The organism is Lapidilactobacillus wuchangensis (assembly GCF_003946645.1).
Classification (GTDB): Bacteria; Bacillota; Bacilli; order Lactobacillales; family Lactobacillaceae; genus Lapidilactobacillus; species Lapidilactobacillus wuchangensis.
In genome coordinates this window covers 1-108,364 of sequence record NZ_RHOU01000009.1, presented here as the reverse complement: position 1 = coordinate 108,364, position 108,364 = coordinate 1, and the positions used below count along the sequence as shown (strand labels likewise).

General features: G+C 42.0%; 115 protein-coding genes and 2 tRNA genes. 102 read left to right on the top strand and 15 right to left on the bottom strand.

Translation table 11 applies throughout. The features are described 5' to 3' along the window. Positions 1-3 precede the first annotated feature (3 nt). The 9 genes from EKM82_RS08475 to EKM82_RS08435 all read left to right on the top strand — a co-directional run bounded on the left by EKM82_RS08475 (position 4) and on the right by EKM82_RS08435 (position 17,590). A tRNA-Gly gene (locus EKM82_RS08475) sits at positions 4-75 on the top strand. A gap of 98 nt (positions 76-173) precedes the next feature. Continuing rightward, a tRNA-Pro gene (locus EKM82_RS08470) sits at positions 174-247 on the top strand. 517 nt (positions 248-764) lie between these two features. Then, positions 765-1,235, top strand: coding sequence for a CtsR family transcriptional regulator (locus tag EKM82_RS08465; protein ID WP_125767996.1), 471 nt, complete (start codon positions 765-767; stop codon positions 1,233-1,235). 18 nt (positions 1,236-1,253) lie between these two features. Further along, positions 1,254-3,761 (top strand): ATP-dependent Clp protease ATP-binding subunit, encoded by a 2,508-nt coding sequence (locus tag EKM82_RS08460; RefSeq protein WP_125767994.1) that lies wholly within the window; start codon positions 1,254-1,256, stop codon positions 3,759-3,761. A gap of 701 nt (positions 3,762-4,462) precedes the next feature. Next, positions 4,463-5,386 carry a peptidase U32 family protein gene (locus tag EKM82_RS08455; RefSeq protein ID WP_125767992.1) on the top strand — a complete coding sequence of 308 codons (924 nt, stop codon included), beginning with the start codon at positions 4,463-4,465 and terminating at the stop codon, positions 5,384-5,386. Further along, positions 5,386-6,636, top strand: a complete 1,251-nt coding sequence (locus EKM82_RS08450; protein ID WP_125767990.1) for a peptidase U32 family protein — start codon at positions 5,386-5,388, stop codon at positions 6,634-6,636. Before EKM82_RS08455 ends, EKM82_RS08450 begins: the two co-directional genes overlap by 1 nt. A gap of 1,032 nt (positions 6,637-7,668) precedes the next feature. Further along, on the top strand, positions 7,669-11,265 hold the full coding sequence (gene rpoB / locus EKM82_RS08445) for a DNA-directed RNA polymerase subunit beta (protein ID WP_125767988.1): 3,597 nt from the start codon (positions 7,669-7,671) through the stop codon (positions 11,263-11,265). Positions 11,266-11,303: 38 nt separating this feature from the next. After that, complete coding sequence (rpoC, locus tag EKM82_RS08440; protein ID WP_125767986.1) at positions 11,304-14,963, top strand: DNA-directed RNA polymerase subunit beta'; 3,660 nt, start codon at positions 11,304-11,306, stop codon at positions 14,961-14,963. Positions 14,964-15,295: 332 nt separating this feature from the next. After that, positions 15,296-17,590, top strand: coding sequence for a bacterial Ig-like domain-containing protein (locus tag EKM82_RS08435; protein ID WP_164508185.1), 2,295 nt, complete (start codon positions 15,296-15,298; stop codon positions 17,588-17,590). Positions 17,591-17,671: 81 nt separating this feature from the next. Here EKM82_RS08435 and EKM82_RS08430 read toward each other — a convergent pair whose 3' ends face one another. Next, the gene (locus EKM82_RS08430; protein WP_125767982.1) at positions 17,672-18,373 is read right to left on the bottom strand and encodes a prepilin peptidase; all 702 of its coding nucleotides are present in this window, start codon (positions 18,371-18,373) and stop codon (positions 17,672-17,674) included. 273 nt (positions 18,374-18,646) lie between these two features. On the opposite strand from EKM82_RS08430, the gene rpsL reads away from it, so the two are divergent. The 46 genes from rpsL to EKM82_RS08205 all read left to right on the top strand — a co-directional run bounded on the left by rpsL (position 18,647) and on the right by EKM82_RS08205 (position 47,617). Next, positions 18,647-19,060 carry a 30S ribosomal protein S12 gene (gene rpsL, locus EKM82_RS08425; RefSeq protein WP_125650989.1) on the top strand — a complete coding sequence of 138 codons (414 nt, stop codon included), beginning with the start codon at positions 18,647-18,649 and terminating at the stop codon, positions 19,058-19,060. A 36-nt stretch (positions 19,061-19,096) separates the two neighbouring features. After that, positions 19,097-19,567: a 30S ribosomal protein S7 gene (gene rpsG / locus EKM82_RS08420; protein WP_125767980.1), complete on the top strand. Its 471-nt coding sequence runs from the start codon at positions 19,097-19,099 to the stop codon at positions 19,565-19,567. 102 nt (positions 19,568-19,669) lie between these two features. Continuing rightward, entirely contained in the window at positions 19,670-21,757 is a 2,088-nt protein-coding gene (gene fusA, locus EKM82_RS08415; protein WP_125767978.1) for an elongation factor G, read from the top strand. A 561-nt stretch (positions 21,758-22,318) separates the two neighbouring features. Then, complete coding sequence (rpsJ, locus tag EKM82_RS08410) at positions 22,319-22,627, top strand: 30S ribosomal protein S10 (RefSeq protein WP_125650475.1); 309 nt, start codon at positions 22,319-22,321, stop codon at positions 22,625-22,627. A gap of 26 nt (positions 22,628-22,653) precedes the next feature. After that, on the top strand, positions 22,654-23,286 hold the full coding sequence (gene rplC / locus EKM82_RS08405) for a 50S ribosomal protein L3 (protein WP_125767976.1): 633 nt from the start codon (positions 22,654-22,656) through the stop codon (positions 23,284-23,286). Between the two features lie 24 nt (positions 23,287-23,310). Next, on the top strand, positions 23,311-23,934 hold the full coding sequence (gene rplD / locus EKM82_RS08400; protein ID WP_125767974.1) for a 50S ribosomal protein L4: 624 nt from the start codon (positions 23,311-23,313) through the stop codon (positions 23,932-23,934). Next, entirely contained in the window at positions 23,934-24,218 is a 285-nt protein-coding gene (gene rplW, locus EKM82_RS08395; protein WP_125650480.1) for a 50S ribosomal protein L23, read from the top strand. The genes rplD and rplW overlap by 1 nt, the downstream gene beginning before the upstream one ends. A 35-nt stretch (positions 24,219-24,253) precedes the next feature. Next, positions 24,254-25,087: a 50S ribosomal protein L2 gene (gene rplB / locus EKM82_RS08390; protein WP_125767972.1), complete on the top strand. Its 834-nt coding sequence runs from the start codon at positions 24,254-24,256 to the stop codon at positions 25,085-25,087. A 37-nt stretch (positions 25,088-25,124) separates the two neighbouring features. Beyond that, entirely contained in the window at positions 25,125-25,406 is a 282-nt protein-coding gene (gene rpsS, locus EKM82_RS08385; RefSeq protein ID WP_125650484.1) for a 30S ribosomal protein S19, read from the top strand. A 20-nt stretch (positions 25,407-25,426) separates the two neighbouring features. Then, positions 25,427-25,780, top strand: coding sequence for a 50S ribosomal protein L22 (rplV, locus tag EKM82_RS08380; RefSeq protein ID WP_125650486.1), 354 nt, complete (start codon positions 25,427-25,429; stop codon positions 25,778-25,780). Positions 25,781-25,791: 11 nt separating this feature from the next. After that, complete coding sequence (gene rpsC / locus EKM82_RS08375; RefSeq protein ID WP_125767970.1) at positions 25,792-26,538, top strand: 30S ribosomal protein S3; 747 nt, start codon at positions 25,792-25,794, stop codon at positions 26,536-26,538. Between the two features lie 3 nt (positions 26,539-26,541). Next, positions 26,542-26,976, top strand: a complete 435-nt coding sequence (gene rplP, locus EKM82_RS08370; protein WP_125650490.1) for a 50S ribosomal protein L16 — start codon at positions 26,542-26,544, stop codon at positions 26,974-26,976. Next, positions 26,966-27,160, top strand: a complete 195-nt coding sequence (gene rpmC / locus EKM82_RS08365; protein ID WP_125650492.1) for a 50S ribosomal protein L29 — start codon at positions 26,966-26,968, stop codon at positions 27,158-27,160. The genes rplP and rpmC overlap by 11 nt, the downstream gene beginning before the upstream one ends. Before the next feature lie 20 nt (positions 27,161-27,180). Beyond that, positions 27,181-27,450 carry a 30S ribosomal protein S17 gene (rpsQ, locus tag EKM82_RS08360; protein ID WP_125767968.1) on the top strand — a complete coding sequence of 90 codons (270 nt, stop codon included), beginning with the start codon at positions 27,181-27,183 and terminating at the stop codon, positions 27,448-27,450. A gap of 34 nt (positions 27,451-27,484) precedes the next feature. Then, entirely contained in the window at positions 27,485-27,853 is a 369-nt protein-coding gene (rplN, locus tag EKM82_RS08355; protein WP_125767966.1) for a 50S ribosomal protein L14, read from the top strand. A gap of 45 nt (positions 27,854-27,898) precedes the next feature. Then, positions 27,899-28,210, top strand: a complete 312-nt coding sequence (rplX, locus tag EKM82_RS08350) for a 50S ribosomal protein L24 (RefSeq protein WP_125767964.1) — start codon at positions 27,899-27,901, stop codon at positions 28,208-28,210. A 24-nt stretch (positions 28,211-28,234) separates the two neighbouring features. Continuing rightward, positions 28,235-28,777 (top strand): 50S ribosomal protein L5, encoded by a 543-nt coding sequence (gene rplE / locus EKM82_RS08345; RefSeq protein WP_125650500.1) that lies wholly within the window; start codon positions 28,235-28,237, stop codon positions 28,775-28,777. 13 nt (positions 28,778-28,790) lie between these two features. Continuing rightward, entirely contained in the window at positions 28,791-28,976 is a 186-nt protein-coding gene (locus EKM82_RS08340) for a type Z 30S ribosomal protein S14 (RefSeq protein ID WP_125767962.1), read from the top strand. A 34-nt stretch (positions 28,977-29,010) separates the two neighbouring features. Continuing rightward, on the top strand, positions 29,011-29,409 hold the full coding sequence (gene rpsH / locus EKM82_RS08335) for a 30S ribosomal protein S8 (protein ID WP_125767960.1): 399 nt from the start codon (positions 29,011-29,013) through the stop codon (positions 29,407-29,409). A gap of 31 nt (positions 29,410-29,440) precedes the next feature. Continuing rightward, a complete protein-coding gene (gene rplF / locus EKM82_RS08330) occupies positions 29,441-29,971 on the top strand; it encodes a 50S ribosomal protein L6 (RefSeq protein ID WP_125767958.1) in 531 nt (176 codons plus the stop codon). 19 nt (positions 29,972-29,990) lie between these two features. After that, complete coding sequence (rplR, locus tag EKM82_RS08325; RefSeq protein WP_318531088.1) at positions 29,991-30,359, top strand: 50S ribosomal protein L18; 369 nt, start codon at positions 29,991-29,993, stop codon at positions 30,357-30,359. 21 nt (positions 30,360-30,380) lie between these two features. Then, positions 30,381-30,881, top strand: coding sequence for a 30S ribosomal protein S5 (gene rpsE / locus EKM82_RS08320; RefSeq protein ID WP_125650507.1), 501 nt, complete (start codon positions 30,381-30,383; stop codon positions 30,879-30,881). Positions 30,882-30,893: 12 nt separating this feature from the next. Beyond that, positions 30,894-31,079: a 50S ribosomal protein L30 gene (gene rpmD, locus EKM82_RS08315; RefSeq protein ID WP_125650509.1), complete on the top strand. Its 186-nt coding sequence runs from the start codon at positions 30,894-30,896 to the stop codon at positions 31,077-31,079. 26 nt (positions 31,080-31,105) lie between these two features. Next, on the top strand, positions 31,106-31,546 hold the full coding sequence (gene rplO / locus EKM82_RS08310) for a 50S ribosomal protein L15 (RefSeq protein WP_125767956.1): 441 nt from the start codon (positions 31,106-31,108) through the stop codon (positions 31,544-31,546). Further along, entirely contained in the window at positions 31,546-32,841 is a 1,296-nt protein-coding gene (secY, locus tag EKM82_RS08305) for a preprotein translocase subunit SecY (protein ID WP_125767954.1), read from the top strand. Before rplO ends, secY begins: the two co-directional genes overlap by 1 nt. A 17-nt stretch (positions 32,842-32,858) precedes the next feature. Continuing rightward, entirely contained in the window at positions 32,859-33,512 is a 654-nt protein-coding gene (locus EKM82_RS08300) for an adenylate kinase (protein ID WP_125767952.1), read from the top strand. A 149-nt stretch (positions 33,513-33,661) separates the two neighbouring features. Beyond that, a complete protein-coding gene (gene infA, locus EKM82_RS08295) occupies positions 33,662-33,880 on the top strand; it encodes a translation initiation factor IF-1 (protein ID WP_057823558.1) in 219 nt (72 codons plus the stop codon). Positions 33,881-33,907: 27 nt separating this feature from the next. Beyond that, complete coding sequence (rpmJ, locus tag EKM82_RS08290) at positions 33,908-34,024, top strand: 50S ribosomal protein L36 (protein WP_125650517.1); 117 nt, start codon at positions 33,908-33,910, stop codon at positions 34,022-34,024. Between the two features lie 15 nt (positions 34,025-34,039). Continuing rightward, on the top strand, positions 34,040-34,405 hold the full coding sequence (gene rpsM / locus EKM82_RS08285; RefSeq protein ID WP_125767950.1) for a 30S ribosomal protein S13: 366 nt from the start codon (positions 34,040-34,042) through the stop codon (positions 34,403-34,405). 24 nt (positions 34,406-34,429) lie between these two features. Then, positions 34,430-34,819, top strand: a complete 390-nt coding sequence (gene rpsK, locus EKM82_RS08280; RefSeq protein ID WP_125767948.1) for a 30S ribosomal protein S11 — start codon at positions 34,430-34,432, stop codon at positions 34,817-34,819. A gap of 70 nt (positions 34,820-34,889) precedes the next feature. After that, positions 34,890-35,828, top strand: coding sequence for a DNA-directed RNA polymerase subunit alpha (locus tag EKM82_RS08275; protein ID WP_125650522.1), 939 nt, complete (start codon positions 34,890-34,892; stop codon positions 35,826-35,828). A 24-nt stretch (positions 35,829-35,852) separates the two neighbouring features. After that, positions 35,853-36,233: a 50S ribosomal protein L17 gene (gene rplQ / locus EKM82_RS08270; protein ID WP_125767946.1), complete on the top strand. Its 381-nt coding sequence runs from the start codon at positions 35,853-35,855 to the stop codon at positions 36,231-36,233. A 980-nt stretch (positions 36,234-37,213) separates the two neighbouring features. Beyond that, on the top strand, positions 37,214-37,957 hold the full coding sequence (locus EKM82_RS08265) for a helix-turn-helix domain-containing protein (protein WP_164508184.1): 744 nt from the start codon (positions 37,214-37,216) through the stop codon (positions 37,955-37,957). Positions 37,958-38,433: 476 nt separating this feature from the next. After that, entirely contained in the window at positions 38,434-38,943 is a 510-nt protein-coding gene (locus EKM82_RS08260) for a hypothetical protein (protein ID WP_125767942.1), read from the top strand. A 61-nt stretch (positions 38,944-39,004) separates the two neighbouring features. Continuing rightward, positions 39,005-39,280 (top strand): hypothetical protein, encoded by a 276-nt coding sequence (locus tag EKM82_RS08255; RefSeq protein WP_125767940.1) that lies wholly within the window; start codon positions 39,005-39,007, stop codon positions 39,278-39,280. Between the two features lie 27 nt (positions 39,281-39,307). Further along, the gene (locus EKM82_RS08250) at positions 39,308-39,940 is read left to right on the top strand and encodes a hypothetical protein (protein WP_125767938.1); all 633 of its coding nucleotides are present in this window, start codon (positions 39,308-39,310) and stop codon (positions 39,938-39,940) included. A gap of 18 nt (positions 39,941-39,958) precedes the next feature. Then, positions 39,959-40,135 carry a hypothetical protein gene (locus EKM82_RS11505; RefSeq protein WP_164508183.1) on the top strand — a complete coding sequence of 59 codons (177 nt, stop codon included), beginning with the start codon at positions 39,959-39,961 and terminating at the stop codon, positions 40,133-40,135. Between the two features lie 683 nt (positions 40,136-40,818). Beyond that, positions 40,819-41,655: an energy-coupling factor ABC transporter ATP-binding protein gene (locus EKM82_RS08245; RefSeq protein ID WP_125767936.1), complete on the top strand. Its 837-nt coding sequence runs from the start codon at positions 40,819-40,821 to the stop codon at positions 41,653-41,655. Continuing rightward, positions 41,631-42,500 (top strand): energy-coupling factor ABC transporter ATP-binding protein, encoded by an 870-nt coding sequence (locus tag EKM82_RS08240; protein WP_125767934.1) that lies wholly within the window; start codon positions 41,631-41,633, stop codon positions 42,498-42,500. Before EKM82_RS08245 ends, EKM82_RS08240 begins: the two co-directional genes overlap by 25 nt. Then, a complete protein-coding gene (locus tag EKM82_RS08235; RefSeq protein ID WP_125767932.1) occupies positions 42,493-43,293 on the top strand; it encodes an energy-coupling factor transporter transmembrane component T family protein in 801 nt (266 codons plus the stop codon). The genes EKM82_RS08240 and EKM82_RS08235 overlap by 8 nt, the downstream gene beginning before the upstream one ends. Positions 43,294-43,304: 11 nt before the next feature. Then, complete coding sequence (gene truA / locus EKM82_RS08230) at positions 43,305-44,141, top strand: tRNA pseudouridine(38-40) synthase TruA (protein ID WP_125767930.1); 837 nt, start codon at positions 43,305-43,307, stop codon at positions 44,139-44,141. Positions 44,142-44,313: 172 nt separating this feature from the next. After that, complete coding sequence (rplM, locus tag EKM82_RS08225) at positions 44,314-44,757, top strand: 50S ribosomal protein L13 (protein WP_125767928.1); 444 nt, start codon at positions 44,314-44,316, stop codon at positions 44,755-44,757. A gap of 14 nt (positions 44,758-44,771) precedes the next feature. Beyond that, positions 44,772-45,167, top strand: coding sequence for a 30S ribosomal protein S9 (gene rpsI / locus EKM82_RS08220; RefSeq protein ID WP_125767926.1), 396 nt, complete (start codon positions 44,772-44,774; stop codon positions 45,165-45,167). 223 nt (positions 45,168-45,390) lie between these two features. Continuing rightward, entirely contained in the window at positions 45,391-45,645 is a 255-nt protein-coding gene (locus EKM82_RS08215) for a hypothetical protein (protein WP_125767924.1), read from the top strand. A gap of 231 nt (positions 45,646-45,876) precedes the next feature. Further along, a complete protein-coding gene (locus tag EKM82_RS08210) occupies positions 45,877-46,875 on the top strand; it encodes a tRNA dihydrouridine synthase (RefSeq protein WP_125767922.1) in 999 nt (332 codons plus the stop codon). 166 nt (positions 46,876-47,041) lie between these two features. Beyond that, on the top strand, positions 47,042-47,617 hold the full coding sequence (locus EKM82_RS08205) for a VanZ family protein (protein ID WP_125767920.1): 576 nt from the start codon (positions 47,042-47,044) through the stop codon (positions 47,615-47,617). 64 nt (positions 47,618-47,681) lie between these two features. Here the strand turns inward: EKM82_RS08205 and EKM82_RS08200 are convergent, their stop codons facing one another. Next, on the bottom strand, positions 47,682-48,320 hold the full coding sequence (locus EKM82_RS08200; RefSeq protein WP_125767918.1) for an NAD(P)-dependent oxidoreductase: 639 nt from the start codon (positions 48,318-48,320) through the stop codon (positions 47,682-47,684). 373 nt (positions 48,321-48,693) lie between these two features. Next, positions 48,694-49,737, bottom strand: a complete 1,044-nt coding sequence (locus EKM82_RS08195; protein ID WP_125767916.1) for an SDR family oxidoreductase — start codon at positions 49,735-49,737, stop codon at positions 48,694-48,696. A gap of 115 nt (positions 49,738-49,852) precedes the next feature. Between EKM82_RS08195 and EKM82_RS08190 the strand changes: the two genes are divergently transcribed. From EKM82_RS08190 to EKM82_RS08125, 14 genes are all read left to right on the top strand, one after another. Beyond that, on the top strand, positions 49,853-50,410 hold the full coding sequence (locus EKM82_RS08190; protein ID WP_125767914.1) for a TetR/AcrR family transcriptional regulator: 558 nt from the start codon (positions 49,853-49,855) through the stop codon (positions 50,408-50,410). Between the two features lie 204 nt (positions 50,411-50,614). Further along, complete coding sequence (locus EKM82_RS08185) at positions 50,615-50,908, top strand: hypothetical protein (RefSeq protein WP_125767912.1); 294 nt, start codon at positions 50,615-50,617, stop codon at positions 50,906-50,908. 134 nt (positions 50,909-51,042) lie between these two features. Next, entirely contained in the window at positions 51,043-51,648 is a 606-nt protein-coding gene (locus tag EKM82_RS08180) for an NUDIX hydrolase N-terminal domain-containing protein (RefSeq protein ID WP_125767910.1), read from the top strand. A gap of 5 nt (positions 51,649-51,653) precedes the next feature. Continuing rightward, positions 51,654-52,430, top strand: a complete 777-nt coding sequence (locus tag EKM82_RS08175) for a hypothetical protein (protein WP_125767908.1) — start codon at positions 51,654-51,656, stop codon at positions 52,428-52,430. Positions 52,431-52,627: 197 nt separating this feature from the next. Then, complete coding sequence (gene wecB / locus EKM82_RS08170; protein ID WP_125767906.1) at positions 52,628-53,749, top strand: non-hydrolyzing UDP-N-acetylglucosamine 2-epimerase; 1,122 nt, start codon at positions 52,628-52,630, stop codon at positions 53,747-53,749. A 202-nt stretch (positions 53,750-53,951) separates the two neighbouring features. After that, entirely contained in the window at positions 53,952-55,079 is a 1,128-nt protein-coding gene (locus tag EKM82_RS08165; protein WP_125767904.1) for a hypothetical protein, read from the top strand. A gap of 19 nt (positions 55,080-55,098) precedes the next feature. After that, positions 55,099-56,904, top strand: coding sequence for a glycan biosynthesis hexose transferase WsfD (gene wsfD / locus EKM82_RS08160; RefSeq protein ID WP_191988113.1), 1,806 nt, complete (start codon positions 55,099-55,101; stop codon positions 56,902-56,904). Next, complete coding sequence (locus EKM82_RS08155; RefSeq protein WP_125767902.1) at positions 56,897-58,489, top strand: hypothetical protein; 1,593 nt, start codon at positions 56,897-56,899, stop codon at positions 58,487-58,489. Before wsfD ends, EKM82_RS08155 begins: the two co-directional genes overlap by 8 nt. A 67-nt stretch (positions 58,490-58,556) precedes the next feature. Next, on the top strand, positions 58,557-59,789 hold the full coding sequence (locus EKM82_RS08150) for a glycosyltransferase family 2 protein (RefSeq protein ID WP_404802897.1): 1,233 nt from the start codon (positions 58,557-58,559) through the stop codon (positions 59,787-59,789). A gap of 18 nt (positions 59,790-59,807) precedes the next feature. Continuing rightward, a complete protein-coding gene (locus EKM82_RS08145) occupies positions 59,808-61,898 on the top strand; it encodes a cellulose biosynthesis cyclic di-GMP-binding regulatory protein BcsB (protein WP_125767898.1) in 2,091 nt (696 codons plus the stop codon). Next, the gene (locus EKM82_RS08140; protein ID WP_164508182.1) at positions 61,888-62,742 is read left to right on the top strand and encodes a diguanylate cyclase domain-containing protein; all 855 of its coding nucleotides are present in this window, start codon (positions 61,888-61,890) and stop codon (positions 62,740-62,742) included. The genes EKM82_RS08145 and EKM82_RS08140 overlap by 11 nt, the downstream gene beginning before the upstream one ends. A 336-nt stretch (positions 62,743-63,078) precedes the next feature. Continuing rightward, positions 63,079-64,362, top strand: a complete 1,284-nt coding sequence (locus EKM82_RS08135; RefSeq protein ID WP_125767894.1) for a Firmicu-CTERM sorting domain-containing protein — start codon at positions 63,079-63,081, stop codon at positions 64,360-64,362. After that, a complete protein-coding gene (gene xrtG / locus EKM82_RS08130) occupies positions 64,359-64,961 on the top strand; it encodes an exosortase family protein XrtG (protein ID WP_125767892.1) in 603 nt (200 codons plus the stop codon). Before EKM82_RS08135 ends, xrtG begins: the two co-directional genes overlap by 4 nt. Then, on the top strand, positions 64,961-66,310 hold the full coding sequence (locus EKM82_RS08125; RefSeq protein ID WP_164508187.1) for a TIGR03111 family XrtG-associated glycosyltransferase: 1,350 nt from the start codon (positions 64,961-64,963) through the stop codon (positions 66,308-66,310). The genes xrtG and EKM82_RS08125 overlap by 1 nt, the downstream gene beginning before the upstream one ends. Positions 66,311-66,353: 43 nt before the next feature. Here EKM82_RS08125 and EKM82_RS08120 read toward each other — a convergent pair whose 3' ends face one another. After that, entirely contained in the window at positions 66,354-66,722 is a 369-nt protein-coding gene (locus tag EKM82_RS08120; protein WP_125767890.1) for a 6-carboxytetrahydropterin synthase, read from the bottom strand. A gap of 141 nt (positions 66,723-66,863) precedes the next feature. Here EKM82_RS08120 and EKM82_RS08115 point away from each other — a divergent pair, with 141 nt between their 5' ends. The 8 genes from EKM82_RS08115 to EKM82_RS08080 all read left to right on the top strand — a co-directional run bounded on the left by EKM82_RS08115 (position 66,864) and on the right by EKM82_RS08080 (position 72,380). Beyond that, complete coding sequence (locus EKM82_RS08115) at positions 66,864-68,435, top strand: TIGR03766 family XrtG-associated glycosyltransferase (RefSeq protein ID WP_225419695.1); 1,572 nt, start codon at positions 66,864-66,866, stop codon at positions 68,433-68,435. A gap of 33 nt (positions 68,436-68,468) precedes the next feature. After that, a complete protein-coding gene (locus EKM82_RS08110) occupies positions 68,469-68,933 on the top strand; it encodes a GNAT family N-acetyltransferase (RefSeq protein ID WP_125767888.1) in 465 nt (154 codons plus the stop codon). A 447-nt stretch (positions 68,934-69,380) separates the two neighbouring features. Next, the gene (locus tag EKM82_RS08105; protein WP_125767886.1) at positions 69,381-69,602 is read left to right on the top strand and encodes a hypothetical protein; all 222 of its coding nucleotides are present in this window, start codon (positions 69,381-69,383) and stop codon (positions 69,600-69,602) included. Between the two features lie 20 nt (positions 69,603-69,622). After that, the gene (locus EKM82_RS08100) at positions 69,623-69,835 is read left to right on the top strand and encodes a hypothetical protein (protein WP_125767884.1); all 213 of its coding nucleotides are present in this window, start codon (positions 69,623-69,625) and stop codon (positions 69,833-69,835) included. Beyond that, positions 69,828-70,514 (top strand): hypothetical protein, encoded by a 687-nt coding sequence (locus EKM82_RS08095; protein ID WP_125767882.1) that lies wholly within the window; start codon positions 69,828-69,830, stop codon positions 70,512-70,514. Before EKM82_RS08100 ends, EKM82_RS08095 begins: the two co-directional genes overlap by 8 nt. A 255-nt stretch (positions 70,515-70,769) precedes the next feature. After that, the gene (locus tag EKM82_RS08090) at positions 70,770-71,336 is read left to right on the top strand and encodes a cadmium resistance transporter (RefSeq protein ID WP_125767880.1); all 567 of its coding nucleotides are present in this window, start codon (positions 70,770-70,772) and stop codon (positions 71,334-71,336) included. 12 nt (positions 71,337-71,348) lie between these two features. Next, positions 71,349-71,675, top strand: coding sequence for an ArsR/SmtB family transcription factor (locus EKM82_RS08085; RefSeq protein WP_125767878.1), 327 nt, complete (start codon positions 71,349-71,351; stop codon positions 71,673-71,675). A gap of 342 nt (positions 71,676-72,017) precedes the next feature. Next, positions 72,018-72,380: a BlaI/MecI/CopY family transcriptional regulator gene (locus EKM82_RS08080; protein WP_125767876.1), complete on the top strand. Its 363-nt coding sequence runs from the start codon at positions 72,018-72,020 to the stop codon at positions 72,378-72,380. 94 nt (positions 72,381-72,474) lie between these two features. On the opposite strand, the gene EKM82_RS08075 is transcribed toward EKM82_RS08080, so the two are convergent. Next, positions 72,475-73,008, bottom strand: coding sequence for a GtrA family protein (locus tag EKM82_RS08075; RefSeq protein ID WP_225419694.1), 534 nt, complete (start codon positions 73,006-73,008; stop codon positions 72,475-72,477). Between the two features lie 5 nt (positions 73,009-73,013). Then, positions 73,014-73,466 (bottom strand): flavodoxin, encoded by a 453-nt coding sequence (locus EKM82_RS08070; RefSeq protein WP_125767874.1) that lies wholly within the window; start codon positions 73,464-73,466, stop codon positions 73,014-73,016. Between the two features lie 300 nt (positions 73,467-73,766). Here EKM82_RS08070 and EKM82_RS08065 point away from each other — a divergent pair, with 300 nt between their 5' ends. The 9 genes from EKM82_RS08065 to EKM82_RS08030 all read left to right on the top strand — a co-directional run bounded on the left by EKM82_RS08065 (position 73,767) and on the right by EKM82_RS08030 (position 81,429). Continuing rightward, the gene (locus EKM82_RS08065; RefSeq protein ID WP_164508181.1) at positions 73,767-74,396 is read left to right on the top strand and encodes an AAA family ATPase; all 630 of its coding nucleotides are present in this window, start codon (positions 73,767-73,769) and stop codon (positions 74,394-74,396) included. Positions 74,397-74,407: 11 nt separating this feature from the next. After that, the gene (locus tag EKM82_RS08060) at positions 74,408-74,674 is read left to right on the top strand and encodes a YdeI/OmpD-associated family protein (protein ID WP_125767870.1); all 267 of its coding nucleotides are present in this window, start codon (positions 74,408-74,410) and stop codon (positions 74,672-74,674) included. Between the two features lie 114 nt (positions 74,675-74,788). Next, positions 74,789-75,274: a DUF3955 domain-containing protein gene (locus EKM82_RS08055; protein WP_318531087.1), complete on the top strand. Its 486-nt coding sequence runs from the start codon at positions 74,789-74,791 to the stop codon at positions 75,272-75,274. A 431-nt stretch (positions 75,275-75,705) separates the two neighbouring features. After that, positions 75,706-75,867 carry a hypothetical protein gene (locus EKM82_RS11500; protein ID WP_164508180.1) on the top strand — a complete coding sequence of 54 codons (162 nt, stop codon included), beginning with the start codon at positions 75,706-75,708 and terminating at the stop codon, positions 75,865-75,867. 187 nt (positions 75,868-76,054) lie between these two features. After that, positions 76,055-76,987 (top strand): 2-dehydropantoate 2-reductase, encoded by a 933-nt coding sequence (locus EKM82_RS08050; RefSeq protein WP_125767868.1) that lies wholly within the window; start codon positions 76,055-76,057, stop codon positions 76,985-76,987. Between the two features lie 893 nt (positions 76,988-77,880). Next, positions 77,881-78,861 (top strand): GMP reductase, encoded by a 981-nt coding sequence (locus tag EKM82_RS08045; RefSeq protein ID WP_125767866.1) that lies wholly within the window; start codon positions 77,881-77,883, stop codon positions 78,859-78,861. A 344-nt stretch (positions 78,862-79,205) separates the two neighbouring features. Next, on the top strand, positions 79,206-79,367 hold the full coding sequence (locus EKM82_RS08040) for a DUF1858 domain-containing protein (RefSeq protein WP_225419693.1): 162 nt from the start codon (positions 79,206-79,208) through the stop codon (positions 79,365-79,367). Positions 79,368-79,430: 63 nt separating this feature from the next. After that, positions 79,431-80,861, top strand: a complete 1,431-nt coding sequence (locus tag EKM82_RS08035) for a DUF438 domain-containing protein (RefSeq protein ID WP_125767864.1) — start codon at positions 79,431-79,433, stop codon at positions 80,859-80,861. A gap of 1 nt (position 80,862) precedes the next feature. Further along, positions 80,863-81,429, top strand: coding sequence for a macro domain-containing protein (locus tag EKM82_RS08030; RefSeq protein WP_125767862.1), 567 nt, complete (start codon positions 80,863-80,865; stop codon positions 81,427-81,429). A 122-nt stretch (positions 81,430-81,551) separates the two neighbouring features. Here the strand turns inward: EKM82_RS08030 and EKM82_RS11495 are convergent, their stop codons facing one another. Then, positions 81,552-81,734 (bottom strand): hypothetical protein, encoded by a 183-nt coding sequence (locus EKM82_RS11495; protein WP_164508179.1) that lies wholly within the window; start codon positions 81,732-81,734, stop codon positions 81,552-81,554. Between the two features lie 529 nt (positions 81,735-82,263). Next, positions 82,264-83,112, bottom strand: coding sequence for a methyltransferase domain-containing protein (locus tag EKM82_RS08025; RefSeq protein ID WP_125767860.1), 849 nt, complete (start codon positions 83,110-83,112; stop codon positions 82,264-82,266). Between the two features lie 153 nt (positions 83,113-83,265). Between EKM82_RS08025 and EKM82_RS08020 the strand changes: the two genes are divergently transcribed. Both EKM82_RS08020 and EKM82_RS08015 read left to right on the top strand, forming a co-directional pair. Continuing rightward, positions 83,266-83,928 (top strand): HD domain-containing protein, encoded by a 663-nt coding sequence (locus EKM82_RS08020; protein WP_125767858.1) that lies wholly within the window; start codon positions 83,266-83,268, stop codon positions 83,926-83,928. Between the two features lie 199 nt (positions 83,929-84,127). Beyond that, positions 84,128-84,772, top strand: coding sequence for a deoxynucleoside kinase (locus tag EKM82_RS08015; protein WP_125649496.1), 645 nt, complete (start codon positions 84,128-84,130; stop codon positions 84,770-84,772). A gap of 107 nt (positions 84,773-84,879) precedes the next feature. Here the strand turns inward: EKM82_RS08015 and EKM82_RS08010 are convergent, their stop codons facing one another. Beyond that, positions 84,880-86,073 carry an Mbeg1-like protein gene (locus EKM82_RS08010; RefSeq protein ID WP_164508178.1) on the bottom strand — a complete coding sequence of 398 codons (1,194 nt, stop codon included), beginning with the start codon at positions 86,071-86,073 and terminating at the stop codon, positions 84,880-84,882. A 184-nt stretch (positions 86,074-86,257) separates the two neighbouring features. Here EKM82_RS08010 and EKM82_RS08005 point away from each other — a divergent pair, with 184 nt between their 5' ends. Next, complete coding sequence (locus EKM82_RS08005) at positions 86,258-86,611, top strand: DUF2200 family protein (protein ID WP_125767854.1); 354 nt, start codon at positions 86,258-86,260, stop codon at positions 86,609-86,611. Between the two features lie 151 nt (positions 86,612-86,762). Here EKM82_RS08005 and EKM82_RS08000 read toward each other — a convergent pair whose 3' ends face one another. Next, positions 86,763-88,169 carry a DHA2 family efflux MFS transporter permease subunit gene (locus tag EKM82_RS08000; protein WP_125767852.1) on the bottom strand — a complete coding sequence of 469 codons (1,407 nt, stop codon included), beginning with the start codon at positions 88,167-88,169 and terminating at the stop codon, positions 86,763-86,765. Then, positions 88,162-88,593, bottom strand: a complete 432-nt coding sequence (locus EKM82_RS07995; RefSeq protein ID WP_125767850.1) for a MarR family winged helix-turn-helix transcriptional regulator — start codon at positions 88,591-88,593, stop codon at positions 88,162-88,164. Before EKM82_RS07995 ends, EKM82_RS08000 begins: the two co-directional genes overlap by 8 nt. A 423-nt stretch (positions 88,594-89,016) precedes the next feature. On the opposite strand from EKM82_RS07995, the gene EKM82_RS07990 reads away from it, so the two are divergent. From EKM82_RS07990 to EKM82_RS07945, 10 genes are all read left to right on the top strand, one after another. Beyond that, complete coding sequence (locus tag EKM82_RS07990) at positions 89,017-90,021, top strand: LacI family DNA-binding transcriptional regulator (protein ID WP_125767848.1); 1,005 nt, start codon at positions 89,017-89,019, stop codon at positions 90,019-90,021. Positions 90,022-90,083: 62 nt separating this feature from the next. Beyond that, a complete protein-coding gene (locus EKM82_RS07985) occupies positions 90,084-91,034 on the top strand; it encodes an ABC transporter permease (RefSeq protein WP_125767846.1) in 951 nt (316 codons plus the stop codon). 15 nt (positions 91,035-91,049) lie between these two features. Beyond that, the gene (locus EKM82_RS07980; RefSeq protein WP_125767844.1) at positions 91,050-91,955 is read left to right on the top strand and encodes a carbohydrate ABC transporter permease; all 906 of its coding nucleotides are present in this window, start codon (positions 91,050-91,052) and stop codon (positions 91,953-91,955) included. Between the two features lie 23 nt (positions 91,956-91,978). After that, positions 91,979-93,595, top strand: coding sequence for a type 2 periplasmic-binding domain-containing protein (locus tag EKM82_RS07975; protein WP_125767842.1), 1,617 nt, complete (start codon positions 91,979-91,981; stop codon positions 93,593-93,595). A 103-nt stretch (positions 93,596-93,698) separates the two neighbouring features. Then, positions 93,699-94,319, top strand: coding sequence for a YesL family protein (locus tag EKM82_RS07970; RefSeq protein ID WP_125767840.1), 621 nt, complete (start codon positions 93,699-93,701; stop codon positions 94,317-94,319). A gap of 2 nt (positions 94,320-94,321) precedes the next feature. Beyond that, positions 94,322-95,260, top strand: coding sequence for an ROK family protein (locus EKM82_RS07965; RefSeq protein WP_125767838.1), 939 nt, complete (start codon positions 94,322-94,324; stop codon positions 95,258-95,260). Positions 95,261-95,278: 18 nt separating this feature from the next. Beyond that, entirely contained in the window at positions 95,279-96,850 is a 1,572-nt protein-coding gene (locus tag EKM82_RS07960) for a glycoside hydrolase family 5 protein (RefSeq protein ID WP_125767836.1), read from the top strand. Between the two features lie 1,002 nt (positions 96,851-97,852). After that, the gene (locus tag EKM82_RS07955) at positions 97,853-98,233 is read left to right on the top strand and encodes a YxeA family protein (protein WP_125767834.1); all 381 of its coding nucleotides are present in this window, start codon (positions 97,853-97,855) and stop codon (positions 98,231-98,233) included. An 88-nt stretch (positions 98,234-98,321) separates the two neighbouring features. Continuing rightward, the gene (locus tag EKM82_RS07950) at positions 98,322-99,155 is read left to right on the top strand and encodes a Cof-type HAD-IIB family hydrolase (protein WP_125767832.1); all 834 of its coding nucleotides are present in this window, start codon (positions 98,322-98,324) and stop codon (positions 99,153-99,155) included. 33 nt (positions 99,156-99,188) lie between these two features. After that, positions 99,189-99,746 carry a histidine phosphatase family protein gene (locus EKM82_RS07945; protein ID WP_164508186.1) on the top strand — a complete coding sequence of 186 codons (558 nt, stop codon included), beginning with the start codon at positions 99,189-99,191 and terminating at the stop codon, positions 99,744-99,746. Positions 99,747-99,970: 224 nt separating this feature from the next. On the opposite strand, the gene EKM82_RS07940 is transcribed toward EKM82_RS07945, so the two are convergent. The 3 genes from EKM82_RS07940 to EKM82_RS07930 are packed head-to-tail and all read right to left on the bottom strand — an operon-like array spanning position 99,971 to position 101,739. Then, positions 99,971-100,687, bottom strand: coding sequence for an AzlC family ABC transporter permease (locus EKM82_RS07940; RefSeq protein WP_125767827.1), 717 nt, complete (start codon positions 100,685-100,687; stop codon positions 99,971-99,973). A 25-nt stretch (positions 100,688-100,712) separates the two neighbouring features. Beyond that, positions 100,713-101,045: an AzlD domain-containing protein gene (locus EKM82_RS07935; RefSeq protein WP_125767825.1), complete on the bottom strand. Its 333-nt coding sequence runs from the start codon at positions 101,043-101,045 to the stop codon at positions 100,713-100,715. After that, on the bottom strand, positions 101,032-101,739 hold the full coding sequence (locus EKM82_RS07930; protein ID WP_125767823.1) for an AzlC family ABC transporter permease: 708 nt from the start codon (positions 101,737-101,739) through the stop codon (positions 101,032-101,034). Before EKM82_RS07930 ends, EKM82_RS07935 begins: the two co-directional genes overlap by 14 nt. Before the next feature lie 203 nt (positions 101,740-101,942). Between EKM82_RS07930 and EKM82_RS07925 the strand changes: the two genes are divergently transcribed. Then, positions 101,943-103,232, top strand: coding sequence for a PTS transporter subunit EIIC (locus EKM82_RS07925; RefSeq protein ID WP_125767821.1), 1,290 nt, complete (start codon positions 101,943-101,945; stop codon positions 103,230-103,232). Further along, complete coding sequence (locus tag EKM82_RS07920; protein WP_125767819.1) at positions 103,219-104,136, top strand: alpha/beta hydrolase; 918 nt, start codon at positions 103,219-103,221, stop codon at positions 104,134-104,136. The genes EKM82_RS07925 and EKM82_RS07920 overlap by 14 nt, the downstream gene beginning before the upstream one ends. 796 nt (positions 104,137-104,932) lie before the next feature. Here EKM82_RS07920 and EKM82_RS07915 read toward each other — a convergent pair. Next, the gene (locus tag EKM82_RS07915; protein WP_164508177.1) at positions 104,933-106,204 is read right to left on the bottom strand and encodes an MBL fold metallo-hydrolase; all 1,272 of its coding nucleotides are present in this window, start codon (positions 106,202-106,204) and stop codon (positions 104,933-104,935) included. Between the two features lie 274 nt (positions 106,205-106,478). On the opposite strand from EKM82_RS07915, the gene EKM82_RS07910 reads away from it, so the two are divergent. Beyond that, the gene (locus EKM82_RS07910) at positions 106,479-107,735 is read left to right on the top strand and encodes a methionine gamma-lyase family protein (protein ID WP_125767815.1); all 1,257 of its coding nucleotides are present in this window, start codon (positions 106,479-106,481) and stop codon (positions 107,733-107,735) included. Positions 107,736-108,364: the final 629 nt, after the last annotated feature.

The following is a 108,364-nucleotide window of genomic DNA, read 5'->3' as shown; positions in this document are numbered from 1 at the left end:
TTTGCGGAAGTAGTTCAGTGGTAGAACATCACCTTGCCATGGTGGGGGTCGCGAGTTCGAATCTCGTCTTCCGCTTTTTATTTGCCTAAAAATCAGTTTAGGCATTTTTTTATTTAAATTGGATAATCACTTCCTAAGTTCTATGCTATACTTAGGAAGTTGATCGATTTCTTCGGGAAATAGCTCAGCTTGGTAGAGCGCTGCGTTCGGGACGCAGAGGTCGTGGGTTCGAATCCCGTTTTCCCGATAAACTAAATAATGCAAACAGTACCGATCTCGGTCTGTAGTTGATGAACTTGACATTATCAATTGATGTTAAGTTTTTTTGTTTAGTTTTGTATTTGATTCGTGGTGTTTTAGGGACAATTAATTGTTGGCAGTGTTTGTTTTCAGCAAGATAAGTCAGAAGAGAAAATAAATGAATAAACAACAGCAATCCCGGTTGCTCTGGTTAACCGTTATTCTGAACTTCATCACCTTATTACTTAATATTGGCCGCTTAGTCCGCCACAATAAGGATGAACAAAAGTAGCGACATTCTGAATTTAGGCGCGCTGATTTTGCCCCAGATTTGATCTTGTCCTGGCTTAATTAGCTAAGTAATTCTTGCCATCTCCTCGTTGAAAATCAATGATTATCGTCAATTAGTTAACTTTGCAAACTTGATAGTTGGCAGATGTCATGATTTCTTTTATAATAAAGGTCAATGAAGGTCAAATCGGATCTTCGCTGGCACCTCAAATAATTCAGAGAGGAATGGTGAGATGGCCGGACAAAATATTTCTGATATTATTGAGGCGTATCTAAAGGAAATTCTGGCGGCGGATCGCCAGATTGAAATCAATCGGGCCTCGATTGCCGCCCAGTTTAACTGTGTGCCCTCACAAATCAATTATGTGATCAAAACCCGTTTTTCTAGTCAACAAGGTTATTTAGTTGAAAGTAAACGTGGTGGCGGCGGCTATATTCGCATCGAGAAGTTGCGTTATCGTGATCAGGACCATTATTTGAATCAATTGTTAGCTTTAGTAACACCACAAATTTCTTTTGAAAAAGCTGTTTCTATTTTGCAACAATTGGTAGATAATGAAGTCCTAAGTACGCATGAAGCCCAGCTACTCGCAACGATGTTAACGGATGATGCTTTTGCCGTAACTGATCAAGTGGCCACAGATACGCTCCGCGCGAATTTACTGAGTGCGCTACTGAATGGTTTAAGATATCAGCGTTTTTAAAGAAAGGTAGGCGGTATCTTGGATAACTTATTTACTGAAAGTGCTAGTAATGTCCTCGTGATTGCCCAAGAGCAAGCACGTTATTTCCACCATCATGCAATCGGCACTGAACATTTGCTGTTGGCATTAACGATGGAAAAAAATGGCATTGCCGGCAAAACTTTACGACAACTTACCATTACACCTGACTATGTGAAGGAAGAAATTGAACGTTTCACGGGCTATGGTGCAGTTGATAGTACCCCCGCGAAAGACAATGATGAAGGTTACTTACCTTATTCACCTAAGGCCAAACAGATTTTGGCCTACGCTGGGGACGAGGCTAAACGTCTCGGCGCCATTAAAATTGGCACGGAACATATTCTCTTAGGTTTGCTGCGAGAAGACGATATTTTAGCCGCGCGAATCCTAACGAATTTAGGCTTAAGCCTGTCAAAAACAAAGCAAATTCTTTTGAAAAAAATGGGCCTGTCCGAAGCTAACTTGAAGAAGGCAGCTAACAATCGGACTAATCGCAATGCCCAACCTAAAACACAATCCGCCACACCAACCCTTAATTCATTAGCTCGTGATTTGACCCAAGCTGCTCGCGAGCAAAAGATGGATCCAGTAGTTGGTCGTGACCGTGAAGTGAAACGGGTCATTCAAATTTTAAGTCGGCGGACTAAGAACAATCCAGTTTTAGTTGGCGAACCTGGTGTTGGTAAAACAGCCATTGCTGAAGGTTTAGCCCAACGGATCGTGGCTGGCAACGTGCCTGGTGATATGCGGCAAAAACGCCTGATGATGCTCGACATGGGGTCATTAGTTGCCGGCACGAAATATCGTGGTGAATTCGAAGATCGGCTGAAGAAAGTCATCGATGAAATTTATCAAGATGGTCAAGTGATCCTCTTTATTGATGAATTGCATACCTTAGTTGGTGCTGGTGGCGCTGAAGGGGCAATTGATGCTTCGAATATTTTGAAACCAGCTTTGGCTCGTGGGGAACTGCAGTTAATCGGGGCCACAACTTTAGATGAATATCAGAAGTATATTGAAAAGGATTCGGCTTTGGAACGTCGTTTTGCCACCGTGCAAATTGACGAACCAACGCCAGCTGAGACTGAGCAAATTTTGAAAGGTTTGCGGCCGAAATATGAAGCCCATCATGGGGTGACTATTACTGATAGTGCTTTACACGAAGCAGTTGTTTTAGCTGATCGCTATATTGTCGGGCGGTTTATGCCTGATAAGGCGATTGATTTGATTGATGAATCGGCGGCCAAAGTTCGTTTGGATGAAGCCAGCGATTTAAGCCCTGTTGACCAGTTACAACAACAAGTCAACCAAGCCATTAATCAGAAGGAACAAGCGATTGAGCAACAAGATTTTGAGAAAGCAGCTGATATTCGTCAAAAGGAAATGTCACTTCGTAAGAAGTTAGACGAGTTGATTGCTGCCGATCCTGATGCTAGTCGCCGTGATGTAAAGGTCGAAGCTGAAGACGTCGCTGAAGTTGTTTCTGAATGGACCGGCGTACCACTGACTCAGTTGCAGAAAAAAGAAAGCGAACGGCTAATTAACTTGGAACAAATTCTTCACGAACGGGTTGTTGGTCAAGATGCTGCCGTTACTTCGGTTGCTCGAGCGATTCGGCGGGCGCGTAGTGGTTTGAAAGATCCGCAACGGCCAATCGGTTCTTTCTTATTCTTAGGGCCAACTGGTGTCGGCAAAACGGAATTGGCCAAAGCTTTAGCTGAAGCAATGTTTGGTTCTGAGGATAATTTAATTCGGATCGATATGTCTGAGTTCATGGATCAATACACCACTTCTCGTTTGATCGGGTCACCTCCTGGCTATGTTGGTTATGATGAAGGCGGTCAGTTAACAGAAAAGGTTCGTAACAAACCTTATTCCGTCGTCCTGTTCGATGAAGTCGAAAAGGCGCATCCTGATGTCTTTAACTTGTTACTTCAGGTTTTGGATGATGGCTATTTAACTGATGCCAAAGGTCGGCGTGTTGATTTCCGCAATACGATTTTGATTTTGACGTCGAACTTAGGCGCTACTGCCATGCGTGACGATAAGTCAGTCGGCTTTGGTAGTTACAATCCGGTTGATCAGCAAAAGGAAATGCAGGCTAAAATCATGGAAGCAACGAAACAATTCTTCCGGCCAGAATTCCTTAACCGAATTGATGAGACCGTTGTTTTCCATAGCTTGACTAAAGAACAATTACGGACAATCGTTAGAATCTTATCTAAACGCTTGCGGACTCGCTTAGCTGATCAGGGTATTACCATGAAATTGACCCCAGCAGCGATGGATGTGATTGCCGCCGATGGTTTCGATCCTGAATATGGTGCGCGGCCATTGCGCCGTGCCATCCAACGGGATATTGAAGACCAAGTCAGTGAGTTGTTACTAGCTAAGACTGTTCACGAAGGCTCATTGATCACAATCGGTGCCAGCAAAGGCAAAATCACTGTTAATGTGCAGGATGCCAAACCAAGCGCTAAACCTAAAAAGACGGTTAAATCTTAACGCCAAGACTGCCCTAGTTTTGGTGGTGGTCGCTGGGCGATTTTGTGGGCGTGGAAAACGCTGTGGCCATCGATTTGAGCTTATTGCTAACGCAACAATCTCAAATACGAGGCTTTGACTAGCTGCTAAAGCAGCAAGACAAATTTCACAGCTGACGCCAATCGCCCAGCAACCACCAGATGAAACTAACAGAATTCAGCACCACTATTTAGAAAAGCAGATTGAAGTAAACTAATAGGCCTGTTTGACAAGATTTCTGGATAAAAATCAGAAACTGTCAGACAGGCTTTTTTGGTACTTTTATTTAGTTGTGATAACAATTTGAATGTAGTTGATTAGTTTTACTAGAATTGGCTCAAGCTCTAACCAAGCTGAAGTGCACTACCTCAACTCCAGACGGAATGGAGGGCGTGGTTGTCAGCCGCCAAATTTGTCTTACCGCTTCAGCGGTTAGATAAAGGCTCGTATTGATGACAATTTGAAAAATTGGCATCAATCGACGCCGGCCGCGTTCCACAACCAGCAAGCCCGGAATGCAGTCAGAACTAATTCCGTTTCAACGTCATCACCAGTTTTAACGGTTTTGATTTTTACTACATTTCTTAAATAACCGCCTACGTTCGCACTGGTAGAGTTCACAACACGGTGAATTCGTGCTATGATTTTTACTGTTAAACTTCCGAAAAGAAAGAGGCTTCTTAATGACAGAGTTAGTGGCAACAGTTGCCAGTTATGATCAGGCAGCAGCTTTAATTGCAGCTGGTGTTGATCGTTTATATTTAGGTGAGGATTATTTTGGGTTACGGTTACCACATAGTTTTAAACCAGCAGAAATTGCTGAGATTGTTGAATTAGCCCACAAAAATGGTCGCAAAGTAACAGTGGCCGTTAATGGTATTTTCCATAATGATCGCATCAAGAAAGTCGCGGCTTATTTGGAAAAGATGGCGACAATCGGGGTTGATGAAGTGTCAATTGGTGATCCTGGCGCGATTTATTTATTACAACAAGCGCAATTGAACTTACCTTATATTTATGATGCCGCCGACCTCGTGACTAGTTCCCGGCAAATTAATTTCTGGGGCAAACATCAGGCTAGTGGTGCCGTTTTGGCTCATGAAGTGCCTTATCAAGAAATGGTGCCTTTGTCCAAGCAAATTGAGATTCCCGTTGAAGTTACCGTTTATGGTGCCATTGCCATTCACCAATCAGGGCGGCCATTGCTACAGAATTATTCTAACTTTGTCCAAGAACATTTAAATAAAACTGATCGTGAGCGTGGCTTGTTTATTTCAGCGCCACATAAAGAGGAAACCCATTACTCAATTTATGAAGATTTAAATGGGACTCATATTTTTGCTAACAATGATTTAGACTTGATGTTGGACTTACCAAAATTGTGGGATTTAGGCTTACGTCGCTGGAAGCTGGACGGCTTATATGCAGACGCCGGGAATTTTGTGAAGCAAGTGGCGACTTTTGCCCAGGCTCGCGATTTGCTGGACCAAGGCCAAGCGACAACTGATGCCTTACAGGCCCTTGATCAGACGGTTCATGAATTACAGCCGGCAGAACGTGGTTTGGATAATGGCTTCTTTGATTTAGATCCTAATGAGGTGAAATAATGTTAAAAACAGCAGTAAAACATCCAGAAGTTTTGGCACCAGCCGGCACACCGGAAAAATTGCGGATTGCCATTGATTACGGAGCTGACGCGGTTTATATCGGTGGCGACGCTTATGGTTTACGGTCACGCGCGGGCAATTTTTCTTTCGAGGAAATGGCTGCGGGTGCTAAATATGCCCATGAGCGGGGTGCCAAAGTTTATGTAGCTGCCAATATCGTCGCTCATGAGCAGAATTTAGCTGGCGCCGGCGAATTTTATCGCCACGTCCGCGATGCTGGGATTGATGCAGTGATTGTGTCTGACCCATCGTTGATTGAAACGGCCATTACTGAGGCTCCAGGATTGAAAGTGCACTTGTCGACGCAAGCTTCAGCAACCAACTATGAAACGCTGAATTTCTGGCAACGCGAAGGCTTGGAACGAGTTGTTTTGGCCCGTGAAGTTGGTATTGAAGAAATTAAAGAAATGCGGCAACATACTGATGTTCAAATTGAAGCTTTCGTTCACGGCGCAATGTGTATCGGCTATTCAGGTCGCTGTGTACTTTCAAATCATTTGAGCTTGCGCGATGCTAACCGTGGCGGTTGTGCGCAAAATTGTCGTTGGAAATACGATTTATTCGATATTCCTGAATTAGGTCAAAAGCGTGAATTGTTAGGTCATGGCACTGACGGCAAATTGGAGAAGTTCTCCATGAGTGCGGTTGATATGTCGATGATCGAACATATTCCCGATTTAGTTGACGCCGGGGTTGATTCATTAAAGATTGAAGGCCGAATGAAGACCGTTCATTATGTCTCGACCGTGGCCAATGTTTATTCAACAGCGGTTCGTTCTTACTGTGAAGATCCCGAACATTATCAGTTAAAGCAAGAATGGGTCGATGAATTGTGGAAGGTCGCTCAGCGTGAGCTTTCAACTGGTTTCTATTACGGTACACCGAATGAGGACTTTCAACTGTTCGGCAAGCGTCGGCGGCTGCCGCACTATGCTTTTGTGGGTGAGGTTCTGGCTTACGATGATGACACCAAGCAAGTGACCGTTCAACAGCGGAATAATTTCGGTGTTGGTGATCAAATCGAATTCTACGGTCCTCATTTCGCTCATCATACCCAAGTAGTCAGCGACTTGTTTGATGATAAAAATGAAGCAATTGAACGGGCACCACATGCCATGGAAATTGTTCACTTTACCTGCGAACAACCAGTTAAACCAGGCGACTTCCTGCGCGCTCAATCAAAACTTTAATTTTTTAGTGTTTTGAAATTTATGTTGGACCAAGACTTTCCCAATTGAGGAAGGTAGTTGCTGGGCAATTTTGGTGGCGTGGGACGCTGTGGCTATCGATTTGAATCTAAACTGGTTTTGAGCAGAATGGCGGACAACTCCGTTGCGGCCGGCGGGTTGTGGAACGCTGCCGACGTCGATTTGAACTTATTGCTATGCAACAAGTTCAAATACGAGTCTTATTCTAAGCGATAAATCGCTAAGAATAATTTGGCGGCTGACAACCCGGCGGGCCTCCACTGCGTTTTGAGCCAAGCTGGTCCACGTTAGCTTTAAATAGATATCAAGGCGTCATTAGCAAAGTTAGCTGCCAATCGCCCAGCAAACACCTGATGAAATTAACAGAACTGAGTACCAATATTTAGAAAAACAGATTTAAGTGTACTAATAGGCCTGTTTGACAATTTTTCTGGATAAAACCAGAAACTGCCAATAGGCTTTTTGGGTGCTACTGTTCAGTTGTGACAACAATTTGAATCGAGTTGCTCTATCCCACTACAATTGACTTAAGCACTAACGAAGTTAAAGCGCACTAATTCAACTCCAGACGAAATGGAGGGATCTTGGCGTCAGCCGCCAAATTGTTCTTAGTGGCTGGGCCACTTAGAACAAGGCTTGTATTTGAGATTGTTGCGGAGCAATAAGCTCAAATCAACGCCGGCCGCGTTCCACGCCAAGCAGCCCGCAATGCAGTCAGAATCAATTCTGTTTGCACAGCGCCATCGGTTTTTGACCTGCAACTTGTCTTGACAGGTCCACCTAAAAAAAGTACAATGTAGTTTGTCTGACAAGAACTGTAGCAAAATATGCAGTATCACGCCGATCTTTTGTCCGGTTAGTGATTATATAAGTACAAAAGCAAATCGTTTAATCCGAGTTGTTTTTGTCTTTTTTTTACTCAAAAACCGGTAAAATCATCGATTTAATCTAATTGTAATATTTGTAATGATACTGTAAATCTTAGCTGCTGAATTTTTTGAAGGGGTGAACGGTTTGGTAGGACATATCGTGAAATATGGTAAGCACCGGACACGGCGTTCTTACGCTCGTATCAAAGAAGTGCTGGATTTACCTAATTTGATCGAAATCCAAACAAATTCTTATCAATGGTTTTTAGATGAAGGCTTGAAGAGCATGTTCCAAGATATCATGCCCATTGATGACTTCGCAGGAAACTTATCATTAGAATTTGTAGGATACAAGCTTTTAGAACCAAAATACACGGTTGAAGAAGCACGGCAACATGATGCTAACTATTCAGCACCATTGCACGTCACTTTGAAATTAACCAACCACGAAACAAACGAAATTAAGACGCAAGACGTTTTCTTCGGTGACTTCCCATTAATGACCGACCAAGGTACGTTCATTATTAATGGTGCCGAACGTGTTATCGTTTCTCAATTAGTTCGTTCACCTGGGGTTTACTTTAATTCTTCAGTTGATAAAAACAGCCGTACTCTTTATGGGACCACGGCAATTCCTAACCGAGGCGCTTGGTTGGAATATGAATCTGATGCCAAGGATATTGCTTATGTCCGGATCGATCGGACTCGTAAATTACCATTGTCTGTTTTGATTCGTGCTTTGGGCTTCGGCTCTGATTCAGAAATCATCGACATCTTAGGCGAAAGTGATAGCTTAATGCTCACTTTGGAAAAAGATGTTCATAAAGATACTTCTGACTCACGAGTTATTGAAGGCTTGAAGGATATCTACGAACGGTTACGTCCTGGCGAACCTAAGACTGCTGACAGTTCTCGTTCATTACTTTATGCGCGTTTCTTTGATCCAAAGCGTTATGACTTAGCACCAGTTGGTCGTTATAAGATCAACAAGAAGTTAGGTATGAAACATCGTTTGATCAACCAAACGTTAGCTGAAACATTAGCTGATCCAGATACTGGTGAAATTTTAGCGGCTAAAGGGACTTTAGTTGATCGTTCCGTTATGGAAACATTGTTGCCATACTTGGAACGTAACGACTTTAAGACGGTGACTTTCCAACCTTCTGATGAAGGTGTGGTTAAGGATCCAATGACTGTTCAAGTCATTAAAGTTGTTTCACCTAACGATCCTGAAAAAGAAGTTAGCTTGATTGGTAATGCCAACGTTCCTGAAGAGGTTAAGCACATTACCCCAGCTGACATTATTGCTTCAATCAATTACTTCTTAAACTTACGTGAAGGTTTAGGCGTGACTGATGATATCGACCATTTGGGTAACCGGCGGATTCGTTCAGTTGGTGAATTATTGCAGAACCAATTCCGCATTGGTTTAGCACGGATGGAACGGGTTGTTCGGGAACGGATGTCCATTCAAGATATTGCCACAGTTACACCACAACAATTAATTAATATTCGGCCAGTTGTTGCCGCTATTAAGGAATTCTTCGGTTCTTCACAATTGTCACAGTTCATGGATCAAACCAACCCCTTGGGCGAATTAACTCATAAGCGGCGTTTATCAGCCTTAGGGCCTGGTGGTTTGACGCGTGATCGAGCCGGATATGAAGTTCGAGACGTTCACTATACCCATTATGGCCGGATGTGCCCAATTGAAACTCCTGAAGGTCCTAACATTGGTTTGATTAACAGCTTGGCTTCTTATGCCGTTGTTAACAAATATGGTTTCATCGAAACACCATATCGGCGGGTTGCTTGGACTGACCATAAAGTTACTGACAAAATCGACTATTTAACAGCCGACGAAGAAGATAACTATATTGTTGCTCAGGCCAACTCACCATTAAATGAAGATGGTAGTTTCCAAGATAAGGTTGTTTTGGCGCGTCATAAAGATGATAACATCGAAATCAGCCCAGAAAAGGTTGACTACATGGACGTTTCACCTAAACAAGTAGTTGCCGTAGCGACTGCCTGCATTCCTTTCTTGGAAAACGATGACTCAAACCGGGCCTTAATGGGTGCCAACATGCAACGTCAGGCCGTGCCATTGATCAATCCTCATGCCCCATTAATTGGGACCGGGATGGAATATGTAGCGGCTCATGACTCAGGAATTGCTGTTTTGGCTAAACATCCTGGTGTCGTTGAATTTGTTGATGCTAAGGAAATCCGGATTCGTCGTGAAGATGGTACTTTAGATAAATATTCATTAATGAAATTCCGTCGTTCTAACGCTGGTAAGAGTTACAACCAACGGCCAATTGTTCACAAGGGTGATCAAATTAAAGCCAGTGAAATTATTGCCGATGGTCCCGCAATGGAAAATGGTGAATTGGCTTTAGGTCAAAACCCATTGATTGCCTTCATGACTTGGAATATGTACAACTATGAAGATGCCATTGTTTTATCAGAACGCTTAGTTAAAGACGATGTTTACACGTCGATCCATATTGAAGAATATGAGTCAGAAGCACGTGATACTAAATTAGGACCTGAAGAAATGACTCGGGAAATTCCTAACGTTGGTGAAGATTCCTTGAAGGATCTTGACGAATTTGGGATTGTCCGCATCGGTGCTGAAGTGCGTGATGGCGACATCTTAGTTGGTAAAGTAACGCCTAAGGGTGTCACTGAATTATCTGCTGAGGAACGTTTGTTACACGCTATCTTCGGTGAAAAAGCTCGTGAAGTACGTGATACTTCATTGCGGGTTCCTCATGGTGGTGGCGGTATTATCCAAGACGTCAAAATCTTCACTCGTGAAGCTGGCGACGAATTGGCTCCTGGCGTCAACATGATGGTTCGGGTTTATATCGCTCAGAAACGTAAGATCCAAGTCGGTGATAAGATGGCCGGCCGTCATGGTAATAAAGGTACTGTTTCCATCGTTGTTCCTGAAGAAGATATGCCATACATGCCAGATGGTACCCCAGTTGATATTCTTTTGAATCCAATGGGTGTGCCTTCACGGATGAACATTGGTCAGGTCTTGGAATTACACTTAGGGATGGCTGCTCGTAACTTAGGCATTCATATCGCCACACCTGTTTTCGATGGTGCTAACGAGAAGGATCTCTGGGATACAGTTAAAGAAGCCAATATGGCTCATGATGGTAAGTCAGTTCTTTATGATGGCCGGACTGGTGAAGCCTTCGATAAACGAGTTTCCGTTGGGGTGATGTACTACATGAAATTAGCCCACATGGTTGATGATAAGATTCATGCTCGTTCAATCGGACCTTACTCCTTAGTTACGCAACAGCCACTGGGTGGTAAAGCTCAGTTTGGTGGCCAGCGTTTCGGGGAAATGGAAGTTTGGGCTTTGGAAGCTTATGGTGCTGCTTATACCTTGCAAGAAATCTTAACTTACAAGTCTGACGATGTTGTTGGTCGGGTTAAGACTTACGAAGCAATCGTTAAGGGCGAACCAATTCCTAAGCCAGGTGTTCCTGAATCATTCCGAGTTCTGGTTAAAGAATTACAAGCACTTGGTTTGGACATGAAGGTCTTAGATGCCGATCATCAAGAAATCGAATTGCGTGACATGGATGACGATGAAGATGATGTCGCCAACAATGATGCCCTGCAGAAATATTCTGATGACCAAGAAAAGAAACGGCAAGAGCAAGAAGCTAAAAAAGCGATGGCCGAAATGAATGGCTCCGACAATACTGATAAGTAAGTCGCGCCACTTGACAATAGACAGGGAGGTCTAAATCTTTGATCGATGTAAACAAGTTTGAAAGCATGCAGATCGGACTCGCATCGCCTGATAAGATTCGGAGTTGGTCCTATGGTGAAGTTAAAAAGCCAGAAACAATCAACTACCGGACTTTGAAACCTGAACGTGATGGGTTATTCGATGAACGCATTTTCGGACCAACTAAAGATTGGGAATGTGCTTGTGGTAAATACAAGCGTGTCCGCTATAAGGGCATTGTCTGTGATCGTTGTGGCGTTGAAGTTACTCGTTCGAAAGTTCGGCGGGAACGGATGGGCCATATCGAATTAGCAGCACCAGTTTCACATATTTGGTATTTCAAAGGTATTCCAAGTCGGATGGGTTTGATTTTGGACATGAGCCCTCGGGCACTTGAAGAAATCATTTACTTTGCATCATATGTTGTCATTGATCCTGGCGACACAACTTTGGAATACAAGCAGCTTTTAACTGAGCAAGAATATCGGGAACGTCTCGATGAGTTCGGCGATCGTTTCGACGCTAAAATGGGTGCCGAAGCCATCAAGGAATTGTTGCAAAAAGTTGAGCTTGGCAAAGAAATCAAAGAATTAAAAGAAGATTTATTAACGGCTCAAGGTCAAAAACGGACCCGCGCTATTCGTCGTTTGGATATTCTCGACGCATTCCACCAATCTGGTAATCGTCCAGAATGGATGATCATGGAAGCAATTCCGGTCATTCCACCAGATCTACGACCAATGGTTCAATTGGAAGGTGGCCGTTTTGCCACTTCTGATTTAAACGATTTGTATCGTCGGGTTATTAACCGTAACAATCGTTTGAAACGCTTGTTGGACTTAAACGCACCAAACATTATTGTGCAAAACGAAAAACGGATGCTCCAAGAAGCCGTTGATGCTTTGATCGATAATGGTCGTCGTGGCCGTCCAGTAGCTGGTCCTGGTAACCGTCCTTTGAAGTCCCTGTCACATATGCTGAAAGGGAAGCAAGGTCGGTTCCGTCAGAACTTACTTGGTAAGCGTGTCGATTACTCTGGCCGTTCGGTTATTGATGTTGGCCCTACTTTGAAGTTCTATCAATGTGGTGTGCCACGGCAAATGGCTTTGGAATTATTCAAGCCATTCGTGATGCATGAATTGGTTAAGCGCGATATCGCGTCAAACATCAAGAATGCGAAACGGAAGATCGAACGTCAAGATGATGATGTTTGGGATGTTTTGGAAGATGTAATTAAGGAACGCCCAGTATTACTTAACCGGGCCCCTACATTGCACCGTTTAGGTATCCAAGCTTTCGAACCAGTCTTAGTTGATGGTAAGTCAATTCGTTTGCATCCTCTTGCTTGTGAAGCTTACAATGCCGACTTTGATGGTGACCAGATGGCCATCCATGTACCTTTATCAGACGAAGCGCAAGCTGAAGCACGGATGTTAATGTTAGCAGCTCATCATATCTTGGCTCCTAAAGATGGTAAGCCAATCGTTACCCCTTCTCAGGACGTTGTTTTAGGTAACTATTACTTGACGCTTGAAGAACGTGGTCGTGAAGGCGAAGGCATGATCTTCAAAGATATGGGTGAAGTTTTAACAGCCATGCAAAATGGCGATGTTCATTATCATAGCCGAATTGGTTTGGCGATTTCGTCAATGCCAAAGAAGCCATTTGCTGATGAAGATCGTAATAAAGTCTTGATTACTTCAGTTGGTAAGGCAATCTTTAACCAAGTATTGCCTGAAGACTTCCCATACTTGAATGAACCAACGAATGATAATTTAATTGATGGCAAACTTGATCAGTATATCTTAGCTTCTGGCGAAGACATTAATGATAAGTTAGCTGAAGATGATTTAATTACGCCATTCAAGAAGGGCTTCTTGTCTGATATCATCGCCCAAGTCTTTAAGATCTATAAGGTACAACGGACTTCTGAGTTGTTGGATGACATGAAGGAATTAGGTTACACCGTATGTACACTTTCTGGTTTAACCGTTGGTGTTGCCGATGTGCCAGTTATGCCTAACAAGGATAAAATCGTTGACGATGCTCATAACAAGGTTGCCAATGTTTCTAAACAATTCCGTCGTGGTTTAATTACTGACCAAGAACGTCATGATCGGGTCATTACAATTTGGAATGATGCTAAAGATGATATTCAACAAGAATTGGTTGATTCATTTGACCCTTCAAATCCAATCTCAATGATGAGTGATTCCGGTGCCCGTGGTTCTATTTCTAACTTTACTCAGCTTGCTGGTATGCGTGGTTTGATGGCTGCGCCTAACGGTGGGATGATGGAAGTCCCTGTTACATCTAACTTCCGTGAAGGCTTATCCGTCATGGAAATGTTCATGTCAACCCATGGTGCCCGTAAAGGGATGACCGATACTGCCTTGAAGACAGCCGATTCTGGTTACTTAACGCGGCGGTTGGTTGATGTGGCTCAAGATGTCATTGTTCGTGAAGAAGACTGTGGCACTGATCGTGGGATCGTTGTTCGGGCAATTCGCGAAGGTAACGAATTGATTGAAAACTTGTTTGACCGTTTAGTTGGTCGTTACTTGCAAAAATCAGTGATCAATCCTGAAACTGGTGAGATCATTGCACCACGGGGCATGTTAGTTGATGAAGATACTGCGCATAAGATCGTTGATGCTGGTGTTGAAGAAGCAACCATTCGTTCCGTCTTTACATGTAACACCAAACATGGTGTCTGCAAGAAGTGTTATGGTTATAACTTGGCTACTGGTGGCGAAGTTGAAGTCGGCGAAGCAGTTGGTACTGTTGCGGCCCAATCAATTGGCGAACCTGGTACTCAGTTAACCATGCGGAACTTCCATTCCGGCGGTGTTGCCGGTGGCGAAGATATTACTCAAGGTTTACCTCGAGTTCAAGAAATCTTCGAAGCCCGTAATCCTAAAGGTTTGGCCGTTATCACTGAAGTTACTGGTGAAGTGACTGCCATTGATGAGAACCCAGCTGAACATACTCGTGAGATCACCGTTGAAGGTAAAACTGATACGCGGACTTACAGTGTGCCTTATGCATCAAGTGTTGCGGTTGCCGAAGGCGATCACATCGAACGTGGCGCTAAGTTAACTGGTGGTTCAATTGATCCTAAGGAATTGATTCGCGTTCGTGATGTCTTATCTACTGAAAACTACCTGTTATCCGAAGTTCAAAAGACTTACCGGATGCAAGGTGTTGAAATCAGTGATAAGCACGTGGAAGTTATGGTTCGGCAGATGTTACGGAAGATCCGGGTACTTGATCCTGGTGACACTGAAATCTTGCCTGGTACTTTAATGGACATTGCTGACTTTACTGAACAGAACCAAGCAACCTTGATCAAAGGTGGTATCCCAGCTACTGGTCGTCCAGTCTTACTTGGTATTACTAAGGCATCTCTTGAAACAAACAGCTTCTTATCAGCTGCTTCCTTCCAGGAAACAACTCGGGTCTTAACAGATGCTTCGATCCGTGGTAAGAATGATCCATTGATTGGTTTGAAAGAGAACGTCATTATCGGTAAGATTGTGCCTGCTGGTACTGGTATGGCGAAGTATCGTCATATGGAACCAAAGACGGTTGGTGCATCTTCACAGAGCATCTACTCAATCTCTGATATTGAAAAGAAATTAAAGGCTGACCAACCAGCTGATGCACCTACTGAGAAGTAGTCACTGCTAAGGCTGATCTAGCGTCAGTTTAAACATTAAAAAGCGATTCGCGACCAATTTGGCCGCGGGTCGCTTTTTTTGTATAGAAAAGTTATTATGGTGAAAAATTAGTGATAACAAGAAAATAATTTATTTAATCAATTTATACGTGACCTTTTGCAGAAAGCATGGTATATTTTAATAATCGAAAAGACAAATATTATTGGGGAATAATTATTTGATTTCAAAAGCGGCATTACTGAACATACTTGGGGAATTCTGGCCAAATGAATTTCTGAAGTGACAGTGATGGCTGCTTTTTGATGATTAACGTGATTCAGGGGGAAGTAGTTATGACAATTAAACACATGGCAACACACACGCTCAATTTGGGGAAAAAGAGCCGTCTTTGGTTATCAGTTGGTTTGGCAGCAGTCACATTACAAGCACAGGCAACTGCCGGTGTGCAAGCAGCAACGCTTAATCAAGCCGCGGCTGACACAACTCAGTTAGCCAGCGCGACACCAACAAAAGAATATGAAGCCGCTAATGCAACAACCAACATCGCTAGTGGCGTATACGGTACCAGTCAATGGTGGCTTGATGCGAATCAAGTCTTACACATTGGCGCTGGTCAGTTAGGGGCACCGGTGCCGTTGCCAATCAACGGTGGCTCAAATATTATTTCTTATTGGACACCTTACAAGGCTCAAATTACTAAGATTGTCTTCGAAGATGCGGTTGTGGCTAATCCAGATTCGACACGGTTATTTATGGGCTTGGATCAGGTCGTGACCATCGATAATCTAACCAATTTGGATACTAGCCAAGTGACTAATGCCAATCTCATGTTCTCACAGTGCAAATCTTTGATCAGTTTGGATTTAAGTCACTTTGATACGGCGAATATGACCAATATGTCGGCCATGTTTTCGGCAGATCCTAAGCTACAATCTTTGGATTTGTCTAGTTTCAACACTAGTCAGGTCACGAATATGGCCTATATGTTTACGAGTGATGCCGCTTTAACGTCGATCAATGTGTCCAGCTTTGATACGTCAAAAGTTACGACCACGATGAATATGTTTATGATGTGCAACGCCCTAACGACGCTTGATCTAGCTAATTTTGATTTACGGAATGATACTGAAACCAATAATATGATCAGCCGGGTGCCAAAGCTGCGCAAACTAACGCTAGGTGCTAATTTCCGTAATGGCTGGTCATATCTGCGTGGTGATTTTGGCCCTGATTACAGCAGCCATCAATGGGTGAGTCTGAATACGGGCAAAACCTATACCGTTGAAGATCCTGATAGTGAAACCGACTTGTTCAATAGTAATTATCTTTCTGCTGAAACGGCCACAGCTGATACTTATGTTTGGTATTATGAGCCATTTACACTTAAGAATGTTACCATCACTGCAGGTACCGCCACAACTTGGTCCGCGGCTGACAATTTCGTGGCCCAGACTGATAGTGCGGTTACCGTTGCTGACACTAAGGTAGTGGTGACTGATCCAACCACTGGCGCAGTTTTGCCAACAGTCCCAACCAATAAGCCGGGCACTTATCAAGTTACTTATCAGGCAACTGATCCGATTTCTGGTTATGTATACCAGCCTAAAGCAACGGTGACGGTCTTGCCAAGTAAAACTAAAATTGACGTCACGAATACGACGTTAATTTCTGGACCAACAACGAGTTGGCAACCAGCCGATAGCTTCGTGACGGCAACTGATGCCAATGGTCAGCTAATTGGCTTGGAAAAAGTAGCAGTTACTGGTGCCCAACAAGTAGATCCGTCTAAGCCCGGCGAATACCCAGTGACTTACACTTACACGGACGCTTTGAACAATGTGGTGACACAAGTTGCAGTTGTGCAAGTTATTGCTTCAAAGGCTGCCATTACGACTAATGAATCAACGATTATTGCTGGACCAAATGCCACCTGGCAGGCTAGTGACGGTTTGCTAAGTGCTACTGATGCCAACGGTCAGCCGTTAACGATTAACGATCTGACAGTGACTGGTGCTGATCAGATTGACCCAGAAGTACCTGGCACTTACTTGGTTGGCTATCATTATACTGACCAGGCCGGCAATGAGCTTACGCAAACAGCGAGTGTTAAGGTGGTGGCTTCAGCGGCTAGTTTAACGGTTAAAGATAGTCAGATTCAGGCTGGGCAAACTTGGCAGCCGGCTGATAACTTCGTCCAAGGAACAACTGCAGCTGGTCAACCACTGGACTTTGGTCGGGACGTTACCGTTACTGGTCAAGTTGACGCTGATCAAGCCGGGACTTACCCAATCACTTATCATTATGTTGATGCCAGTGGTAATGAACTCACGAAAACAATCGTGGTGACGGTGCTTGCTAAAGATGTCGTGGCCAAAACACCTGATACACCAACAATTATTTTGCCAAAAACTGGGCAACCAGTGGCAAACAAAGTGACTCGCGCTACAGTAAAAGTCAACGTACCCAATAATCAAGTCAATCAAATTAGCCAAGCTGCTGCGCAGTCAGCAATCGTCTTGCCTAAGACAGGTGAGCGTTCATCGAAAGCGCTAGTGCTTGCTGGTTTAACTTTGCTAGGCCTTGGTGGTTTGTTAGCACTGGGTTTGAATAAGAAACGTCAAAATTAATTTAAAAAATAGCAAAATGGCGAAATAGCATCTAAATTTCGCGAATGAGTTCGGCTTAAAAAGGCCGGACTTTTTTTGTGTTTAAAAAAGTTGACCGAGTGGTAGCAGTAAGTAACTAACGAATAAATATGGTAAATAGGGAATTGGACCGTGGGCTTTCCGAAGCAGTTGCTGATGAATCACGACTAGCAGGTTACTGATCAAGATGATTTCCAGCAGCCAGGTGAAGTTGTGGGAAAATAATAATACTAGTAGCCAAACTAAATCTGCTTCACCAAGACCGTGATGCCAATGCTGGAGGACAAATAAAAGTAATCCAAAAATCAAGCCGGTGATTAGTTGAATCTTGCTATAGGGCAAGGTGAGCACCATGCTGCCAACAACCATGGTGGTCAGAATACCTTGATAAACAAATTGGGTGCGATAGTCGAGCAGCGCCGCTAAATAGAGCCAGAATAATAACCAAATGTCGACTGGTTGCAGCCAAAAGTGAACCTGCCATAACCAACAACAGCTTAGGCCGCCTAGCAGTTCGGCTGTCAGTGAATGGCTGGGGATGTCGTTGTCACAGTAGCGACAGTGACCGTGTTGTTGGAGATAGCCAACCACGGGACAAAGATCATAATAAGCTAATGGTGTCTGACAAAACTCGCAAGCTGATCGGGTATAAACAACCTCACGTTGGGTTAGCCAACGATCGATTAATAGCGTGAAGAAGGAACCTAAACAACTACCGAAAATAAAGAGCCAACAATTAATGAATAAGTTTTGACTGAATCGCAACTAAATCACCTCTCACATTAAATACGCAGATATTTCTTTTTTTACTGAAAAAGCGACCATGAAACCGCTATTAATGTTGAGAAAGGTTTGACATGTTTTGCCCAGCGTGCTAATCTATTTAAGGTGCTTTCTGGATATTGTTCGATACCTCGGTATCCGTGCTGCAATATCTTTGGGGGCAATCTTAAAGTTCGGGCTCGTTATTTTTTACATAAAAATGAACCGCCTGGATGTGTGTACTTAAACTTGAAATGAAATTGAGGAGGATCCTTAATGCCAACTATTAACCAATTGGTACGTAAAGGCCGTAAATCAAAAATTTCAATGTCTGATTCACCAGCATTGAATTTTGGCTATAACAGTAAGAAAAAGTCATTAACTGACAATCCAGCACCTCAAAAACGTGGTGTTGCTACTCGTGTCGGCACAATGACACCTAAGAAACCTAACTCTGCTTTGCGGAAGTATGCCCGTGTTCGTCTTTCAAACTTGATTGAAGTAACTGCCTATATCCCTGGTATTGGCCATAACTTACAAGAGCATAGTGTTGTTTTGATCCGTGGCGGTCGTGTAAAAGACCTTCCTGGTGTTCGTTACCACATTATCCGTGGTGCCCTTGATACAGCAGGTGTTACTGATCGTAAACAAAGCCGTTCTAAATACGGTGCAAAACGCCCTAAGAAGTAAACTAATTTAATTGACCATTACTAGGAGGTTTATTCAATGCCAAGAAAAGGTAATGTGGCAAAACGCGACGTCTTGCCAGATCCCGTGTATAATTCAAAATTAGTTTCTCGTTTAATCAATCGTTTAATGATCGATGGTAAACGCGGAACTGCATCAACAATTTTGTATGATGCTTTTGATATTGTAAAAGAAAAGACTAACAAAGAACCACTTGAAGTATTTGAAGAAGCAATGAAGAACGTTATGCCAGTTCTTGAAGTTAAGGCTCGCCGTATCGGTGGTTCTAACTATCAAGTTCCTATCGAAGTTCGCCCAGAACGTCGGACAACTTTAGGTTTACGTTGGCTCGTTAGCTACGCTCGTTTACGTAATGAACATACAATGGACGAACGTTTGGCTAATGAAATCATGGATGCTGCTAATAATACTGGTGCTTCCGTTAAAAAACGTGAAGACACACATAAAATGGCAGATGCCAACCGTGCATTCGCACATTATCGTTGGTAAAAATCTGGTTATTTTGAGCAGCTACTTACGTTTTTTGCGGGGCAGCCGCTCATTTTTACTTAAAACACTAATTAATCAACTTTGAGAGGAGACAAATTTTCCATGGCTAACAAACGTGAATTCCCTCTGGAAAAAACACGTAATATCGGGATCATGGCTCATATCGATGCTGGTAAAACAACAACGACTGAACGGATTCTTTACTATACCGGTAAAATTCATAAAATTGGTGAAACCCATGAAGGTGCTTCCCAAATGGACTGGATGGAAGAAGAAAAAGAACGTGGGATCACGATCACTTCTGCCGCCACTACCGCTGAATGGAAAGACCACCGAATTAACATTATTGATACCCCAGGACACGTTGACTTCACAATTGAAGTTGAACGTTCACTTCGGGTTTTAGACGGTGCTATTACTGTCTTAGATGCTCAATCAGGTGTTGAACCTCAGACTGAAAATGTTTGGCGTCAAGCAACAACTTACGGCGTTCCTCGTTTAGTTTTCGTTAACAAAATGGACAAAATCGGTGCCGACTTTGACTATTCTGTTTCAACTTTACATGATCGTTTACAAGCTAATGCTCATGCCGTTCAAATGCCAATTGGTGCTGAAGATCAATTCGAAGGTGTCATTGACTTAATCCACATGGTTGCCGATCTTTATGATGAAGATGAATTAGGTAGCAAGTGGGATACAGTGCCAGTTCCTGACGAATACAAGGAACAAGCTGAGAAGCGTCGGACTGAATTAGTTGAAGCCGTTGCTGATGTTGACGATGGTATTATGGAGAAATATTTGGATGGCGAAGAAATTTCACCAGAAGAATTGATCGCTGCTATTCGTAAAGCAACAATTGCTTTGAAATTCTACCCTGTTTTGGCTGGTTCAGCATTTAAGAACAAGGGTGTTCAAATGTTGATGGATGCTGTTATCGACTACTTACCATCACCATTAGACGTTCGTCCTTACAATGCCACTGATCCTGAATCAGGTGACGAAGTTGAACTTAAGGCTGATGACAGCAAGCCATTTGCTGGTTTAGCATTCAAGATTGCTACTGACCCATTCGTTGGTCGTTTAACATTCTTCCGTGTTTATACTGGTACTTTGCAAGCCGGTTCTTATGTCTTAAATGCAACTAAAGACAAACGTGAACGTGTTGGTCGTTTGCTACAAATGCATTCTAACCACCGTACTGAAATTCCTGAAGTATTCTCTGGTGATATCGCTGCTGCGATCGGCTTGAAGAATACCACAACTGGGGACTCATTAACTGACGTTGATCATCCATTAATTTTGGAATCAATGAACTTCCCAGATCCCGTTATCCAAGTTTCAATTGAGCCTAACTCAAAAGAAGACCGGGATAAGATGGATATCGCTTTACAAAAGCTTGCTGAAGAAGATCCTACTTTCAAGGCTGAAACTAACCCTGAAACTGGTGAAACTTTAATCTCTGGGATGGGCGAACTGCATTTGGACATCATTGTTGACCGGATGCGTCGTGAATTCAAGGTTGAAGCTAAAGTCGGCGAACCTCAAGTTGCTTATCGTGAAACCTTTACAAAACAAGCTTCCGCACAAGGTAAGTTTGTTCGCCAGTCTGGTGGTAAAGGTCAATACGGTGATGTTTGGATCGAATTTACGCCAAACGAAGAAGGTAAAGGCTTTGAATTCGAGAATGCCATTGTTGGTGGTGTTGTTCCTCGTGAATACATCCCATCAGTTGAACAAGGTTTGAAAGAATCTATGGAAAATGGTGTTCTTGCTGGTTACCCATTAATCGACGTTAAAGCTAAACTTTATGATGGTTCATATCATGAAGTCGATTCTTCTGAAGCAGCCTTCAAAGTTGCCGCTTCAATGGCTTTACGTAATGCTTCTAAAGCGGCTGGCGCCGTTATCCTTGAACCAATCATGAAGGTCGAAGTTGTTGCCCCTGAAGATTACTTAGGTGATGTTATGGGTCAAATTACTGCTCGTCGTGGTCGTGTTGATGGTATGGAAGCACGTGGTAACGCTCAGGTTGTTAATGCCTTCGTACCACTTTCTGAAATGTTCGGCTATGCAACGACATTGCGTTCTGCAACGCAAGGCCGTGGTACTTTCACAATGGTCTTTGACCACTACGAAGCTGTACCTAAGAGCATCCAAGAAGAAATCATCAAGAAAAATGGTGGCAACTAAAGATTAGTTGTGCAGGTCGGCGTACTTTTGGCGTAGCGTAACTTCAATTATTTGCTTGAGCGGTGTGAACCGATTGAGCAATTAATCAAGCTAGCCATAGCCATTGTCAGCCGGAACATGATTAAAATTAGTTTCCATTATAAAAATGATTAAAGCAGTCGCTGAAAGGCGACTGCTTTTTTGTGTTATGAATGCTGATGATCAAATTTACGGATAGTTTTACAGTTGAAAGAGTTAAAAATTAAAATAAAAGTGGCACTGCAGAAAATTTTGAGAATTAAATTTTTTCTACTAGAAATAATTATTTTCATAAATTCGCTTACAAAAAAACTTGAGAATATTTTACAATTTATTTCAGAAAAACCTTGATTTATCAAGCCTTTTCCTTTAATATAGATAAAGTGCTTGTCGAGAAGAGGGCGTAGTACGCCTCAGACCTTGATGAGACAACAAGGGCGTTGATATGAGAGGTTGCGACACACCCGGCCGCATTGCCACGACGGTTATGTTGGTAATTCTCATTGAGCTTGTCCATTAATGTGACGAAAAGGAGGTATATCCATGGCAAAGCAAAAAATTCGGATCCGTTTAAAGGCTTATGAACATCGTATCTTAGACCAATCAGCGGAAAAGATCGTTGAAACAGCTAAACGTACTGGTGCTTCAATTAGTGGTCCAATTCCACTACCTACTGAACGTAACCTTTACACTGTTTTACGTTCACCACATAAGTACAAGGATTCTCGTGAACAATTCGAAATCCGTACGCACAAGCGGTTAATTGATATTGTTAACCCTTCTGCAAAAACTGTCGATGCTTTGATGAAGCTTGATTTACCAAGCGGCGTTGACATCGAAATCAAATTATAATTTATAGAGAAAATGGAGGTGTAGTCATGGCTAGAAAAGGAATCTTAGGGAAAAAGGTTGGAATGACCCAAATCTTCACTGAAAATGGCGAATTGATTCCAGTTACAGTTATCGAAGCTAGCGCAAACGTTGTTTTACAAGTTAAGACAATGGATACCGATGGTTATGAAGCTGTTCAACTTGGTTATCAAGATGTCCGTGAAGTTTTGACGAACAAACCAGCTAAAGGTCATGCTGCTAAAGCAAATACGACTCCTAAGCGCTTCGTTCGCGAAATTCGTGATGTTGAGCTTGGAGATTATGAGCTAGGCTCAGAAGTTAAAGTTGATACGTTTAAAGATGGTGACATCGTCGACGTAACTGGTATCACGAAGGGTCATGGTTACCAAGGTAACATCAAACGCTTCGGTCAATCACGTGGTCCTGAGACCCACGGTTCTCGTTACCATCGTATTCCTGGTTCAATGGGTGCTATCATTAACCGGGTATTCAAGGGTAAGATGCTTCCAGGTCGCATGGGTAACGATAAAGTAACAATCCAAAACTTACAAATCGTTCGTGTTGATACTGATCGTAATGTTCTTTTGATCAAGGGGAATGTCCCTGGTGCTAAGAACTCATTTGTTACTGTTAAATCAGCAATCAAATTGACTAAATAAATTTTGAGAAAGGAGGATTTTTAAATGGCAAATGTCACACTTTATAAACAAGATGGAACTGAAAACGGCACTGTTGCGTTAAACGATGCAATTTTTGGAATCGAACCTAACGATAACGTCGTCTTTGATGCGGTTATCATGCAACGTGCTTCTTTACGTCAAGGTACACATGCTGTCAAGAACCGCTCTGCAGTTCGTGGTGGTGGTCGTAAACCATGGCGTCAAAAGGGTACTGGTCGTGCTCGTCAAGGTTCAATTCGTTCACCACAATGGCGTGGCGGTGGTATTGTCTTCGGACCTACTCCACGTTCATATGCTTATAAACTACCAAGAAAAGTACGGCGTTTAGCAATCAAATCAGTTCTTTCCCAAAAGGTTATTGATGGTGATTTGATTGTTGTTGATGGATTGAATTTCGACCAACCTAAAACACAAGAATTCGCAAAGGTTTTGGCTGGCTTGAATGTTGCAACTAAGGCTTTAGTTGTCTTAGAAGCAGACAATGATATGGCTGCTTTATCAGCTCGCAACTTAGCTAACGTTACAGTTGTTGAAGCAAATGGCATTAACGTTTTAGACATCGTTAACAACCAGAAATTGATCCTAACCCAAGCCGCTCTTGCAAAAATCGAGGAGGTACTTGGTTAATGGCAGCACATGATATTATTATTCGCCCAATCGTGACTGAACAATCAATGAACATTATGGAAGACAAGAAATATACGTTTGAAGTAGCTGTTCATGCTAACAAGGTTGCCGTTCGTCACGCAATTGAAGAAATCTTTGGCGTTTCAGTCAAAGAAGTGAACATCATGAATGTTCGCGGTAAAAAGAAACGTTATGGCCGTTACGAAGGTTATACAAAGAAACGTCGCAAAGCAATCGTTACTTTGACACCTGATTCTGACAAAATTAAGATTTTTGAAGATTAGTCATAACTTAATAAAATAAAACAGGAGGAAAACTAATGGCGATTGTTAAATACAAACCAACCACCAACGGCCGTCGTAATATGAGCGGATCTGATTTCGCTGAAATTACTAAGACAAAGCCTGAAAAGACTTTGCTTGAATCACAAAGCCGCATTGCTGGTCGTAACGCTCATGGACATATTACTGTTCGTCATCGTGGCGGCGGTCATAAGCAACAATACCGTATCATCGATTTCAAGCGTACCAAAGATAACGTTAAAGCTATTGTTAAAGCAATTGAATACGATCCTAACCGGACTGCAAATATTGCTTTATTACACTACGAAGATGGGGTTAAATCTTACATCTTAGCACCTAAAGGCTTACAAGTGGGCCAAGTAATTGAATCAGGCGAAAGCGTTGATATCAAAGTTGGTAACGCACTTGTGCTTAAGAATATTCCTGCTGGTACTTTAGTTCATAATATTGAATTAAAACCTGGTAAGGGTGGCCAATTGGCTCGTTCTGCTGGTACTTCAGCTCAGATCTTAGGCCATGAAGGCAAGTATACTTTAGTTCGTTTATCTTCTGGCGAAGTTCGTCGAGTTTTGACTACTGGCCGTGCTACTATCGGTGAAGTCGGTAATGAACAACATGAATTGATTAGTATTGGTAAAGCTGGTCGTAAACGCTGGATGGGCTTCCGTCCTACCGTTCGTGGATCAGTTATGAACCCTAACGATCACCCTCATGGTGGTGGTGAAGGTAAAGCACCAATCGGTCGTCCATCACCTATGTCACCATGGGGTAAGAAGACCATGGGTAATAAGACTCGTAGTTCTAAAGCACGTTCTGAGAAACTTATTATTCGTCACCGTAAAGGTAAATAAATAGTCATTTCTCATCACGCTCGAAGGAGGTAACATAATGGGTCGTAGCTTGAAAAAAGGACCTTTTGCTGACGAGCATCTTTTGAAGAAGATCGCCGCTCAAGCAGATAGTGAAAAGAAAACAGTCATTAAGACTTGGTCACGTCGTTCAACGATTTTCCCAAGTTTCATTGGTTACACAATTGCCGTATATGATGGTCGGAAACATGTCCCAGTCTTCATCCAAGAAGATATGGTTGGCCATAAGTTAGGCGAATTCGTACCAACAAGAACATTCCGCGGTCATGGCACCGACGATAAGAAGACGGCTGCACGTTAAGGAAAGGAGCGATTTAGCAGATGGCAGATCAAATTACAACAGCTAAAGCAGAAGCTAGAACTGTTCGTATTGCGCCTCGCAAAGCTCGCCTTGTAGTCGATTTAATTCGTGGCAAGAGTGCTGCCGAGGCTTTAGCGATTTTACAATTCACACAACGTGGTGCTTCACCAATCGTTGCTAAGGTTTTGAAATCAGCTATTGCAAATGCTGAACATAACTATGATTTAGATGCACAAAACTTATTTGTTAGTGAAGCTTACGTTAACGAAGGACCTACTTTGAAACGTTTCCGCCCACGTGCAAAGGGTTCAGCATCACCAATTAACAAACGGACAAGCCACATTACAGTGGTTGTCAAAGAAAACGAAGAGTAGGAGGGAAAAACGTGGGTCAAAAAGTAAATCCAATTGGATTCCGTGTTGGCGTCATCCGCGATTGGGATGCTAAATGGTATGCTGATAAAGAATACGCTGATTACTTACATGAAGATTTAAGAATCCGGAAATACATTGCAAAGAATCTTGCTGATGCCTCGGTTTCCCAAGTGGAGATTGAACGTTCAGCTAAACGTGTCAACGTTTCAATTCACACTGCTAAGCCTGGTATGGTTATTGGTAAGGGTGGCGTTGAAGTTGAAAACTTACGCAAAGCCTTAAACAAATTAACCGGCAAACAAGTTCATATCAACATTGTTGAAATCAAACAACCAGATTTGGATGCTAAGTTAGTCGGCGAATCAATTGCTAGTCAGTTGGAAGCTCGTGTAGCTTTCCGTCGTGCTCAACGTCAAGCAACACAACGGACAATGCGTGCCGGTGCTAAAGGTATCAAGACACAAATCTCTGGTCGTTTAAACGGTGCAGATATGTCCCGTCGTGAATGGCATACAGAAGGTACAGTGCCATTGCATACTTTACGTGCTGATATCGACTATGCTTGGGAAGAAGCAACAACTACTTACGGTCAATTAGGTGTTAAAACTTGGATCTACCGTGGTGAAATCTTACCAGGTCAAAAAGTCGTTCGTGATGCTGAAACAGCAAACGACAAGAACCGTCGTAACAATAACAGAAGAAACAATAATCGTCGCGATCAACGTGGTGATAAGAGAGCTGCGAAAGGAGGAAAATAATCAATGTTAGTACCTAAGCGTGTTAAGCATCGCCGTGAGTTCCGTGGTAAGATGCGCGGTGCTGCTAAAGGCGGTAAAGAAATCAGCTTCGGCGATTACGGTTTACGTGCCTTAGAATCACATTGGATTAGCAACCGTCAGATCGAAGCTGCTCGTATTGCCATGACTCGTTACATGAAACGTGGCGGTAAAGTTTGGATCCGGATCTTCCCTCATAAATCATACACTGCTAAAGGTGTAGGTGTCCGGATGGGTTCCGGGAAAGGTGCTCCAGCAGGTTGGGTTGCACCAGTTAAACGCGAGAAGATTTTATTTGAAATCGGTGGCGTTCCTGAAGAAGTTGCGCGTGAAGCACTTCGTTTGGCATCAAATAAATTGCCAATCAAAACTAAGTTTGTTAAGCGCGAGGAAGTAGGTGGCGAAGCTAATGAAGGCTAATGATATTAAAGAGTTAACCACTGCTGAGATGCTTGATAAAGAAAAGCAATATAAAGAAGAATTGTTCAATTTACGTTTCCAACAAGCGACTGGTCAACTAGAAAATACTGCTCGTTTGAAGCAAGTTCGTCAGAACATTGCACGGATCAAAACTGTTCTTCGTCAGCAAGAACTTGAAAAATAATCGGAAGGGAGATATCAAACTTGAGCGAAGAAACTCGTAATCATCGTAAAGTTTACCAGGGACGTGTTGTATCCGACAAAATGGATAAAACCATCACTGTCGTTGTTGAAACTTATCATACAGACCCTACTTATGGTAAACGTGTTAAGTATTCAAAGAAGTTTTATGTACATGATGAAAACAACGAAGCTAAAGTCGGCGATATTGTTCGGATCATGGAAACTCGTCCGTTATCCCGTTCAAAACGCTTCCGTTTATTAGAAGTTGTTGAAAAGGCTGTTATTATTTAAAGTACGTCAAGAATGACGAGAGGAGGACATTAAAGTGATTCAACAAGAAAGTCGACTTAAAGTTGCTGATAATTCAGGCGCTCGTGAAATCTTGACGATCAAAGTACTTGGTGGTTCTAACCGCAAAACGGCTAACATCGGTGATACAATCGTTGCAACTGTCAAACAAGCAACACCAGGTGGCGTTGTCAAAAAAGGTGACGTTGTTAAGGCTGTAATCGTACGGACTCGTTCAGGCGCTCGTCGTGCTGATGGTTCATACATCCGTTTTGACGAAAATGCTGCTGTTATTATTAACGCAGATAAGAGCCCACGCGGTACTCGTATTTTTGGGCCGGTTGCACGTGAACTTCGTGATAATGACTTTATGAAGATCATCTCATTGGCACCGGAAGTATTGTAATCTTCACCATACTGAGAATTTTCATGAGGAGGTGCACATCTAACGATGCACGTAAAAACTGGTGATAAAGTTAAAGTGATTAGCGGCAAGGATAAAGGCAAAGAAGGTTCTATTATCAAGATCCTCTCTAAGCAAAATCGCGTTGTCGTTGAAGGCGTAAACATGGTCAAGAAGCATAACAAGCCAAGTAATACTGACCCTCAAGGCGGTATTAAAGACCAAGAAGCGCCAATTGATGTTTCTAACGTTATGTTAATCGATCCATCAACTAACGAACCAACTCGGGTTGGTCATAAGGTTGTTGATGGTAAAAAGGTTCGGATCGCCAAGAAGTCTGGCGCCCAAATCGACAAGTAAACACGAAGGGAGGAAAACTTTTAAATGACTAGTCGCTTAAAAGAACGCTACGTTAAAGAAATCACACCTGCATTGGTTGAGAAGTTCAATTACTCATCAGTTATGCAAGTGCCAAAGATTGAAAAAATCGTTTTAAACATGGGTGTTGGTGACGCTGTTTCCAACTCTAAAAACCTAGATAACGCCGTTGAAGAATTGACACTTATCTCAGGCCAAAAGCCTTTGATCACAAAAGCTAAGAAATCTATTGCCGGTTTCCGTTTGCGTGAAGGTATGTCAATCGGTGCTAAAGTTACTTTACGTGGAGAACGGATGTATGACTTCTTAGATAAGTTAATCAACGTTTCCTTACCACGTGTTCGTGACTTCCATGGTGTTAGCACTCGTTCATTTGATGGACGTGGTAACTACACACTTGGTATCAAAGAACAATTAATTTTCCCTGAAATCGAATTCGATAAGGTTGCCCGTGTTCGTGGTTTGGATATCGTGATCGTCACAACTGCAAATACTGACGAAGAATCACGTGAACTCTTAACCCAAGTCGGCATGCCTTTCGCTAAATAGGAGGTAACACAATTTGGCTAAAAAGTCATTAGTTGTCAAGAATCATCGTCCAGCTAAGTTCTCAACTCAGGAATATACTCGTTGCGAACGTTGTGGACGTCCACATTCAGTTTACCGTAAATTCAAGCTTTGCCGTCTTTGCCTTCGTCAATTAGCTCATGAAGGTCAAATTCCTGGCATGAAAAAAGCAAGCTGGTAAAACCAAAAGACAGGAAAAGGAGGTAAATTAATCAATGGTCATGACTGATCCAATTGCAGACTATCTAACTCGTATTCGTAACGCCAACATGGTACGTCACGAATCTTTAGAAGTTCCTGCCTCAAAGATTAAGAAAGACATCTCTGAGATTTTGAAGCGTGAAGGTTTTATTCGCGACTTTGAAGTTATCGAAGATGGCAAACAAGGAATCATCCGTATTTCATTGAAATATGGCCAAAATCGTCAACGTGTCATTTCTGGTTTGAAACGTATTTCAAAGCCAGGTTTGCGTAGTTACGTTAAAGCTGATGATGTACCTAAGGTCTTAAATGGTTTAGGTATTGCAATCATTTCTACATCCGAAGGTGTTATTACTGATAAAGAAGCCCGGGCAAAAAATGTCGGTGGCGAAGTTCTAGCATACGTTTGGTAATCTTTTATAAAGTTAGGAGGTGTTTCATTAAATGAGTCGTATTGGCTATAAAGTAATTGAACTTCCTAAGGACGTTACAGTTACTAAAGATGGCGATCAAGTCACAGTTAAGGGACCTAAGGGTGAATTAACTCGGACTTTCGATCCAGCAATTACATTAAAAGAAGAAAATGGTGTCATTTCTTTTGATCGTCCTAATGACAACTACAAAGCTTTACACGGAACAATGCGTGCTAACTTAAACAACATGGTCGTTGGTGTTACCGAAGGCTACAAGAAACAACTTCAATTAGTTGGTGTTGGTTATCGTACACAATTGCAAGGTAAGAAGCTTGTCTTGAACGTTGGACTTTCACACACTGTTGAATTTGAAGCACCAAAAGGCATTAGCATTGAGGTTCCTTCAAATACTGAAATCACAATTAGTGGTATCAGCAAACAAAAAGTTGGTCAGTTCGCAGCTGAAATTCGCGCGATCCGTCCTCCAGAACCTTACAAGGGCAAAGGTATTCGTTATGTTGACGAAGTTGTCCGTCGTAAGGAAGGTAAGACAGGTAAGTAGTTTCTAGAAAATTTATGAGGTGAACATTGTGATTACAAAACCAGACAAGAATAAGACACGGCAAAAACGCCATACGCGTGTCCGTGGCAAAATCTCTGGTACTGCAGAGCGCCCACGCTTGAACGTTTTTCGTTCTAACAAAAACATCTACGCGCAATTAATTGATGACGTAGCGGGTGTAACGCTTGCAAGTGCCTCAACTCTTGACAAAGAGTTAACTGCAGCAGATACAAAAGTTGAACAAGCACAACAAGTTGGCGAATTAGTCGCAAAACGTGCAAAAGACAAAGGCATCGAAGATGTTGTCTTTGATCGTGGTGGTTATCTCTATCACGGCCGTGTTCAAGCTTTAGCTGAAGCAGCTCGTGAAAATGGGCTTAAATTCTAACGAAAGGAGAAAACCACACATATGACTTTTATCGATCCATCTCACTTAGATTTAGAAGACCGCGTTGTTACAATCAACCGAGTTACTAAAGTAGTTAAAGGTGGCCGTCGCTTACGTTTCGCAGCAATTGTTATTGTTGGCGATAAAGCTGGTCACGTTGGCTTTGGTACTGGTAAAGCTCAAGAAGTTCCTGAAGCAATTCGGAAAGCTTCTGAGAATGCCAAGAAAGCTTTGATTGAAGTACCAATCGTTGGCACAACAATTCCTCATGAAATTATTGGCCATTTTGGTTCAGGTAGCGTTCTTTTGAAGCCAGCCGTTGAAGGTTCTGGAGTTAGTGCCGGCGGTGCCGTTCGTGCATTAATGGAACTTGGCGGTGTTAACGATGTTACATCGAAGTCTTTAGGCAGCAACACACCAATCAACGTAATTCGGGCAACTATGGATGGCTTATCACGTCTCCAAACTGCTGAGCAAATTGCTAGTCTTCGTGGTGTTTCTGTTCAAGACTTACAAAATTAGGAGGCCTTGTTGATGGCAAAGATTAAAATTACTCTTACACATAGTGCCGCACATCGCTTACCTGCTCAACGTAAAATCGTTAAAGAGTTAGGCTTAGGCCGTGTTAACAGTAGTGTTGTTAAACCAGATAACGCTGCTACACGCGGAGCTATTTTTAAGATCTCACATTTAGTTGAAATTGAAGAAGTAAACGACTAGAAATATACAAGGAGGTGCTAGACTTCATGAACTTGCATGAATTAAAAGCTAGTGAAGGTTCACGCCGCAACCGTAAACGTGTCGGCCGGGGAACTTCATCAGGTCAAGGTAAGACTGCAGGCCGTGGCCAAAAAGGCCAATTGGCTCGTTCAGGCGGTAAGACTCGTTTAGGTTTCGAAGGTGGCCAAATGCCATTATTCCGTAGAATGCCAAAACGTGGCTTCAAAAACATTAACCGTAAAGAATATGCCGTTATCAATCTTAGCGATTTAGATCGTTTTGACGAAGGCACAGAAGTAACGCCAGAATTGTTAATTGAATCTGGTATCATTAAAAAACAACTTGCTGGTGTTAAATTACTAGCAAATGGTGAAGTAACCAAAAAACTTTCAGTTAAGGTTGCTAAATATTCAGCGGCTGCAAAAGAAGCTGTTGAAGCTGCTGGTGGTTCCATCGAGGTGATCTAATGCTGACAACATTGCGGAACGCATTCAAAGTCAAAGAAATCCGTAAAAAGATCTTCTTTACTTTATTCATCTTATTGATTTATCGATTAGGTACTCAGATTACCATGCCCGGTGTGGATGCGAATTCGCTATCTAAGATCAGTGCTAGTGGTTTGATTCCTTTACTTGATACGGTTAGTGGTGGTGGCTTGACCAATTACTCATTGTTCTCAATGGGTGTGTCGCCATTTATCACTGCGCAAATTGTGATTCAATTATTGCAAATGGATATCGTACCTAAGTTTGTCGAGTGGAGTAAACAAGGTGAAGTTGGCCGGCGGAAACTTAACCAAGCAACTCGTTATCTAACCATCGTTCTCGCTTTTGTACAGTCAATTGGGATCACAGCCGGCTTTAACTACTTAAGTGGTTATGGCTTGGTTAAAAATCCAAGTGTTCAAACTTTTATCCTGTTGGGGATCATCTTAACAGGTGGAACGATGTTATTAACTTGGTTAGGTGAACAAATCACTGATAAGGGTATCGGTAATGGTGTCTCGATGATTATCTTCGCCGGGATCATTGCTCGCTTACCTAATGGTATTTACCAGTTAGTCAGAGATAACATTATTAATGCATCAGCTAGTGAGCGTCCGCTTAATATCTTGTGGTTAGTATTGTTACTCGTTGTTATTCTGTTTATCGTTTATTGGGTAACTTATGTGCAACAAGCAAATCGTAAAGTGCCGATTCAATATACTCGGCGTGCGACAAGCGGTGGCAACGAAAGTTATCTACCATTAAAAGTTAACGTGTCTGGTGTTATCCCAGTTATCTTTGCCAGTTCGTTTATTATCACCCCTTCAACTATTCTGATGATTTTCCAAGCAAATCATGGTGATGAAGGTTGGTACCAAGTACTGTCGAATATCTTCAGTATGCAGACCACAGTTGGGGCAATTATTTATACCTTATTGATTGTCCTCTTCACTTTCTTCTATGCCTTCGTTCAGGTCAATCCTGAGAAGTTGGCAGAGAACTTGCAAAAGCAAGGTGCCTACATTCCTAGTGTTTGGCCAGGTAAAGAAACTGAGAAGTATTTCTCCGGCTTGTTGATGCGTTTATCAACTGTTGGTTCGATCTTCTTAGGTTTAATTGCCTTGTTACCTCAGTTAGCAACGAACATCTTCGGCTTACCTCAATCAATTGGTTTAGGTGGGACAAGTTTATTAATCGTTGTTGGGGTTGCACTAGAAACTTCACGGCAATTGGAAGGTTTGATGATGAAGCGGCGTTATATCGGATTTATTCGTTAACTGGAGGCTAGATTAAGTTGAATTTGATTTTAATGGGACTACCTGGTGCCGGTAAAGGTACTCAGGCTGAAAAAATTGTTGACCAATATCATTTGGCCCACATTTCTACAGGCGATATGTTTCGTGAGGCCATGGCTGCTAAAACAGCTATTGGTCTTGAAGCTAAAAAATATATTGATAACGGTAATTTAGTTCCTGACGATGTTACAAATGCCATCGTCAAAGAACGGTTGCAGAAACCAGATACCAATGTTGGTTATATGTTGGATGGTTTCCCACGGACGATTGAACAAGCAGCAGCACTTGAAAAAATTGCTGCTGAATTGGACAAACCGGTCGATGCCGTGATCAATATTGAGGTCGATCCTAAAGTCTTAGTTGATCGTTTATCTGGGCGCTTCATTTGCCGGACTTGTGGCGCAACTTATCATAAGTTGTATAATCCGCCAAAGGTTGCTGGAACTTGTGATCGCTGTGGTGGACATGATTTTTATCAACGTGAAGACGATAAGCCAGAAACGGTTAAAAACCGTTTAGCCGTTAATATCAAAATGAATACACCGTTACTTGATTTTTATCGCGGTAAAGGTTTGCTTTATACCGTCAATGGTGAACAAGATATCGATCGGGTTTTTGATGAAATTAAAGTAATTTTGTCAAAATTAAATTAACTCTTGGTTCAGTGGTATAAAGCAAAATGTCAGCTTGGCAATAGTAACCGTTTGTGTTATACTCAAACGTTGTTACTGTCAAGTGAGTACCTTTAGGGCTCGCTATTTTTCTGTATCCACTTGTTTAACCAATTAGGAGGAATTTTTGTTTGGCAAAAGATGACGTCATTGAAATCGAAGGAACAGTGACTGATACCCTTCCTAACGCAATGTTTAAAGTTGAGTTAGAGAACGGTCACTCAGTGCTTGCACATGTTTCTGGTAAGATCAGAATGCATTACATTCGGATTCTTCCTGGAGATAAGGTTACTGTCGAATTATCACCATACGATCTCACCAAAGGCCGTATTACTTATCGTTATCGTTAAGATATCGTATTTTCGGGAGGCTTAGAAATGAAAGTAAGACCATCAGTTAAAAAAATGTGCGAACATTGTAAAATTATCAAGCGCAAGGGCCGTGTCATGGTCATTTGCTCTGCAAATCCAAAACATAAGCAACGTCAAGGCTAATAGGAGGTGTAAATAATGGCTCGTATCGCAGGTGTTGATTTACCTCGTGAGAAGCGGATCGTCATTGCTTTAACCTATATTTATGGGATTGGCAATACGACTGCACAAAAAGTTTTAAAAGAAGCCGGTGTATCTGAAGACATTCGTTCTAAAGATTTAACACCAGACCAAGAAGACAAAATCCGTGCTGCTGTTGATAATATTCGAGTAGAAGGCGATTTACGTCGTGAAGTTACTCGTGATATCAAACGTTTGCAAGATATTGGCTCATATCGTGGTATCCGTCATCGTCGTGGTTTGCCAGTTCGTGGTCAAAACACAAAGAACAATGCACGGACTCGTAAAGGTCCTAAAGTTTCCATCGCCGGTAAGAAGAAATAATCTAATTAAGAAGGAGGTAAGTTCATGGCAGTTCGTAAAGGAACACGTAAGCGTCGTGTTAGAAAGAATATTGAATCCGGTGTTGCTCACATCCATTCAACATTCAATAATACTTTAGTAATGATTACAGACCCTCAAGGCAATGCTATTGCTTGGTCATCTGCTGGTGCTTTGGGCTTCAAAGGTAGCCGTAAATCGACACCGTTTGCTGCTCAAATGGCTGCAGAATCTGCTGCTAAAGAATCCATGGAACATGGTATGAAGTCGGTCGAAGTTGCTGTTAAAGGACCTGGTTCAGGTCGTGAAGCTGCAATTCGTGCGTTACAAGCAACTGGTCTTGAAATCAGTGCAATTCGTGATGTGACTCCAGTGCCACATAACGGTTCTCGTCCTCCAAAGCGTCGTCGTGTTTAGTGTCGTTGATTGGTATTAATGTCGACGAGTTTACATTGAACACACACGTTTCGAAAGGGGTAAAGATTGAATGATCGAATTTGAAAAGCCAAACATTACAAAAGTTGATGAGAGTACCAACTATGGTAAGTTTGTAATTGAACCGCTAGAACGTGGTTACGGTACCACGCTTGGCAACTCATTGAGACGGATTTTATTATCGTCTTTACCTGGCTCTGCTGTCTCAAGCATTCAAATTGATGGTGTGTTGCATGAATTTTCAACCATCGATGGGGTCATGGAAGATGTCACCCAGATTATTCTTAATATTAAAAAATTGGCGTTAAAAAATCACTCCGAAGATGCAAAAGTGATTGAAATCGAAGTAGATGGCCCAGCAACTGTCACTGCTGCTGATATTAAAGCTGACGATGATATCGAAGTTTTAAATCCAGAACAGTATATTTGTTCGATTGCTGAGGGTGGTCATTTACACATGCAAATGACTGTTAGCAATGGGCGTGGTTATATCCCAGCTGATCAAAACAAGTCTGGTGACATGCCAATTGGCGTCATTGCTGTTGATTCGATTTTCACACCAATTGAACGCGTGAACTATCAGGTCGAAAGTACCCGTGTTGGTAAGCGTAATGACTTTGATAAATTAACCTTGGATGTTTGGACTAATGGTTCGGTCTCACCGCGAGAAGCAATTAGTCTAGCTGCGAAAATTCTTTCTGATCATTTAAATATCTTTATTGACCTCTCCGACGAGGCAAAGAATACTGATGTCATGGTCGAAAAAGAAGAAACGCAAAAAGAAAAGAAACTTGAAATGACAATCGAAGAACTCGACTTGTCAGTTCGTTCTTATAATTGTTTGAAACGGGCCGGGATCAACACGGTTCAAGAATTAACCAATAAAACTGAAGCAGATATGATGAAGGTTCGTAACCTTGGCCGCAAGTCTCTTGAAGAGGTTAAAGCTAAGTTGATCGATCTTGGTCTATCATTACGCTCAGATGATTAATCTAAACTAAAGGGAGGTAAAACTATGAGTTACCGCAAGTTAGGTCGTGCATCTGCACCACGTAAGGCAATGTTACGTTCATTGACAACTGATTTATTAGTTCATGAACATATCGAAACCACTGAAACTCGTGCGAAGGAAATTCGCCGTTCTGCAGAAAAAATGATTACTTTAGGCAAACGTGGTGATTTACACGCACGCCGTCAAGCTGCTGCATATTTACGTAACGAAGTCGCTGATATCCATGAAGAAGGCGAAGACGTTGTTGTTCAATCAGCTCTTCAAAAAGTATTTAGTGATCTCGCACCTCGGTATAAAGACCGTAATGGTGGTTATACACGAATTTTAAAGACTACTCAACGTCGTGGCGATGGTGCACCAATGGTTATCATCGAATTAGTTTAATTCCGGATTAAACCAAAAAACACGAAAGTTTCGACCAATTTTCATTTCATAAGTGTGAGCGCAAGCGTTACGATGATGGGAACCCACCAAGTCTAGCTTAGGAGATTGTCTAACAGTTTCCCCATTTATGAATGATTATTGTACATATCTTTTGTTGAGCTCATGAGTGTCAACTGTGCTGAGTGATCAGCACGCATTAATGCAAAAAGCATTTGGTATTCTGATTGAATATCGAATGCTTTTTTGATTGGCAAAATATGGCTTGCAATGGAATTGTCGGGGATTTTAGCAAACCATTAATCCTTGAGGGTAGTGGTGAAACAGATCTGGTTCTGACTGCATTCCGGGCTGCTTGGCGTGGAACGCGGCCGGCATTGATTTGAGCTTATTGCTAGCGCAACAATCTCAAATACAAGCCTTATCGTAAGTGCTAAAGCACCAACGATAATTTGGCGGCTGACGCCAAGATCCCTCCATTCCGTCCGGAGTTGAGTTGGTGCACTTTATCTTTGTTAATATTTCAAGGCAGTGTTTGTAAGAGTATGATGATCACACGACTTATGTCACAGCTAATTTGGCGAATGATAACCCAGTACTCTTCATCACCTTTAGAGTTTGTTGAGTCAAATTTAAAGATCAAATTGTCTCCACCGCGAGCCTTTGTCTAACCGCTAAAGCGGCAAGACAAATTTGGCGGCTGACAACCACGCCCTCCATTCTGTCTGGAGTTGATGTGGTTTATTTTATCGTGGGTACCATTTAAAACCGCTCTTGTAAGATGGCTAAGCTTAGTTCAAATTGCAGTTACAATTGAACAGCAAAACGATTTAGCTGATAATGGAGTCAAATGAATAGTAGTTATTTGTACCGTTATAACGTCGTTGTGATAAACTAATGGGTTCAATTTCAGTAGACAACCATGAGTTGTTAGGCAATGTGGGCAATTCTTGCTATGGTCGGAGTGAAAAGAGGTTATGATTATGCAAGCACCAGAAATTTTTCAGATTTATCGGCAACGTTTTGGCTATACGCAGAACCAATTGGCCGAGCAACTTCATATTTCTCCTCAGGCGATTTCACGTTGGGAGACTGGTGAAACTTTACCGAGTATTGATAATTTAGTTGCGCTTAGTGATTTGTACGACTTATCTTTAGACCAATTGATTTTGGCAGGGCCATATTTTAAACGGCCGCTGATTATCGATCGACCATTTGCGTGGCCTAAATTTATCGGTTTCGCAATTATTTGGACGCTGATTAGTTTGTTTTTGACTGGCTTTGGTTATCAACCATGGTGGCTATTTGCGCTTGTGCTGATTGTCGGGCTAATCTTCGTTTTACCGGTGGTTTTTCAAGATTACTGGCAAATTGATCGCACTGGTCTACGGGTCACTCATTATCAAGGCGGTAGTTGGCAGCGAATAGCAGCGTTATGGCGGCGAACGCCCCAGCAATTATTGAGTTATGCTGAGATGACGCAGGTAAAATTGAGCTATCAACTACGCCAGCAACAATCGCCTTGGGACTTCTGGCCAGATCCAGTTATCATGCAAGTGACTTTAGAAGACGGCCAACAAGTTTCGCTTAATTTATCAGGCTCACTCCAGGACTATTTGCCACGCTTGGTCATGTTCTTATCACGACAGCATATTCAAGTGATTGATGAACAGCATTTGGTTGATAAATTGCTTATGGGTCAGGACTTGTATCAATCATTTCACTGAACAATAAAGTTAAAAGGCGGCCTTAGTCAAGGCCGCTTTTTTTGGTTGGTTTGATGTTAATTCTAAAATTGAAATGTTTTTCTTTGAGCATATTAATACGCTATATGTTAGAATTATAGAATAGATAGATTACAAAAAAATAAAAGTTAATTTGGACGACAGAAAAAATTTCTAAAAAAGGGGTTGATTTTCGTGCGTCATTTGACGGCAGCGCAAAAGTTACGGCGATTTAAAGTAATTAGTTCTTTGGTAGTTGTTTTGATTGTCAGTGCTTTTATGAAATTATCACCATTGATTGCAATAATAATCACGATTTTAACGATTTCCGATTGGTGCTCCACGTATCAGTTGTTGCAATTACGCGTGAGGTGTCAGCAAGAAGTGTCAATAATGAGTTTCACGATTAACTGAAAACAGTGGCGGCGTTGTGGGTATAGAAGTACGGGTTAATATTTTTAAAAGGGGGAGTGACAGTTATGGGCAATGAACGGTCAGTCAAACTTGAGCGGTTGATCAGGTTTTTGCTGAATCTATGTATTGTGGCACTTATTTTGATGCTAGTGGCGATGCTGGGCTTTTTTATTTATGCCCAATATTTGTATTTTGGAAAAGGTAGCTGGCAACTGCTTAGCGAAGCAATTAAAAAACTCAACATTCCCTTGGCTAATCCAGATATTTTCTTTCGTCGCAGTGTGACACAATTCTTATTTTCATTGACAATTTTATTAGCGACGGTTGACTGTGCGATTAGTTTGCGGATTGTGCTGGTGTTAAAAGATATTTTTAAACGTTTTTGCCAGAACCTGCTGATTTCCAAGGCCAGTTTGATGACGATTTGGCGGCCTCAAATCTGGTTGTTAGTGGTGTCATTGTTGATGTTGCTCGTCGGACTGCTAACTGGCAATTTAGAATTTCGGATTGATGCTTTGTTTGCTCAGGTAGCGTTACTAACGCTCACTTATGTGGTTGTTCATCGACAAGATTGAGATTCAAATAACGCCGTCATAACGCAATGATGTTTAAAAATCTGTGCGGGGAGTGATAGCAATGAAAAAGTTATGGTCGTGTATTCTAGTAGGATTGATTGCTTTAGTGTTAGGCATCAAAGGGACGATTTTGACGACTCAGAAAATTGCTGAGCACAATCGACCTAATATTGAAATTGTGGTACCGCCAACTAGGAAAGCGAAAATTACCTATCAGACGAAGAACGTGATCAGCAGTTTCGAGAATCCTCAGCATAAGCTTTGTGTGGTCGTGATTGATCATCAGAAGCGGGAAGTTAGTTTACAGGAATTAGTTGATACTAATTTGGAGAAGTAAATCAAACTGGATAAGGAGATAGGCTTGATGACACGTTTAAAAAATCCCATGATAGGTGTGGCTAGTTTTTTAATTTTCTATTTAGTGGCAACAATTACGGCTCATCAGCAATGGCCACTAGCATTTCCTCAGAACTTTGGGCTGTCGTTTGCATTATTAGTGGTGTCAGTCGTGCTTCTTTTCATTGAATCACGGCAATTAATTAGGAGCCAACTGCAACAATTGTCGTGTCGTTCAGTGGCCGGCTTTTTATTTGCGGCGCTGTTAGTGGCGCTCTTAATTTATGTACTGCCGAGGATCATTGGTGAAACGAACGATTTGACCAATCCTAATAGTTTTCAATTACCAGGTACAACTGGTGGCGTAATTGCTGGGTTAAGTTATAACTTGATTTATATTTTTGCTTCGGTAATTGCGGTGCTGGTGGTACCGGCAAGCTTTGCGGAATCGGCACCAGATTGGCAGTATCTCATGCCAATTTTGATTTGGATCATTAGTGTGCCCTTAGATAATTTTTGGTGGCAACTGTTGATTATTGGTACGTTATGGCTAGCACTATTTCTGGCCTATCGCCTTAGCCATAATTTCATCTTTCCCTTAGCAATTTGGCTAATTTTTGAATTGCTGTGCGATTTGTTTCCAATTACCAATATTCTCTAATTGATTGGGGTGCTATTCATGAAACAACGGTGGCGGCGCAGGTTAGTGGATTTACTATGGATCGTTGCAATTATTATTTGGTTAAATACGCTGAATCAACATCCCCCAGTAGCAACGATGACCGAGAATCAACGACTGTTGTTTGCTGTAGTCACGTGGATTGGCCTGTTAGTCTTGGCCAAATTCCTAGGCTGATTAATCAAGAAAATTCGTCAGCACTGATAAATTTCTCATCAAAAAAGCTTCATTTCATTAGCTTGTTTGCCTGTCTCTGGTTAAAATATTGAGACTGCGAAGAAGCTTTTTTGATGCTTGAAATATGCCAGCATTAATGAGATGTCTTGTGTCATTCCAATGGTATGAAAGCTGAGTGCCACTTTTTATCATGATCTGTTCAAACATCTAAAAATAAAACCGTCTATTTCACAGTAAACCATTGTCGACACACGACAAATTTTCAAATTTGTCCTGTAGCTACAGCTTATATTTGAAAATTTACTAGTTTTAACTATCGCCTATGTTCAATTGATAGTCCAATCTAACCGATTCATATTTGAAACAAGCAATTGTAAAGTACACAACATCAGCTCCAGACGGCGTGGAGGGATCTTGGCGTCAGCCGCCAAATTATTCTTGCCGCTTTACCGGTTAGAATAAGGCTTGTAATTGAGATTGTTGCGTAGCAATAAGCTCAAATCAATGCCGGCAGCGTTCCACGACAAGCAGCCCGGAACAGAGTCAGACACTATGCTGTTTTAAAAACTATTTGTATTTGATCATAAAATCCAGTCGTCATTTTTAACAGCTTGGTTACTTAAAGTAAAGCCGAAATATGGTAAAATGTGACTATTGAATAAAAATTAGGGGCGGGTTGGCTGATGGTACCAATTATTCAGGTGAAGGATCTGACTTACACTTATCAGAATAGCAAAGTACCAGCTTTGCAGAATATTTCCTTGACGATTGAGCCTGGGCAATGGGTGGCAATTGTCGGCCATAATGGCAGTGGCAAGAGTACCTTGGCCCAAATGTTGAATGGCTTAATTGCGCCACAATCTGGTGAGGTTTATATTGACGGTGAACTGCTGACTGAGGAATCAGTTTGGGCTATCCGCCGTAAAATCGGAATTGTTTTCCAGAGTCCTGATAATCAATTCGTTGGTGCGACCGTGGCTGATGATGTGGCTTTTGGCATGGAAAATAACGGTGTGCCCCGGGCAGAAATGATTCCCCGGGTGCAGGCGGCGTTAGAGCAAGTGGGGATGACTGCTTATGCGACTCATGAACCGGCTCGTTTATCTGGTGGTCAGAAACAACGAGTAGCCTTAGCTGGGGTGCTGGCACAGCGGCCGCAAGTGATCATTCTTGATGAGGCCACCAGTATGCTCGATCCCCAAGGTCGCCATGACGTTGTTAGTTTAATGACTGATTTGCGGAAAACTGGGCAGTTTACGATTATTTCGATTACCCATGACATTGACGAAGCGGCTTTGGCTGATCAGGTGATTTTAATGGACAATGGCCAGTTAGTCACTGCAGGCACCCCGGCGGAGATTTTCGTCCAAGGTGACATGTTGCAACAACACGGCTTGACCGTGCCCTTAAGCGAGAAAGTTCGCCAAGGTTTGTTGCAAGCCGATGTGAACGTGGCTGATCATTATTTAGATGAGGAACAGTTGGTGAAGAATTTATGGACATTACATTCAAACAAGTAGATTACACTTATCAAGCCGATTCACCAATGGCCACGCCAGGTTTACGTGATGTGAATTTGCACTTTCAGAGTGGTACTTATAATGCCATCATTGGTCAAACCGGCAGTGGCAAAAGCACGTTGTTGCAGCATTTAAATGCCTTACTGATTCCCACTAAAGGTGAAGTTGTGGTTGGCGATCAAGTGGTCACGCCCCAAACTAAAAATAAAGAACTTTATGACTTGCGCCGGAAAGTTGGCTTAGTTTTTCAATTTCCTGAAAGTCAGTTATTTGAAGAAACAGTCTTAAAAGATGTGGCTTTTGCACCCAAGAATTTCGGTAAAACCGCGGCGGAAGCTGACGAGATTGCGCGGCGGGCCTTGCGGTTAGTTGGCATTGCCCCAGAATTAGAAGATAAAATGCCTTTTGATTTATCCGGTGGTCAAATGCGCCGAGTGGCAATCGCTGGTGTTTTGGCCATGGAACCAGAAGTCTTGGTCTTAGATGAACCTACTGCTGGCTTGGATCCCGTTGGTCGCGAAGAAATGATGACCTTATTTGTGAAAATTCAACAGGAACGCGATTTGACGGTGATTTTGGTCACTCACCAAATGGATGATGTGGTCCGTTATGCGCAACAAGTGGTGGTTATGGAACAGGGGCGGGTGTTAAAGACAGGGCAGCCCCAGGAAATATTTGCTGATATTCCGTGGCTACATCAGCACAACCTCGAACTACCAAGTACTGGCCGCTTAGTCCAACAGTTGCAACAACAAGGCTTCCAGTTTGACCAGGTGCCGTTGACGGTGCCTGACTTGCTGGCTCAACTAGCGCCGCAGTTAAAGCAGGTGGCGACTCATGAATAAATTGATTTTTGGCCGCTATTATCCTGGTGATTCCTTTGTACATCGTTTAGATCCACGTTTAAAATTAATTTTAAATATTCTATTTATTGTCTTGATTTTCTTCGCCCAACATTGGCCTAGTTACGTGATTCTCGGTGCTGTGGTCGTGGTCAGCGTTTGGGCATCAGGTATTTCGTTAGGCTTCTTTCTTCGTGGATTGCGGCCGATGCTGTGGCTGATTCTGTTTACAGTTGGTTTACAGCTGTTCTTCACTAGTGGCCAGCATGTTTATTGGCAGTGGGGCTGGCTCAGTATTAGCCGCGAAGGGTTGATCAATGCCGGTTATATTGCCGCCCGTTTCCTATTGATTATTTTCATGTCGACGCTGTTGACCTTGACCACCCAGCCTTTGGAAATTGCTGATGGCTTGGAGTATTTGATCAGTCCCTTGCGCGTGATTAAGTTTCCTGTTAATGAAGTGGCCTTGATGTTATCAATTGCTTTGCGCTTTGTGCCGAAATTAATGGACGAAACCACTAAAATTATGAACGCCCAGCGTGCACGTGGGGTGGATTTCAATAATGGTAGTTTGTTGAAGCGGGCCAAGGCCTTGTTGCCATTATTGATTCCTTTAATGATGAGCAGCATTGACATTGCTTCGGATTTAACCACGGCGATGATTTCTCGTGGTTATCGCGATGGTGAAGGGCGGACCCGTTATCGGATTTTGAAATGGCAGTCCCGAGATAGTTGGGTGCTGGCTGCTTTCGCGGTGATCAGCACGGGGATGTTAGTCTTAGAAAGAATGATGTAGGAGGTGGCTGTGTGCCACGTTATCGAATTACCGTTGCATATGATGGCACTAACTTTGCCGGCTTCCAGGTGCAGACCAAGCAGCGCACCGTTCAAGGAACATTAGAACAAGCGTTAACGAAAATGACAAAAGGCGAGCCGATTCGCGTTCATGGTTCTGGCCGCACTGACGCTGGCGTGCATGCTTATGGTCAGGTGATTCATTTCGACTATCCTAAGGAAATGCCAGCACGAAACATGTTACTAGCTTTGAACAGTTTATTGCCTTTGGATATGGAAGTCACTGATAGTCAGCTAGCTGATCCGGATTTTCATGCCCAGTTTGATACGATCGGTAAATGTTACCAATATCGAGTCAGTCAGGGACGTTTCACTGATCCCTTCAAGCGTTTGTACACTGGTCATTATCCGTATTCGTTGGAAATTGGCCGCATCGAAACCGCCTTGCAAGATTTGTTAGGTGAACATGACTTTACTAGTTTTGCGGCTAGTGGTGGTGTGATTAAAAATAAAGTGCGGACGATTTATCGGGCTACAGTTAGCGAAGACCCAGTCCAGCACGAATTAGTTTTCACTTTCATTGGCAATGGTTTCCTCTATAATATGGTGCGCATCTTAGTCGCCACTTTATTGGAGATTGGCAATGGCCGCCGTGACGAACATGACTTGCTGCGTTTGTTTACAGTGAAGGATCGCCAACAAGCGCGAGGAACGGCGCCAGCTAGTGGTTTATATTTACAAAAAGTTTATTATCCTGGGGATGAGGCCGAGTTGACCGCACTAAGCCAGATTCCGATTACGAAACCGTTGCAACCGAAGCATCCCCACGGTTTACGGCGTCAATCATAAAGCTTAACTGAATTAAAGCCTTTTCTTGTTAAAAAAATCCCAGTAAGCTCAAATTTTCATTGACTTCAAGGCCTATTTTCGGTAAACTAGTTGTTGGTATTTGTTTGCCCCACGATAGGCCCCGGAAACTTATTGAGTGTCAGACAAAACATTATGTATGGAGGAATTTATCGTGCGTACAACACCTTTGGCAAAACCAAGCGAAATTGAACGTAAATGGTATCTCATTGATGCCACAGATATTTCATTAGGTCGGGTTTCAACAGTCGTTGCATCAATCTTGCGCGGCAAGAACAAACCAACATTTACACCTAACGTTGATACTGGCGATAACGTAATCGTTATCAATGCATCAAAACTTAAATTAACTGGTAAGAAAGCAACTGATAAATTATATCAGCACCACAGTGATCATCCCGGTGGTTTGAAGACACGGACAGCTGGCGACTTGTTAGCTAACAATCCTACTCGACTTGTGGAATTGTCAGTTAAAGGCATGTTACCTAAGAATACGTTGGGTCACCAACAATTCATGAAGTTACATGTTTACGCTGGTGCAGAGCATGCTAACCAAGCTCAAAAACCAGAAGTCTTAGATCTTACAAACTTGAAGTAGGGAGGAAATTATAAATGGCACAACAAGCTATGTATAACGGCACTGGCCGTCGTAAAGATTCAGTTGCGCGTGTTTTCCTCGTTCCTGGAACAGGTAAAATCACGATCAACAAAAAGTCAGCAGAAGATTATCTTCCATTTGCTAACCTTATCAAAGATTTGAAACAACCCCTAGTTTTGACTGAAACAGAAGGCTCATATGACATTAATGTTAATGTTCATGGTGGTGGCTTCTCAGGTCAAACAGGTGCTGTTCGTCACGGTATCGCTCGTGCTTTATTACAAGTCGATCCTGATTTCCGTGGTGTTCTTAAAGCCGCTGGCATGTTAACTCGTGACCCTCGTATGAAGGAACGTAAGAAGCCAGGTCTTAAGAAAGCTCGTAAAGCTTCACAATTCTCAAAACGTTAATATATCCAGCATATCAATGTTTAAGACACTTACTAGAATTTCTAGTGAGTGTTTTTTTATGAAAAAATAAAGTTGCTAAATAGGAACATTGCTTATTGCTATATCAGTGAACCGAGATTATAATTCAAGCGAGTTTACCTTAAATATTTTTATGACGAAGTAAACTAGTTTTTAATGGCATTGCGTTTTGTCAGATCCGTTGATCAGACAAGGGGGAGCTAAAATGAGTGGTACTAGTTTTTTGGCACTTGCACTTTTGGCGATTGCGATAATGCAAATCTTAAATGTACCAAGCCTGGTCAAAGAAAGATTAGGCGAAAACTATAAATATTTGGTTGGTGCTTATTTTGGATTCATTATTTTTATTCTTTACTGGGGTATACGGGGTGACAAAACGCTATTAATAATAGTGACAGTAATTTTAGTTATCATTGCGATTATGTTACTAGTTAAAATTCGACGGTCATTCAAGAAATAAGTAAACGAGTTATTTTAAGTCAGCAATTTTTATGTGAGGTAGTTTGCATTACTGTGCTCAGTGATTGTGTCTGTTTAGAGACTGAGCGGTATTATTTATTGTCGGACTATTTTTTATGAAAATTTGTAGTTTTTTTGAGTTGACTTAATTTTCTGGCCTTTTCAATTTGCCAATCTGGTTCGATAATCGGTACAATAGTAAGTAACGTTAATTTTAATTGGAAGTGGAAAGATGACTGAATCAAGTTATTGGCAGCAGATTGCTGATCAGGCTAAGCGAGAGCAGCGGCCGTTTTTTAGTTTGGCGCCAATGGAGGCCGTGACTGGTTCCGTTTTTAGACGGGTCGTGATGCGAGCCGCAGCGCCAGATAATTTTTATACAGAATTCACTAATGCGTTGAGTATGACTCATCCGTTGGCCAAAGAAACTACTAAAGGTCGACTTTATATTGATCCTGCTGAGTCACCGAAGCCGATTGTCCAATTATGGGGCAATGATGAGACAGACTTTGCCAAGGCGGCGGTTGAGGTGGCGCGGCAAGGTTATCAAGCCATTGATCTTAATATGGGCTGTCCTGATCCGGCGGTGCTGAAAAATCATAGTGGTAGTGATTTGATTCGTCATTTTGACACTGCCAAAGCAGTGATTGCTGGCGCGCGCCAAGGCGGTTTGCCCGTTAGTGTCAAGACGCGCTTAGGTTTTAGCGACATCAATGAAATGGACAATTGGATCCCGTTTCTGTTGCAGCAACAGGTGCCTGTCTTGACAGTTCATTTGCGCACCACCGCAGAAATGAGTAAAGTGCCAGCGCACTATGAGTTGATCGATCAGTTGGTGCAAATGCGCGATGCTTATGCGCCAGCCACATTGCTACAAATTAATGGTGATATTGCTGATTATCAAGCCGGCATGAAATTGGCTCAGGAACATCCTGGTGTTGATGGCATCATGATTGGCCGAGGAATTTTCATGAATCCGTATGCTTTTGAAAAAGTACCGCGCGAACATTCTGCCCATGAATTGCTCAATCTATTGCGGTATCAATTAGATTTGTACGATGAATTTGTGGCTAAGGGCTTTTCAGGCCACTTTGCACCGTTACAACGCTTTTTCAAGATTTACGTGCGGGGGATGAAAGGTGCCGCCGCAATCAGAAATGATCTGATGCAAACCAAGACCACTGATGAAGCTCGTAAGATTGTTGATGAAATCGATCCTGGTGAGGCATAGAAGCTTGAAACAATCACTAATAATGGTGATTGTTTTTTTGTAGGCGGAATTTCAAGGGCTATTTTAAAAATTAATTGTGGATTTAAAATCATGATTTGATAATTGCTTCCAATAGTGTACTATTGAACTATGCGGCTTGATAAGTCTTAATTAATGAGGATTAAAATTGGGTGTAATAATTGATGGACAAAGGCTTTCGGCAACATTATTGATGAATGCGACTGTTTTATTACCGATATTTCTGATTTTTTTGATTATTCAAACAATCAAGCAAATCAAAGCAAGACATATTTTCAAATTGATATTGCTGATCTTATTGAGCGTTTATTTATATTTATTGATTAGCGTGACGCTTTTTCCGGTGCATATTTTTCCTCGCGGCGACGCGGTTTATCAGAATGGCTTTGGTCAGCAAGCCTGGGTGACTAATTTTGACGTTACGCAGCTTTTGACCTATTTGCCAAAACAAATCCTTGGTAATCTGATCATGTTAGCGCCGTTAACTTTTCTCAGTGCGGCTATAAATCCAAAATTTGCCAACTTGCTGCGGAGTCTGGGGCTGGGTTTTGCCGTTAGCCTGACAATTGAGTTGTTGCAACTGGTCATGAGTTATTTCTATTTAGGTAACCGCATTTGCGATATTAATGATTTGCTGTTAAATACTTTGGGCGCAATGCTAGGCTATTGCGCTTTTGCGGTTTGTCAAAAAATTTTGATTAAAGCAAAGGTGATTGAACAGTAATGGTCGATTAAATAAGCCACTAAAACCAAGTTGGAGATTGGCTTTAGTGACTTATTTTTCTATATTAATCTTCGGAAACACTCATTAATTGATTGAGATATTGTGGTGCTTGTACCTCGTCAAGCAGCGCTGCGGCAAAGTCGGCATAGGAGACGATTGATTTGCCAGCGGCGTTTTTTTGTATGACTTCGGCGCCGGTATGGTAGTGGCCAGTTGCTGGCCGGTCGAAACTGTAAGTCACTGCGGGTGCCACGACAGTCCAGTTAAAGCCAATTGCCTGATCACGTAAGGTGGTGTAGGCCGTTTCCAAAACTAAGGAACCCGCCCGTAATCCTGACAATCGCATCATCGGCGTGTCGTAAAACTTCTTTGTTTTTTGGTCATTAGTAAATAAATAACTAGCCGCACCAACAGTCAGTAAGCGTTTATGCATGTTTTTCAGAATCTCGACATAATGCTGCATGACTTGGACGTGCTCTTGCCGATTATGACCATCAGAATTGCCAAAAGCACTGATAATCACGGCAAAAGGGGCCAAATCAGTCGCAGTAATTTGTAGCACTTCCCGCTGAATAACCGGTACCTTAGCCGTTAACTTGGCAGGACTACGGACAATGGCCGTGACATCCAAGCCGCGAGCGATTGCTTCCGCGAGAATTTTCTGACCAGATTTCCCGGTAGCACCAATAATTGCAATTTTCATGATTAAAGACTTCCTTATTTGAATAGATTTTTAACTTCTCAAATATGCAGTGTACAAAGATATTTAAAACGTATTGTTTGTTCTTGTTGACAATAGACTCAATTTGACTAATCCCGCCGTCATTGCCTTAACTGCGAACTAATATGAAATGCACCAAGTCAACTCCAGACGGAATGGAGGGATCTTGTCGTCAGCCGCCAAATTATTCTTAGCGATTTATCGCTTAGAATAAGGCTTGTATTTGAGCTTATTGCTAACGCAATAAGCTCAAATCAATGCCGGCCGCGTTCCACAACCAGCAAGCCCGCAATGGAGTCAGGCGCTATTCTGTTTATTCGGCGGATCAGGTTGTACGGTATTAGAAATGGGTGCCTTATTTAGTGACAATCCCTAAATCAATCATTGATTGGGCAGTAGCAATAATGGCCGTTTTAGCTGAGCGCGGTTGCCAACCTAGCATTTTAACGGCCTGCTTATTGCTGGTATCCGCGAAATTACCAGTCAATGTGGCTAACATCTTTAATGAGGGATTGAATTTAGCGGCAATCTTTAAGACAAAGTTGGGAATGGTTTTACGCGGTAAATTCTTCGCATAGTTGGGAAAGGCGGTCCGTAAAATATTAGCGACGTCTAGCATCGACAAAGTTTCACCAGTGGTGGCCAAGAAACGTTCACCAGCAGCTTGCGGTGTGGTCATGGCGAGTAGGTGGAGGCTGGCCACATCGCGAACATCAATATAACCTGACTTGATTTTAGGGACAGCCGGCACTTTGCCACTTAATAATTCTTGAATTTGGCGGTTAGAGTGAGAATAGTCGCTGGCTAGAACTGGGCCCATTACGCCAACCGGATTGATGGCAGCCATTTCCATGCCTTGACCTTCAGTTTCGATAAAGTGCCAAGCCGCCTGTTCAGCCATGGTTTTTGATCGTTGGTAGGGATCCAAATTAGCGGCGTCCAAATTGGTCCAATCTTTTTCGGTGAAGGGTGCTGTTCGAGAATTGTCGTGGCCCATACCGACAGCACCATAGGCTGAAGTTAAGACCACGCGTTTCACTTGAGCATCTCGAGCAAATTTTAACACACGGAGGACGCCATTAACAGCCGTGGCAGTCATTGCGTCGGCATCGGCAAATTCGCCAGTGGGGGTTGATGAAGCCACACTCATGACATAAGTCGCGCCGTTCATGACCTGATCCCAGTGCGCATCAGCGTTGAGATCGGCTGGTACGAATTCTAAGTTGGTAAAGTCGGTAATGCCGCTGTTAGTCAGCATGGTTTTGACCAGGTCAGTTTTCGCAAGGGAGCGAACCGTGGTGCGGACCCGATAATTTTGTTGTAAAAGTTGGCTAATAATATGGCTGGCGATAAAACCTGTGCCACCAGTAACGACGACTAATTTTTGATTGTTATTCATAATTTTATTCTCCTGACAGATGTTATACTTGTAACGCAAGTGAGAATATCGTACAATGCTGGAACAAGGGATGCAAGCGAAAACAGCGCATCTGTGACAGAATGGAGAAATTGTTATGGCAGCAACCAAACACGCGCAACAAATTAAGCAGGATTCTCAGGAGTATTTGACCACCGCCTTATTGCAGTTATTACAAACAACTGATTTGCCTGATATTAAAATCTCCCAGTTAGTGAGCCGAGCTGGGGTGAGTCGGATGGCCTTTTATCGGAACTTTGAAACCCTGAACGATGTGTTAGTGGCTTATTTTGAGCCGGAGATTCGTCAGATTTTCGATGAGGTATTGAATCATGTTGCCCCAGTGGAGAAGTTGCAGCGTTTAAGCGAATATCTCGAAGAATTTGGCCCGGCGTTGAAATTGTCGATTCAACGGCATTACGAACCAATTATTCGGCAAATTTTCTTCGCTAACATGCAGCGTTTCTATGAAAGCGATTCGTCATTGCAACAGGTGCCAGCGGCCAAACGGGGTTATTGGATCGGCTTCATGAGCGCCGGAATTTATGAAATCTGGCGGGAATGGCTGCTTGATGACCAGCAAGACACGTTGCATGATTTGCATGAATTAATTGCGGCGTTACAAACGGCAACTTTTAAGGCAGTAATCATTTAGGCAATCACTATAAAAAAACGGATTGAATTACCGCTCACAAGGCACTATACTGATTGTGAACTGCTGAATTATTTCGCGAAATAAATTTCGGTCAACAGCATTATTTTCAGAAAAATTTGCGGCATTGGCTTTAGATAATGATTAGTGATCACCTCGAGATAATTCGCAGAATGTCAGAAAAATGATCAAGGGAGTGTCTGGTTTATGAAGAAGATTGCTTTTGTGCTCTACAATAGTCAGGCGGCCAGTTATACGTATTTTAACGGGGTCATGTCTTCTAAAAAATTGGAACAACGATTACACGAAGTTTTCGACAGTGACTATCAGATTTATTTCAAGTGGGATGTGGCCCAGGATTTGGACGCTTTAGTGGTTCCTGATCCTAGCACACCGTTTGTCGATCAGCGCCAACTACCGCAAATTAAGGTGCCAGCCAAATTATTTTATGAAGACGGCGTGGTGGCGATTAAGAAAGTCGTAGACGATTATTTCAAGTGATGACAATTTGATAATTTTTAAAATTTTTAGAGTTCAACAATAATTTGAACTAAGTACCGATTATGGTCGTATTGAAGGTATGATTAGCGCTAGTAGTCCGTTCATAATACGGCTTTAACAGTGGAGGTTAGGCAATGACAGCAGATTTATTAAACAGTCAGCGACAAATGCTGGCCCTGATTCAAAGTGGCCTGCACTATACTAAGGAGCCCTTTGAATTGGACCGTTATCAGAAACTGGAGAAAATTTTACTGGCACAAATGGCTGCGTCGACAAATACCCAGGTCGCCGATTTAACCGCTGCTTTAACCCAGGATCAAGGTTACATTACCCCTAAAGTTGATGTTCGGGCTTTGATTGTTAAAAACCAGCAGATTTTAATGGTTCAGGATAAGCCGACGCAAAAGTGGTCGTTGCCTGGTGGTTTTGCTGATGTTGGCTACACGCCGACGGAGAATATTATTCGTGAGGTCAGCGAGGAGACAGGCTTACAAGTCTCTGTCCAGGGCTTACTTGATGTGTTCGATACTGGGAAAAGAACCGACATTCCCCAGCCATTTCAATATTACAAGTTTGTCTTTGCTTGCCAGCCGGTTGCCGGTCATTTTACGGATAACATTGAGACTGAACAGATTGCCTATTTTGCGTTAGACAAGTTGCCTGACCTATCACTGAACCGCACGACAAAAGAGCAGCTGGTCACATTAATGGCCCGCAAAACCGCAATTGAGGTTGATTAAAGTCGATGAAAAAAACTCAGCTCAAAATAATTGGCCTAGTCGCAGTTATTTTATTAGCCGCTATATTGGTTGGTAAAACCACGCAATTAAGCTTGGTTCAGCAACCAAGTCCAGCCACAACTACTAAGAAAGCAGCTTCAGTCAAAAAATCAGCTCCGGCCAAGAAACGCCAGCCGGATCAAAAACATTTTTATAAGAAAATTTATCCGATTCCTGGAGTACTTGAATTCATTAATTATCCAGCGGACTTCGCCGGGCTGGTTGCGACTGGTGATCTGGCGATTGTGGGGCAAGTCACCGCGCTAAAAAGTTATGTTTATCAGGGGAGCACAGTAGCGGCGTATACTTTAGCAACAATTAAAGTTCAGCGGATTTTGGCAAACTCGGGAAAAAAGTCTCCGAAATCAATCAAGGTGTTGTTTGCTGGCGGTAATATTCGTAAAGACTTGTTATTAGGCCATTTGCTGACAAAAGATTTCATTTCCGCCGACGAAAAGGCGGCCATGAATTCATCGGCGTTAGTGACGGCAAAATATTCGTATTGTCCCTTGCCACAAATCAATCAAAAGCTGGCAGTCATTGTCAGTCACGAACCGGCTGGGACCAATGGTGTTGAACAGTCATTTTACATGCCCGTATTTTCAGGTAAGGGTGTCTTTTTGAAACAAAAAGATGGTCGTTATGCCCGCGAACGAATTGATAAAAGTATGCCACTGAATCACGACGATGGATTGATGAATCAAGGCATGACTGAATTGATTAAGGGTACGCAACAAATTTAAGTAAGACTAGCGTGATAATGTTGAAAAATACTGCACTAGTCTTTTTTTGTACTCTTTAAAGTTAAACTAATAATTGAAATGCTGCTTTTAAGCTAATTACACAATAAATAATAGATTAACAACTTGTTATTCGATTATTATACTATTTAGAAAATGTTATAATTGTGATAATTATATTAAGCGAGGTTTAAGTTAGGATGAAACCAATTAAAGTCATGACCGTGTTTGGTACTAGACCAGAGGCAATCAAAATGGCACCGCTGGTTCGTGAGTTACAGCGGCGTTCAGAATTTCAAGAAGTAACAGTGGTCACAGCCCAACATCGCCAAATGCTGGACCAGGTTTTAGCTATCTTTAAGATTCAACCAGATTATGATTTAGACATTATGCAACAGCAGCAAACCTTAGGCCAAATCACGAGTCGCGTTTTACTAGGGCTGGAAGAAATTATTATTAAAGAAAAACCGGATTTGGTACTTGTCCACGGTGATACCACGACCTCATTTGCAGCAAGTCTAGCGACGTTTTACCATGAAACTAAGTTGGGACACGTTGAGGCGGGCTTGCGAACTTGGCAGAAATATTCACCTTATCCTGAAGAAATGAATCGGCAAATGACTGATGTTTTAACTGATTTATATTTCGCTCCTACCGATGAAAGCCGCGCCAATCTTCTTGCTGAGCACCATCCAGCAGCAAATATTTTCGTCACTGGCAATACGGCCATTGATGCATTACGGCAAACAGTGCGGCCTGACTATCATCATCAAGTGCTTGATAGAATAGATCCACACCACAAAATCATCCTAGTGACCATGCATCGTCGTGAGAATCAGGGGGCGCCAATGAAGCGAGTCTTTCAAGTGATGCGCCAAGTGGTCGATCAAGTTAGTGATGTAGAAATCATATTTCCGGTTCACTTAAATCCCGCTGTGCAAACATTAGCTAAGGATGTTTTGGGCAATGATCCCAGAATTCATTTGATCAAGCCATTAGATGTGATTGATTTTCATAATTTAGCTGCGCAAGCTTATTTTATTATGACAGATTCAGGTGGGGTTCAAGAGGAAGCACCATCGTTAGGCAAACCAGTTTTGGTTTTACGGGACACCACTGAACGGCCGGAAGGTGTTGCCGCGGGAACGTTGAAATTGGTGGGGACTCAACCTGACAAAGTTCGGGCAGCCATGTTGCTGCTCTTAAATGATGCAGCTACTTATCAGCAAATGGCCCAAGCTAAGAATCCTTATGGTGATGGTCATGCGGCCGAAAAAATTTGCCAGGCTATTTTAACTAAAATCGGGCGACAGCAAGCTTAATGTTATTTGCAATATGCCAAAGAAATTTATCTAGGCCATAAATGGACTAGACCAACTCGACCGACTAATAAGTGCCAGTAGACCAATTTACTGATTGTTCAACAATGCGTTAAACTGTGCTAAAGTAATTAATAAATGATTGAGCAATAAGCACTTTTTAAACGATAAGTCAGTATTTTTGAGGAAAAGTAGGTGGGATGCGGTGCGCCATAAATTAATTTTAATTATTATTTTGACTTTAAGTTTAGTGGGCTGTTCGCAAACAACAACACCTGCCAAAACCAGCTCCCAGTTTGAAGTTCCTCAATCAGCGTTAACAATTAAAGTTCCTACTGCAGTCAGCAATCAGGAGCAGCTCGTCATGCGTCGAACATTAGCCAATTTTGTAACCACAAAATTGCGTGGTCGCGAGGGCTTTTATACAAATTATTTGGTTAGTGATCAAGTTGGCGAATTAGCAACGGGGCATGAATTACTTAGTGAATCGTCAGGTTTGTACTTACGTCACTTGGCTTTGACAGGTTCGAAAAGTGACTATCAAGAATTTTATCGGGAAACCAAACAGCTTTTTGGCCAACAAAATCAATTTAGCTATCGGGTCAACAAGGGCAAACAGTCGGCGGTCAATGCGACAGTTGATGATTTACGAATTTTGCGAAGTCTTTACGAATATCAGGCCCGTCATCACAATCAATCTTATCAAGCCGAGATTAAGCGGCTGATTAAGGGGCTCAAACAAGGTGGGGTTCATCAAGGACAGCTTGTTGATTATTACGATCCTCAGTTGCAGAAACGTGCCACTAAGGGGACACTTTGTTATTTCGACTTAAAGACGTTAGCGCAATTTGAAAGTCAAACGACACTTCAGCAACAATTAGCGCTTGTTGAACAGGGCTACTTGAATCATAAACTACCATTTTATCAGACCCGTTATAATTATCAGACTAAAAAATACGAGGGTGGTCAGACCATTAATACCACAGAATCATTATTAACGATTTTGCATTTGAGTGAGATCGGCCGCGCCAAAACGAAGAGTTTAGATTTTCTGACGAGTCAGGTGCAACAACAAAGTTTAGCTAATTATTATCGGGCAGATGGTCAGGTGAAAGACACCAATCAAGCGGTAGCCAATTATGGCTTAGCCTATTTGATTGGGGTTAATAGTCACCGGCAGGATTTGAAGAAAGCTGCATTTAAAGTCCTGCAACAGCAACAGATCACGACAGAGAATTCGGTGTTAAAGGGTGGCTATGGTGATCCTAAAACTTTAGCGACTTATTCGTATAACAACTTAGTCGTCTTATTGGCCTTAGATTTTCAAAAATAACGGGAAGGACTGGGATAGCATGGCAAAGATAATGGTGCAAATGCGTCAAATATGGCGTCGCCTCACTCGGTATATCTCGCCAGCCTTACTGGCAACGATCGCCATTGCGATTATTGCTGGTATTTTGCTGTTTGTGCCTCCTTATAACGGTTATGCCAATAATGGTGATTTTGAACGTTCGATGTATATTAGTGGCCTTTATGTTTTGCCTGATCGTCCTTACAATCATTTTAACTATTTTGTGCGCCAATTTGGGATCATGCAATACTTTAACGAAAGCGCGGCGACCCTGTTCTCATCCCAACCAATGATTATTAAGACAGCGATTATGTTGAACAAATTCTTTTATAGCACGACAATTTTTGATATTCGTTTTTTAGGTGTACTGTATTATGTTTTTTATTTAGGTGCGATTTACTTATTGACTGAAGCACTGACTTTTCGAATGAATCGTCGACGGGCTTACCTGTTAGCCGCAATTATGGTCTTCATTTTTGGAGATAGTTCGTTGACACTTTATTTCAACTCTTTCTTTGCGGAACCAGCGATGTTGATTTCCTTTATTTATCTATTCGCCTGTACCTTATTGATTACGCGGCGGCGCTACCGGCATGTGTGGCCACTATACTTATTGTTTGCAGTTAGTACGGTTATTTTTATTACCGTTAAGCAGCAAAACGCACCGCTGGCAGTTATTGTGGCCTTTATCTTTATGAGCTTTATTTTTGCTTTCCAATCACGGGGGGCAAAGTTACTAGTGACCTTGGGCACTTTAGCCATTATTGGTACTGGCGTCATCACTTATGCCAAAATCACGAAGGACTTTAATGATATTAATCAGTATCAAAGTATGACCCGCGGCGTGTTACTTAATGCTAAAGATCCAGGCAAGTCGTTACAGGCGGGGGGAATTAATCGGCAATACGCTTTATTGCGTGGCTTACCCTATTTTGAAACATATATGCCACAGGACTTGCATGGCCAGGAAATTAAGCAGAACTTGTTAGCTAAGTACAATTTTGTTTGGATTTTACGGTATTATTTAGGTCATTTAGATCAATTTGGGGAATTATTGGATTTAGCTGCTCGTGATACCCAAATCGTACAAGTGAGTGCCGTTGGTGATTATGAGCAATCTGCCGGTAAGGCGCCTATTGCGCAAACCCATTACTTCACTGGTTACAGTCTCATCAAAAAGGCCTTCTATCCGAAAGTATTTAGTTTCTACTTGCTACTACTTGTGGTGTTGACCGGTGTTTATAGCTATGCTGCTTACCAAGATTTTAAACATCAGCGTTCGGAAAATATTGTTCGGCTGGCGTTGGTGATTGGTTGTAGCGCGATGATTATTGCTGTTTGCTTAATTTCGATTATTGGTGATGGGGATGCTGATTTAGCCAAGCACTTATTCATGGCACCGTTAGCAGTCGACTTATTGACGGTATTATTAATTTCAGACATTCTGAGTCATCGGCTATTTCAATTTGTGCCAATGGCCGAAACTGTGTCCACCAGTGATTCGACTGAACAAGCAGTAATGACTGAGGTTCAAGCGCCATTATCAGCACCTAGTCAGGAACCAAAAGCAATCATAAAGTCATCAATCAGTACGAAAACAGAATCGACTTTGCCACCAAAATTGGTACCGATTAAATCCGAAAAAACAAGCACGCGGACTGTTTCATTACATTTGCCGGTGGGGCCTGAGTCCAATACTAGCCTTGGCGAGAGTCAGCATTTTCCAGCTAGCCATAAACAGCGCCCACTCCTTTACGCTCATCAGCATTTAAAAAAAGAGTCGGTTAGAGGTGGTCATCATGATTAGACGTTGTTTCAAGTGGCTCATGGCGCTGTTATTACTGCTGATTACATTCAATCAATTAGTTCCGCAGCAAGTTGGTGCCAAAACTAACGAGCAGACAGTCTTATTTGTCTATGACAGTGTGAACGCTAAAGATCATGGTGATCAAAAAATTCAGGCGCTGCAACGAACACTAACTACGCAAAATCAGCCAACGAAGACCGTCGCGATGGCAGATTATAAACGTGGCGAATTAAATCAGTATCAAGCCGTGATTACGTTAGTTAATTGGTCACAGAAGACCAGTGTGACTGGTAAATATCAAAAGTATTGGCAAGATTTAGCAGGATTTTCGGGTAAGAAGTTGCATATTGGTCCCAACTTACAAAATTTTGAGCGTCAAAGCTTTACTGGTGTTTGGCAGCAAGTGACCCATCAACAATATCAGTTACTTGATGACCATAGTCAGGCTAAACAATTATTACCGTTTACGAATGAATGTACTTTGTTACAACCGACTGCTAATCAATTTACGGCTGGTGAATTGATCAATCAGGCTCATCAAGAACAAACTTATCCTTATGGTGTTGTTCAGGGAGAGCAGGCCTATTTGCCTTTTTATCAGGCGACTGGATTAATGGCAATTGTTGCCACCAGACTGATCTCACAATGGTTAACCGCAACGAGTCAAGACATACCGCCCTTATTGACAATTACTAATGTGACGCCAATGTCTTCCTTTAAGGAGTTGCGTGAATTAATTGATTTCTTACATCGGCAAGATATTCCCTTTGCCGTTAGTGCCACCTCGGTTCAGACCAACACTGAACTGCCAGAATTTAGACGTTATACCAAGATTTTACGCTTGATTGAGAACTCCGGCGGGGTGATTTATCTGCAAGTGCCTTATGTCTATACCTCGCAACCTGACCAATTGCCAGTGTTGCGCAGTGTGATGGCGGCGCAATTAAAGGCGCTTGTTAAAGAAGCAGTCTACCCAGTTGGCATTAGTGCCCCGAGTTTTTGGAATCAGGATCACGTTTATCAACAGGCAGGTTTGAGTCACAGTAAGCAAGTATTATTGTTGTCAAATCCCGAGACGATTAGCTATCAGGATTATTCAGCCACCAATCAGATTTTCGGGCAAACATTAAGTTCGATTCCCGCCAAGTCATTGGCAAATATCAAACGTGATGGTGAATTAGATATTGCTAAACTTAGATTCTCGATTCCAATGGCAATTACGATTGCGACACCGACAGATCAATTGACTTTAAAGCAGGCTAAAAAGCAAATCCAACATTTGACCATGCCCTTAGCAAATCCAGCGCTATTGAATCAAACGGGTCGAGTGAATTTTGGTAAACATCAAATTACGTATCACCAAGATAAATATTATTTAGATGGCAAATATCAAAATCTGACCAAACAAGATGTTAGTTTGACTGAACCAGTCCGTCAGGAAACGACTGCTGGGACATTAAACAATTTCTTTAAATTCCAAGATCGGGCTTTAATGATTTTCCTGTTGCTTGTACTTGTGATTTTACTGAGTTTGATGATTGTTGGCCGGCGGATCTATCGCGATAAGTTTCGGCATAAAAAATAAGTTTATTTGCGTTATTCGCTAGAAAAATAAAGGATGGTGAGATTCATTGACACCACTTGATTATTTAATGTTATTTGCGATCATTGCCATTTGGTTAATTTTATTAGTTAACTTGATTTTGATGATTGCTGGGTATTGGTACTATCTTGATGAAAATAAAAGAGTACCACCCACTTTACCGAAGGAGGTGCCCTTTGTAACAATTATGGTGCCTGCACACGATGAAGGTATTGTGATTGTGAAGACGGTTCAGGCTTTGCTTAACTTTGATTATCCCCATGATCGGTATGAAATTATTGTGATCAATGATAATTCCACGGATAATTCCGGCGAATTATTAGCACAATTACAACAGCAGCATCCTGGTCGACAATTACATGTGATCAATACTGACAAAACAAACGGTGGTAAGGGGAAGTCTAATGCCTTAAATATTGGTTTTAAGCAGGCTCAAGGCTCAGTCATTGCCATTTACGATGCCGATAATACGCCGGAAAAACAAGCTTTACGCATTTTAGTGGCGGAATTAATGGCTGATGATCATTTAGGTGCTGTCATTGGGAAATTTAGAACTCGCAATAAGAACGCCACCTGGTTAACCCGATTTATTAATATCGAAACGTTATCGTTTCAGTGGATGGCGCAAGCTGGTCGGTCGAAACTGTTTAAACTTTGTACGATTCCCGGAACAAATTACGTGATTCGTCGCTCGCTCATTGAAGAAATGGGTGGTTGGGATGTTAAGGCGCTGGCGGAGGACACTGAAATCAGTTTTAGAGTTTATATGATGGGATTGCGAATCCGCTTTCAGCCTTTAGCGGTTACTTGGGAGCAGGAACCTCAAACATTAGGCGTTTGGTTCCATCAACGCACGCGCTGGGTCAAGGGCAACATTTATGTCATTATTAAAAACGCCAAGTTATTATTCAATCCTAAGGCTCGGCGGATTCATTTTGATTTGTTGTACTTTTTATCGATCTACTTCTTATTGATGACTTCGCTAGTTTTATCAGACACCGTTTTTATTTTATCGGTGGCGGGCTACGCACACACAACGCTGCAAGGGTTCAGTAATACCCTTTGGTTACTGGCAATCGTTTTATTTGTGGTCAGTACATTTATTTCCATCACCACCGAAAAAGGCGAAATGACCGTTCAAAATTTGTTGATCATTGTTCTGATGTACATTACCTATAGTCAAATGTGGTTAGCAGTTGCTTTTTGGGGAATGTTGCAATATGTTCGCGAACAAATCTTTCATAAACAAGCTAAATGGTATAAGACACAACGTTTTCAATAATTAATAGGGTGTGACAATATGTGGGTAAAGAAATCACGAAGTTGGCTGGTAGTCATCATTGGTCTGTTGTTTGGCGGACTGGCACTTAGCCAGCTAGCCAATCAGCCAGTAATGGCAGCAGATTTAACTTATACACAACCATTCCAAAATCAAACCACGTCATTAAGTGGGACCAGTGTCAGTGCGAATACTTATTTCATTAAGGTTGACTATTGGGATGTTAAAAAGGCGACGTTTAATTTTAATTTCCAGCTTTCGCAATTGGCTGATGATCAATTATCAGACATTACCTTATCTTTAAATGGCGTCAAATTTTATTCTTTTCGCCCGGAAAAGAAAACTAGTTTGCAAGAAAAGCAAGTGGACATCCCTTTGCGTCTATTAAGTGGTAGTAATGAGTTACGAATCAATGGTCAGATTTTAAATCAAGCTGGCGCTAAGGATTATCGACTGGCGCAAACGCCGGCCAATTGGTTGACGATTGATGATGCTTCAAATGTGAATTTTGAGTACACCTTGCAAGAACCTGATAATTATATCGCCTCATTTTACGATCATTTTGTGGGTCCAGATACGATTGCTAATGCCCAGTCAGCCATTCTAACCCCTGATAAACCCACTAACAGCGAATTAACGGCTGCTGTTTATGGCCTGTCAGGCATTTCACGGGTAATTACCACCGAACAACAGCTAATTCCAGTGGGGCAATTATCTGATTCTAAATTAAATCAGCGGCCTTACCAAATCATTGTTGCAAAGTATCAACATTTACCGAGTAAATATCAGGCACAAATTAGCGCCGCTGACGTTGCTGACCAGGCCGTCATTAAATACATCAAATTGGCTGATCAACATTGCTTAATTGTGACGGCTAAAACTGATGCACTCTTGATTAAGGCCAGTAAGTTTTTAGCAAATCAGGAGTTAATGAAGCAAAGTCGGGAGCCGATTGAACATATTCAATCACAAACGCGAACTTTCACTTCGGTATTACAGTATGATGGTAGTTTTCAACTGACTCAATCAGGCCAGCGGGTAACTGGTGCCGGTCATCAAGAGGCGACTTTCATGGTGACCTTGCCAATTGATCGAACGAATGCTGATGGCAGCACGATTAACTTGGATTTGCAATATTCACACAATCTTGATTTTAAGCGTTCGTTAGTCACGGTGTATGTCAATAATTCTCCAGTTGGCAGTCAACGATTAAGTGCAAAGAAAGCTGATCAGAATCGCTTAAGTTTTAAACTGCCAACGGATAAGGCATTGGGTAATACTTTTGTCATTCGGGTGGCCTTTGATTTGGAGTTGCCAGGTGATAAGATTTCCGATAATACCAATGTGGCTTGGGCAAATGTTTTATCAGATTCGCAAGCTAAAATCCGTTCGCAGGTAAATTACGATTTACTATTCAGCAATTACCCAAGTTATTTCTTAAAGAATAGTGCTTATAACAATATCGCCATTGTTCGTCCGGAAAAAATGAGTAAAACTTATTTTAAAACACTAACTAATGTTTTTAATTTGTTAGGTTGCTATGCGCAAAATAATACGGGCACAATTCATTTTTACACGAAAATCCCGGACAAAACAGTTCAGCAGAATCAAAATATCATTGCTTTCGGAACGCCACATGATAATGCCTATCTGCGGCAACTTAATTCACAACTATTCTTCCAATATGATCAGCGTTATCAACGCTTTATTTCTAATGAGAAGCTGTCAATTGAACATAATTTCGGTAAACAAATGGGTACTGCCCAACTATTACGGTCTAAGGAAAATGACAAACTTGGGATTTTGGCATTAACGGGACCGACAGAATTAGGTGTTTATCTAGCGTCAACACAACTTAATTATCAACGTAACATTGAACAATATAGTGGTGATGCGATTGTCGTTGATCAAGACAACCAACACTATAGCTATCGCTTTAAAAAACAGGCCAATACTGCTGAAAAGACCAGTGTGACTAAGAAAATTCAAGAGAATTCACACTTACTCATTTATTTAGGCTTGGCATTGTTAGTTGTGCTAGTCATTGGGGTCACTTTATTCCTACTATTGCGGAAGCATGGTCTTGCTGGAGGTGGTAAACATGAATCGTAAGCGCAATGTTAGTTTGATGACTGATTTATCACTGTTGCTCCTGTTAACTTTATTTGTTGTGACGACATTGTATATGACCTTGACAGCGCATAACGTAGTGGTTAATGGCATGTACCTAGCAATTACGGCCTTATTGGTCATTGCGACCTATTTTGTTGGTTTGACGACGGGATTAATTTTGAATTTATTGTTTATCTTTGCCCAAGGCTCTTATATGTTGTATGTTGCCGTGGCGAAAAAAGGTGGCGTAGATTTTCAATTGACCTTTTGGTTGTTAATGCCGTTACTGTTGTCGGTCACAATTTATACGTTGACCTATCGCCAACAACAATTGCAAAAAGAAAATGCGCTTTTACAACAGGAAAAGCAGCAACTGAGTATTCTTGATGAGCGCACCCATCTACGAACATTAACTGCCTACTTGGAAGACGCAACGATTTACATGGACACTTCCAAACGCTATGATTTAAATTTATGTACGATTGTGGTGCGACTAAGATATTTTGATCAAGTCAAGCGATTATTGACTGATCAGCAAGCCCTAAATGTGATTGTGGAAACTTCAAAAATCATTAAGGGTTCTACTCGTGGCGAAGATATTGTTTATTTATTGGATCCGGAGAATTTAACTTGGGCGATTTTACTTTATACTGATAACCAGGGTGCCCAAATTGTTCGTGATCGAATTTTAAGCAAATTTGATGCTGAAATCAATCAAGCGGCCGATTTAGGCAGGATTGAAGTGGCGTTACGCGTAGGTATTGCTCAGTATGATAGTCAGACTATGGCTAAGGCCCAGAACTTAATGACGCAAGCTGAAAAAGAATTGGATTACGATGTCTAAACGAACAATTCAATAACATTTATTCACGCCAGATGAAGAACCACTACTATAAATTCCGCAGGATTGCAGAGTTCAAAGTAGTGGTTTTTTGGTGTTCCAGTGATCGCTTAAGTAAGATAATTTGCTAGTGAGTAACTATTAATTAAACGTTATTAATATCTGAAGATATATTGATGTAAAGTTAAATCACTGCTAAAATATAATAAGGTATAGTTAAAATATAATTAAGTAATTTTTTATCTTTAAGGGTTATTAATAAATTCACGATAATCGATTAAACTTTCATTTTTTTAAAATAGTTGATTTTAGCTTTAATTAATTCGGAGGATAGTAAAAATGCGGACGAAATTTAAAGTCTTGCTAACCATGCTAGTGTTGTTGCTTGGTGCAGTTGGGTTGAGTAGTCGCCAACAAGTTAGCGCGGCAACTAATAACAATATCGCCATTGACGGTGATCTATCAGATTGGGCCAGTGTACCTAAGACGAAGACCAGCACTGCTGCTGAAACGGCAATGGTCGTGTCTGACGATTATTTGTACATTTACGCTAGCGCTAATCCCACTGGAGAAGCGGCCAGTGATGCTAATGGCTGGGGAGCTAAGCCACAGTTTTATGTGAATCAATCTTTCAACTTAAAGGTTGGTAATCAGAACTATACGATTACCCCTAAAGCTAAGAATTCGACAAATTATCATGAACCGACAACGCCGGGTAGTAAGGTCAATGTTGATATTGATGTTTTCAGTAGTACAGCTAATTCGTCTAATAACAATGGTGATGCTGAAGGTGTTGTCACGGCTGTTGCTAGTACCAATCAGGCTGGGTACAATGACATCTTTGAAGGTAAAATTGCGTTGTCTGATCTGCAATTAGCTGATGGTAATTTAACTTTTCTTTTGACTGGTGGGCCAGTTAACTTTGGTAAGTATTCAGTCAGTGTCAATCATCAGTACACTTCAGCTAATAGCTCTGATTCTAGCAGCTCCAGCTCTGGTGGCAATTATACGGGTCATCCTAATATTGTGATTGATGGCGGCTTTGATGATTGGGCCGATGTTCCGAAGACTTTGATCCGTTTTGATGATTATAACGTGAAGCAAGGGGCGCTGTTGCAATATGATGGCAATCTTTATCTTTACATCAATATGTCTTCACATCGTGGCCAAGGATATAATGCGCTGCAACCGTCAAGTTATGAATTTACCATTGGTAGTACTAAATATGATATGCAAATAGAAGATGTGAACGGGACCACCTATCAACCGTTAACAGCTGTTAATCAGGTTAAACCTGTGACTGCTAGTATTTATCGACGGAATGATTGGCAGGGCAGTCGAACACCTGCAGGCGTCATTGGTTATGTGACTCGGACTAAAACAGCTGCTGGTGGGACAACTGATATCATGGAAATCAAACTACCTTTAAAAGCTTTCGGTGGTGCAGCCGACGATGGCCAGACGATTACTTTATATAACTCCGCCCTTGGCAAGCAAACGTTAACGGTCACCGGTGGTAGTACTGGGCCAGTTTTGTTAGCGGCTGGTGGTTTTGGGATTGCTTTATTTGGTATTTGGCAATTCAATCGTCGCAAGAAACGTGCTGAGGAATTAACGCTATGAATCCCTGGTTACTTTTAGGTATTTTGGTTTGGCTTTATATTTTATCTGTTTTGAGAAGAGTTCAGTTGCCGGCCTACTTCTTTATTGTGGGTAGCATCGGACTCTTTTTCATTCTGATCACCTTAAGTAGTCCTTATTGGGTGTGGTTCTTTACCCATGGGGTGATTAAGGCAATTCAGGGATTTGGTGCCATAACGGGGATGTGCCAAGTGATGCCGAAGTATGGCATTGTGCATATTCTCAGCCAAAATGCGACAACAATGTTAACGATTGACTATGAGTGTTCGGGAATTATTGAAACGACCGCGTTTATTGCTTTAATTGCTTTCTTCCCCAACTACTCTAGACGTGAACATGTGTTTTACGCATTGTTAGGAATGATTTGGATTTATTTGGATAATGTGTTGCGAATTAGCATTGTGGTGACGATTGTGCACTTCTTTGGCCCGCAAAGCTTCTTTTTGGCCCACACAATTATTGGCCGATTAGTCTTTTATGTGCTCGTCATTATGCTTTATTATAATGTCTTTACGTATTCACAATTGGCTCGTGGTATTTACGCGCGCTTTCATCGTCAGCCGAAAGGAGACCTGCAGTGATTCATTATTGGTTAGAATTAACCTTTTTTAAAATGGGTTTCTGGATTACTTGGACGATTATTCCAGTGCTAGTCGAAATTCTCCCGGCAATTGTTTCGGCCATTCGTGTTTATTATCGTGGTCGGCATCGGCCTAAGCTGTCGCTGCCAGCCAAATTACCCTTTGTGACAATTGTGGTACCCGTTTATAATTCTGAAGATACACTGTACGATTGTTTGAATTCAATTGCCCAATCGACTTATCCGGCCGATGCCTTGCAAGTAATTGTGGTCGATAATCAAAGTACCGACAATAGTTTTGCGGTGTTTAGTGAAGCACAGAATGTTTTCAGTGAGTTAAATATGTCGGTGATTCGCACCAAAAAAGGCAAGGCCAACGCTCTTAATATTGCCATGTACAACGCCATTGGCACTTATATTATTAATATTGATAGTGATGGTCGTCTCGAACCACACGCACTAATGAATATGGTGCTTCAGTTTGAGAATGACAGTCATATTGCTGCTTTAACGGGAACGGTCTTATCAAATCGCGATGAGATTCAGGCCACTAAAAAATGGCGCTTGCGTTTGCTCCAAAAAAATGAATATTTCGAATATGCCCAGGCTTTCTTGTCTGGACGCACCATTGAATCAACGCACAATCAGCTGTTTACCATGTCGGGGGCTTTTTCAGCTTTTCGCCGCGATGTGTTATTTAATACCTTTATGTATAATACCGAAACTGTTGGCGAAGATACCGACATGACTTTCCAAATTCGGCAACGGTTAGGGGATAAGGTGTCGTTGTGTGCCGAAGCGCTGTTCTTCATCGGGCCAATTAGTGGCTGGCAGGAACTTTATACGCAACGGCAGCGTTGGCAGCGTGGTGAGTTGGAAGCGACCCAGAACTATATTAGTGATGATCGCGCCGGTTTATCGAAGTTTTTTTCAAACTTTTTAGTTCGGCGCATGATGATCGATCATACCTTTATGTTTCCGAAAATGATTTGGTTTTTTGCCAGTATTGTTTTACTGTTCTTTCGTTATTCGCCGGTAGTCCTAATTGCCTCGTATATTTTGATTTATTTGTTATATGTTGTCGTTGAGATTTTCAACTACATTTGTGTTCGGTCACTATTACTGCCCTTCAAAGAAGAACGCCGATTTTACGGTCATTTGTGGTGGGTCATTTTTACCTTACCGGGGTACAACCTGGTTTGTTTTTGGATTCGGCTAGTTGGCACCATTAACATGATGACGCGGCCCTTGGATTGGAATGGCCAGCGACCGGCAGCTGAGTTAAGTAGTGTTAAGCAGCAGGTTCGTGCTGATTGGCAGCAATTGTGGCATCGAAAAAAAGATCAATAGCATAAAAATAGCGTGGTTTAACCACGCTAGACTTTTGGCATTATTAATTTGAAACGTCAATACAGTAGGAACGAGTCGGTGAATCGCTCACTTCAATTCGTAGAAGTTCCGCGCCATTGGCTTTTAAGGTGGCACTAATTTTGTCGAAAAGATATTCGGTGACGTTCTCCACAGTGGGATTAACCGTCTTGAATTCAGGTAAATCGTTTAGAAATTTACCAGACAGAGTGTCTAAAGTTTGATGAATAATTTTCTCAATATCAAAAAAGGCGACCATTTGATCAACGGTGTGGAGTTCGCAGGTGATTTCCCAAGTATGATTATGTTGCTTGCCTGAACCAGTGGCCCAACGAACGGCATGGCTGGCGTTCACATATGATTTGATTTTGTAAGTGCGCTGTTTGCTCATCATCGTTACTCCCTATTAGACAGTCAAAAAATCCTTATCATTAACAGTGTAAGGGGAATGGTCAGAAATAACAACGGTTTATTGGGATTAGGCGCGTTAAAGTTGGCTAAATTGGCCAGACTTTAGCAGATCGGAGTTTTTAGTTTGAAATTTCTTAATCGCATAGGCAATCGTATTATTACCAGTTTTTGGTATTTATTATTTGGGCCGATGGTTTTCTTTGCTTGGACTTCGAGCAACATTATCCTTGGTGATAATGCTAAATTCGGGACGAGCACGACAATGGTGACCACAATGTTCATTATTTTGCTGATTGCTTTGGTGGTCAGCTTATTCACCTATCCTAAATTTCGCCAATTACTGGCAAAAATTTTTATTCAGCAGCAACTGTTAACAGCAGGTTGTTTGTTGGTGCTGGTGGTGATTGGCCAGATTTGGTTCGTGACCTTAGTCCATCCTGTCAGTGGCTTTGATGCGGGGATGCTGCATTACGCTGCCGTCGATCCGAAACATGTTTTGGAACCGGGGGTCACCGCTTATTACAGTTTAAATCAGAATAACTTGCCGATCATGCTGTTCATGCGCTGGTTAGTCGATCAAAGTGGCCAAAGTTCCTGGCAATTTTTCGATTACCTAACGATTATTTTCGTTGATTTATCAGCAATTTTTAACTTAATCAGTGTTTATTTGACGAAGAAATCGGCCTTGGGAACTGCGATGTATCTGCATGTGCTCTGGCTGGTGGTTTTCCCTAGCATTTTAATGCCGTACACCGACGCGTGGGTGCTGCCTTTAGTCTCGTTAATCTGGCTCTGCTATCTGATCATGATAAAAACAACCTGGCCAGCTTGGACGCATTTATTAGCATTGGTGGTAATGGCAATCAGCGTAACCTTGACTTATTTCATTAAACCTTCAGCCATTATTCCAGTGATTGCCATGGTGATCGTCGCCCTGTTGGATTGGCTGCTTAAGGCCCACCGTTGGACGAAAAAGGGTCTGCTAACGGTGCTGGTTAGTTTGCTGGGCTTTGGCATCGCCGCTGGTGGCACTTACTGGGCCATAAATCGGGCCGTGCAAAACCAAACTTATATTGCCATCGATCATTCGCGGAACATTCCCGCCATTCATTTTGCGGCGATGGGGGTCTATGATGAAGGTGGCTATAGTGAGGAACAGGCCATTCAAATGGCGGTGTTGCCGACTAAGCAGCAAAAAACCGATTATTCTGTTAAAATGTTGAAAGACCGGCTCCACCAATTAGGCGTTTGGGGCTACTTCAAGTTTCTAGTCATGAAACAGCGCAATAACACAGCTGATGGCACCTTTGGCTGGTTAAAGGAAGGTCATTTCTTCCGAGAAAATCAGAAGCCCAGTCAAAAAGGACTCAGCAATCGGCTTAAAAATTATATTTATTTGTACGGCGAACATATTGCCGATTTTCGCTTTATTGCCCAATTTAATTGGATCGTGTTGCTAACAATCATCGCCTTAGGTTGGGGTCCGCAAGAACGAAAAATTCAAGTTTTGCGGCTATCATTGATCGGCGGTTTTCTTTTCCTCTTACTGTTCGAAGGTGGCCGTAGTCGTTACCTGATTCAATATTTACCCTGCTTATTGTTACTGGCGACATTCTCGTTTGAACGCTGTGTCAACAATATTCGTCACTTAACGACTTATTTCCAACCACAAAAACAGCCAGCAACTTCTGAATAAAGTCAGATCAAAAATATTTTTGGAGGTACAGTGATGACAATTAAATCAATCTCAACCACCGACCGCTCGGCCAGGTTGATCAAGCAATTAACCAGTCTTTGGCAACGGTCAGTCACGGCCACTCATGACTTTCTGACCACAGCGGAAATTACCGCCATTGCCGCGGAGGTGCCCACAGCGATTGCCCAAATTCCCAGCTTGTTAGTGTGGTTTGATGCCAATCAACAACCACAGGCTTTCTTAGGTTTAAGCCAAACGGAAATTGCCATGTTATTCGTCGATCCCAGTACGCGTGGTCAAGGGATTGGTCGGCAGTTGATTCAGGCAGCAATTGACCAGTATGGCGCTGATCGTTTAACCGTCAATGAACAGAATCCACAGGCGCTAGGTTTTTATGAGCACATGGGGTTTCAGGTCGCTGAACGCCATCCGCACGATGATCAAGGACGGCCCTATCCAATTCTGGTGATGACCAGACAGTCAACAAATTTAAAATAGTCGCAATGATAGCTAACTACCAGGTTGATGATGATGAAATCAATCTGGTAGTTTTTTAGTGAGATTGTGAAACCAGTCATCATGCTGCTCTGAAGAAAATAGTGGCTGATTTCCGCAAGTAGCGGTTTTGCGGACAATAAAATAGCGCGGTGACTATCATTTAATTTTTTTATCCACTATAATGATCATAACAACACAATTGCGCGTGAACTTTTTAAAACAGACCTTTTCAGGAGGCGGCAATGGCTATTTTTGGTGGCAATTAACAGCGGCACAAAAATTACAGCGGTTTAAGCACTTGAGTTGGTTGGTGGTTATTCTGATTGGTTTATTATTTTGGCGTTTGGAATTTTGGTTGGCGTTCGGATTTAGTTTATTGATTGTTTTCGATTGGCGCACAACGTGGCAGTTACTCAAATTACGAGCAAGTTTAGCGAGGCGAAATTAATGGCACATTTCTTTAAGTTAGCAGTTTGGCGCTGGCGGTTGCAGTGGTTGATCAATTTCGTGGCATTATTTCCAATTATTAAGTGGCTAAGTCCGCTGATTTATCGCGGCGGTAATTTTGGCTTTGCCTCATTAATTGATGTGTTGTTGCTGTTATTAGCGGCAGTGGTGGCGTATATGTTTACTAATTGGGTGACCGGACGCAATAATGACGACGTTTAATTGAAAGCTGGGCGGTAATGATGAAAATTGATTTTTGGCACCATGGTAATTGGCGGTTCACGACTATTTTATTAGGTGGTAGTGCGATTGTTTTACTCAATCGAATTTTTTCTGGGGCGCAGTCCGCTTATTCGGCGGGAATTCCAATTGTTTTAGGCTTGGCGATTGCCCATTACCAACAAGTACACACGCTGGCCGCGCATAAGACGATTGAGGAAAAGTTGCATGAGTAATCGGGGAGTCAGAATCGCCAGTATCTTTAGCGTTGTTCTGGGATTATTAGGATTGACTAGTTGCCAGAAAAAGTCAGTTGCAACTGATGCGCCGGCAACCGCGAGTAAAATTAGTTCAAAAGTGCCGACCTGGGCTGAGCGTTATCCGCGACAAACCGCGCGCAAAAAGAAATACGTGGCGCTTAACTCAATTACGTACATGGTTGATGATTTAGAAATTGGCCAACTAGTGAAGGTACCGTTTTGGCCAGGATTTGATGAAGGAGAACCTTGGGCCTGCGGTATTAACGTTACCCGGGTGCAACGCGGTGCTGAGTTTGATTGGGAGCAGCAACAAGCGGCCCAACAAGTGAGTCAAGAGGAATTCACCACTGATTATTGGTTAGCGGCCGATATTATTTTCGAAAATCTCGGTTATACGGAAACGATTACGCCACAAGTAGGCTGGTCGGCCAGATTGTTACCACCAGTGAACGATAATGGTGCCGTAATCAGTAATGACAGCATTGAATTAATTCCTCACGTCTTAATGTCACCAGAAAAATTACCATTCCGCGAGACGACCAAATTCACAAATTTATTGCAAAGTTCGGAACCTATTAAATCTGGCCAATTTCTGCGGCTGTCATTTAATGAACAGTTTATGATGAATGCGTTGGTTCTCGAGCACCGGCTGTGAGGAAGCAGTGATAAAATGCCTAGGTGATAATGGCTGTAGTTACGCGGTCAGTTAGGAATATAATCTGTAAAATATGAAAAGGAGTGCTACTGATTAATTTATTTGTCAGTGGTACTCTTTTTATAGTCTGAGCAAATTAGTTAAAGATAATTTAGTCAGACAAAATTGGTTATTGTCATTTTAATGATATTAGTGGCTCACCTTGAATATATTACATATGTCGCATATAATATATGTCGAAAGTGGGCGAGTTCAATGAATTATTGGGTTTTGGCATTAACGTTTTTAAGTGTTAATTTAGATTTTTTCTTTATGCTGATCTTTTTACTACGCAAATTCCCAGTGACCAAAGTTTTATTAGGTTATTGGTTGGGAATTGTGGTGTTGATGAGCGCCAGCTACTTTATCGGTCGCTCTTTGGCTGCTTTTTTACCAGAATGGTTGTTAGGCATTTTAGGGGTCTTGCCGATTTACCTAGCTTTACGCCGCGACAATGATCGGGATGATGTTCAACAACACCGTTCCGCGGTCTGGAGCGTCTTCTTAACGTATTTGTCAGTTTGCGCTGGCTGCAATTTGGCTATTTTTTTACCGGTTTTGGCCGGCGAAACCTTAACTAATTTTGGTTTAGCGTTATTATTTATTAGTGGTTTAACGGTACTAATTGTTTTTCTCATCAAATTAATCGCTCATATTCCGCTGGTCAATCGAATGATGACGACTCATGGCGAACGACTCATGCGAATTTGCTATTTGGCAATCGGTCTGTACGTTTTTTGGGACAGTGGTTTGATTCATCATTTAATCAGTTTATGGCCTTAGGAGGCAGCAGTTTTGACAGTTAACGATGATTTATTAACAGAAGCGGTCAAGGTTTATAAAGTCTTGGCAAATGTTCATCGCATTAAAATTTTAACGTTTTTAGAAAATAATCAGGCCGACGTCACGACAATTGTGGCTCATTTACAAATTGCCCAGCCCATTGTTTCCCATCAGTTGGCGATTTTGCACGATTACCAGTTAGTTAGTAAGCGGCGCGAGGGCAAGCATATTTATTATTGCTTAGACGATCCCCACATTTTAAAAGTGATCGATGCAACTTTAGGTCACGTTCAGCATGAAATTACTGGCCAACCTCATCCAAAAAATCAAAAAGACTAATTAAGTAGCGGTTAACGACACAGTGTGACATGATTTGTGAATTTACACAACAATTATTAAAAAATAATGTCATTTTAACCAATAATCAATCATTCGACTGATTCAGCAACGACATTTTTAAATGACGCCGTTAATTGTTAATCATGTGAGTTTAAAATAGCCTGATGGCCCGTGCTTACTGAAAATTGTGTTTTTTAATATTGATGTAAAATGAGCGAATGATATTATTTTTTTATCAAAAAATAAGCTTTTTACTCAATTTAATGCTGAAACCACTTTCTTTTTTCTCCCATTTGCGGTTTAATAATAATATAACAAACTTTTTGATGGGAGATTTTCGGAGTGGATGAACCGATTTTTACAAAACGAGAATTGGCAATTATGCAAATTTTATGGGGCACTAGCGACGAGCTATCGGCTCGGGTGATCAGTGAACAAACTAAAATCAGCAAAAATACCATTCAAGCGGTTTTGCGGAAATTACTCGAGGCTAAGTATATCAAAACCTCGAGTATTGGCTACAGCGGTACTGTCTTAACGCGCCTTTATCGGCCAGTCATGACGGAAGATGCTTATTTGGGCACCGTTGTGTCAAGCGAAACGATGGAACGCCTGATTACTAATTTTGTAGCGCAACAAGATAATAGTGATTATTTGGATCAACTTGAAAATTTGATTCAGAAGAAAAAAGCTGAATTTGCTTAAAGCGTTTGGCGGGTTAACTGCGTAGTTAATCGCGTTAAAAGAAGGCTTTGTAGTTTTTGGGCTAATAAAAATAGGTTTGCCAATGACGGCAAACCTATTTTTTTAATTCTATTTTTTGTTGGTCAATATTTTTTTGCGTCTGATTAGTTAATTTCTTTTGGCGATGATTTCGTAAGCGTTCCTGCCGTAATTTACGTAAACGCGCGGTCATTTCTTTTTGTTCTTTGCTGAAAGTATAGCGCGAAGTGGCGTAGTTCAGAATGCCCACCAAGACTTGATCGACGGTTTTACTAATGAAACTATTCCAATGTAGAATACTAATGAATAAGACCATTAGCCCAGAATCGGCGAAGAAACTTAACCCACGAAAGAAAAAGAAAGCCAATAATTCAGTAAATAGGGCGTAACCAGTGGAGTATTTCGACTTGAAGACTAAAGATTTATTAGTGAAGAAGCCAAAGATGACCGAGATTAACCAAGCTAGTGTATTGGCGAAAATGTAGTGAGTGTGGAAAACTTGTTTGATCAACATGAAGGAGACAATATTGATCACTGAGGCGAGAAAGCCAAACAGCGTATAAGCCCAGAAATCGCGATGACGCCGAATAAAGCTCATCATTTTATCCATTTATTTTACCGATTATTAGCGGCTGTAACCAGCTTTTTCACAAAAGCTTCCAAATTGGCAATGTCCTCGGCTTCAGCGGCTAAATCAACTTTGACACTGTCGGCACCTTTAGTTGCGCCCGTCTGTGCGAAAGCATGATCGAAATCATCTACGGTCGCACAAAAATGACCCTCATAGAAACGATCGCCAGAACCACAAGTGCCATAAATTTTACCGGTCAAATCCTCTTCTAGTAAATCGTCGTAAAAATCTTGGGCTTCATCGGGCATATCACCCTCGCCGTAAGTGTAAGTGACGAGCACACAAATATCAGCCTTCTGATAATCAGCTGCATCTGCTTGAGAAATTTCAGTCGTATCAACATCAATATCGAGATCCTGAAAAGCCTCTTCAACAATTCCAGCAATCTCTTCGTTATTACCAGTCATACTGGCATAAACAATTTTGGCAGTAGCCATCTACTGACCCTCCAATCAAAATATCAGAGTGTTCTTGTCGCCGTACTTTTGGCGTAGGTCAATTTCAAATATCCTTGTGAGCGACAGAGTCGATCGCGAGGATATTTGAATTGACCATAGCCATTTGGCGACAAGAACACGTTTCAAACGAAAAATTAGCTCGACACTGCTTTACAGCCTCGCTAAATTCTCTTACTATTAATTATACCAAATAAGAGGTAACAAACTGAAATTATAGCAAAAATTCAGCATTTGGTAAATTAATTTTTGGTGACAGCCCACGTGCTGACTAGAGATGGTATGATTAAGGCACGAGAAAGCAAAGAAAGAGTGACGCAAATGATTATTTGGTTAAATGGTCCTGTCGGCGTTGGTAAAAATGTGATTGCTTATGAATTGAATCGGCGGTTGAACGGCTCGATTTTGTATCGGCCCGACAATATTGGCGCTTTACTAAAAAAACAGCTGCCAGCAGAATTATTATTAGATAATTTCCAAGATTATCCAGAGTGGCGTCAGTGGAATTACCAACTGTTACGTAAAATCAGTCTGCAAACTAAGCAAACCGTCATTGTGCCCATGCGCTTGGCAAATGCCAACTATTTTGACGAGATTATTGGCAAATTGCAGGCCGAGCAGATTGATGTGCGCCACTACACGCTAACAGCCAGTCCTGAAGTTTTGAAGAAGCGTCTTCAGAAACGGGGCGATTTGCATAATCAATTCATGCTGTCGAAGATTCAAGGTCATGAGGCCGATGATCCTGAGATTGAATTTCCAACAATTTTGGATACCAGTGAATTAACGGTGCCGGAAATCGCTGAACAAATTGCTAAGGACTGTGCTTTAAGAATTAAGCCAGCAATGAAAAATAAATATGCTCAAGGTGCCGTCAACTTTGGCGACATGATTCGTTCAAAATGGAATTAAGGAGTAACTAAATGACCACTGAAAAGAAGAGTTTAGCTGATTATGAAATTGATATTCCACGAGTGGCTGAATTATTAGCCACCGAACCTGAGTTACTGCAATTTTTCAATGCGTTGACTACTGGCTATCAGCGCGAATGGGCTAAGTTTATTTTCGGCGCCAAAGCTGAAGCCACTAAATTGAAACATATTGCGGAAATGAAAGTGGTCTTAGCAGCCGGCTATAAATCGAAACGAGGTTATGCCAGTGCCATGAAAGCCGCCAATAATCCTCAATAAGATTAAGCGTTATAACGGCGAACAATCTGATGATATCAAGCTTGCTATCAGTACTGGCCCAATCTATTTTTGGTTGCTAGCGCTGGTAGCTTTCTTCCTGGATCGAATTGAGTTATGACTAAATTGATCGAAGTGATCTTTATGGATTTTGGTAATCAAATTAAACAACTACGCACCACTCATCAATTGACACAGGCTGACTTAGCAACACGATTACATGTGTCGCGGCAGACTATTTCAAGTTGGGAAACGAATCGTAATTTGCCAGATTTGCCAATGGTTGTTTTGATTGCCCAAACTTTTCAATTGTCACTGGATCAATTAATCTTAGGAGATGTGACCATGAAACAGAAATTAATGCGTGATGGTAGTCAGATTCGCCGGGCCCGTTTACGAATTATTAGTTTGAGTTTATTGATACTAGGTGGTTTATGCTTTCTGGCCAGTGCACTAATTGGCTCGCACCTTGATAGTCAGGGCTTTTTACATGAACCGTTTTTTCTGCTTCCCATCGGTTATTTATTACTTTTTGCTGGCGTAATAGGTGGCTTGATTAACTTAGTAAAAGCGATTTGGCAACACTTCAGAACGTCGCTATAACGGTAATGATTGTGACCAAAACTCGCCGGTTTGTTAGGTATTAGGTCGCACTTTAATTGGGAGCGGCAGGGGCCCAGCGATTAAGAGGGCGTGGAGCATGGTGGGCGTTGATTTGAGCTTATTGCTGCGCAACAATCTCAAATACAAGCCTTATTCTAACCGCTAAAGACGGTAAGAATAATTTCACCATTGACGCCAATCGCTGGGCCCTTGCCTGGATTAAACTAACGTAATTGAGCACCACTATTTAGCTAAATCAGATTGTGATAGTACAAAAAACTGGTGTGACAATCTCTATTGAGAATAGAGGTGTCACACCGATTTTTTTGTGCGGTTAACTGTTAATAATGATTGAATTGAGTGTCCGAACCCTACCAACACTGCCTTAAAATCTAGCAAAAGTGCAGTGCACTATCTCAACTCCAGACGGAATGGAGGGCGTGGTTGTCAGCCGCCAAATTTGTCTTGCCGCTTCAGCGGTTAGACAAAGGCTCGTATTGATGACAATTTGGTTTGTAATTGGCACCAATCGATGCCGGCAGCGTTCCACAACCAGCAAGCCCGCAATGGAGTCGAACTCAATTCTGTTTTAACACCCTTAACAGCCTTTGATAGACTTTGACTTGCAATAAGCTCAAGTCAATGAAATCCCAAAAGGTAGTCAGACGATATTCTGTTTAAAACTAACTACCGGATCGGCAAGGTCAATTCGTTTTATTAGCTGTTAGGCTATAAATTGGGTAAAATTGAGCTGTAACTTACTGAAGGGAGATTTTATTCGTGAAAATTGCAATTGCTGGTGCTGGCGCGATGGGTTCACGTTTCGGCGTGATGTTAAGTCAAGCCGGAAACGATGTTATTTTAATTGATCAATGGGCGGAACACGTTCAGGCAATCAATGCTAAGGGACTGACAGTGGATACCGAAACTGGTAGTTCCCAAGTGAAATTAGCGGCTTATTTACCCGCTGATGTGACTGAAAAGCCCGAATTGGTAATTCTGTTTACGAAATCAATGGGGTTGGCCAAAATGTTAACCGCTATTGAGCCAATTCTCGGCCCTTCAACTAAGATTGTTTGTCTCTTAAACGGTCTTGGTCATGTGCCAACTTTGGAGAAATATGTTCATAAAGAAAATATCTTTATGGGCGTGACCTTATGGACTGCCGGTTTAGTTGGTCCTGGGCACGTTAAATTAGTTGGTAGTGGCCGGGTTGAAGTACAAAATATTGATCCTGCTGGCCGAGCAGCCGCTGAAGAGATTTGCCAAATTTTCAGTCAGGCTGGTTTAAATGCCGAATACAGTGAGAACGTTATTTTCTCGATTTGGCGGAAAGCTTGCGTCAATGGTACTTTAAATACACTATGTACCTTGCTTGATTGTAATATTGGCGAATTTGGTCAGTTACCACAAGCAGCTTCATTATTGCGGCAAATCATCGCTGAATTTGCCTTAATTGCCAAAGCAACGGATCAAGTTACTTTGGAAATTGAACCAGTTGCCCAACAAATTGAAGGCCTTTATGATCCTAAACAAGCTGGCTTACATTATCCATCAATGTATCAAGACTTAATTCAACATCATCGTTTAACTGAAATTGACTATCTCAATGGTTATGTGGCTAAAAAAGCCGCTGAATTGAATTTGGCAACACCAATTTGCCAATTATTAACTGAGCTGGTTCATGCTAAAGAAGCGTTGCTGGTTAAATAGCGTTGATAATGAGTGATTAAGTATTGTTAAGACTTCGTCAGTAAAAAGGTGATTGCCAGGCAACTAGTTTTAGGCAGAATGGTGGACAACTCCGTCACGGCGGTTGGGGGTGTGGAACGCGGCGGGCGTTGATTTAAGCTTTTGCTAGGCAAAATCTTAAATACAAGCCTTATCCTAAGCGATAAATCGCTAGGGATAATTTCGCGGCTGACACCCTGGCGGCCTCCACTGCGTTTTGAGCTAATTCGGACCACTTTAGATTTGATTGTTATCAAGGCAATACTAGTGAAGCTTGATGCCAATCACACCGCAACCACCTTGATGAAACTAACAGAATTGAGCACCACCATTTAGAAAAACAGATCGTTATAAACTAATGAGCTCGTTTGACAATCTTTCTGGATAAAACCAGAGAAATGTCAAACGAGCTCTTTTGATACGACTATTTAAGTATGATAACAATTCAAATCAAGTTGATTAATCTCACTAAAATTGCCTTAACTACTAGCAAAGATGAAATACACCACCTCAACTCCCGACGGAATGGAGGGATCTTGTCGTCAGCCGCCAAATTATTGTTGGTGCTTTAGCACTTACGATAAGACCTGTATTGGAGACTTTTGAAAAAAGGCTTCAATCAGTGTCGGCAGCGTTCCACGACAAGCAGCCCGGAATGGAGTCAGACGCTATTCTGTTTTAACACTATCACAAGCTTTAACAGGTTAGGTCTACTTGTATTTATCATGAATCTTCAAATGATTAATCATCAAAGTAATCCGAATAAAAACTGCTTATCCGAATTTAAAGTTCGTAAATTGTTGAAAAACACATTTCTTTTTGTTATGATAGCTCTGCTAGGTTAAAAAACAAGAACAATTGAAAAAGGTGATTACGTGTTAGAAACGTTTGATTATGATAATGTCCAATTGATTCCGCGGCGCTGTGTTGTCAATAGTCGCCGTGAAATTAAGACTGATGTTAAGTTAGGAAACCGAACATTCAAAATTCCAGTGGTACCAGCTAATATGCAAACGGTGATTGATGAACCTTTAGCAATTTGGTTGGCGGAACACGGTTATTTTTATGTCATGCATCGTTTCGCACCGGAAGCGCGTTTGGATTTTGTTCGTCGCATGCAGACGGCGGGGCTATATGCATCAATATCGGTTGGGGTGAAACCCGCTGAAGAGGACTTTATTAAGTCTTTAGTCGCTGCTAAATTAACGCCAGAATATATTACGATTGATATTGCACACGGTCATGCTGATAGTGTGATTCAAATGATTCAAAAGATTAAACGCCTCTTACCTGATTCTTTTGTGATTGCTGGCAATGTTGGTACACCTGATGGCGTTCGTGATCTAGAAGCCGCTGGAGCTGATGCGACGAAGGTTGGTATTGGGCCAGGTCGGGCTTGTATTACCAAATTAAAAACTGGTTTCGGCACTGGCGGTTGGCAGTTGTCCGCTTTGGCTTGGTGTCAAAGTGCGGCGACCAAGCCAATTATCGCTGATGGTGGCATTCGTAATCACGGTGACATTGCCAAATCAATTCGTTTTGGCGCTACGATGGTGATGGTCGGTTCGTTATTGGCTGGTTATGAACAATCCCCTGGTGAGGTCGTCGAACATCATGGTCAGCAGTATAAGGTCTATTTTGGCTCGGCCTCGGAGTCCCAGAAACAAGTTCACCAACATATTGAAGGTAAAAAGGTGTTACTGCCATTAAAAGGCGATTTGCATCAAGAATTGCGTGACTTGCAAGAGGATTTGCAGTCGGCGATTTCTTATGCTGGTGGTCGTGATTTGCAGGCATTAAAGGATGTCGATTATGTCACTGTACCCAACACGATTTATAATGGTGATCACGATTAATTAAGCAATCGTATTTAAAAATTTTGAGCAATCAAATGTTTCAACTGTTCTGAGTCACATTACCTAAAAAGTAGGTAACGTGGCTTTTTCGTATTTCCTGAAATATGTGCCAAACTATTATTTTTGTTCTGTTGCTTAGTTATTACAGTAATTATTTGCCGCCGCGTCTCACGCCAAGCAACCTAGAGCAGCGTCAAACGTCATTCAATTGCAATAACTTTGCGAAATTTCCCAATGGCCGTTATATCCTTGTGACGATATCAGACTAAGTTCACTTAGGCTTTGATCAACTTCTATGTTAAAATTTTGGTGGATCAGCATTTAGTGAAAGTGGAGGTAATGTAATGACGCCACGAATTAGTTTAGATACAACAGTTTATGAATTGGTGCAGCAACAGCCAGCGATTGTGCCAGTGATGGTCAGTTTAGGTTTGGATGGGGTGACCAATCCTGCACTTTTGCAGACGGCCGGGCGCTTTATGACTTTACGCAAGGGGCCAAAATGAAAGCAATTCCCGAAGCAACTTTAATTCAGCAACTCCAACAAGCAGGGTTTGAGGTGATCACAGATGACGGAAAATAATGATGCACTGCAACATAACGCGGTTTATCGCCAAAATAAAATTGTCGAAATTTTAAAATTACTCCATAATGGTGGCTCGTTTGAAGAGGCCAAGGCAATTTTTGACCAGACTTTTGCTAGCGTTGATGTGTCCGAAATAACTTCGGCCGAACGAGAATTAATTGCCAGTGGTTTAAATCCAATGGAAATCCAAAATCTTTGTAATGTTCATGCCGCAGTTTTTAAAGGCAAAATCAATGATAGTCAGACCAAAACACCGGATCAGGAACAGCCTGGTCATCCGGTGCAGGTTATGAAATTGGAAAATATGATTATTAGCTCGTTGTTAAAAGACGAGTTGTTGCCTTGTTTGAAGAAGTGGCAACAATCTGGTCAGGATGATGAATATCTGACGCGAATGCGTCGCGCCCTACACGATCTGCAGACGATCGATAATCACTATGCGCGCAAGGAAAACTTGATTTTTCCCTTAATGGATAAATATGGCATTACCGCACCACCGAAAGTGATGTGGGGTGTGGATGACAAGATTCGCGGCTTGATCAAGCGTGCCAATCAGTTAGTTAACCAAACACCATTGCCTGATAAGTACGAAATCGAGACCGCAATTGAAGCTGCCAACAAAGAAATCGTCGAAATGATTTTTAAAGAAGAAGAAATCATGTTGCCGATGGTCAGCGAAGTATTTACCGTCGCCGATTGGGGCCTAATTGCCCGAGAAAGTGATGACATTGGCTATACGCTAATTGCCCAACCGTTACCATGGCGGCCAACAGCTGAACAACTAGCCGCGGCGCCGACAGCTCCTAAGTCGAAAATGGCCCAACAATTAAACGAAATGGCCAAAGCTTTAGCGGCCGCACCCACTAGTCGCCCGGAAATAAACCCAGATCTTAAGCAGGAAAAGGTAGCTGAGTTCAAACAACAAATGCCGCCAGCTGCCACCGCAACGAAAACGACTGTCCAGTCGACGGAAATTGAACCAACGCGGTTGCAATTAGATGGTGCCGGTCGCGCCCAAGTTTTATTTAATAATGGTTCCTTAGATTTAAATGAATTAACAGGAATTTTTAGTGTTTTACCAGTGGACTTAACGTTTGTTGATCGTCATGATCAAGTAGCTTGGTTTTCTGATGATGGTGAGCGCGTCTTTCCACGCACCAAAGCTGTTATTGGCCGCGCCGTTGTCAATTGTCATCCACCCAAGAGTGTCGATAAAGTTGAGAAAATTCTCAGCGACTTTCATCAAGGCCTAGCTGATCATGCCGATTTTTGGATTGACTTTCGAGGTAAGCGGGTTTACATTCGATATTTTGCTGTTCATGATTTAGCTGGGCAGTATTTAGGCTGCTTAGAAGTCACGCAAAATATTACCACCATTCAACAATTGACTGGTGAGAAACGATTGGAAGATTAACATGACCAAGTTGTGTGTGCAGTTTAGCGGATTTATGGTTCGCATTTATCAAGGTGATCTGACGAAGGTAGCAACTGGTGCCATCGTCAATGCGGCCAACCAGGCTATGATTCCTGGTGGTGGTGTTGACGGTGCCATTAACCAAGCCGCCGGTCCCAGCCTGGCGCCATTACAACGAAGCTTAGGACCGCTGGCAGTCGGTCAAGCTGTGGCCACCCCAGCATTTGCCTTACCAGCGACGAAAATTATTCATACCGTCGGCCCACAATATGATTCACGTCGACCACAATTAATGGCTGCACAATTGCAAGACTGCTACCAAAATTCTTTGCGTTTAGCCAATCAATTACAATTGCCAGCACTAGCATTTCCAGCAATTAGTACTGGCGTATATCATTACCCAGTGGCCCAAACATTGCCAATTATTGGTGCTGTGTTAACTGATTATCAGCAACAAGTCGGAACCGTGAAACAAATCGATTTCGTCAATTATCTGGCGACGATTAATCAGCAGTATCAGAATTATTTCCGCCAACTAGGATTACCGGTTCAAATGTTAGGCGATTGATGAATTCTAAAAGCGCTAAAATTCAGTGAAGTTGTTGAGACTAAGTGAGTCTGACTCCATTCCGGGCTGCTTGGCGTGGAATGCGGCCGGCATTGATCTGAGCCAATTAAAAAAACAAAAGTTCAAGAACTAAGCCAGTAAAGATGTGCAAACAGAATTGAGTCTGGCTGCATTGCGGGCTTGCTGGTTGTGGAACGCTGCCGACGCTGATTGAAGCCTTTTTTCAAAAAGTCCCCAATACAGGTCTTATTGTAGGTGCTAAAGCACCAACAATAATTTGGCGGCTGACGCCAAGATCCCTCCATTTCGTCTGGAGTTAATTGGGTTCACTTCAGTTTTGTTTGTGCTTGAGGCAATTCGAGCGAGAATCATCAACTTAATTCAAATTATTATCTCAACTGAACAGTAATACGAAAAAGCCCGACTGACAGTCTCTAGTTTATCTAGATGACTTGTCAATCAGGCTTTGTTAGTTTCCAAAATCTGTTTTCTAAATAGTGGTGCTCAATTCTGTTAGTTTCATCAAGGTGGTTGCTGAGCGATTGGCATCAAGCTTCACTAGTATTGCCTTGATAACAATCAAATCTAAAGAGGTCTGAATTAGCTCAAAACGCAGTGGAGGCCGCCGGGGTGTCAGCCGCGAAATTGTCCTTAGCGATTTATCGCTTAGGATAAGGCTTGTATTTAAGATTTTGCCTTGCAAAAGCTTAAATCAACGCCCGCCGCGTTCCACACCCCGCCGGCCGCAACGGAGTTGTCCGCAATTCTGCCTAAAACTAGTTCGAAATCGCGAAGCAACTACCACTCGCAATTAGGGAAGTTTCTGGGTCACCATTAATGAAAACGGGCCTGAATCACTTCCAAATCAATCGTGATTTCAGGAAATGGATGCGCTAATAATGCCGCTTTTTTCTCATCACTAGCTTGCCACTCCAAGGGCGACATCGCCATTAAATCATTAAACTGTCCCTGATCTGGCAAGGCGTAACGATAGTGCAAATGCTCTTGTTGCAAAATAGTGGCTTCATCATTTAACCGCTGTTGAACCGGATGATTTGAATAAGCAATTTTTTCATCAGGGAGAAAACTGCGCCGTAATTCTTGCAAATATTGACTGCCAGGGATCACCTTGATCAGGGTTCCATCAGGTTGCAAAACGCGGGCAAATTCTTGATAATGTGACGGCGAAAAAATGTTTAAAATTGTGGTGGCACTGTGGTCAGCAAAGGGCAGATTGGTTAAATCAGCAACGCACCATAATGTTTGCGCCGACGGTTGGTTGCTAGCTAAGTAAATACCAGGCTTACTAATATCAAACCCAACTTTTGCACCAGACTGTGTTGGAGCTAGTTGTGCCAGGAAACTGCCTTCACCACAACCAACGTCCAGAAGAAAGTCAGATTGTGCCGGCAGCCATTGTTGAATCAACTTGATCAAAGGCTGAAAGAGGCCAGAGCGAATCATGCGTCCACGAGCAGCCAACATTTCGGTGCCATATTCGGTTTTGATTTGACGATTGAGAAAGTAGAGGGTGCCTTTTTTCGACAAATCAAATTCATGCCCATTGACACAGTGTAAGCTGTTTTCACTGGCGGTCATTGCTTCGTGGCAAAGGGGACAGCGGAATAATTGGGGGAATTGTTTGAGGAAATTGGCGGCAGTAGTTATTTTTTTAACAGCCATGATTAGTTAGTCATCCTTTTTTGAGAAAATATTCGGTCGCTTCGAGAAATTAATGGAAATAGTTACCACAAATAATGCTAAACTTGCTAGAATTAAGTTTAACACATGGCATCAAGTCATAGTGATGCGTTTTTGGAAGAAGGAGTTAATCAGATGGTAGATCTAACAATTATCGCCACATTCGCGCAACAGCAGACAGCTAGTGATCATACAGGCCATGATTGGGCGCATTTGCAACGGGTGGCAGTCTTGACGCAACAATTATTAACCAGCTATCCCCAAGTTGACCAGCAAGTCGCACTGGCCGCGGCTTACACTCACGATGTTCTCGATGAGAAACTAGTCGATGCCACAACGGCGGTGACCTTACGAGCCCAATTGACCAAGATTTATCAGCAAGCTGGGCTGACAGCGACCCAAATCACGGCAATTTATGAAATTATTGACCATCTATCCTATAGTAAGAATCTGAAAACTCATTGGCAGTTAAGCTTAGCCGGCCAGTTAGTTCAGGACGCAGATCGTTTAGATGCGTTAGGTGCTGTGGGGATTGGTCGTACTTTTTATTATGGTGCTTCCAAGGGGGCGCCGATGTATGATCCCCAAGTACCACCGCGAACCAATTTAGATCATCAAAGTTATCGTGAGGTGGCCCCAGTGTTGAACCATTTTGACGAGAAGTTATTTAAATTGGCGGCGCTCATGAACACGCCGCAAGCCAAAGTTGAGGCTGAGCGACGCACAGATTTTATGAAGCAATTTGTGGCCGAGTTTAAAGCGGAATGGCAAGTTGACAATCACGTCAAAAATAATTAACTACTATATCTAGTGCTTGATAACGTTTTATTTACTAGAAATAGTATTTTTCACCTTGAAAAAAAGTGACCGGTTGTGTATGATAGTGAAGGTGTTTTTGGCGAAGGACTCATGTCGACTTACCTAGAATAGGCAAGCCGCACCAAAAATTGGATCGCCAAGACGACGGTCAAGTCTATTAAAGAATGGAAAGAATGTGATGGCAGTTTTAGTACTTAGTGGAGCAATTGGCGCAGGCAAGTCATCGTTAACCGGTTTAATCGCCGAACGATTGGGCACAGAAGCTTTTTATGAAAGTGTCGACGATAATCCAGTTTTGCCGTTATTTTATCAAGATCCTAGTAAATACGCATTTCTATTACAAATTTACTTTTTAAATACTCGTTTTCACAGTATTAAGCGAGCTTTGCAAGCAGATAATAATGTTTTGGATCGCTCAATTTATGAAGATGCTTTATTCTTCCAAATGAATGCCGATATGGGACGAGCAAATCAGACTGAAGTGAAGATCTATAAGGATTTGTTGGGTAATATGATGGAAGAAATTGCCGGCATGCCTAAGAAAAATCCTGATTTATTGATTCATATTGATGTTTCTTACGAGACAATGTTGAAACGGATCACGAAGCGCGGTCGCTCATATGAACAAGTGACGACTGACCCATCATTAGTGAAGTACTACCATACTTTATTAGACTATTACGAACCTTGGTATCAAAATTACAACTATTCACCAAAAATGCGAATTGATGGTGATAAATATGACTTCGTTGAGAATCCTAAAGACCGCGAAATTGTCTTAGGCATGATTGAAGAGAAGTTACGAGAAATGGGTAAATTATAAACTAGACTTTAACTGATTGCGGAAGCTGAACTTAGCAAGGCAATTTTTAAAATAAAAGACTCATCGGCTTAAATAGTTTAACTATTTAACCTGATGAGTCTTTTTAGTTAGTTTTGATTATTAGGCTGTGAGTTGGTCGTTGAATCTGATTTGTTGGCACGCCGTTCATCATGGTACTTAGTCAGAAATTCTTTAGCCTCTGTTCCTAGCTGGCTGGGCTTAACTTGATCAAGGGTTTGTCGAACGGATAATCCAGCCTCGGCGATTAGTGACTGCATTAGCTTTTTATTCACTTCACGCCATTGCCGTTTGGTCGTTGGCTGGGCATCATTCATCCCCCGCAGCACAACGCGTAATGTTTCCGGCCAGTTCTCTTCTAAGTAGGTGATTTCTTGATGATTCGTGGCAGTGAACAGATCATAAATCGATTCCAGAAAATCTTGTTTCGTGTCGTCATCAACTTCGGTTAACCAACGGGCAATTGAACGTTGGGTGTATTGCGACATGCGGCCAGTCGTCGCAATAATATTGAACTTGTGACCAACGACTTGCCAAGTATAAGGATCATGTTGTTTAAAGCCACGGGCATCACTGGCAACAATTTGGTATTCCGAATCTGGTTCCAGCAATAAACCAATGATTGACGATTGGGGAATGATTTTATGCACTTTTGCCAATAAATTTGTGGAGATTTCTTGCTTCAAGCCAGGACCATCTGCACTGTAGACCATTTTAATTCGTTGTTGCATGGCGACACTAGCGTGGGTTAGCACGTAAACGGCTAAGTTGCCGCCCTTGGAATGACCACCTAAATAGAATTCTCCTGGTAGATCTTTAAATAAATCTCGGGTGTAGTGTAACGCCGTTCGTTGCGACGGAATCGCTGGCAGAAAGGTCATATTCAGATCTTCCTTCCAGTCGATCAATGTAGCAGTAGTACCCCGGAAAGAAACGTAATGTAAATCCGGCGTCAATGAAAAAGTGATCACGGTAATCTTTTGTTCTTTTTCGACGTCGACTTTGGCCAGCCAGTGATGCCAACTAATATTTTGGAAACGCGGCAAATGATTAATTAGCTGCAATAATTCAGCGTTGCCATCAGGATTCCAAGTATCTGTCACCGCCATTTTGATTAAGGTGGGGCCAGTTAAATCGCTTAAACGATTGACGCTATGTTGCGCCAAAACGCCGAAATCCAAATAGGATAATTGGGCAAGAATGACGCCATCAATATCATTGAAAGGCAATTCAGTAAAATTAGTGTTACCATACTTTTTGGCATAATCAATCATATTTGTCATTTTGCTCACCATACTTTCTACGTTAGTTAATGCCTTATTTTAGCACGAATACCCGGGGAAAGCAGTTTTAGTGAATACAGCAAAGCAGTCTTTTTAAGGATAATCAGCTATAATGTAGCTAGATAAATAGATGTTGATGCTAAACAAACCAATTAGCTATTGAAACTAAACTGGAGGGCTACAAATGCAAGCGAGCGACAAAGTTCTGGCAATGAATTTTGGCGATATTTACCCACTCTATGTTAAGAAGGTTGAACGTAAGGGACGAACGGCTGCTGATGTGCTGCAAGTGGTCACTTGGTTAACTGGTTACTCCGTTGCTGAAATTCAGACGTTACAAATGTGTGAGTGCAGTTTGGCTGAGTTCTTTAATCAAGCGCCAGCTTTGAATCCGAACCGTAAGTTACTGCGTGGACGGATTTGCGGTATTAAAGTTGAAGAAATGGCCCCAGGAACCATGCAAGAAATCCGGTTCATGGATAAATTAGTCGACGACGTTGCTAAAGGTAAAGCTTGGTCGAAAATTTTTCCGGCGTAATGCTAATTATTCAAAAAAATCTCGTAATTAAACTATCAGACGCTACCGGCAATCACGTTGCTTTCTCATAAGCCCAAAAAAAGAACGGACATTCGCTGAAATGTCCGTTCTTTTGTCGTTAATGTTCGCCAATATTATTATATTGTGAGAATTAATTGGTGGTGTTTGCTGCTGCTTGTGGCCGCACCACTAAGATCAAGAGTACCAATTCTAGAATTCCCAGCAGGACTAGCATTTGAAAAGCGTGCTGGGAACCAACGGCAGTGGCCAGACTAGTTGTTGTTTTGCCTAATTTGGTTTGACTTTGGCTAATGATCATGGCAACTAATGAGGTACCTACAGCACCAGCAAACTGTTGCACTGTGGTCAAGACAGCATTGCCATCACTTTGCAGTGCGGCTGGTAGGTTTTTAAGGCCATTGGTCATAATATTGCCAAAAGCCAAGCCAATGCCGGCCATAAACACTAAATAAAAGCCACTGATCATGACGCTGTTTAACTGCAAAGCTGTTAAACTGAACAGAATGACCGCGAGGATCGAGAGACTAGCGCCAATTAAAATTGGTTTCTGGGGACCGAGCTCGTCAAGAATTTTCCCACTGACGGGTGCAAAAATGGCGCCTAAAACAGCACCTGGTAAAACCGTCAGCCCCGCGGCAATTGCCGTCTGGCCATTTACCAGTTGAATATAGTTCGGCAAAATAAAGGATAGGCCGAGGGCAATTAATTGCATGATGAAGAAGGCAGTCACGTGACCACTAAAGCGCAGATAGTGGAAAACCTGGAAATTAATTATTGGGCTAGCTAGTTGCCGGGATCTGAAGACTAGCAACACCGCACCGAGGATTCCGGCCACTAAAGCACCAGCGACTGGCCAACTCCAGAAGGCATGACTGCCAATTTGGTTTAATCCTAGAATCAGGCCAACGAAAGTCAGGCTAATTGCTAGGACACTGAGTAAATCTAACCGAACAAAATGAGTCGGTGTTTTCTGTTCAATCGTTAAGAGCCCTAAAACTAAGGAACAAATTAAAATGGGTAGGAGAAAGGCAAAGATATAACGCCAATTAAGACTAGTCACCACTAAGCCACCAAAAGTTGGTCCGATTGCTGGGGCGATGGCGGTAATTAAAGTTCCCATACCCATCATCAACCCGATTTTTTCTCTGGGAACTTGTTCGAGAATAATATTGAACATTAGTGGCAAAGCAATGCCCGTGCCTAAACCTTGGACAACACGGCCAATTAACAACAAGACAAAATTGGGTGCCACTAAATCTAAAATAACGCCAGTCATGAAGAGTAAATTGGCGGTCAGAAATAATTTCCGGGTCGCAAAGGAGCGTTTGAGATTGGCCGACAAAGGCACAATGATCGCCACAATGAGTAAATAAATGGTGGTCATCCACTGGACCGTACTCGTGGTGACCTTAAATTCGGTCATTAAGGTGGGAAAAGTGATATTCATGGCCGTTTCCACAATGACACCACAGAATGACATTAAGCCAGTGGCGATGATTGCACCGAAAACTTTTCCCGGAATTTTTTGATTAGTCATTTTTCTTAACTCCTTTAGCAATGTAAAACTTTAAGAAACGCTCAAAAAGATTCAGTTCAGCGGGACTGAAATTAGCCGCTAAATCTTGCTCTTCTTGAGCCATATAACCGGCAAAAGCTTGACTTAATTTAGTGGCAGCACTAGTTAAAGCGACTGCTTTTTGGCGACTATCGCTGGCACTAGTTTGGCGACTGATCAGGCCCTTTTTTTCCATTCGTTGTAACAGCACCGTGGTGGTCGAGCGTTGAATATTAAATTCTTGTTCTAGTTCGTGCTGTTTAACCTCGGTTTGGGGATGCCGACTCAGGTAATCAATAATTGACATTTGGGTGCCAGTAAGACCAAATTGCGCGGCAAAGCGGTCCAAATCACGTGTCATTTGATTGCTGGCAATTTTTAAAAGCCGGCCCATATTTCTCTGCATGAATATTCATCTACTTTCTGCTAGTTGGCTAACAAAAAATACTATAGTCAAAAATTTCCCCAATGTCAATCAACAATTGATTGGCTCACGTAAGTTTTAGAAATGACGAGTAACAATGGTCCGGGATGGGACCGCAGCGTACTCGAACTAATGTTAATCGCTCAAAAAGAAGCAAATAATTAGCGACTAAGTTTGCTTTTTTAAGTGAAGACTAATTCATTGGATTAGTTTCAACTATAAGTGACTTATTAGCGATAGATTAGCATTTTGGTAGTATTTGGCGTATGATTGGTATGGTTACAAATGCTGATAAATATGCATTTCGAAAAATATAAACGTTTTCAAAAAACTATTGCATCTGCGAAAATCATGTGCTATTGTATTGGATGTGGAAACGCTTTAACAATTTCTGGAGGAACGACAATGGCAAAAGTTACAATTAAAGATGTCGCAAGAGAAGCAGGTGTTTCCATTTCAACGGTTTCGAAAGCTTTGAATGATGTTAATGTAGTTAAACCGGATACGAAGAAACGTATTTTAGAAGTTGCTCAACGGCTTGAGTATTCACCCAACCTTATTGGACAACGTCTTAAGTCTGGTTCAACGCAGACGATTGGCTTCTTTACTTCAAGTGTAACTGGACCTTATTTCTCACTGTTAATGGATGCATTAGCACATTTTAGTGAGAAGAGCGGTTATGGCTTGAACGTCTATATTTCCAGTGATCGTCACCAAATCATGAACACCATTCGTGGTAACTTGTTTGATGGGGTTTTGCTGTTTGACCTAGTTATTTCCGACCAAGATCTGGAAATTCTCAACTCGGAAAAAATGCCAGTTGTCTTTCTTGATCGGAAATATACTTCTGAATATGCTACCAGCGTCATCTTTGATTCATTTCAGGCTGGTTACGATGTTGGTAATTATCTCTTGAATCTAGGTCATCGCAAGATCGCGTATATTGCTGGTTTTGAAGGCGTTTATGATAGTGAGCAACGGCTAGCCGGTTTGCGTAAAGCTATGGCTGAACGTTCCTTGGCTATTCCAGCATCATACTTGTTGCAAGGCTTGTTTGAAGAAGAAGCTGCTTATAACGCGGTGTTGTCGTTCATTCGCAGTGCTCGTCTTCAAGGAACCGAAATACCAACAGCTTTTGTGGCTGGTAATGATATTAGTGCAATCGGGGCCATGAAGGCTTTGAAGCATGAGGGTTACAATGTGCCGGAAGATGTTAGTGTCACTGGTTTTGATGACATTGATATTGCGGAGTACTTCAATCCTGCGTTAACCACAATTCGGAACCCGATTGCCGCTCAAGCACGACAATCAATTCAACTGTTATTACAGCTGGTCAAGGGTGAACGCAATGTGGCAGCAAAAGTTTTACCTGGGGAACTGATTATTCGGAAGTCAGCCCGGAACATTTAGGTCATATTGGTTCCAGTTTTTTAAATAAAAATAAAAACGTTTTTATTTTAGGAGGAGTAATCATGAATTCCGAAGCAAAAAGGAACAAATCGGTCGGATCAAAAGTTGCTAACTGGTGTCGCGATTTTGGACGGCAATGGCAACTACAAACAATGGTCTTACCGGGTATCATCTGTATGATTATTTTCAACTTCATTCCAATTTATGGTTTGACGTTAGCATTTAAGAGCTATTCCGTAACGAGTACGATTCAAGATTCACCTTGGGTCGGCATGCAAAACTTCCAAACGATTTTGCAAGACAAGTACTTCTGGCAATCAGTTCAAAACACGGTGGGCATTAGTGCCATCAAATTAGTGATTGAGTTCTTCTTACCTATTATTCTTGCAATTATGATTTTCGAACTGAACTGGGCGCCATTTAAGAAGGTCGTTCAAACGATTACTTATTTACCTCACTTCTTGTCTTGGATCATCTTAGGCGGGATGTTGATCACTTGGATGTCTTCTAATGGGATGTTAAATGGGCTGTTGAACATGTTAGGCTTCAATATTCATACCAACCACATGTTAAATGCCGGCGGTTATTGGAGCATTGCTTCCTTATCTGATGTATGGAAGGAAGCAGGCTGGGGCACAATCTTATATCTAGCCACCATGTCCAAGATTGATCCAACTTATTATGAAGCTGCCGAAATGGATGGTGCTTCTAAGATTCGTCAGATTTGGAGCATCACCATTCCTGAAATGAGTAACATTATTGCTTTGAACTTGATCCTATCAGTTTCTGGGTTATTCAATTCTAACTTGGATCAAACTTTAGTTTTGATGAATTCGCAAAACCAACCCAAAGCCGAAGTTATTAATTCCTATGTATATCGTGTCGGTTTAACGCAAGGTGACTTCTCTTACGCGACTGCCGTAGGTTTAGGTGTCGGGATTATCTCAGTTGTTCTCTTGACGATTACGAATTTAGTCACGAAGAAACTGAACGATAATCAATCAGTCTTGTAAGCGGGGTGCGTATAAATGATGTTATCGAAGAAACAAACTAAGAGTAATCTTTCGAAGGTTCGTAAAACCAAGGGTAACAAAGTTTTTGATGTCGTCAACGTGATCCTAATGACTTTATTCTCGTTAATCATTTTGATTCCAATGTGGAATATTGTTATTTCATCATTTGCCGATAAGAACGCGACGTCCTTTGTTTTCTGGCCTAGCAAATTATCAATCGCCAACTATGTGTCTGTATTTAATGACAGTGGTATTTGGCAATCAATGTTTATCTCTGCTGCCAAAACAATCGTTGGGGTTATCTTCCATTTATTCCTCTGCTCGATTGTGGCTTATGCCTTAAGTAAACGGCGTCTACGTGGTCGTAAATTATATTCGGCCATGGGTATTATCACGATGTTCTTCTCAGGTGGGATGATCCCAACTTACTTATTGATTAAGTCATTAGGCTTACTCAACTCGTTCTGGGTTTACATTTTACCAGCAATGTTCAGTTATTATGACATGGTTATCTTAATGAACTTCTTCCGGGATATTCCTGATTCCTTGGAAGAGTCAGCCAAAATCGATGGCGCTAGTGATTGGAAGATCTTCTTCTCAATTATCGTGCCATTATCCAAACCAGCTTTAGCCACCATCGGTTTATTCCATGGCGTTTGGCAATGGAATGACTTCATGACTGCGAAACTTTATATCACTAATGAAGCCTTATATCCAATGCAGATGCGCTTGTACGATATTATCGTCAAATCTCAAGCAGCGGCAGCAAATGGGTTGAATGCCCAGATTACAATCGCAACATCATCGAAGGGGGTGCAGTTAGCAACAATCGTGGTAACAATGCTACCAATCTTGGTTCTTTATCCATTTTTGCAGAAGTATTTCGTAACAGGTACAATGCTTGGCGCAGTAAAAGAATAATTTGAAGAGGTAGGGATACAGTAATGAAGAAAAAAGGAATTTTACGGGCATTATCAGCAGTCGTCGTTTTGGGATCTGCACTTATTTTAACAGCTTGTGGCGGCAAGAAAGCTGATAGTGGTTCTAGCAACTTACCAAAGGCTTCATACAAGGTTAGCAAAGATACACCAGCTTGGAAGAGTGATAAGAGCAAGATGACCACTTTGACATGGTTTGTCAAAGAGGAATGGTGGAACAAAGATTACGGCAAAGATTACATTACGAAGCAAATTAAGAAAGATTTGAATGTGAACATCAAGTTCGTTACTGGTGATGACACGAAATTAAATACTTATTTTGCTAGTGGTAACATGCCTGATATGATCACGATTGATGACCCTAACTCGAAGGTTGCACGGACAGCCAATACTTGGGCATACTCATTACAAGATTTAGCAACTAAATACGACCCATATTTCTACAAGGTTGCTCAAAAAGATACGTTGAACTGGTATAAGATCAAGGGTCAAACTTACGGTTACCCTAACTACTCAAATACACCAGCTGATTACAAGAGTGGTAAAATCTTACCACGTGACGCCTTCATCATTCGTCAAGACGTTAAAGACGCTATTGGTGATCAAGACTTTACGACACCAGAAGGTTTCGTTAAAGGGATGAAAGCTATCAAAGAAAAATTCCCTAACTTAATTCCATTTGGCTTTAACGATTTCAGTGGTGGTAACAGTTCTTTGGAAAACGTTGTTCAAGATATGTTAGGTGTGCCAATTACGAAGAATGGTAAATACTATGATCGTGATTTGGACCCTGATTATATTAAATGGTTGAACGCCTTCCGTGAAGTTCATGCTGATGGTAACATTAGTGATGATAGCTTTACTGATGACTCTAACGCCTTCAAAGAAAAAGTTGCTAATGGTAAATATGCAACTATGATGATGGGCTCTGATGTTAACCAAGGGACTGACTTGCAGAACTTTGCAACGAAACATCCTGGTGCAGAATACTTAGCAATCAACGGGATTCAAAGTACCGTTGGCCGCGAACCAACATTGTCTCAAGCCGGGATTTCTGGCTGGTTGATCAACTACATTTCTAACAAGTCAAAGAACCCTGCTAAAGCAATTCAAGTCTTTGAATATCTCTTAAGCAACAAGGGTCAAATGTTAACGAACTTTGGTGAAAAAGGTAAGATGTACACTCAAGCCGCTGATGGCACTGTTACTCGGACTGCTTTTGCTAAGAAAGTACAACTTGAAGAACCTACTAAATGGCAGAAACAATATCGAATCGGTGAATTTATCCTCTTCGGTCATGACCGTTACAAAGCTTTGAACAAGGATTCATATGTTAAGGCTGTTTGGCAAATGCAAGATTGGGGCAAGAAGTATTTGAAGCCACAATTCGTGATTGAAAACATTGCGCCAGATCCAGGTACTCAAGAAGCACGTGCTTTAAGTGCGATTCAAACTAACTGGAGTACAACCATGGTTTCAATGATCCGGGCTAAGGATAAGTCAGAATTTGATAGTGCTTTGGCTAAGTACAAGAAGTTCCAGAAAGAAAATAGTATTGAAGCAATCAATAAGACGCGTGATGCCAATATTGTTGCTAATAAGAAGAAACTTAACATGAAGTAATCCAGGTTAAGTTGACAATGTTAATTGTTTACTGAGATGGCCAGGAAAAATCCTGGCTTTCTTAGTTGCTAGAAGTAATCGCTAACAAAGGAGCTGCAAGTCGATGAAGAAAATTTTCAGTCTGAACGGTGGTTTATTCCGAGCCATGACCATTATTTATCAGGTGCTATGCTTGAATCTACTATTCCTGTTGACCTCATTACCAATTGTCACGATTGGTGCTTCGACGGTAGCTTTATATCACTGTACTTTGAAGATTGCCACTGGTGACGAACCGGCCCTTTATCGGACTTATATGGCAGCTTTCAAGAGTAACTTTAAGCAAGGATTCATTGCCGGTCTAGGTATGTTATTAGGCGCATTGTTCTTCTTCGGAGCTATTCGTTATGCCTTGTTCCAGAAGCAACCGATCATCGTGATTATTATGGTCAGTTTATCCGCAATTTTCTTATTTACTAGTGAATATCTTTTTCCAATGTTAGCTCATTACGATAACCAACTTGGTGCGCAAATTCGCAACGCCTTGGTGCTTAGTTTCCAGAACGCAGCCTTAAGTATTGTTTGTTTCATTAGCAATGCGGTGCTGATCGTGTTGTTCCCAATCCTGTTGCCTAAGTTATTCTTCCTCTGGATTTTCTTAGGAGTAGCTGGGGCCGCGATGATCAATAGTAAAATTATGACTCATATTTTCCAGAAGTATGACGACACAGAAGGGCAGAATTAATCATGCAACACTATATTGGAATCGATGTTGGCGGTACGACGATCAAGTATGGTCTCGTCGATCATGCCGGGCATATTCAAGCCCAAGGCGCTGTGCCAACACCATTAAATAAAAACGATTTTTTAGAACAATTAACTAAGATTGTCACTGATTATCAAGCACAAGAAACTGATTTAGCTGGTATCGGGATTAGTATGCCCGGTATTATTAAAAATAATGGCTTTCTGTTAACAGCCGGTGCGGTTCGCAGCATGATTGGCGTTAATTTGAAAGCCGAGATGGAGCAACGAACGAACTTACCAACCAATGTTGAAAATGATGCTAATGCGGCAGCAATTGCTGAACACTGGTTAGGTGCTGCCCAAGGCATTGATAATTATCTTTGCTTAGTTTTGGGAACTGGTTTCGGCGGTGGCGCTGTGATCAATAATCAGCTTTACCGTGGTGCTCACGGGATGGCTGGCGAATTTGGTTGGATGCTAACGCATAATTTAGACTTTACTCGTGATTTAGAAGATGCCTCACTGAATAAGTCCAGCGCCATTGTTGGTGGGCTTTGCCATACTTATACCTTGGCGAAGCAACAATTGGATCCAGAGTTTGAACGGGTGATCGATGCCCGGGTGATTTTCCAAGCGGCGGCAGCTGGTGAGAAGTTAGCTCAAATGACCCTTGATAAATTCTATTATGATTTAGCCACCGGCATTCTTAATTTGATTGTTTGCTATGATCCTGAAGTTGTGCTGATTGGCGGCGGCATTAGTGCTAATCCAACTTTTATTCATGACTTAAATGCCGCTTTGACTGATTTGGAATTACGCCATGTCAGTGTCTCTGAAGTGAAAGACCAAGCCATCGCTCAAATCAAACCAGCCAAGCTCATGAATAATGCCGGTATCATCGGCGCTGTTTATCAAGCAATGCGTCGTCAAGAAGCTTAGATCGGAGATTGAATTAAGATGATTACGAAATTCCTAAAAACTCAAGGTCGCCAGATTGTAACTGAAGATGGCCAGCCAATGTTGCTAAAAGGTTGGGGCATTGGTAATTGGTTGCTACAGGAAGGTTATATGTGGCAAGCTCACGGTCAATTATTTGATCGACCACGGCGGATTGAGCAGACAATTGCGGATTTAACTGATTCAGAATTTGCTCAAGATTTCTGGCAGGCTTATCGTGATAATTATTTCACTGAAGCTGATGTGGCTTACATTCATCAGCAAGGCTATAATTCACTGCGATTACCATTTAATGCCAGCTTGTTTCTTGATGATGCTGGTGAAGTCGATGAACGTAATTTCTATTTAATGGATCAAGCAATTGCTTGGGCGAAAAAATATGACCTTTACGTTTGGATCGATATGCATGGCGCCCCTGGTGGTCAAACTGGTGCCAATATTGATGATTCAATTGGTGATGTGCCTAATCTGTATTTAGTACCAGAATATTGGCATCAAGCGTTACAGCTTTGGCAATTCATTGCTCGCCGTTATGCCGACGAGCCGGCCGTTGCTGGTTATGATTTGTTAAATGAACCGATTCGTCCTGGTAATGATCACTTACAAGACTTCGATTATTTGTTGCCGAAATTGGCGCAATTTTACAATGAGGCGATTGCCAAAGTTCGGGCCGTTGATGCTCGCCATATGTTCTCGTTGGAAGGTTATCACTGGGCCAGTGATCCCAGCGTCTTCAATCATCGTTATGATGATAATTATGTGATTCATTTCCACCGTTATGGCGTTTTACCAAGTCAGGAAACTTTCGCTGAATTCTTGGCAGTCAGTCAACAATACGATGTGCCATTATGGTTAGGTGAAACTGGCGAAAATAATGATCGTTGGTTTGCCGGCATGGCACAACTTTGCGAGGCGAATCAAGTCAGTCGTCATTTCTGGACCTATAAGAAAATGGGTCGCCAAAACAGCGCGGTAACCGTGAAAACACCTGATCATTGGTCATTAATTTTGGACTATCTGCAAAACGGTCGTAAACCAGCTGTCGGTCAAGTTAAAGCAATTCTGGCTGAGTATCTGGATAATATTAAATTTGAAAATTGCCTTCAAAATCCGGACGTTGATCATCATATTTTATTAGAACCACCGTTCACTTATGCGGCCGTTAACTTCTCCGAAGTTGCTGGCAGTTATCATGGTGCGACAGTGCGCAACAATTTCGTGAAATATCATCAAGGCACAAATTTGGATATTATCGTTCCTGATTTGCAACAACCAGGTAAGTCGACTTTTGATGTTCATCTTGATGAATATCGTTTGCGGTTGCACGAGACGGAATTTGTTACTTATCGTTTCTGGAATCAACAACCAGCTAAGCAAGTCCAATTATGTTTTGACGATCAATTGACCGCAGCTAATAGTCAAGTTCAAGTATTAGTGAACGACCAAGAAATCTTTAATGGTCCTTTAGTCGGAATTGATTTGCAATTACCGATAGCACAACTGACTGATGTGAAAGTCAAAGTGGTCGTCTTAACTGGTGTTGTTGGTTTGGCGAAGATTAATTTGTTTTAACTGTTGCTTTGTTTGATTTAAAAAACTGGGCCAAGACTTCCCCAAATTAGGGAGTGGTGGTTGCTGGGCAATTTTGAGGGCGTGGAACGCTGTGTTCGTTGGTTTGAGACTGAACTAGTTTTTGGCAGAATAGCGGACAACTCCGTTGCGGCCGGCGGAGTGTGGAACGCGGCGGGCGTTGATTTAAGCTTTTGCTGCGCAAAATCTTAAATACAAGCCTTATCCTAAGCGATAAATCGCCAAGGATAATTTCGCGGCTGACACCCCGGCGGCCTCCACTACGTTTTGATCTAAGTTAGTCCACTTCAAATTTTGTTGATATCAAGACAGTACTAGTGAAGTTGGATGCCAATCGCCCAGCAACCACCAGATGAAACTAACTGAATTGAGCACCACTATTTAGAAAAGCAAATTGTAATAAACTAATGAGCCTGTTTGACAAGTTTTCTGGAATTAAACCAGAAACTGTCAGACAGGCTTTTTAAATACCGCTGTTCAGTTACGATAACAATTCGGATTAAGTTGATTAGTCCCACTATCATTGCCTCAAATTCTAAAATGATGAAGTGCACTGCTTTAACTCCAGACGGAATGGAGGGATCTTGGCGTCAGCCGCCAAATTGTTCTTAGTGGCTGGGCCACTTAGAACAAGGCTTGTATTTGAGATTGTTGCGTTAGCAATAAGCTTAAATCAATGCCGGCCGCGTTCCACGCCAAGCAGCCCGCAATGCAGTCAGACATAAAAACCATCATTAGATTTTAATGGTTTTGAATTTTGACCCTTAAATGGTTCAAATCGATGCCGGCAGCGTTCCACAACCAGCAAGCCCGCAATGCAGTCAGACACAATTCAGTTCGTACACTTTTACTGCATATTCTTGAATAATTGCTTCAGTATCACCCGATATTTCTAAAACTTACAATATTGCAAGTTAATTCGATGGCTTGTTTGACACATTTTTCCTTAAAATAAAGTCATTAAAAGAACAATTGAGGAAATAAATGAAGAAAATATTAGCTATTTTGGCAGTTTTAATGGTTAGTCTAATCGGTTATTGCGGTTTTAAATATTATCAGCAGACCTATTTAGGCACTGAGGCTTATGCTATTGTGCCAGCGCAAGTTCCTAGCAAGGAAGCAGCTAAGGATTTGGCTGGTCAGCCGGAGTCTGATCGTTATGCTTATCATTATAAAATTCAAGTGGTGACTAAAAATGGTCAGAAAATGACGCGTACTTTTGATATTTCTGGTCGCAACCCGCAGCCGCTACCGGCGAACAGCTTTATTAAGTTAACTGCCAGTACTTTGCGCGTTGTGGTTGGCCCTCAAACCATTTCCGAAAACGAAGTGCCTGTAAATGTACTCGCCAAATTATATGATTAACCAGAAATCGCGTTGCCGGTCTGACATTGTGTTGGCCAACTTGTTATAATAGTAACAGTGACTTTTATTTATTGAAGGAGTTGGCAAGTTGATTAAGGCGATTGCACTCGATATTGATGGCACGTTAACAAATGACCACAAAGAAATTTCACCGCGAACCAAGGCAGCATTAATGGCCGCCCAAGCTCAGGGGGTGCGCTTGATTTTGGCGACTGGCCGACCAGCCAAGGGCACGGAAAAGTATGTTCGAGAGCTGGCCATGGATCAACATCATGGTTTAGTCGTTGCTTTCAACGGTTCCCAAGTGATTGATTGCCAGACGCAGCAAATTGTTTACAATCGGGCGATGACGGTGATTCAATCCAAGGCGATTTTGGACCACGCGAAAAAATTTGACGTCATTCCTATGGTGGCGCTGGGCGATTATCTTTATGTTAATGATGTTTATCATAATCGTCTGCATTTAGCGACTGGCGACCGCAATATTATTGAATATGAAGCGCGCAATGATCGGTTACAGTTGTGTGAACAGCCCGATTTAGCGGCGTTTGTGAGTGAGCCGATCAATAAAATTCTGTTGGCGGGCCAACCGGATTATTTGCGAGCTAACTGGCATTCATTGGCGGCGCCATTTGCCCATGATTTGAATGCTATGTTCACCGCGGATTTTTATTTTGAATTTACGAATTTAGGTGTTGATAAAGGGACCGCCTTGGCCCATTTGTTGCCTAAGCTTGGTTTGACTGCTGATGAGTTGATCGCTTTTGGCGACGATGAAAATGATTTGGCGATGTTGAATTATGCGGGGATTGGTGTGGCCATGGCCAATGCCAAGGAGAAAATTCGTTTAGCCGCCGATGAAGTGACCTTAACGAATAACGATGATGGGATTATGGCCAGCTTGGCTAAACACTTAGATTAGGAGTCGAATAGTTTGGCAAAAACACTTTATTTAATGCGTCATGGCGAGACTTTATTTAATGTTCGTCATAAAATCCAAGGCTGGTGCGATTCACCGTTGACAGCTAATGGGATTGCTCAGGCTAAATTAGCAGGGCAATATTTTCGTGATCAAGGGATTAAGTTTGATCATGCCTTTTGTTCAACAGCCGAGCGAACCAGTGATACTTTAGAATTAGTCACGGCAAACAGCATGCCTTATCAGCGGTTGAAGGGTTTGCGTGAGTGGGGCTTTGGCGTGTATGAGGGCCAAGATGAGGCGCTTAATCCGCAACCACCTTATGGCGATTACTTCAAACAATTCGGCGGTGAAACCCAGCATGAGGTTGAAGAACGGATTTATGGAACGGTGCTGAATTTAATGCAACAACCTGAAAATCAAACTATTTTAGCAGTTTCCCATGGTGGGGCCTGTCACAATTTCTTACGCCGTGCTGTGGGATCCACCACTAAATTGACCCACGGTGTCCGCAATTGCACTATTTTCAAGTACGAATTTGCGGCTGATCATTTCAAATTGCTTGATGTTATTTATCCTGATTTACTTTCATAAATTGTGAGTGCAACGCGTAATACAAAAAAAGGATTTGATCGTTTGCTGATCAAATCCTTTTTTCTGTCCGGAAAGAACAATCTTAAATCAAGCCAGTTCCTGAAAAGACGGCAACTACCAATACGGTCACGAATTCAACTAAGATTCGGGCTCGTCAATCGGCAGCGGTCGAGCAATAAAATTGACGCTAATTAAGGTGGATCTTAAGCTTAGGGCAGTAAGTGCTAATGCGTTTGCGGCCAAATTTTCTTAAGTGAGACACCTAGTAGGCAACCAATAATGGTGACGACTAAAACTAATAAACTACTGGGAATAATGATCATGCCTAAATAGGTTAAGACCAAAGTTACAGCAATCACGGTGATTTGCAATAAATAATTAAGACTTTTATCGGCAATCACCTGCAGGTAAAGAAGACCAATAAACATCGCGACAATGGCGAAGTCCAGGCCGAAACGTTCGGGATTTTGGATGAAATTCCCTAAGAGGCCACCAATTAATGAGGCCGACACCCAAGTCAAATAAGCAATTAAATTAGCTGTATTCAGCCAAGGAAAATTAAGCTCACCAGCGGTATAATTCAGTTTATTCATGCCTAGTGCAAAGCTTTCATCAGTTAAAAGGGTGCCAATGAAAATATTGTCAGCCAAACTTTTGCGTTTAAAATAAGGCGCAATGGTCAGGCTTAAAAGAATCATGCGCGAGTTAATCAGGAAAGTTGCGGCGACAATCGATAAAATCGGACTACCGGCGGCTAATAAACTGACTGTAATAAATTGTGCCGAGCCACCATAAATAATTGCCGACATTAAGAAAATCATCAGCGGACTTAAGCCAGCAGCGTGGCCGACCAAGCCGAAAGCAATGCCAATACCTAAATAACCAAAGACAGTGGGCAAGGTTTCATGGATGGCACTTTTGATCGTTAGTTCTGCATTCATTCAATAACATCTTTTCTGTGCGGATTTAGGCGCCTATGATCAGTCTAATTAAGCCTAAGGAGACTACCCCAACAATGACGATCACCAATAAATTTTTCGATAAAATGGCACTGAGTAGAGTCGGTCCTGAGGCAATTAAATTGGGCCAATTAATTGTGGGTAAATGGCCTAGATGTTGGGTAAATAGACTGCTAAACCACAGTGCCGACATAATCACGATTGGCACGAAATTAAGATATTCCAAGACGGTTTCTGAAAGGCTGAATTTTTTCAATAATACAAATGGTAGGACTCGCGATAGCCAAGTTACTAGCCCACAACCGAGAATGGTCAAGATGGTGTAGTTAAAAGTAGACATGTTTTAAAATCACTCCCAAAGCGCAACCGCATAAAGTCACGACCAGAATTAATAGACGACCAGGAATCACCATCATACCGAAGTAAATCATCACAAAGCTGCTGGCTATTAAAATCAATTGCAGTTTCTTGGGTAGTTGACGATCGCTTTCAAATTGTAAATAAGTCAGGCCAATAAACATGGCCACCACAGCAAAATCCACACCAAAACGCTCGGGGTTGGTTAATAAACCACCCAGTTGCGCGCCTAAAAAAGTTGCGGCTAAACAAACAAAATAGGGCAATAAGGCCGCGCCGTGAAACCAAGAAAAAGTCAGGCGGCCCTTAGTAAAATTGATTTTATTGATTGCTAAGGCGAAGCTTTCATCGGTTAGCAAGCTAGCTAATAAAATACTTTTTAGTAAGGAGGTTTGCTTAAAATGCAGAGCCAGTGTGATTCCTAACAGAATCAAGCGGGCGTTAATCAGAAAAGTGGCCGCAACGATGGCGATAATCTGGTCTTGCGTGAGCAACATGCTAATTAAGACGAATTGAGCTGAGCCGGCAAAAATTAAAGCTGACATGAGCAGCATTAGCCAGGGATTGATACCAGCGGCGCGACCAACAATGCCTAGCGCCAGACTAATACCAAAGTAGCTAAAACCAATTGGTAAAGCATCGTGCCAACCAGCACGACGGGTTAAATTATCATTCATGTTAAACTCCTGTTTGTCGAGGTAACGAGGACAATTGTGAATCAATAAAGTTATTTTACCAAGTATTTCTGAGTAATAGTTGAAATTGTTGAATATTTTTTCAACAGTGTTTGAAAATTTAAGAAACAATCAGTTGACAATTAGTAGTAGACTTGTAAAATCAAGGTGGTAAAAGCCGCAGTTATTCACGGGGAGATGGCATTATGGCCAAGATAGTTAAGCTGTTGACCAGATTGAAAAGTAATTCGTTTTTTCAAATTATCCAACGAACGTTAGTCATTTTATTTCCATTTGCATTAATCGGGACTTTTGCCCAAGTGCTCTCAACGTCGTTCTTATCAGTTGGTGGTTTCTTTGGCAGTATCTTCAAGATTAATGCCTGGCTCCCACATTATCAAGCTTTACGAATTTTGTTTGATGATTTAAGTCAACTAACTTTAGGGATGCTGACAATTGCAGGGGCCTTTGAAGCAGCGAAATATACCGCTAAATATTATCAAAAAGATGATCAAATGGCCGGTTTGACCGCAGCAATTTGTTACGGTTTGATTTTCTTTCATCGGATGAAAGGCAACACGGTGACGATTGAAATGCGTTATTACGACTACCATTGGTTGTTAGTCGGGATTGTCGTGGGTTATTTAGTTGGCCGAATTTTCAAACGGCATGGCATGGATGCTCAGCAGCAAGCGCCTCATCATGATTTGATTTTAAACCGGGCGTTTGGGGCCTTGAAGCCAATTTTTGTGGCTGTTTTCTGGGCCTTGATCTTACATGCCGTCTTTGGTTTAGTGCGCTTCTACCGCGTTGATTCCTATGTTTTAAACGCGATTCAGAACTTTACGAACCAACCAAGTAGTTTCACTTTTACCATGATGAGCGCGTTATTGACAACAGTTCTGGCTTGGTTTGGCTTTGCAGGGCCACTGGCTTTTTCGACCAAAGTTGTGGAAACCGAAGTTTGGGATAATTTAAGCTACGCGCTGAGTCATGGCTCTAGTTGGAAAATTCCTCATCCTTACTCAGCTAGTTCGCTTTATCATAGCTTTGGGACCTTTGGTGGGACTGGTGTTTTGCTGGCCTTAGTCATTGCTATGATTGTGGCTAGTCGCAATCGTAATTCACGAGAAGTCAGTCAGTGGAGTTTATTTCCGGCAATTTTTAATGCCAATGTGCCGATGATGTTTGGGATTCCCGTGTTGTTAAATCCTTTGTATTTAGTGCCCTTTACGTTGTTACCATTATTCAACATGGCCGTTGCCAGTCTGTTCATTTGGTTACACGTAATGCCGCCAGTGGCTTATCCAGTGCCATCTGGAACGCCGGGGCCATTGATTCCTTTTATTGGCACCAACGGCAATGTTATGGCGCTAGTGATTGGTGCTTTTATTATCGTGTTGGACGTGCTGCTTTATTTACCGTTCATTCGGCTGGCCGAAAATGTCGATCAAGCCATGTTACGGGAAGGGGGCCGCACCAATGAAACTGCTTAAAACATTCTTTCGCAACAAAAAAAGTTGGTTATTACTAGGCATTTTCTTCGGCATCATCATTATCCTGGCCTTTCCATCATATGCGTGGACCCAGAGTAACGTGAAGCAAATGGCTACTCGGCATAATTCGAAAATGTCGCCAGTCATTATGATTCCTGGTAGTAGCGCCACCCAAGATCGTTTTGACGATTTGGTGCAAAAAATCAATCAATCTGACGGTCGTAAACACAGCCTGTTGAAATTAAAAGTGATGAATTCTGGGCAGATCAATGTGACTGGGGAAATTCGTCCCGGTGATAATGAACCCTTTATCGTCGTCGGTTTTGAAAACAACAAAGATGGTTATGACAACATTAAAAAAGAAGCCAAAATGTTTAATACGGCCTTTAATCAGCTAACGAAGAAGTATAATTTTAATAATTTCAAAGCCTTTGGTCACTCAAATGGTGGCCTGGTCTTCACCGATTTTCTCGAGAATTATTTCAATAATGATCAAATTACGATGAAACGGCTAATGACCGTGGGAACGCCTTACAACTTCGAAGAAAGTTCGACGAGTCGGAAGACGCAAATGCTGGCGGATTTCATTAAAAATAAAACAAAAATCCCTAGTGATTTAGTCGTGTATTCTTTATCAGGTACGCAGAACTACGACAGTGACGGGATCGTACCAATTAATAGTGTGGCAGCCGGTAAATATATTTACCAAGGACAAGCCGCCAGTTACACTCAAATTACCGTCTCTGGTAAAATGGCTCAACATTCAGCCATGCTAGATAATCCGCAAATCATTACAATTATGGAGCAGTATTTGCTGGAGCCAAAAGCCAAGACAACCAATAACAATCGTAGTCTTAGTGACGACAATCCAACGAATGACATTAACAATAATACTAATAATTGATTTTTGAGGATTAATTCTGAAACTAGTTTTAGGCAGAATAGTGAACACTCCGTTGCGGCCGGCGGGGTGTGGAACGCGGCGGGCGTTGATTTAAGCTTTTGCTGTGCAAAATCTTAAATACAAGCCTTATCCTAAGCGATAAATCGCCAAGGATAATTTCGCGGCTGACACCCCGGCGGCCTCCACTGCGTTTTGAGCTAATGTGGTCCACTTTAGATTTGGTTGATATCAAGATAATACTAGCGAAACTAGTAGCCAATCGCCCAGCAACTGCCTTGATGAAACTAAGGAAATTGAGCACCACTAATTTAAAAAGCAGATTTATGTAAACAAAAAGGTTCGTTTGACAAATTTTCTGGAAACCAGAAACAGTCAGACGGACTTTTTTGGTATTACTATTTAGTTTGACAGCAAGCTGAATCAAGTTGATTAATCTCACCAGAATTGCCTCAAGAACTAACAAAAAATGTAGTGCACTAATTAAACTCCAGACGGAATGGAGGGATCTTGGCGTCAGCCGCCAAATTATCGTTGGTGCTTTAGCACTTACGATAAGGCTTGCATTTGAGATTGTTGCGCAGCAATAAGCTCAAATCAACGCCGGCAGCGTTCCACGCCAAGCAGCCCGGAATGCAGTCAGACATCATTCTGTTTCTACCATCTTCATCTGTTTTTAATGGTTTTGGCTTTCAAATGGTCCAAATCGATGCCGGCCGCGTTCCACAACCAGCAAGCCCGCAATGGAGCCAGACTCAATTCCGTTTCACCACTTCACTGAATTTATATCTTAAGCTTTTTAGTCGAAGCGGTAATAAAGATCTAACTCAGGTAACCAAGGCTCAGTCTTTGTTTTCTTAAGATCAGCTGCTAATAATTCTGGCTTAAAACTATGCCAAGCCACAGTACGCCGAGCATTGATCTTGGTTGCCAAAGCAAGAATATCTTCGCGCTTGGCATGACCACTGGCACCACAGGATTCAATTGTCCAATGATTAGCGGCTAAGAAGTCTTGCAACTGGGCAAACCGAGGGTCGTAGTCACCCAGTGGTTCACCATTAGCATGGAGATAAAGACCACCATCAAAAGCTTGTAGGCGTTCATGATTAGCCCAAGAATTCTGCAAAGTAAATTGCCGCGGATTCTTAAGTAGTTGCGCTTCAAGTTGCGTCCAAGCATGGTAATTGGTATTTGCAGGGGCGGTATTTGCCGGTTGGTCAGAAATTTCATTGATTGTTTGTTCTGGGGCAAAGGCACGGATCAACTGGGCATAATCAGGTTCCCAAAGCATTGGCCGACCAGCGGCTGCCGCAGTTTCGTTGAACCGAATTAAACGTTCCACATTACGTGGGTAGGGATTAACCACTAATACTTGATCAGTTGTCTTAATTTTATCAGTCAGTCGTTTAGGCAAGTCTTGTTCAATCAAAATTGGTTCGTGATGATCACCAGTCACCATTTGTGGTTGTTCACTGACGAAGCTGTAAGTTGTGGCTTCAGTTAAATAAACGTCGAGCTGGTTTTTGACCAGATCTGACCAGCGTTCAACCCGATCTTGATGGTAGCCACCAATGCGGACATCACCAGAATGCAGGAATTTATGTTGGCCATCGTCAATCAATAAGGCCATTGGCGCAATCACATCATGGTCGCTGAGAAAACCAGTGACTTTTAATGAGCCCACTTGAATTGTTTCTTGATCAGCTAAGGGCTGTAAATTAGTGACACGAGGCTCAACACCTTGGTCCATTAGGAGCTGGTAAAGTTTCAAACCGTCAGCTGACATATAGATCGGAATATCGTGGTTTTGCAAATAGCGCAAGGCCCCCATATGATCCAAATGCAGATGTGAAACAAAGATAGCTTGATGCTTGAACTTGGTTGATTGATTAGGCAGTAATAAATCAGGCAGGTTAGGTAATTTGTGTTGCTCAATCGCTTGAGCCACGGTTTCGCCAGCTAAATCAGCTGCGACACCGAAATCCATAATCACCCGACTATCACCGTTAGCAATTTCAATAATATTGCCACCAATTGTTTTAGTCCCATTCAAAAAACGTAGTGTTGTCATTTCGTATCCCCTCTCCAATTTGACTAGTAAATCAGTGTAACGCATTCAGTCCAGAAAGACAAAGATTTTATTGACTTAAGTCACAGTATTTTTTAATAAAAAACGTGCTTTACTCGTTCGACCAAATTGCCTAAAAATCTTTTGTCACGGTATTTCAGGTGTTGGCTATCGTTTTTTAGGAAAATGGTTATACTTAAGTGGGTAGTCAGTGATTGAGAAATTTTAAATGACACTGAAGAATATTTTATTGTTAACAATAAGGAGGAGTTTTTCAATGAGTTGGCAGGATAAGATTGATCCTAAATTACAAGCAATTGTCGCCAAAGTTGATGCTAAAATTGCCCCACGTTTGGCCGCAATCGACGATCAAATTCTTGATAATCAAGCAAAAGTGTTACACGCATTCCAAGATAATCATGTTTCTGAGGCAGATTTAGTCGGCAGTACTGGTTATGGTAATTCTGACGAGGGACGCGATCATCTAGAAGCCATTTACGCTGAAGTACTTGGCAGTGAAGATGCGTTGGTTCGGCCGCAATTAGTTTCTGGGACCCATGCCATTGGCGTTGGCTTGTTAGGCTTAGTTCGGCCTGGTGATGAAATTCTCTACATTACTGGTGAACCTTACGATACCTTGCAGGAAGTGCTGGGCCTGGCTGGTAACGGCATTGGCAGTCCTAAAGAATATGGCATCAAAGTTGATTATGTGCCGCTATTGGCTAATGGCGATGTCGACTTTGCAGCCGTTAAGGAACGGATCACTGATAAAACTAAAGTTGTGGCGATTCAACGTTCTTGCGGTTACGCGACTCGTGCTTCTTTCACGATTGCCAAAATTGCTGAAATGGTGAAAGTTGTTCGTTCCGTCAAGCCAGATGTTTGGATTTTTGCGGATAATGCTTACGGTGAATTCTCTGAACGGCAAGAACCACTTGACGTTGGCGTTGACATAATGGCCGGTTCATTGATTAAAAACGCCGGTGGTGGCTTTGCTAAAACAGGTGGCTACATTGTTGGTCGCAAAGATTTAGTCGAACGCGTTAGTTATCGTTTCACAGTGCCTGGTTTAGGTGGCGCTGAAGGGGCAACTTATGGCATGATGCTGGATATGTTCCAAGGTTTCTTCGTAGCACCACAAACCACCGGTAATGCCATTAAAGGTGCTATTTTTGAAGCGGCCTTACTTGAAGAACTTGGTTTACCAGTGGCACCAAAATGGGATGATCCGCGTACCGATTTGATTCAAACCGTTAACTTTGGTAACAAAGAAGATATGGTCAAGTTTGCGAAGGCAATTCAGCAAAGTTCGCCAGTTGATTCTTATGTGGAACCAATTCCGGAACAAATGGCTGGCTACGAAGATGAAGTCGTCATGGCAGCAGGTTCCTTTATCGAAGGTTCAACGATTGAATTCTCTGGCGATGGTCCAATTCGGCCACCATACACCTTGTATTTACAAGGTGGTTTAACATACGCTCATGTTAAATTGGGCATTACTCAGGCAGCTCAAACGACTTTCTTTACGAAATAGGACTAGGCTTTTCTGATTTGAAGAAGGCAGTTGCTGGGCGATTTAAACCTAAGCTGGTTTTAGGCAGAATGGTGGACAACTCCGTTGCGGTCGGCGGGGTGTGGAACGCGGCGGGCGTTGATTTAAGCTTTTGCGCAGCAAAAGCTTAAATACCAGCCTTATCCTAAGCGATAAATCGCCAAGGATAATTTCGCGACTGACACCCCGGCGGCCTCCACTGCGTTTTGAGCTAATGTGGTCCACTTTAGATTTGGTTGATAACAAGACAATACTAGTGAGATTAGTTGCCAATCGCCCGGCAGCCACCTTGATGAAACTAAAGGAATTGAGCACCAATAATAAAAAAGCAAATTCATGCAACCTAATAAGCTTGATTGGCAATCTTTCTGAACAAAATCAGAATTTGTCAATCAAGTTTTTTTAGGTGCTACTGTTCAATTGCGACAACAATTTAAGTTAAGCTGATTAGTCCCACTAAAATTGACTTAAGCACTAACAAAAATAAAATGCACCACCTTAACTCCAGACGGAATGGAGGGCGTGGTTGTCAGTCGCCAAATTTGTCTTATTGCTTTAGCAATTAGACAAAGGCTCGTATTGATGACAATTTGAAAAATTGGCATCAATCG

Coding starts and splice junctions, on each gene's coding strand:
- EKM82_RS08030 (WP_125767862.1), top strand. CDS start 80,863: ATGACCAAGTTGTGTGTGCAGTTTAGCGGATTTATGGTTCGCATTTAT.
- rpsG (WP_125767980.1), top strand. CDS start 19,097: ATGCCAAGAAAAGGTAATGTGGCAAAACGCGACGTCTTGCCAGATCCC.
- rpsH (WP_125767960.1), top strand. CDS start 29,011: ATGGTCATGACTGATCCAATTGCAGACTATCTAACTCGTATTCGTAAC.
- EKM82_RS07975 (WP_125767842.1), top strand. CDS start 91,979: ATGAAGAAAAAAGGAATTTTACGGGCATTATCAGCAGTCGTCGTTTTG.
- rpsS (WP_125650484.1), top strand. CDS start 25,125: ATGGGTCGTAGCTTGAAAAAAGGACCTTTTGCTGACGAGCATCTTTTG.
- EKM82_RS08200 (WP_125767918.1), bottom strand. CDS start 48,320: ATGAAAATTGCAATTATTGGTGCTACCGGGAAATCTGGTCAGAAAATT.
- rplF (WP_125767958.1), top strand. CDS start 29,441: ATGAGTCGTATTGGCTATAAAGTAATTGAACTTCCTAAGGACGTTACA.
- EKM82_RS08190 (WP_125767914.1), top strand. CDS start 49,853: ATGGCAGCAACCAAACACGCGCAACAAATTAAGCAGGATTCTCAGGAG.
- EKM82_RS08090 (WP_125767880.1), top strand. CDS start 70,770: ATGAATTATTGGGTTTTGGCATTAACGTTTTTAAGTGTTAATTTAGAT.
- EKM82_RS08060 (WP_125767870.1), top strand. CDS start 74,408: ATGACCACTGAAAAGAAGAGTTTAGCTGATTATGAAATTGATATTCCA.
- rpsJ (WP_125650475.1), top strand. CDS start 22,319: ATGGCAAAGCAAAAAATTCGGATCCGTTTAAAGGCTTATGAACATCGT.
- EKM82_RS08070 (WP_125767874.1), bottom strand. CDS start 73,466: ATGGCTACTGCCAAAATTGTTTATGCCAGTATGACTGGTAATAACGAA.
- wecB (WP_125767906.1), top strand. CDS start 52,628: ATGAAACCAATTAAAGTCATGACCGTGTTTGGTACTAGACCAGAGGCA.
- rpsE (WP_125650507.1), top strand. CDS start 30,381: ATGACTTTTATCGATCCATCTCACTTAGATTTAGAAGACCGCGTTGTT.
- EKM82_RS08260 (WP_125767942.1), top strand. CDS start 38,434: ATGGGCAATGAACGGTCAGTCAAACTTGAGCGGTTGATCAGGTTTTTG.
- EKM82_RS07985 (WP_125767846.1), top strand. CDS start 90,084: ATGAATTCCGAAGCAAAAAGGAACAAATCGGTCGGATCAAAAGTTGCT.
- EKM82_RS07965 (WP_125767838.1), top strand. CDS start 94,322: ATGCAACACTATATTGGAATCGATGTTGGCGGTACGACGATCAAGTAT.
- EKM82_RS08140 (WP_164508182.1), top strand. CDS start 61,888: ATGAATCGTAAGCGCAATGTTAGTTTGATGACTGATTTATCACTGTTG.
- EKM82_RS08110 (WP_125767888.1), top strand. CDS start 68,469: ATGACAATTAAATCAATCTCAACCACCGACCGCTCGGCCAGGTTGATC.
- EKM82_RS08255 (WP_125767940.1), top strand. CDS start 39,005: ATGAAAAAGTTATGGTCGTGTATTCTAGTAGGATTGATTGCTTTAGTG.
- EKM82_RS07935 (WP_125767825.1), bottom strand. CDS start 101,045: ATGTCTACTTTTAACTACACCATCTTGACCATTCTCGGTTGTGGGCTA.
- EKM82_RS08095 (WP_125767882.1), top strand. CDS start 69,828: ATGAGTAATCGGGGAGTCAGAATCGCCAGTATCTTTAGCGTTGTTCTG.
- rplE (WP_125650500.1), top strand. CDS start 28,235: ATGACTAGTCGCTTAAAAGAACGCTACGTTAAAGAAATCACACCTGCA.
- rpmD (WP_125650509.1), top strand. CDS start 30,894: ATGGCAAAGATTAAAATTACTCTTACACATAGTGCCGCACATCGCTTA.
- EKM82_RS07920 (WP_125767819.1), top strand. CDS start 103,219: ATGAAACTGCTTAAAACATTCTTTCGCAACAAAAAAAGTTGGTTATTA.
- EKM82_RS08450 (WP_125767990.1), top strand. CDS start 5,386: ATGTTAAAAACAGCAGTAAAACATCCAGAAGTTTTGGCACCAGCCGGC.
- EKM82_RS08175 (WP_125767908.1), top strand. CDS start 51,654: ATGAAAAAAACTCAGCTCAAAATAATTGGCCTAGTCGCAGTTATTTTA.
- EKM82_RS08455 (WP_125767992.1), top strand. CDS start 4,463: ATGACAGAGTTAGTGGCAACAGTTGCCAGTTATGATCAGGCAGCAGCT.
- EKM82_RS08245 (WP_125767936.1), top strand. CDS start 40,819: ATGGTACCAATTATTCAGGTGAAGGATCTGACTTACACTTATCAGAAT.
- EKM82_RS08075 (WP_225419694.1), bottom strand. CDS start 73,008: ATGGATAAAATGATGAGCTTTATTCGGCGTCATCGCGATTTCTGGGCT.
- rplQ (WP_125767946.1), top strand. CDS start 35,853: ATGAGTTACCGCAAGTTAGGTCGTGCATCTGCACCACGTAAGGCAATG.
- rpmJ (WP_125650517.1), top strand. CDS start 33,908: ATGAAAGTAAGACCATCAGTTAAAAAAATGTGCGAACATTGTAAAATT.
- EKM82_RS08215 (WP_125767924.1), top strand. CDS start 45,391: ATGAGTGGTACTAGTTTTTTGGCACTTGCACTTTTGGCGATTGCGATA.
- xrtG (WP_125767892.1), top strand. CDS start 64,359: ATGAATCCCTGGTTACTTTTAGGTATTTTGGTTTGGCTTTATATTTTA.
- rpsL (WP_125650989.1), top strand. CDS start 18,647: ATGCCAACTATTAACCAATTGGTACGTAAAGGCCGTAAATCAAAAATT.
- EKM82_RS11505 (WP_164508183.1), top strand. CDS start 39,959: ATGAAACAACGGTGGCGGCGCAGGTTAGTGGATTTACTATGGATCGTT.
- EKM82_RS08265 (WP_164508184.1), top strand. CDS start 37,214: ATGCAAGCACCAGAAATTTTTCAGATTTATCGGCAACGTTTTGGCTAT.
- EKM82_RS11495 (WP_164508179.1), bottom strand. CDS start 81,734: ATGGAGGGATCTTGGCGTCAGCCGCCAAATTATTGTTGGTGCTTTAGC.
- EKM82_RS08195 (WP_125767916.1), bottom strand. CDS start 49,737: ATGAATAACAATCAAAAATTAGTCGTCGTTACTGGTGGCACAGGTTTT.
- EKM82_RS08155 (WP_125767902.1), top strand. CDS start 56,897: ATGATTAGACGTTGTTTCAAGTGGCTCATGGCGCTGTTATTACTGCTG.
- EKM82_RS08005 (WP_125767854.1), top strand. CDS start 86,258: ATGCAAGCGAGCGACAAAGTTCTGGCAATGAATTTTGGCGATATTTAC.
- EKM82_RS08210 (WP_125767922.1), top strand. CDS start 45,877: ATGACTGAATCAAGTTATTGGCAGCAGATTGCTGATCAGGCTAAGCGA.
- EKM82_RS07925 (WP_125767821.1), top strand. CDS start 101,943: ATGGCCAAGATAGTTAAGCTGTTGACCAGATTGAAAAGTAATTCGTTT.
- EKM82_RS07960 (WP_125767836.1), top strand. CDS start 95,279: ATGATTACGAAATTCCTAAAAACTCAAGGTCGCCAGATTGTAACTGAA.
- EKM82_RS08235 (WP_125767932.1), top strand. CDS start 42,493: ATGAATAAATTGATTTTTGGCCGCTATTATCCTGGTGATTCCTTTGTA.
- EKM82_RS07915 (WP_164508177.1), bottom strand. CDS start 106,204: ATGACAACACTACGTTTTTTGAATGGGACTAAAACAATTGGTGGCAAT.
- rplV (WP_125650486.1), top strand. CDS start 25,427: ATGGCAGATCAAATTACAACAGCTAAAGCAGAAGCTAGAACTGTTCGT.
- fusA (WP_125767978.1), top strand. CDS start 19,670: ATGGCTAACAAACGTGAATTCCCTCTGGAAAAAACACGTAATATCGGG.
- EKM82_RS07930 (WP_125767823.1), bottom strand. CDS start 101,739: ATGAATGATAATTTAACCCGTCGTGCTGGTTGGCACGATGCTTTACCA.
- EKM82_RS08035 (WP_125767864.1), top strand. CDS start 79,431: ATGACGGAAAATAATGATGCACTGCAACATAACGCGGTTTATCGCCAA.
- EKM82_RS07910 (WP_125767815.1), top strand. CDS start 106,479: ATGAGTTGGCAGGATAAGATTGATCCTAAATTACAAGCAATTGTCGCC.
- EKM82_RS08435 (WP_164508185.1), top strand. CDS start 15,296: ATGACAATTAAACACATGGCAACACACACGCTCAATTTGGGGAAAAAG.
- EKM82_RS08275 (WP_125650522.1), top strand. CDS start 34,890: ATGATCGAATTTGAAAAGCCAAACATTACAAAAGTTGATGAGAGTACC.
- EKM82_RS08180 (WP_125767910.1), top strand. CDS start 51,043: ATGACAGCAGATTTATTAAACAGTCAGCGACAAATGCTGGCCCTGATT.
- rpsI (WP_125767926.1), top strand. CDS start 44,772: ATGGCACAACAAGCTATGTATAACGGCACTGGCCGTCGTAAAGATTCA.
- EKM82_RS08055 (WP_318531087.1), top strand. CDS start 74,789: ATGACTAAATTGATCGAAGTGATCTTTATGGATTTTGGTAATCAAATT.
- EKM82_RS08465 (WP_125767996.1), top strand. CDS start 765: ATGGCCGGACAAAATATTTCTGATATTATTGAGGCGTATCTAAAGGAA.
- EKM82_RS08015 (WP_125649496.1), top strand. CDS start 84,128: ATGGCAGTTTTAGTACTTAGTGGAGCAATTGGCGCAGGCAAGTCATCG.
- EKM82_RS08150 (WP_404802897.1), top strand. CDS start 58,557: ATGTTATTTGCGATCATTGCCATTTGGTTAATTTTATTAGTTAACTTG.
- EKM82_RS08065 (WP_164508181.1), top strand. CDS start 73,767: ATGATTAAGGCACGAGAAAGCAAAGAAAGAGTGACGCAAATGATTATT.
- rpmC (WP_125650492.1), top strand. CDS start 26,966: ATGAAGGCTAATGATATTAAAGAGTTAACCACTGCTGAGATGCTTGAT.
- rpsM (WP_125767950.1), top strand. CDS start 34,040: ATGGCTCGTATCGCAGGTGTTGATTTACCTCGTGAGAAGCGGATCGTC.
- rplC (WP_125767976.1), top strand. CDS start 22,654: ATGGCTAGAAAAGGAATCTTAGGGAAAAAGGTTGGAATGACCCAAATC.
- EKM82_RS08120 (WP_125767890.1), bottom strand. CDS start 66,722: ATGATGAGCAAACAGCGCACTTACAAAATCAAATCATATGTGAACGCC.
- EKM82_RS07970 (WP_125767840.1), top strand. CDS start 93,699: ATGAAGAAAATTTTCAGTCTGAACGGTGGTTTATTCCGAGCCATGACC.
- EKM82_RS08240 (WP_125767934.1), top strand. CDS start 41,631: ATGGACATTACATTCAAACAAGTAGATTACACTTATCAAGCCGATTCA.
- EKM82_RS07945 (WP_164508186.1), top strand. CDS start 99,189: ATGCGTCATGGCGAGACTTTATTTAATGTTCGTCATAAAATCCAAGGC.
- EKM82_RS08040 (WP_225419693.1), top strand. CDS start 79,206: ATGACGCCACGAATTAGTTTAGATACAACAGTTTATGAATTGGTGCAG.
- rplW (WP_125650480.1), top strand. CDS start 23,934: ATGGCAGCACATGATATTATTATTCGCCCAATCGTGACTGAACAATCA.
- EKM82_RS08250 (WP_125767938.1), top strand. CDS start 39,308: ATGACACGTTTAAAAAATCCCATGATAGGTGTGGCTAGTTTTTTAATT.
- EKM82_RS08105 (WP_125767886.1), top strand. CDS start 69,381: ATGGCACATTTCTTTAAGTTAGCAGTTTGGCGCTGGCGGTTGCAGTGG.
- rpsK (WP_125767948.1), top strand. CDS start 34,430: ATGGCAGTTCGTAAAGGAACACGTAAGCGTCGTGTTAGAAAGAATATT.
- EKM82_RS11500 (WP_164508180.1), top strand. CDS start 75,706: ATGGAGGGCGTGGTTGTCAGCCGCCAAATTTGTCTTGCCGCTTCAGCG.
- rplX (WP_125767964.1), top strand. CDS start 27,899: ATGCACGTAAAAACTGGTGATAAAGTTAAAGTGATTAGCGGCAAGGAT.
- EKM82_RS08145 (WP_125767898.1), top strand. CDS start 59,808: ATGTGGGTAAAGAAATCACGAAGTTGGCTGGTAGTCATCATTGGTCTG.
- EKM82_RS08010 (WP_164508178.1), bottom strand. CDS start 86,073: ATGACAAATATGATTGATTATGCCAAAAAGTATGGTAACACTAATTTT.
- wsfD (WP_191988113.1), top strand. CDS start 55,099: ATGGCAAAGATAATGGTGCAAATGCGTCAAATATGGCGTCGCCTCACT.
- EKM82_RS08185 (WP_125767912.1), top strand. CDS start 50,615: ATGAAGAAGATTGCTTTTGTGCTCTACAATAGTCAGGCGGCCAGTTAT.
- EKM82_RS08000 (WP_125767852.1), bottom strand. CDS start 88,169: ATGACTAATCAAAAAATTCCGGGAAAAGTTTTCGGTGCAATCATCGCC.
- EKM82_RS07990 (WP_125767848.1), top strand. CDS start 89,017: ATGGCAAAAGTTACAATTAAAGATGTCGCAAGAGAAGCAGGTGTTTCC.
- EKM82_RS07980 (WP_125767844.1), top strand. CDS start 91,050: ATGATGTTATCGAAGAAACAAACTAAGAGTAATCTTTCGAAGGTTCGT.
- EKM82_RS08100 (WP_125767884.1), top strand. CDS start 69,623: ATGAAAATTGATTTTTGGCACCATGGTAATTGGCGGTTCACGACTATT.
- EKM82_RS07940 (WP_125767827.1), bottom strand. CDS start 100,687: ATGAATGCAGAACTAACGATCAAAAGTGCCATCCATGAAACCTTGCCC.
- EKM82_RS08025 (WP_125767860.1), bottom strand. CDS start 83,112: ATGGCTGTTAAAAAAATAACTACTGCCGCCAATTTCCTCAAACAATTC.
- rplB (WP_125767972.1), top strand. CDS start 24,254: ATGGCGATTGTTAAATACAAACCAACCACCAACGGCCGTCGTAATATG.
- rplD (WP_125767974.1), top strand. CDS start 23,311: ATGGCAAATGTCACACTTTATAAACAAGATGGAACTGAAAACGGCACT.
- EKM82_RS07955 (WP_125767834.1), top strand. CDS start 97,853: ATGAAGAAAATATTAGCTATTTTGGCAGTTTTAATGGTTAGTCTAATC.
- EKM82_RS08135 (WP_125767894.1), top strand. CDS start 63,079: ATGCGGACGAAATTTAAAGTCTTGCTAACCATGCTAGTGTTGTTGCTT.
- secY (WP_125767954.1), top strand. CDS start 31,546: ATGCTGACAACATTGCGGAACGCATTCAAAGTCAAAGAAATCCGTAAA.
- rplP (WP_125650490.1), top strand. CDS start 26,542: ATGTTAGTACCTAAGCGTGTTAAGCATCGCCGTGAGTTCCGTGGTAAG.
- rplO (WP_125767956.1), top strand. CDS start 31,106: ATGAACTTGCATGAATTAAAAGCTAGTGAAGGTTCACGCCGCAACCGT.
- EKM82_RS08020 (WP_125767858.1), top strand. CDS start 83,266: ATGGTAGATCTAACAATTATCGCCACATTCGCGCAACAGCAGACAGCT.
- EKM82_RS07995 (WP_125767850.1), bottom strand. CDS start 88,593: ATGCAGAGAAATATGGGCCGGCTTTTAAAAATTGCCAGCAATCAAATG.